Here is a 115,343-nt window from a genome sequence, read left to right as displayed (position 1 = left end):
TGGACATGATGGTGATTGTGGACCCATACCCAACGGTTGCTGCGGTAATGAACGACCGTACCGACGGCGTTTACCTGCTTCCTGCAACAACGCAGTTTGAAACATACGGCAGTGTTACCGCTTCTAACCGCTCTCTACAATGGCGTGATCAGGTGATTGAACCTTTGTTCGAATCAAAACCAGACCACGAAATCATGTACCTGCTTTCGAAGAAACTGGGCTATTCCGATCTTCTGTTCAAAAACATCCGTGTTGAAAACAACCAGCCGGTGATTGAAGACCTAACGCGTGAATTCAACAAAGGCATGTGGACGATTGGTTACACAGGCCAAAGCCCAGAGCGTTTGAAAGCGCACCAACAAAACTGGCATACGTTCCACAAAACCACATTGGAAGCGGAAGGTGGCCCTGTCAACGGTGAAACCTATGGTCTACCTTGGCCATGTTGGGGTACACCGGAAATGAAACACCCAGGCACACACATTCTGTACGATACGTCTAAGACGGTTGCAGAAGGTGGCGGTAACTTCCGTACGCGCTTTGGTGTGGAATTCGAAGGCAAGAGCCTTCTTGCGGAAGACAGCTACTCGAAAGGCTGTGAAATCAAAGACGGTTACCCAGAATTCACTGACAAGTTGTTGAAACAACTTGGTTGGTGGGACGATCTAACCGCTGAAGAGAAAGCGGCAGCAGAGGGTAAAAACTGGAAGACAGACCTTTCTGGTGGTATTCAGCGTGTCGCGATCAAGCACGGTTGTATTCCATTTGGTAACGCGAAAGCGCGTGCGATTGTTTGGACGTTCCCAGACCGCGTACCACTGCATCGTGAACCACTGTACACACCACGTCGTGACCTTGTAACGGATTACCCAACTTGGGACGACAAAGATGCGATCTTCCGTGTTCCTACGTTGTATAAATCCATTCAAGAGCAAGACAAATCGGGCGAGTACCCAATCGTTCTGACTTCTGGTCGTCTGGTTGAATACGAAGGTGGTGGTGAAGAGACGCGTTCAAACCCATGGCTTGCCGAGCTTCAACAAGAAATGTTTGTCGAAGTAAATCCGAAAGACGCGAACGACCTTGGTTTCAGAGATGGTGATGATGTTTGGGTTGAAGGTGCAGAGAAGGGACGAATCAAGGTGAAAGCGATGGTAACACGCCGTGTGAAACCTGGCTTGGCGTTCATTCCGTTCCACTTTGGCGGTAAGTTCGAAGGTGAAGACCTACGTCCTAAATACCCAGAAGGTACACAGCCTTACGTTGTTGGCGAATCGGCCAACACGGCAACCACTTACGGTTACGACCCGGTTACCTTGATGCAGGAAACCAAAGTAACCCTATGTAACATTCGTAAAGCGTAAGGAGTCTGACAATGGCACGAATGAAATTTCTATGTGACACCAAGCGCTGTATCGAGTGTAACGGCTGTGTTACTGCATGTAAGAACGAAAACGACGATGCGCTTGAATGGGGCATTCAACGTCGCCGCGTGGTAACACTAAACGATGGTGAACCCGGTGAAAACTCCATCTCTGTTGCTTGTATGCACTGTACCGATGCGCCTTGTATGGCAGTTTGTCCAGCAGACTGTTTTGAACATACCGAAGACGGGATCGTTCTTCACAATAAAGATCTGTGTATCGGTTGTGGTTACTGTTTGTTTGCTTGTCCGTTTGGCGCACCTCAGTTCCCTAAACAAGAAGCGTTTGGTGAACGTGGCAAAATGGATAAATGTACTTTCTGTGCGGGCGGCCCAGAAACAGAGCCTGGCTCTGAGGAAGAACGTCAAAAATACGGTGCGAACCGTATCGCAGAAGGCAAGTTACCAATGTGTGCATCGCTTTGTTCAACAAAAGCGCTGCTTGCGGGTGACGCAGAGAAAGTCTCTGACATTTTCCGTCAACGTGTGGTAGAACGCGGCGCGAAAAACGCAGGTTGGACAGACGGAAACGATCTTTCTTACGATGCGACGAAAAGCTAAGTAAGGAGAGGCACATGTTAAACACGCTTAAACGTGCGTCTCTAGCAATGCTGTCAATGATGACGGCATTGCTGCTGACTTTCGCAATGCCTGCTTCAGCAGAGGAACAATCTTCTAAAGTTATTCAACAGGAGATCACGCAACTCGCCGGGGCAGACTATTGGCGCGAGGTCAGAGAGGGGCAAGAAGGCTACACCACGTCTCAATCGCCAGAACATGGCGTATTGATCAGTAAACCTGGTGAGACTTGGTACATTCTAAAAGAGAAATGGATGTCTCCAGCTGGTGCTGTCGCGATTTTCGGCAGTATTGCAATGGTAATCATGGCTTACGTACTCGTTGGCCCTTTAATGCTTAGCAAGCCGCGTACTGGCAGAAAGATGAAACGTTGGTCTCGTTTAGACCGCGCGCTTCACTGGAGTATGGCGTTTACATTCTTAACGTTGGCATTCAGTGGTTTGATGCTGGTTTACGGTAAGCACTTCTTAAAACCGTACGTTCCTACTGAGTTCTGGGGCTTTATCGTCATGTTGGCGAAGCAGTACCACAATTACATGGGACCATTGTTCTTCATTTTGCTGATGCTCGTGCTCTTTAAATGGTGGCGCAAGTCGATTCCAAACATGACTGATGTTCGTTGGTTCATGAAAATGGGCGGTATGGTTGGTAAACACAAAGGCACACATCCGTCAGCTGGTTTCTCAAACGGTGGTGAGAAGGCAATCTATTGGTTATTGATCTTCTTTGGTGCTATCGCGGCAGTGAGTGGCTTAGTTCTAGATTTTCCTATCTTTGGCCAAACTCGCCGTGACATGGAGCTTTCTAACTTAGTTCACGCGATTTCGGCACTGATTCTAATCTGTGGCTTTATCTTCCACATCTATATTGGTCTATTCGGTATGGAAGGTGCGCTAGAAGGCATGGTGACAGGTGAAGTTGATGAAACATGGGCGAAAGAGCATCACGATCTTTGGTATGAAGAAGTGAAATCCAAAGAAGCGATGGGCGAAACAGATACGGCACAAACGGAAGCAAAAGGAGCGAAAGCGAATGAACAAACCTCATAACGGGATTTGGGTTGCGTACATCCTGAGCTGTCTGACCCCGTTTACGTTTCTGATCTCAGGCGTTATCGCAATTATCTATGCTGGTTACCGATTAGATAAGGGAGAAGACAGCGACGTAGTGATTTCTCATTACTACGGTTTAATTCGTACCTTCTTTCTCTACCTGACGTTTTTTGTTGTGTTGATCGTCACCGTCGCGACTTCTAACGGTGTACTCGTTGGCGTGAGTGATTATTGGTTGCATAGTACTTTGCTTGAAACCATCGCTTACTTTATTCCTTGGGTAGGGATGGTGTTTGCTGCATTAGCCATCTTGGTGTGGTTTATGCGAATGTTTCAAGGGATGCAGCAACTGAGCAATAACCAACCACACAGACCATCGACAGGTCCAAACCTTTAATCAGTATTCTTTAAGCAAAACCGCCGTAATAGGCGGTTTTTTTGTTGCTGTCATGTCTCAAATATGAAGCACTGAGTCCCACAGGTGATACTTGATGCAACTTATTGAGTGAATTTACGTAACTGGGCAGAAAATCATAGTTAAGTAAGAAACATGTAAAAAAATCGCGTCGCGATGAGACATTAGTCTCACTCACGCTATTGTTCATTTACTCAGGATTCATCGTCCCGTTAAAGTACGCTGCGCTCAGAAATTCAAAGAGTTGCATACGTGAAAATTGCCATCAATACATTCAGTCTACGCATACAGAGGAATCTCTATCGGAGGATGTTTGATTAAGGCATCTTGCTCTCACAAATAAAAAGAGCGAAACGAGCATTAAATGATGCGGCAAGGTAAGAAAAGGACAAACACGTTACGGCTATGATCCCTCAATTCGTCATTCCTATCACGAATCGCTTTGGCGAAAGTTATCACTTCTCTGGTCAGTTACTTACTAGCGGCGAACCTAAAACATTCGTGACCAAACAAGAGGCAATAGAGTTTCTTGAGAGCTTTGGTGAGCTTGACCTTCGCTCTGTCGAAGACTTGTTCTATTTGATTGGTCAATTCAAGCCAAACATACCTGACGGTGAGCTTACTTCCCAACACTATAATTCAACGTTTGCCAATGCTTTGGTGAACGGTGACTTGCATGTTGCTCGAATTGTACCGACCGGAGAAAACTACGCACTCTCCTCTGCGGTTACGCCTCCACCGACTCAAAATACCGTCAATGCAAAACCATCGAAGGGAAAGGGGAAGTCGAATAAAAAGAGTGGAAGAAGTGCCGCATCTGCTAAGCCTCAACAACAAAGTAGCGAAAAACATGAGAAAGCCGGTGATCCTGTATCACTTGTGACGGGTGAAGAAATTCTCGAACTCTATGATATCGAGCTACAACAAGGTACTACTTGGCAGCGTACTTACCGCTCATCGCAGTCGGATGTAAATCATGGAATGGGCTTTGGTTGGCGACATGCATTTCAGTTTGAATTGCACGAGAAGACGGATGAGAAAGACAACGTTATCGCTTGGGAGTTTGTTGACGATAAGGCAGATATCACAGAATTTGAGCCAGTAGATACTGGAGCAACAAGTTACCAGATATACGCTGGTGCGAGCTGTTATTTCCTAAATTCAGCAACTCGGATCGTGACGCTCGCTAATGGGCATCAATATCGATTTGAACAGAAAGATGATCGTTGGCTTGTTAAACAAGTCAGAAATGGCACGTTTTCAACGTTTCAACTGCAGTATTCTCGAAACCATCGATTGATCGAGATTGCATACAACAAGCGTCCGGTTCTTGAATGTCAATATGATAAGCAAGGACGCCTTGTAGAACTGCTTAATGCAAAGTCCCAAAAAGTTCTGACAACTTATACCTATGATGAGCACGATGATTTGGTCAGTGCAACTAATCATTTGGGCTTGAAGGAACAGTATCAATACCGCGGCCATTTAATTGTTAAGCGTGTACGACCAACTGGCTTTACTCATTATTTTGAATGGGATGGCGAATGTGCTAACGCGAAATGCATCAGGAACGTTGGGGACGCAGGAATTTATGACTATCGCTTCCATTATCAGGGAAATCATTCTTCTTATTCTGACTCGTTAGATCATCAATGGTCTTTCTTGCATGACGAGCAGGGTAACTTACTCGAGAAAATAAGCCCCACAGGTAAAACTTGGCGATGGCAATATGATGAATTAGGACGAAAAGCACAAGCTATCTATCCTGATCAGTCAACAGTCAATTATCAATATAATCAGCATGGTCAATTAGTTTCTAAGTTTCATTCCTCTGGCAAAGAAGTTCAATATGGTTATGACGGCTTAGGTAAGTTAGTTAAAACGGTTTCACCTGACGGGGATATCGAGAAGGCTTACTACAATAGCCTCGGTCAAAGAGTTTGGGATACCGATCAGTTCGGCTGTGTCACGGAATATGATTACGATAAACACGGTCAAGTCGTCAAAAAAGAGTCTGAAGATGGTAAGAAAAGTCAGTGGTGGTGGGATGAACAACAAAGACTTATCGCGAATGAAATAGACGGTACATTACTTCGTTACAGCTACAACGAAGAAGATCTGGTGAATGGCGTCGCTTATCCCGATGGGTGTATTGCTCAACTCGCTTATGATCAATTTGGCAGGCGTACATCGGTTCGTTATTTTAACGACGAAGACAAAGTCGGTTATAGCGAAGAATATTCTTACGATGAGCACAGCCGTGTTGCTCAGATTCGAACTCCAACAGGCATTACCTCGTATCAATGGGGAGCACTCGCACAACAAGAAGCAGTCATCTTTCCCGATGGCAGCCATATTTCTTACGAATACGATCAACAACGTAACCTGACTAAATTAGTTCGGAGTGACGGCTTAGAATTCGAATTTCTGTATGACGATGAAGGCCAGCTATCAGGAACTGTCGGGTTTGATAATCTACACAGCCAATTTGATTATGACGATATGGGGCGGATCCATCGTAAGCAAGTCGCCGATAGGACTGTGCTGTACCGATATGACGCTGCGGGTTATCTCAAGCACGTCAAAGCAGGAAATGGTCGCAGTATTGTAGAGAACCACTTCAATTATACGCTTGGTGGGCGACTTACTTTCGCATCCAATCGCTATCAAACATTGCAATACCAATACTCCTCATTCGGGCATTTAACAAAGCGCATTCAAGGTCAGTTTGAGATAGCGCAGGAGTTTAACAGAGTTGGCCAACGCGTATCTCAGGTACTGCCAGATAATACGGAGCTGAACTTCTCTTATGATCGATATGGGCGTTTTTCAGCGATTCGATTTGGAAACCTAGATTTACCTCAAATCAAATTTCATTACGATGAAATGGGACGAGTTTCGCAAATTAAAACGGCACATTTTAATGAGCGCATCATTTATGATGGTGTTGGTCGTTTGGTTGAACAACATTGGCCAGATAGAGAGAAAAAGTACGTTTACAACGCGCAAAACCGCATTTCATCAATCATTGATAATACGGCAGGAGCAACGCATTATCAGTACGATGCCTTAGGGCAACTGAAACGAGTCAATGCTTCCGGAGAAGTGACTAAGTTTGAATACGATAGTTTTGGCAATCCTACTTTGCCAACTTCAGAGGTATTCGCTGATCGTATTGAAGTGCACGATGATGTCCGGTTCAAATATGACGCGCAAGGAAATCAGACAAAACGTGAGGGGCAAGGACACGTTCAGACTCGCGTATTTGATGCGTTAAATCAGCTCATTGAAGTTCACACCGACGATGGCATCAGTCAATATGAATATGATGCTCTAGGGCGCAGAACGAAAAAAATTACACAAAAAGGCGTTACAGAGTTCTTGTGGGAAGGTGAACGTTTAATTGGTGAACGCTCTTCAGGTGCTTTCCGCTGGTACCTATATCAACCAGAAACCTACATGCCAGTGGCACTGCTAGAAAATGACGTTATTTATTGGTACCAGTGCGATCAAGTTGGTAAACCAGAGCGACTGATCGATTGCGAAGGGAATGTTGTATGGAGTGCAAGTTACGATGCTCACGGTTTTGCTCATGTACATATTGAAAATGTAGCAAATCCATTGCGTTTTCAAGGGCAGTACTTCGATCAAGAAACCAACTTACATTACAACCTCGCTCGGTATTACGATCCTAAGCTAGGACGCTTTATCCAACAAGATCCGATATCTATTGCTGGTGGCATTAACCATTACCAATATGCAGTCAACCCAATTCAATGGATTGACCCAACAGGTTTCCTATGTGAAGAAGGGCTAAAACGCTTGGGTCAAATGTTGGCAGAGTATCAGGCGCAAAGCGATGTTCCCCAAGAGGTTTGTGATCAGATTTTAGAGGCAGCAAAAGAGTCATCTGTCGGAGAAGATGGCGTTCGCTCGCAAGTCAAAATCCGCAAACCCAAAGGTAAAAATCATATTCGATATGAATACGATTTAGACCATATTGATTGCGAGAGAAACGAGATTACTTTTTATCGTCATATTAATCACTCAGATGGCAGCAGGCACGAAGTGCAGTATGTTGTTGGGATTGAGGAGTTTGTCAATGCGCATGTTTTTGACTCAGAGAAAGTCGGTGGAGAGGAAGGTTGCACGATCTTTACTGAAGATCTTGTGCTGAATAAAGCAGAGTATAAAGAAAACTCTGAACTCAATACGAGTGATTATGAGCTAACAGAAAGAAACAAAGCAAAAATTGATGAATGCTTGAAAGAGCGTCAAGAGGCAATGGACGCTCGATCTGGCGAAGAGGGATATAACGCTCAAATTGGTAATATTAACCAACAGTCTGCAAAAATAGGTGAGTTGGCCGCGGATGACTTTGTCCGGAGTAAACGTCCTAATGCTAAGTTGCTTCATCCTAAAGATATTGGAACCTCAATCTCGAAGCCGGGCGACTTTGACATGGTTTATGAGGTGGAGGAGCCACCACCAGGTGAAATTATCATTGTTGAGGCCAAAGGGGGGAGCAGCCCGCTGGGTAGCCGTAAGCTCGGAAATATGGCATATCAGCAAGGGACAACTGAATATGCAACTGCAATTACTGATTTAATGGCTCAAAAGGACAAAGATACAACCGAATGGAAAGCGGCCAGAAGTATAAATAAAGCATTGAGAAAAAAAATTCCTGTTAGATATATTCACACCACAGCAGCTATTTCTGATGCTGGAGAGGTTTCTTCAGTTAATGTAAAAGAATTTAACGTAGAGTTAGGATTTGATTAGATGTCTGATAATAAAAAGAAAGTTAGCATAGAGAGAAAGGCGGAACCTCAATTGACACCAAATGATGTCGCTGAATACCAAATGTATATCAATGAAGATTTAGATGAGCGCAAAGAGCTAATAGCAATCCGTAGAGAGAACTTAGTCGCTCTTAGCGACGACGTTTCAGAACAAGTGAGGTGGTATACTTGCTTTCCATCTTCAATAGAAACTGAACAAATCGGAACACTTTGCCTTTATGAGGCGTCATTGATGCGTGCTTTTTACCATCAACTTGCCATTAAACCAAGCGAACCTCAAAGCGTTAAATTACCTGATTATCCAGAAGTGACATGGAAAGGCGAAGGTATTTTGAAAACTGGATGTTTACACCCTAATCGATGGTTGGATGCTTATTTTACTTCGGTGATTGTGCGTGATAAACCTAGTATGGACATATTGGCGAACTTTCCGATTTCTTTGATGAGACAGAGCTCTACCAAAGCGGGTGAGCTGTCTTATATGCTAGTAGACGTCATTCAGTCGTTCCACAACCGCACATCGGACTATCCTGATAAGCTGGTTGCAGCAATGGACGCAGCGGTAGCTCAAGGAGATAACTGGGCGTTGGAAATTGCGATGGGGATCCTAGAAACCTTCGCAGCGCTCACTACTAATATTGGTTATGATTTTGAGGAAGTGCTCGTTAAAAACCTACAGTTTCAAGAGAAATATCATCTTAGAGAATTAGGACCAGATAGGATAGGCATCCGAACTTTTATTAACTTCCCTCTGCTTGGCATGGCGTGTATGTGGTACGACAAAGGCAACCATTTATCTATTGAAACCGGTTGGCTTCCTCCTTATCTCGTCGAGGGGCGTTGGCTAGAAGAAGTAAAAGCAGGGAAGATCACTCGATAAACTCCTTTAGTTAGCCATTCAGTATATAAGCCACCTCTCATGAGGTGGCTTATATGTTTATGGTGGGGAGTTTGCTGCTTGTTGAGCTATATGGTGCGCATTATGTTGGTGCACTAAAACCATATTGGTGCATTTATTAGCGTGTTAAGCACCATTTCAAGAATGCGTAATTTTATTAAAGTTCATACAAAACAATAAATTAAAGCGTAAGTGTTAGAAATGTAAATTATGGAATGAGAATTGCTCTGTTAGACGCTCTATAAATTAAGTTCACCAAATTGGTGATGAGCCTAACTTTGATGCACAGGATAAGTGCGCTACAGATCAACGGAGACAATCATAATGAGTGTAACTGCCAATCAGGTACACGGCGCTGTACAAACTCTCACGCAAAGTTCCGACACACTTTTCTTACTACTTGGCGCAATCATGGTTTTTTTGATGCATGCTGGTTTTGCTTTTCTTGAAGTAGGAACCGTGCGCCAAAAGAACCAAGTTAATGCTTTAGTTAAAATCTTGGCCGATTTCGGTATTTCCGCCATTGCGTATTTTTTTATTGGATACTGGGTCGCTTATGGCGGCACCTTCTTCGCTGATGCAGAGACATTATCTCAAGGCAATGGTTACGAGTTGGTGAAGTTCTTTTTCTTGCTGACCTTCGCTGCAGCGATTCCTGCTATTGTTTCAGGTGGTATCGCAGAACGAGCTCGTTTTTATCCGATTCTAATCGCAACATTTTTTACTGTCGGCATCGTATACCCGTTATTTGAGGGAATAATCTGGAACGGAAACTTTGGTGTTCAAGCTTGGTTTGAAAGTACCTTTGGTTATGGCTTTCACGACTTTGCGGGTTCAGTCGTTGTACATGGTGTTGGCGGCTGGATAGCGTTGGTTGCCGTTGTGTTTTTGGGCATGAGAAAAGGCAGAGTTCGAGCAGGAAAGCATACCAACTTTGCACCTTCGAATATTCCGTTTTTGGCTTTGGGAGCTTGGATCTTATGTGTGGGGTGGTTTGGCTTCAACGTCATGTCAGCTCAAACCGTGTCAGGCATAAGTGGCTTGGTGGCTATGAACTCATTGATGGCAATGGTCGGAGGCATTGTCGCGTCATTGTTGGCTGGTAAGAATGACCCCGGCTTTATTCATAATGGCCCACTGGCTGGCTTGGTTGCTGTATGTGCGGGTTCAGACTTAATGCATCCTATCGGTGCTTTAGTGACAGGTGCGATTGCTGGCGTGCTATTTGTTTATCTTTTTACCTACCTACAAAACAAAACCAAGATTGATGATGTGTTGGGTGTCTGGCCTTTACACGGTGTATGTGGCGCTTGGGGGGGGATTGCTGCGGGGATCTTTGGTCAAAGCGCGTTAGGTGGGCTAGGTGGCGTGAGCATTATCGTTCAGCTTCTAGGAACGCTTTTGGGCATTTCTATCGCAGTGATTGGGGCGCTTGCAGTCTACGGCGCGATCAATGCCAGTATGGGACTAAGGCTTTCGGAAGAAGACGAATTCAATGGCGCTGACCTAGCCATTCATAAAATATCTTCTACCAACGAGGATTGAGGCCAATGTGGGAGCGGCGTAAAGCCGCTCTTTTAGCAATTGCCTTTTTTTGCTTGGCCAGGGGGACAGAAATCTCCATTACCACGATGGTTATCGTCATTGGTGCTGACTCTTACTTTTACGTCGTCCACTTCGCCTTCAACATTGGTTAGTTGGCAACCTGCTAAAGTCGTAAGTAATATAAGCGCTAGAGATACTTGTCTCATTGCTGTTCCTCTTAAATTGTAATCCTAATAGTGACCATTACGACCATGGTCTAATCCATATTACTACTGTTGCTATTCTTTCAGTGTTAAGCTAATGAAAAAACAGCAAGGATGAGTTATGAATTTCCCTTATAGAAATATTGTAGTACTTACTGGTGCAGGTATCTCGGCTGAATCTGGTATTCAAACATTTCGTGCGCAAGATGGCCTTTGGGAGAATCACCGTATTGAAGATGTAGCAACACCTGAAGGGTTTGCTCGCGATCCGGACCTTGTTCAAGATTTTTACAACCAACGCCGCAAGAAACTTCAAGACAATGCGATACAGCCTAATGCAGCGCATGAAGCATTGGGTCGTCTAGAGGCTGAGTTAGAAGGTAAAGTGACGGTCATCACTCAAAATATAGACAACCTTCACGAAAGAGGCGGCAGCCATAACGTCATTCATATGCACGGTGAGCTTTTAAAAGCGAGATGCAGTGAATCAAACCAAGTTATAGAACATAGTGAGGACATTAAGACTGGTGAGCTTTGTCACTGCTGTCAGATCCCTTCACAAATGCGACCACATATTGTTTGGTTTGGTGAAATGCCACTGCGAATGGGGGATATCTACGCGGCTTTAGAAGAGGCAGATTTATTTATTTCTATCGGAACTTCTGGCGTCGTATATCCCGCAGCGGGTTTTGTTCATGATGCAAAAATGCATGGCGCACATACCATTGAAATTAACCTCGAGCCTAGTGCGGTAGAAAGTGAATTTGAGGAAAAACGCTACGGAAAAGCAAGCGTCGAGGTTCCAAAATTAGTTGACGAGATACTGGCTCTAGAAGGAAAAGAAAGAGCGTAATAATTCTCACAGAGGAGAGCTTTTGTCTTGTCATTAAGAACAAAAAAAGCGGCTCATGAGCCGCTTTTTCATATCTTTAAAACTAACGAATTAGTTGTTCACTTTTAGCTTTTGGAAGTACTCATCGTACATTACGCTCGCTTCGCCAACTTCATCTTGCCAAGTACCGCTGTCCATCACTTCTTGTGGTGGGAAGATGCTTGGATCGTTAGCAAATTCTTTCGGTAGCAGTTCGTGTGCCGTTTTCACTGGAGTAGGGTAACCAATCTCTAGTGCGATCTTAGCTGCGTTTTCTGGGCGAAGTAAGAAGTCAATCATCTTATGAGCCGCATCAACGTTCTTCGCGCCAGTTGGAATTGCCAGGCTGTCCATCCAGAAGATCGTTCCTTTTTCTGGCCAGATGATGTCGATGTTCGCGCCTTCTTGACGAGCCATGTAAGCAGAACCGTTCCAAAGCATACCAAGTGAAACTTCACCCGCTAGGTAAGGGTTTGCAGGAAAGTCTGAGTTAAATACTAATACGTTTGGCATTAGTTTCTTCAACTCTTCATAAGCCGCTTTGATTTCATCCGGGTTAGTGGTGTTCGGTGAGTAACCAAGTTTAGTCAATGCGATATGGAATACTTCGCGAGAATCATCCATTAGCATTAGTTGACCTTCCCACTTGCTATCCCAAAAATCATCCCACTTAGTAACAGACGATTTGTCTAGCATGTCAGCATTGATACCAATACCAGTCGCACCCCAAATGTAAGGGATAGAGTAATTGTTGTTCGGATCGAACGGTTTGTTAAGGAAGTTAGTATCAAGATCGGCAAAATGAGACAATTTCTCTTTGTCGATCTGTTGCAGCATGCTTTCTTTACGCATTTTAGAGACGAAATAGGTAGACGGTACTACCAAGTCGTAACCAGAACCTTGGGTTTTAAGTTTTGCGTACATACTCTCGTTAGATTCATATGTAGAGTAAATAACTTTGATTCCAGTTTCTTTTGTAAAGTCTTCAAGAACTTCGTTTGGAATGTATTCCGACCAGTTGTAGAAATACAGTTCTTGATCAGCAGCCATTGCAGGGGTAGCGATGAGCGTCGCTGCACATAGAGCGCTTGCGTAGAATTTACTTTTCATTTGTTTTCCGTTTTGTTTCGCGATTGGACAAGTCAATACTAGCTGGAGTTATCAAGTTGAGCCAAATCGCAGTAAGCACAAATCTGTTTATTTAGCTCGAGGGCTGTATCTCCGCTTTGCGAGAAGATAAAACTAGACATCGAGCCAGATAAACCTAGCAACGCATAATTATATCAGTCAATTACAAAAATAGGCAGCGTATTGCTGCCTATTTTCTTTTAGTCGATGACTTGTTACACAAGCTCGATTACTGTCCCGCTTTCAGCTTTAGGAAGTAATCTTCGTACTTAACGGTTAGATCACCAACCGCATCTTGCCATTCCACTCGATCAAGATCTTCTTGAGAAGGAAATAGCGGTGCAACATCTTTAAACTTAGCGTTCGATTCCTCTACCGCTGTTAAGTAACCAGTATCACGAGAGATTTGCTCTGCGATTTCTGGACGTAGTAGGAAGTCGATCATCTTGTGAGCTGCTTCTACGTTCTTCGCCCCGGAAGAGATAGCGAAGTTATCAACCCAACCGATACCGCCTTCTTTAGGAAACACGAGTTTAAGGTTTAGGCCTTCATTTTGAGCAGCTGCAGCGCTGCCGTTCCAAAGCATACCAACGCCCACTTCACCAGACATGTAAGGTGCGCCTGGGTTGTCAGAGTTGAAAACTAGAACGTTTGGCATCAACTTTTGTAGCTCAGCGTACGCTTCATCTATTTGTTTAGGGTCTTTTGAGTTGCCTGAATAGCCAAGTTTACGCAGAGCGATATGGAAGACTTCACGAGTGTCGTCCATCAGCATTACTTGACCTTCAAGCTCAGGCTTCCATAGATCTGCCCAGCTTTGGAAGTCGTTTGGATCGTACATATCTGCGTTAACCGCTAGACCTGTAATCGCAACAACGTGTGGAATAGAGTAGTCGTTATTTGGATCGTAAGGCTTGTCTAGATAGTTCTTATCTAGGTTGCCGAAGTTTTTAAGCTTAGTCTTATCGATCTTTTGTAGCATACCTTCATCGCGCATTTTTGCTACGAAGTACGTTGAAGGTACCACTAGGTCATAACCTTGGTTATGAGTTTTTAGCTTTGCGTACAAAGTTTCGTTCGACTCGTAAGTCGAGTAGATCACTTTGATACCAGTTTCTTTGGTAAATTGCTCTAGGATATTACTGTTGATGTAAGGCCCCCAGTTCATAAATACCAATTCTTTATCGTCCGCTGCCGCTGAACCTGAGAACAGAGAAAGCGCACATGCACTACCAGCTAATAGAGTAGCCCATTTTTTCATTGACGTTAGCTCCAAACCAAACGTTGTCCAAATCATTTTGGACGGTAGATAGAAAAACAGAATGGCATGTAACCATTCTGTTTCGTGATGTTAACGGATGTGGATTTTACTTTACTTTTTCTCTTGCAAGCAACTGAGAAATTACGACAAGAATTAAAGAAACCACCAACATGACCGTTGCAAGAGCATTCACTTCCGGTGAAATACCCACCTTAACCATCGAGTAAATTTTCAATGGTAGGATTTCATACGTTGGACCTGTTACGAACGAACTAATAATTACGTCGTCCAGAGACAGGGTAAAGCTAAGCAGCCAGCCTGCCGCAACTGCTGGTTTTGCAAGAGGAAGGATGATCTGCTTTAAGATAACCCATTCACTTGCGCCAAGATCTTTTGCTGCTTCCAACATCTTCACATCGAAGCCATTTAAGCGGCTGTATACGGTTACCACCACAAATGGCAAACAGAAGGTGATGTGGGCAATCAATAGAGTAAAGAAGCCCAGCTGTGCGCCTAATACTAGGAACAGAGCAAGTAATGAAATCGCCATGACAATATCTGGAGACATCATTACGACAAACAACATGCCGTTTACAGCACCTTTGCCTTTGAACGAGTATCGGAATAGGGCAACAGCTGTTAAGCTACCAATAATAGTAGCCGCTGTCGCAGAAAATACCGCCACGTTCAATGAGTGCCATGCAGCCTGCATTAGGCTGTCGTTGTTGACTAGGGTTTCATACCATTTCGTGGTGAAACCACCCCATTTCATACCAAATTTATTGGCGTTAAATGAGTTTACGATTAGTACAACGATTGGCAGATACAAAAATGCATAAACCAACGCCATAAAGCTAAATCTAACTGTGCGTCCCATTAGTCTAGCTCCACTTTCTTATTCAATAATTTGCCTGCTCGGTAGTAAGCGTAAAGCATGACCGCCATTGCGAAGGTGAGGGCGATACTGGTCGCAGCACCAAATGGCCAATCACGAGCGTTCAATACTTGGCTCTTAATTACGTTACCAATCAGTAGGTTCTTCGCACCGCCTAGAAGATCTGAGATGTAGAACATACCCAGCGCAGGTAGTAGAACCAACAAACAGCCACCGATAATGCCAGGCATTGTCAGAGGTAGAATTACTTTAGTAATGGTTTGGAGCTTGTTCGCACCGAGGTCTTTTGCTGCCTCGATGTAAGTGTTGTCCAACTTCTCGATTGCCGAGTAAAGCGGCAGAATCATGAAAGGAAGTAGGATGTATACAAGACCAATCATTACAGCCGTTTCGGTATACATAATACGCAACGGCTTGTCGATGATTTCCATTGCCATCAGCGACTTGTTCAAAATGCCCTGTGTACCGAGAACAATCTTCAGTCCGTAAGTTCGAATCAAAGAGTTCGTCCAAAATGGTACGATCACCAAAAACAGCATAAACGGACGCCATTTTTCAGGCATTTTCGCTACGATATAAGCAAACGGGTATCCAATGACTAAACACAACAACGTTGCCACAATTGCCATGTAGAACGAGTGCATCAGCACTTTCGCATACAGTGGGTCCAGCAGACGCAAGTAGTTGTCGAAAGTGAATGTCATTTCGATTAAGTTTGCTTCATCACGCGTTAAGAAACTGGTACCAATAATCATCACGTTTGGTACCAACACAAACAGTGTTAGCCAGCCTACGATTAAGGCAATGATCGCGTTCTGAAGATTAATCTTCTTGCTTATCATTGAGTACTACCTCCCAGCTCTCAACCCAAGTGATAGCGACTTTCTGGCCAAGTGAGTGGTCCACATCAGGATCATCTTCGTTAAAGAATTCGCTTACCATTACACGCATACCTGAATCCAATTGGATAACAGAATCTAACGTCATACCTTTATAAGTACGCTCAGTTACGTGACCAACAATGCCTTTTTCTTCAGACTCTTTGATTTCTTCGATACGTAAGTCTTCAGGTCGAAGTAGTACTTGTAGTTTATCGCCTTTCTGTGCTTCCTTATCGTAGTAAACGACGGATTCAACACCTTCAATTTCTGCGCGGATGCGTTTGTCATCGATGCGCTCTAGCATGGTTGCATTGAATACGTTGATCTCACCAATAAAGCGAGCAACAAACAGGTTCTTAGGCTCTTCATAAATCTCACGCGGAGAGCCATCTTGTTCGATAACGCCATCACGCATCACGATAATGCGGTCTGACATCGATAGGGCTTCTTCCTGGTCGTGTGTTACAAAGATAAAGGTAATACCAAGTTGACGCTGAAGCTGCTTCAACTCGATCTGCATTTGTTTACGCAACTTGTAGTCCAGCGCCGATAGCGATTCATCGAGCAGAAGTACTTTTGGTTTATTAACAACTGCACGAGCAATTGCGATACGCTGTTGCTGGCCACCAGAAAGTTGGTGCGGTTTACGCTGTGCCATTTTTTCTAGACGAACCATGCGTAATGCTTCTATTACTCTTGGTTCAATCTCTGCTGCAGGCGTTTTCTGCATACGAAGACCAAAAGCGACATTGTCAAAAACGGTCATGTGTGGAAACAGTGCGTAACTTTGAAATACCGTGTTGACGTGTCTCTGCTCAGCAGGAACCTGTGTTACATCTTGGTCATCCAAAATGATTTGACCGTTATCCGCCGCTTCAAAACCAGCGATCATTCGTAAAACTGTCGTTTTACCACAACCAGAAGGCCCAAGAATCGTCAGAAACTCACCATGATTAACATCCAGATTTAAATTACCGATGATTTCCTTACCATCGAAACTTTTACTAATACCAGATAAACGAATAACTGGCTTTCCTGCTTGCGGTTTTGCGTTCAACGTCTGTATTTCCCCCACGTTCAAGCTGGGATAATCCCAGCTGATGTGACACTAGCCATTCACTTTTGAGGCGCGCATCATAATCACCAAAATTGTGAAATTAAAGCATTTTCTTATCTTGAAACAGAAAAAATTTTGCAGGCAAAAGTCATCATTCCTTACCATACTGTTTTTATAAGATTAATTGGCATTTAAACACAGTTTGATAGCACTAAGCTCTGTACAATAATTGTTTTCAATTTCATAACCTTGTGAGTGGTTAATTATCAACCATACAGTTGAGATTGCAAGGATAGTACGTGAGTTGTGATGTTAGATGTGGAAAGATTTCTTTATAATAACGGCCACATTAATTGACTGGAATTCCAGTGAAAATTTTACAAGTTAATCTTGGATAAACTATGAACGACGATTTTGAGAAAGATTTCAATCTTGGGGGGAGTGTAGAGCGAGCTTTGTCTGGCAACTACGAGCTTAAAGCTGGGGCTGTTTTCAATGAAGCTTGGCGAGCAACCATCCAGCACTTTTTATCCTTTTCTCCTGCTATTATTGTATTGCTTTTTGTCCAGTTAGGTATTTTCTATATCGCATTACAACTGCAGTTGGGTGATCTGACCGTTATTCTTGATGCATTTGAGAATCCAGAATCATTCACTAACGATATTGTGTCTTCTATTTATGTCGCGAACTTTAGTTATGAGGTGATCAGCGCCCCAATTTATGCAGGGATCAGCTTGATGGCCATGAGCCATATCGCGGGCTTAAAGACTAAATTGCGCCATGTAGGTAAAGGGCTGCAGTTTACTATTCCCGTGATCCTAGCAACGCTGATGAGCCTAATGCTGCAAGGCGTAGTTGGTATGATCTTCCCTCTACTGTCCCTGTATCTTTCTTTAGCGTTTAGTCACTCTATCTTGTTGATTTGTGAAAAAAGAGTGCCACCAATGCAGGCGCTATTGTTATCACTTCGCGCTATTAACAAGAAGATTTTTGTCGTCGCAGGGCTTTACTTAGGCGTGATGTTGATGTTTATTATCGCTGCGATGTTCTACGGTATTGGCTTGATTTTTGTGTTGCCATTCTTCTTTCATTTGAAAGGCATACTCTACCGCGAAATGTTTGGAATTAAGCTCAAGATCGTTGCAACACAGAAAAACGACAATGATCACGATGGTAACTCACAGGTGTTTGATGCCTAATTCTTTAAAATCAATAAGTTTACGAGTGGCGGCTACCTGTATAGCCGCCACTTTCATTTCTATTGGACCGTATTTACACTACGAGCAACAGTTTAAATATGTTGAGAATCCTGATGTGCTGTCCGGGACAATTAAGCATGTCGATTTGTCTCATTTGCCACACATTGGTGATATCCCTGACTTCAACGCAATAAAAGACACCAAAGAGAAAAAAGCGGCGTTTTTTGATTTTTTAAGGCCTAAAATAGCACTTGAGAATCAACGAATTCGCCATGAACGAGCGTTTCTTACTTCTTTAAAGGTGGGACAAATCACTCAAGAGCAAGAAGAGTACGCTCAGCGACTAGCGGCTCTGTATTCTTTGCCTTTGAGCGACAACAAAGTCGATCACGCGTGGTTGGGTGAAATGCTTGTGCGAGTGAATGTCTTACCAGAAGCGCTGGTTCTAACTCAAGCAGCAAATGAATCTGCGTGGGGCACTTCTCGTTTTGCCACTCAAGCTAACAACTTGTTCGGCCAATGGTGTTATAAAAAGGGTTGTGGAATTGTTCCTGCGCAACGTGGCGCAGGCAAAGCTCATGAAGTTGAAAAATTCGATTCTGTACAGCAGTCGGTTCATGGCTACTTTATGAATGTTAATCGAAACCCAGCGTATGCTGAACTACGTGAAATCAGAGCTTCTCTAGCCGAAAAGAACAAAGACCTGTTATCGGTCGCAACGGCGTCAGAGTTAACTCATGGATTGCTAGCATATTCTGAACGTGGCATTGCTTATGTACACGATCTTCGCGCTATGATTCGTCATAATAACGCCTACTGGACACAATAAAATAACGGATAAAATGAAAAAGTTAAGCCTAAGTCTATTGGGAAGTGCGGCGCTAATTCTTGTATCGCCAATAACCCAAGCTCAAGAGTACATGTTCACGTACTCGAAGTTATACACCCAACTCAAAAACAACAATAAAGAAGGGCATGACGACGTGAAAGTTGGTGTCTTCTTTGTGGATGCGAAAACTAAGCAAATTTGTACAATAGAAAAAGCTTGGATGGAAAAAGAAGAGCACTATGAAGAGTTTGTTATCCCTGCTTCACAAGAGTTGCCTCTGCCAGTCGATAAAAACTTAAAGTCAGCGAATCCGTTGGTTTTTGTCGATACTCCAAAAGATACTCGCTGCGATTACTCACTTGTCGTGATGGCCAAAGAACCATTACAGGGTAACGTTTCTTACGAGCAACTTAAGCCTCTTCTACCTCAAATGCAGACGATGCTGGAAGATTTAGGCGGTATGTTTGCGGGTTGGTTTACACCTGAAGTTCAAGGTGTGACGATGGAGTTTGCAAATCAACTGAATGATAAAGTGATTTTCTCAAACGGAACCGAAAAGCCAATTGTCAATGGCAAGATACAAGTCGCACTAAGTGAAATAGGGCAAGGTGGCACAATGACACTACCAGAACCGACGATGCGAGTGCTACCTTATCTGCCTAACGCAAAGAAGTGAACACTGAGAGTTTAGAAAGGGCTGCAATTGCGGCTCTTTTTTCATTTGTGACCGTAACTAAAGTATCTTTCACACTCTTTTCTTAAAGACTCAATAAGACAAGCATTTAATCCTGCGTAAAAAGCTCGTATAATCCACGCCCCAAAGAAACCCATGTTAGGAAGTCCTAGTCGATTTATCGGCGATGTGAGAGCCCGCAATGAACCAAATAGATACAAGAAAAGAAACCCTAGAATTCAACAAGCTTCAGAAACGCCTGAGAAGACATGTTGGAAATGCCATTACTGATTACAACATGATCGAAGAAGGCGATGTTGTGATGGCATGTATTAGCGGTGGTAAAGATTCATTCGCGATGCTTGATATCCTGCTGAATCTTCAAAAAGCCGCACCGATCAAATTTGAAGTGGTTGCGGTAAACCTAGACCAAAAACAACCGGGCTTCCCTGAGCACATTCTGCCTGAGTATTTCGAAACACTGAATATCCCTTACTATATTGTCGATAAGGACACTTATTCCGTCGTAAAAGAGAAGGTGCCAGAAGGCAAAACCACTTGTGGTCTGTGTTCGCGCCTGCGACGTGGTACGCTGTATTCATTTGCAGAGAAGATTGGTGCAACTAAGCTTGCGCTAGGTCATCACATGGATGACATCGTCGAAACAATGTTCTTGAATATGTTCCACGGCTCTCGCCTTAAAGCGATGCCACCAAAACTACGCTCTGATGATGGTCGTAACGTGGTCATTCGTCCATTAACTTACTGTCGTGAAAAAGACCTGATCAAATACGCTGAGCACAAGGATTTCCCAATTATTCCGTGTAACCTTTGTGGCTCTCAAGAGAACCTTCAGCGTCAATCTATAAAAGCAATGTTGATTGAATGGGATAAGAAGACGCCAGGGCGTGTGGAAGCGATTTTTAAATCAATTCAAAACGTAAGCCCAAGCCAACTAGCAGACCGCGAATTGTTCGACTTTGTTAACTTACCGCTAGATCGTGAAGGTAACCGCGAAGAGTATGAATTTAATGAGGCTGTCGTTTCTTCGACGAATATTGATGAATCAATGTTCATCGATGTTACGAACATCTAACTCGTAAAAAGGAGGTCAATTAGACCTCCTTTTTTGTATTCAACGCTTTAACTGTCCCCAAACAAAAATCCCCCTTTATTAGGGGGATCTATTAGCGTCTGTTTGAAAGCGCTCAATATAGCAATGCTAAAGAGAGATTAGGTTGCTGTGTTTGGATCAAGAGGACTAATGTAGCCTTTTGGTTTTAGAGCCAATACATCGCAATTTATTTTATCGATCACGTGCTCAGCTGTATTACCAATAAAGACAGCAGAAAGCCCGGTTCGCCCTGTGGTGCCTAAAATAACCATTGCAGCATTCAAGCGCTCTGCTGCTGCTGGAATGACATCTTCAGGTAAGCCTTGCTCAACAATCGTTTGCTCTTCATCAAGGCCGTGTTTTTGGCGTAATGCTTTCATCGCAGTTAAGTGATGACCTCGAACGGCATCGGTATAAGTCGTTGGATCAAACTCAGGAAGTTCAATGGTAATGTTCGCCGGTGTAACGGGATACGCATTAACAAGGTATGGTTTGGCATCCAGTCGAGTGGTGACTTCTTTTAGTCGCTCGACCATAGCATCGTTGAGATCAATATGAGTTGGATTTTCAGAGCCTACGTGCACCGAGGCAAGAATGCTTGCTTGTTCTGGCCAATCTGCATTTTTAATCAGAAGTACTGGGATAGGGCATTTACGTAACAAGTGCCAATCGGTCGGAGTGAAAATCACAGATTCTAACACATCGTGCTTACGTGTGCCTTTAATGACTAGGTCATGGCTGCCTGCATAGACCTCAGCGATAATTGCTTCGTAAGGACGGTTGTGCCAGACGACACATACATCAAAGTCGAAGCCATCGTTTAGATAAGGTTGAGCAATTTTACGCATCCACTGCTCACGTTGATGGATAACACCTCGACGCATAGCATCTCTTTCATCCACTGATAGCATTGACGTCATGTCATAAGAGAAATCGTAAATGGATAAAAAGAAAGTGATTCGGCTTCTAGATACACTTTTTTGAGCTAATTGAACAGCTCTTGCAAGTGCGGGCTGCTCATCATTATTGATGTCAGCTACAACAAGGATCTTACTGTATATACTCATAACTAAGCCCACTTCTATTGCAAAACCAGATACTGAATATAAATTAAATCAGTATTTTGGAGTACTCACCGTACATTTTTACTGTAGCTTAGTTTGGGTAACTTTTTGAGGACTTTCGAAAGGAATTTATGAGAAACATGATGTAGCTCATTTTCGAGCTACATCAATAATTGGGGTGTATTATTCTTTAGTTACACCAGCAAGTTCCATCAATGCATCGTGGTCTAAGATAGTGATATATTTACCTTTTACACTTAGGATCTCGGATTTCTGGAAACGACCCAACAAGCGACTGATTGTTTCCACTGTAAGACCAAGATAGTTACCAATATCACCACGAGTCATCGTTAAACGAAACTCTCTAGGGCTGAAGCCACGTTGAGAAAAACGAGTTGATAGGTTGTATAGGAAAGCCGCTAGACGTTCTTCTGCATTCTTTTTAGAAAGAAGCAAAATCATTTCCTGATCACCTTTAATTTCGTTACTCATCAAACGCATAATTTGCTGGCGAAGCTTAGGCATTTTACCTGATAGGTCGTCTAAAATTTCGTATGGGATTTCACATACCATCGACGTTTCAAGCGCTTGAGCAAAGCTAGGGTGGGAGTCACCTGTAATGGCATCGAAACCAACTAGGTCTCCGGCCAAGTGAAACGCTGTGATTTGCTCATCACCTTGCTCTGTGATCGTATAGCTCTTGATGGTACCAGAGCGGATAGCGTACAGAGATTTTAGCTCGTCACCAGCCTTAAAAAGCTCTTGTCCTTTTTGGATAGGCTTCTTACGTTCGATGATTTGGTCAAGCTGATCAAGTTCTGCCTCATTCAGAGTGAACGGGATACACAGCTGACTAATGCTACAATCTTGGCAATGAATGGCGCAACCGCCTGATTGGATACGCTTTGTTGCAGGTTTTTCAGAAATCATAACAACCTTTCACTATTTGATATACATCAATATTTTAGCATCGCTTAATCCTAAAGGGTAGCAAAAATGTCACCTCAATAGAGTTTAACGTTATATGAAACCGAGTAACTCCATGGCTCCTACAGCAGTGTACGAACCATACCCAATAAGGATTAATGCTGAAATATTTCTAAATATTAACGATTTTTGTAATTTCTGAAAATGGTTGGCACCATATCCAATAATCAGCATTGCCGGAAGTGTTCCGAGGCCAAACGCGAGCATAATAAGACCACCGTTTATTGCGCTGCCTGAAACCGCCGACCAAGTTAGCGCAGAATAAACCAAGCCGCATGGTAACCAGCCCCAAATGAAGCCAAATGGTAAAGCATGAAGAGGGTGCTTTAATGGCAACAAACGCTTACCAGCAGGTGAGATAAAGCGCCAAATGTGCTGTCCTAACTTTTCTATTAACAGTAAACCTTGCCACCATCTAGCAATATAAAGCGCAACCAGAATCATGAACAGTGCGGCAATCAGCCTTAACCAAGCAAGAGAATGCGTTAATCCACTTAGCTCAGATAAACCTGATATTGCTCCGCCTACTAATGCACCGATTACGGCATAGCTGCTCAATCGCCCTAGGTTGTAGAAGAGTGGAATAAGGGGGGAGCTTTTACTTGTAGAAGAGCCCATGGTAAGCAGAGACGCGATACCACCACACATTCCCATGCAATGACCGGCCCCGACGAGGCCGATCATCAAAGCACCAATAAAGTCAGGAGTCATAAAGGTTGCTATTTTTTATCACTATTAGATTTGTCTTCTTCATCAAGAAGAATGTTATGTCCTTGTCGTTCTAGATCTTCAAACTGATCACTTCTTACTGCCCAAAGAAAAACGGCAACAGCAACACAAACGAGAACGATAGCGATGGGAATCAATATATAAAGACTTTCCATGTTTGCTTTCTCTACTTATTTCTCTTTGAGCAGGCGCAAAGAGTTAGATACAACGATAATTGAGCTTGCAGACATGCCAACTACTGCAATGTAGGGAGCCACTAAACCAGCGACAGCTAAAGGCAAAATTAACAGGTTGTAACCCAAAGACCAAGCCAAGTTTTCTCGAATAATCTTTCTTGTACGCAGTGCAAGCAAACGTGCCTCTAGTAGCTTTTCGAGATTATCCCCAAGTAACGTCATATCTGCAGATGCTTTAGCGACATCCGTACCACCGCCCATTGCAACAGAAAGATGAGCTCCGGCGAGAGTAGGTGCGTCATTGATGCCATCGCCAACCATCATTGTGATACTGTCTTCATCAAGACTCTTAAGGTACGCGAGTTTGTCTTCTGGTTTTGCTGACGCAACGACGTGATCGATACCAATTTCATTCGCTACAGGTCGAGCGTTTGAGAGAGAGTCACCTGTTAGCAGCGTTGTCTTAATTCCAGCGTCAGCAAAACGTTGAACAAAGGCTTTGCTTTCTTTTCGGATAGGGTCGCGGTAGTAAAAGCTAGCGACATGCTCGCCATCAACTGAAAGATAGACCGCATGGCTTTCATCGCTTTCCTTGCCTTGAACAAAAACCGCACTGCCTATCTTAACGATTTTGCCATTCCAGATCCCCTCAATCCCTGAACCAATCACGTTTTGCACTTCATACACAACAAAGTCGTCATTGGCGTAACTTGCAAAAGAGCGAGCGATAGGATGGTTTGCATGAGCTTCTAATGCTGCGGCTAGAGAGAGACAATCTTCTTTTGGAAGATCACTCAACACTTTTGTATCACAGATCTCAATATCGCCTTTCGTCAGAGTACCTGTTTTATCTACAACTAAGTGGTTGATCTTACATAGCGTCTCGAACACATGACCTTTACGAAGCAAAATGCCAAAGTTTCCCATACGAGAGGTAGCACAAGTTAGAGCAGTTGGAGTCGCAAGAGATAGGGCACATGGACAGGTGGCTACCAATACGGATAGCATGATCCAAAACGCATCATCTGGTTTTGTTTGATGCCAGTAAAACCAAGTACCAGCAGAAATAATAAGAATTGCTCCAACAAAGTAACGAGCAACAACGTCTGCAATTTCTGCGATTTTAGGTTTGGAGTGTTGAGCTTCATCTTGTAAACGCACGATATTGGAAATCATTGAGTCGGCTTTGGAACTCATGACCTCTAGCTCAAATGACTCATCACCGTTTAGTGTTCCTGCATAAACCGCATCGCCTTCTCGTTTCACAACATGTACGGATTCACCCGTTAGCATGGATTCATCAATATGAATACGACCCGAAATAACTTTGCCGTCAGCTGGGATATGTTCACCAGGAAGGACGCGAATACGATCACCAACTTTTAGAGTTTTCACTGGTATTTGCTCGCCATCCAGCGTCGTGGCGATCGCTGGGATCAACTTTAATAGGTTACCACTCGCCGCTGCGGCTTTGCGACGCGCTCGCATCTCTAAAAATCGTCCAACCAATAGGAAGAAAGTGAACATTGAAATCGATTCGAAGAAGACTTCGCCCTGTTCTGTAACGGTTGCTATTAAGCTGGCTACATAGGCAAAAATAAGTGCAATCGAGACAGGCACATCCATACCGAGGGTTCGGCCTTTGATGCTTCGCCACGCATTTAAGTAAAACGGAAGAGCAGAGTAGAGTAGGACTGGCGTAGCAAAGATCAGACTTACCCAACGAAAGTAATTTTTAAACTCCGGTTCTAGGTCACCAAAAACTTCTAGATACAATGCGACGGCTAGCATCATAACTTGCATGGTAGCTAAACCAGCAATACCTAATCTGTATAAGTATTGCTTCATCATTCGATGATAAGAGGCTTCTTGCTTATCAGCTTCAAATGGTGCAGCTTTATAACCCAGTTTATGAATGACAGATAGGAGCTCACTTAATCGCACTTGAGTGTTATCCCAGGCCAGTAACGCGCGGTTAGTGGTTGTATTCACGCGGATAGACACTAACCCAGCCGTATTAGAGACTTGCTTTTCGATTAACCACGCACAAGCTGCACATGACACGCCTTCTAAAGAAAGAGTTACTTCAGAGACATTTTCACGATTTCGCACAAATTCTGATTGTACATCTTCATTATCATAATGAATTAAAGCTTGGAGTTGCTCTGGTACTAAATCTGCTTTTTCCGCAGGCGCAGTTCTATATTGATAGTAGGATACTAAGCCGCTGTCTACGATGGTTTGAGCAACCGTCTCGCAGCCAGGACAACACATCTTGCGGGATTCACCGAGTATATCAACTTTAAAATCCGTGTTGGCTGGTACATCTTCACCACAGTGATAACAGGATTCACACATATGCTTACTTCATTAACGGTGTTGACGAGGCAGGAAATTCAACTTTACCTTGGATCATCCATTGTTGGTCATGTGGTTGTAGTTCGACAAACCAAGGACCTTGAATAGATTCTTCTGCCGTTAGGCGGTAATTACCAGATGCATCCGCCGTAACGAGCTTTGTAAAGTCACGATCTGGAAGAGTACGATGAGTGAAAGTGGCCGTTAGAGCAGGGTAATGAGATAGCTTCCCTTTAGCGAACACAATCACAACATTGTTATTTTTAGAGGAAATCTCAGCGTTAAGACCTAGGTCACGAGCGACATTCATTTTACTAATGTCGATGTTAATGCCTTTGCCTTTTTTATAGTAATCCTCGGCGACTAAAGAAACAGAGTTGTTCGAGAAAACGACCACAGTAATCACAGTCCAAACTACGACAGTAAGAGGAAGGATGATTAGGAACCACGGCCAAAATTGTTTATACCAAGGCTTTACCATAAAAAAGTTCTCAACAGCTAAATGAAAAAATGTAAGGCGTTAAATTTAAAGGAAAGACAGCCCCTATGAAAGGGGCTGTTATTGCTATGTTACTTAATATCTCAGTTACTTACTCTCTGAGTTACTTAAGCTCCAGACATAAGAGGCAACGAGCTGAACTTTATCTTCACCCAAAATGTCTTTCCACGCGGGCATTACACCTGAGCGGCCGTTCATTACGGTTTCGGTTACAGCTGCACGAGAGTCGCCAAATAGCCAATCTTGGTCTGTAAGATCAGGTGCACCGACAGCAGGGTTACCCTTACCATCAGTACCGTGACAAGCTGCACACACGACGAAACGTGCTTTACCTGCCGCTGCTTCACGAGCATTCACTTTACGACCAGATAGGCTAAGTGTGTAGCTTACTACTTCTTGAACACCTTGCTCACCAAGCGCATCTTTCCATGCTGGCATTTGACCAATACGGCCATGCATGATGGTTGTTACGATTGCAGCTGGTTCGCCGCCGTATAGCCATGCATCATCAGTTAGGTTAGGAAAACCTTTCTGACCACGAGCATCAGAACCGTGACATTGAGAACAGTTTTGCAAAAACAAACGTTGGCCAACTTTCAATGCTTCAGGATCTTGCGCAATTTCAGGTATTGGGCGCAAACCACTATCATTGTGTGCAAGTTTACGGAATGCTTCGCCGAAGTATGCATCTGCGTCATCCAGTTCTTTTGCGTATTGGTTTAGTTGCTTGTTCTCTTGTGCTTTAGCGATGGCTTCTTTTGACTCTTCCAGTGAACGCACTGTTTGAGCAGAACTCTGCCAATTTAAAAAGCCCTTGAAGCTACCTAGACCTGGAAATAGGGCTAGATAAACTGCTGCAAACACAAATGTACTTACAAACAGATAAGTCCACCACTTTGGTAGAGGGTTGTTTAGCTCGCGAATACCATCGTACTCGTGGCCCATGTCTTCCCCTTCCTCGACGCCCATTTTATCTTTAGCGCACCAAGTTAGGAGAATCGCACAGCCTACCAGCGTACCGACAGTAATCACGATAATCCAGAGACTCCAGAATGTAGTCATTACTTCTTCACTCCTTGGTTATTTGGGGTCGTTTGTTCTTCGTCAGCAAACACCAAGTTGGCATCTTCTTCAAAGCGTGCTTTACGCTTTTTACTAAATGCCCACCATACGATGCCGATAAAACTAGCGAAGAGTACAACGGTATAAATACTATGAATTGTACCGAAATCCATATGATCCCCTTACTTCATTGCATGACCAAGAGACTGAAGGTAAGCGATGATTGCATCCATCTCTGTTTTACCTTCTACTTCTTTAGCCGAATTCGCGATCTCTTCATCAGTGTATGGAACACCGAACTGATCACGAAATAGCTCAAGTTTCTTCTGAGTTAGCTTACCGTCTAAAACGTTTTCAGCTAACCACGGGAAACCTGGCATGTTTGACTCAGGCACAAGCTCACGAGGATCTAGTAGGTGAACGCGGTGCCATTCATCAGAATAACGACCACCAACACGAGCTAAATCCGGACCTGTACGCTTAGAGCCCCAAAGGAATGGGTGTTCCCAAACACTCTCACCAGCAACAGAGTAGTGACCGTAACGTTCAGTCTCTGAGCGGAAAGGACGAACCATCTGGCTGTGACAAACGTTACAACCTTCACGGATGTAGATGTCACGACCTTCCATCTCCAGAGGAGTGTAAGCACGCAGATTCTCTACAGGTTCAGTCGTTTGCTTTTGGAAAATCAGAGGAGTGATCTCTACAAGAGCACCCCAGCTGATAGCAAACACGATAAAAATAGCCAACAAACCGACATTACGTTCTAAGATTTCGTGGCGATTATTAGAATTATTACTCATTCTTAAATCTCCTTATGCCGGATGTGGGATAGCTTTTAGGCTTTCTTTTGGTGCACTTACCGTTTTGTACGTGTTGTATGCCATTAGGAACATACCAGATAGGAAGATAAATCCACCTAAGAAACGTACAAAGTAGAACGGATAAGACGCTTCTACAGACTCAACAAAGCTGTAAGTTAGCGTACCGTCAGAGTTAACCGCGCGCCACATCAGACCTTGCATTACACCAGAGATCCACATCGCAACGATGTAAAGAACGGTACCGATTGTTGCTAGCCAGAAATGCACATTCACGAGACCAACAGAGTACATACGCTCTTGGCCAAATAGGCGAGGTACTAAGTGATATACAGAGCCGATAGAAACCATCGCAACCCAACCTAACGCACCAGAGTGAACGTGACCAATGGTCCAGTCTGTGTAGTGAGAAAGTGCGTTAACTGTCTTAATCGACATCATTGGACCTTCAAAGGTAGACATACCGTAGAATGACAAAGAAACGATTAGGAAACGTAGGATAGGGTCATAACGAAGCTTATGCCATGCACCAGATAACGTCATAATACCGTTGATCATACCACCCCAAGAAGGAGCAAATAGAACCAGCGACATCACCATACCTAGAGACTGAGTCCAGTCCGGTAGCGCTGTATAGTGAAGGTGGTGAGGGCCTGCCCAAATATATAGAGAAATAAGCGCCCAGAAGTGAACGATAGATAGACGGTAAGAATAAACAGGACGTTCAGCTTGTTTAGGAACGAAGTAGTACATCATGCCTAGGAAACCAGCGGTGAGTAGGAAACCTACCGCATTGTGTCCATACCACCACTGAACCATCGCATCCACTGCGCCTGAGTAAATCGAGTAAGATTTACCAAGTGACACAGGAATAGCCATGCTGTTCACGATGTGAAGTACTGCTACTGTGATAATAAAGGCACCGAAGAACCAGTTTGCCACATAAATATGTGACGTGTTTCGCTTCACCAGTGTGCCGAAGAACACCACCGCATATGATACCCATACTAGCGCAATTGCGATATCAATAGGCCATTCTAGCTCAGCATACTCTTTACCCGATGTTAAACCGAGAGGCAAAGTAATGGCTGCTGCCAGGATGATTGCTTGCCAACCCCAAAAGGTGAAGGCAACGAGTGGGCCACCAAAAAGACGTGTTTGACATGTACGCTGTACAACATAATAAGACGTTGCGAACAGAGCACTTGTACCAAACGCAAAAATTACCGCATTAGTATGCAGTGGACGTAAGCGACTGTACGTCAACCACGGCGTATCAAAGTTTAGCTGTGGCCAAACTAATTGAGCGGCAATCAAAACACCAACAGCCATACCAACTATGCCCCATAAAATGGTCACAAGGGTAAATTGGCGAACGACTGTATAGTTGTAGTTTTGTTCAAGCTGCTTTACTTGGCTCATTTGCATGCTTCCAATTTCTAATTAACTACACTTTTACTTCCAACACGACTTGCGTCGTAACACCACCCAAGTAAACTCTAGAATTCAAGTGTTATCATCACCTTATTTCCATTGCTGACTTTAATAAAAAGTGGCATTTTCAGCGTGACACTATACTTGAATTAACAATTCAATGACAGGGTAGTAACCTTACTGGCCCCCTGGAAATCATTTTTTATTTAAAAAGTTTGAAGTTTGTAACAAGGATATTAGTAATTATGCCTGCACAAAAGTTAACAAAGGCGCGACTTGCACAAATCTTAATCATGCTCAGTGTGTTAATAGGCGCATTTTTCTGGCGTACCTTTACACACGAGAGCGTTACTAGCATTGACTGTTCACAAAAAGAACGATGCGATGTAACAATTGAAGGTGAAATAATCACAATTAATCGTGACTCAACGGGAATTTCGCTCGAAACGATGAAAAGTAGCACTCTAAAAATTGATCTAAATCAATCTGGCGAATTTATCAATCTCGATCGGGAACATAAGAACATGGAATGGGACACCATGCCTGAATCAAGAAAAATTACCTTTAAAAAAGGCGAAAACATTGTTGTAGTTCAATTATAAATACGATCTGTCACGAGATAATCGCAACTTCTTAATGAAATTTTCACCTTCTTACCTAGAGAAAATTGGTTGGAATGGTATAACAGCAGAGTGATACCCAATTATAAAATCGTATGCATTGCCAATCAGTTTTTACTCATATTAAAGATGAAGACTCAGCGATAGAAACGCTTAGGTCCGAGCTGACACAACAGAACTTGTCTTACGTGATGTGCTACTACACGGAAGAGTACGACTTCGAGTTAATTCGAGAAGCTTTTCTTGAACATTTTCCTGGAGTGCCTTTTCATGGAGCTAGTTCATGCCAAGCAGTAATGACAGACCAGGGGTTTCATACGGGCCCAGTGATTGCGGCGCTCGCAATTTATGATTCAGGCCCTCATGCTTATGGCACTGGTATTTCTAACTATGATTCAGGTGACAGTGTAACTAGAGCCTTAGATATGGCTCTTGAGAACGCTAACCGCGTAGGAGAAGTGCCAAACTTAATACTGCTTCATGCAACTCCAGGGCAAGAGGAATCAATCATTGCATCTATAGATGAAAGGTTTGGTACGCTGATCCCAATTATTGGTGGTTCAGCCGCTGATAATCATATCGCGGAAAAATGGTCTGTCATTACCACCCAAGGATCTCAAACTGCAGGTTTAAGTCTGACATTATTTTACTCCTCACAGCCTGTTGATATTGCTTTTAGTGCTGGGCACACTCCAACCAATATCAAAGGGGTTGCAACCAAAACTAACGATAGGTGCTTGCTAGAAATTGATGACGAACCGGCCCTCAATATTTATAGAAAGTGGACAAACCATCAAGATAACCAAGTAGGCAAAAACAACCTGCTATTTACAAACTCGAGTGCCTATCCACTAGGGCGTGTCGCTGGCCACCTCTATGAGCGACCATATTACAAATTGTCCCATCCAATTCGTGAGACGCGAGATGGAGGAATTGAGCTATTTACACGAATAGAAGAGGGTGATGAACTCACTTTAATGAAAGGAAGCAGAGAACACCTCGTTGCACGTGCAGCTAAAGTTGTAAATGCAGCCTTTAATCAAAAATTAGAAGAATCTCGAAAAATTGGGGTGATAAACATCTTTTGCGCAGGTCCTATGTTGCACTTAATGCAAGACATGAATAGCGTTTGTGAACAAATTAACCAAGAACTAGAACAGTTACCTTTTATTTGCCCTTTTACTTTTGGTGAGCAAGGTAGATTTATTGGTGGTGAGAATGGACATGGAAACCTGATGATTTCATCAGCGATATTCCATAAACCTTATGAAAGATAAATACTTAGACATATACCAACAGGAAGCGCTGCAAGAAGCGTTAGTCGAACTAAAACAGGCTAGGCAAAGAGAACGACTGCTCGCCGATGAGAATAAAGCTATTCTTTCAGCGATATCCGCGATGAGTGAAGCAAAAAACCGGCACGAGATATTTACGGGATTAAATAATGTTCTTAAGAAGTACATCAACTTTGATGATTTTATCGTTCTAACTCGTGATGATGAAAGGTACCCCTTCAAAACGTTGATATCGACAAATAGTGTATTTGATAATATATCTTGGTTACACGGTAACGCATCTGAGAGGGCGCTGAATGGAGAATGTATTCTGCTGTTCGAACCAGATAGGCTTGCTGAATTTATTAACCTAAACAGCTTTATAAAAAGCCATGTAAACTCGGTAGTCCTAACGGGCATACGTTCAGAAGTAACACAAACGGTCATCTTACTTATTGGTGCTAAGAAAGGGCACTTTAGCATAGAAAATAAGGAAACCTTAAGACGCTTTCGGCCTTTAATTGAGAGGGCTGTCATCGATATTGAGACCAAAGAGAAGTTACAACGTATTGTTGAAATGCGAACAACTCAGCTTGCTAAAGCAAGAGAAGAAGCAGAGCTTGCAAATCGCTCAAAGTCAGAATTCTTAGCGATGATGAGTCATGAAATTAGAACCCCTCTAAATTCCGTCCTTGGAATGCTCGATATTCTGAAACAATCCACCTTATCAGAAGAGCAAATCGATGCCCTGAGCCAAATGGAATGCTCAGCGGAGTTGCTTCTCGCGATTATCAGCGACATCCTTGACCTCTCAAAAATTGAATCAGGTCGCTTTCAACTCAATGAGCAGTGGGTTAATTTAAGAGACACTGTCACTTTTGTTATTTCTCAACAAAAACAAATAGCTAAGAAGAAGAGCCTTCAATTTAAACTCAATTGCATGGTAACTACCGACAAACAGTTTTGGATTGACTCTACGCGATTATCTCAAATCCTGTTTAATCTTATTGGGAATGCAATAAAGTTTACTGATGAAGGAGAAGTAAAAGTTTCAGTATCTGAGCAAGACTCCGAGCTTGTAATTTCAATATCAGACACCGGAATTGGTATATCTAAAGCCAAGCAAGAACATCTATTTACGGCATTTCATCAAGGTGATCGTTCCATCACGAGACGCTTTGGTGGTACAGGACTAGGGCTAGCAATAACCAAGCATTTAGTTGAAATGATGCGCGGCAAGATTATCGTTAAAAGTGACGAGCATGTCGGCTCAACATTTACTATTAAGATTCCCGTTTTAACTCGGTGCAATCAAAATCGTCCAGTTAAAATAGAAAACAACCAACCAATAAAAGCGATGGATCTTCTCGTAGTCGAAGATACCGAGTCGAATCAGTTTGTAATAAAGCTTATTTTAAATAAGCTTGGTCATAATGTTCATATCGCAAGTCATGGAGCAGAAGCATTAACGTTCTTAGAGGAAAATGAGGATTTAATCGACCTGATTCTTATGGATGTCTCGATGCCAGTGATGGATGGGATTACTGCAACAAGGCTTCTCCGAGATAAAGGCTTCAAGACTCCAATCATCGCATTAACCGCTCATGCGCTAGAAAGTGATAGAGATAAATGCCTTGACGCAGGTATGGATGGATTCATTTCCAAACCAGTTCGAAGACAAGATATCTTTGAAGCTATACAGCCATTTCTGTAAGTAGAAAAAGCATTAATATAGATCTTAACAATCGATAGATTATTAAGATCTATATTAAGTATTTTATGGTAAATAGCCATTATGTTTAATGGTTATGATGGAGACCTTAAATTTCAAATCCACAGGGGATAGGAGCGCTCATTGGCAACATTTGGCGTACGAGCACATTCAATTTAACATAACACATATAATGCGCACTGCAATAGTGGTTCCTGTGGACTTGCAATCACTAAGGCCAATCCGGCACAAACCATTGAAATGCTTGATAATCCAAGTCCGTTATACTTTTTTGCTATTCCTTCCCATACTGCTTTTATCTGCGGATTATTATTGCGATCTGCATTCCCAACCAATTACACGAGAGCCACTTCATTTTCATCTAGTTCATCGAGTCTGAAAGCTTTGCGCTCTTGCTGCCCGATGCTTCTAATCAACATTGAAATCACGAACCTGTGGCTATATGAAGCCGAATATACTTTTCTGGATATTTATAACGATAGCGTTTTCCTTTCCTCAAGTTGGATTTCACATACCGACAAACTTTTTTGTCACCACTACTGGTTACTCTTTTTATTACTGCTTTTTTACCTTTGTGTTCCATCTCTATCATGACATCACAATAACCTTGGTAGTCATCAAATTTATTGTCTGCTTTCCTTTGAATCTTAGTTTTAATCTTTTTAGCCAATGGATTCGTTTCCGAGTCGTCAGACAAAGCTGAAACACTTACAAAGAGAAAGACCATTAAAGTTACAACGTATCGCATAGTTTAAGTCCGTTTATCTTATTGATTAATCAATGATAAATAATTTTTCTATAGATACGAAAATGGGACGCTATATTGCGTCCCATTTAACACGATTAAGTAACTGATATGTAATTAAGCTCGCTTCTTGCCTTTGCTCGCTTTGAAACCTTGATGCGGAAAAACGTTGCGAATCCGCTGTTGGATTTTTTTGGGAACGTCCTTGGAAAAGCTCAAACGCATGCCAGTTCGTTGGCTATATACCTTCATTTCACCACTAAACGGATTATGTTCACTAATATCTTGTAAGTTATGTTTGAAAGAAGGTGGTAGATGCCCTTTTACGTTACTGATATGGCCGTTATCAAACTTTACTTTTAGCACTGGTCTATCAACTGCGATCAACCAAAAGATTACGATGGCAGCAATTAAGATTACATATAACATTTGGCACTCCCTATCCTAGCTAGATAGCAATTTACTCAAATCCTCTTTGATCGAGGTAACTTTTTGACTCGCTTTTTCACTTCTCGATGCTTCAGAAAGTAGATATTCAATTGCGTCAGATAATGTACAACCGAGCTCGGTTGCTCTGCTAGAAAGCTTTTCCCAAACTCGATAATCTAAGTCAATGGACTTTTTCTTTGTATGGACTTGCTCTGCATTGAAATGACGCTTCCTTTTCGCTCGGATAGCCTGCTTGAGTTTGTTGTCCAACTCTTCTGACATGTGGTTTTCTATCCAAGCTAATACAAGCGTAGGTTCGTGTTCAAGGCGTTTTAGCTCTGCAACCGCGGCATCTGCTTCACTTGTATCAATATGTCGGGTAATCGCTTCACCATCTTTCCATTTCTTGATGAGATACTTCCATTTCCACCCACACTCTAGATTCTCAAGCTGCTGATATTTCATTTATTCCGACCCATAAACATAACCTAGTGACAGCGTAACCCAGATAATTTACTTGGGCAAATAAAACTCTTAGAAGTATCGATGTTGATCACTCATTTGTCTAAGTATTGTTCATTGAGTGTTGAATGCCGTGAGCGAACCAAATTGGTGCTAGGGTGTTATAGTCCATTTCGTTATAATGTCGGCAAGATTGAATTACGATGAATTTTAATGAACCAACTTAATTGGCAAGACGTAACACCTTCACTTGAGCAGTACGAAGCACTTTTAAAGTCTGCACCTTCGTTACCAAAGAAGTCTTTTACTGATCTTCAACCGAGGATGTCGGCAACGATATCTCGCTTTTCCAAAATGTCGGGATTGACACGCGTGCTACTCATTAACTGCGTCGATAATTCTGTCTATAGAGAGTTCATCAGTAAAGCTCTTCAGAGTCATTCTAACGCTGCGATTGTTTTGTCGGAATCACTTGATGCCAAACGTTTATTTGACCGTTACAGTGTTGATGTAAGTGGTGATATTGCCTTCCAACCTGGCTTGATTTCACAAGCTGACGACGGTTATTTGATTGTACCTGCTAATCTCATTCTGGCTAACCCGGGACTTTGGCCGAATATAAAGTCTGCAATTCAACAAAACCTTATCGAGCCACTGAACCTAAGCCCTACTCGCTTACCTACTTCAGTACCGCCATCTAAAGCTTATGATGTAAAACTGATTGTAACTGGGGAAAGAAGTCAGTTAGCAGAGCTAGAATATATCGACGAGGACTTTTGTTCAGGCTTTGCCATGTATACCGAAGTTGAAGAAGATATTCATTTGTCAGAGCAGAATTTGACAGATTACTTTGGTTTGGTGAACTGGATATGTTCTCAATATCAGCTGCCTCACTTAACGGAATGTGGCTTTAGAAGACTGTTGCTAGCTGGTATGAGATTTACTGAAGATCAACATTATTTGCCGTTAGGTGTAATGTGGCATTCTCAACTTCTAACACTTGCCAGCCAGTTCAGTGATGGCCAAACATTAGATTACGAGTCATTAGATAAAGCGATTGACGACAAGTATTATCGCGAATCCTATCTTCCTCAGCGTGCCGTGTACGATATTTTAGATGGACAAGTCATTATTGAGACAACTGGGGAACAAGTTGGTCAAATCAATGGCCTAACCGTCATCGATATGGCTGGACACCCTGTCAGCTATGGTGAGCCTGCCAGAATATCGTGTGTAATTCACTTTGGTGATGGCGATGTTTCCGATGTTGAGCGCAAAGCTGAGCTTGGAGGCAATCTGCATGCGAAAGGCATGATGATTATGCAAGCTTTCTTAAGCTCTGCTCTAAAACTGGATGAACCACTGCCTTACTCCGCCTCGATTGTATTTGAACAGTCTTATAGTGAAGTTGACGGTGACAGCGCATCTCTCGCAGAACTTTGTTGCTTGGTGAGTGCGTTATCTGAATCTCCAATTAATCAACAAGTTGCGGTTACAGGAGCCGTCGATCAGTTTGGTCGAGTGCAAGCAGTCGGTGGCTTGAACGAGAAAATTGAAGGTTTTTATCAGGTTTGTAAACATCAGGGTTTTACGGGAAATCAAGGCGTTGTCATGCCGAAATCAAACCTTAAACACCTTGCATTACATAAAGATGTAATAGAAAGCATTAAAAATGGTGAGTTCCATATTTGGTCCGTCTCTACGGTAGATGAAGCTATTCCGATTGTTATGAATAAACCCTTCAGAGGCGAAGACGATAGCATTATTGGCAAAATAGCGGAACGTATTGAAAACTTTGAAAGACATGAGCATCCAGAAGGAATTGTGCAGCGCATCAAAAACTGGTTTGTCTAGTACTGATCGGAGTTGTTTAGCGTACACGTGTTCACTAAGATGCAGCTATCAAAAATTGGAGTAATTGATAATGCAAAACAAACGTGATTCTTATAACCGTGACGATCTACTTGCTTCTAGCCAGGGTGAGCTATTTGGACCAGGTTACCCTCAGCTTCCTGCACCAAACATGCTAATGATGGATCGTATTACTAAAATGTCTGAGACAGAGGGCGATTTTGGTAAAGGTTTGATCTTGGCGGAATTGGATATTACTCCAGATTTGTGGTTCTTTGATTGCCACTTCCCTGGTGACCCGGTAATGCCTGGCTGTCTTGGCCTTGACGCGATGTGGCAACTTGTTGGCTTCTTCCTTGGCTGGGTTGGCGGTAAAGGTAAAGGTCGCGCTCTAGGTGTTGGTGAAGTGAAGTTTACAGGCCAAATCTTACCGACGGCGAAAAAAGTAACCTACGAAATCCATATGAAACGCGTCGTAAACCGTAAGCTGGTAATGGGTTTGGCTGACGGTCGTGTATGCGTAGATGGCAAAGAAATCTACGTTGCGAAAGATTTGAAAGTTGGTTTGTTCCAAGACACTTCAAACTTCTAATCACGACTTTAATCGATTTATAAAGGCTCCTATTTAGGGGCCTTTTTGTTTGCCTAGTCTATAAATGTAGAAAAGGCTCCGTAGAGCCCTTTCGAATCCTTCTTTTTGTATGTGGAGAGTTTATTTGTAGAGACCAGATTGTCTTTCATCTCTGGCATCACGCCAACCACCTAACCAATACGACCGAGCATCAACTTGTTGATATGGGCAAGCCTCTTGAGACCTTCCATTCAACCCAGCTTTATAGCCTTGAGATTGAGCTCGTTCTAGGCGATCACGCTTTTGTCTCTTCATAGTTAATTCCTCATACAGGTCCATTTACTAACGTACAGCTGTTATTGTGAAACTTTGATGGAGTTTTTATGACTCCACTTATAAGAATCGATCAAGTTGAGTGATTTCTCAAGGCATAAAAAAAGCAGAGGCTCAAATGTGTGAGCCTCTGCTTGATTTAAAAATTACTGACGATTTTTGACTATTTTCTACGGAACCCAAACAATCCAAGCATGGTCAAAGCTAACCAACCAAGGCCTGCACCTTGACGCTCTGTTGTCGTTGAGTCAACGCTTCGAGACACAATGTCCTTCTCAGTCGCACCTGCAATAGGCACCAATTTTACAGCTACGATTTGTTCATCAGAACTACATGTCGCATTGTTTGCTGTTGTACTGTAACCGCCAGCACATTTCATCGCGGTACCAGAAATCACACCTGCATCGTTGATATCGGTTGCGTCAAGAATACGGAACTGGTTGTTTTGTTCAGAGTAGTCACCGCCATTAGTCAAACTATCTAGGAACCAAGCTTTTCCATTAAATAGTGTTGAAGCACGTTCACTAGTCTCACCACCTACACTATATGGGTAGATAAAACCGCGCTTACGACGTGGCTTACCATCGTCTTCACGTGTCGTTTCCGCATCGAGCTGTCCGACAATTTCATTGTAAGAGTTGATCCCGCCCATCTTACCGCCCGCACCGCTAAAGAAAATACCTGTAGTTGGGTAAAAAGCGTTAATAGAATCCTTACGAACATCATTTACGATAAAGAGACGATTTGGAGCAGAGCCCGTTGGCATTAGATATCCGCCGGAACGTTTTGCTTCACCAATAGCAACAAAATTTGAGTTAACATCGGTTAATCGTGAGTTTGTATGAACCGTATCATCACCTTCACGCTGTCTAGCTCCTACAACAACTTTGTTTTTCCAAGTTGCGTTTTCAACGCTACCTTCTGCCTCTAGTGTTCCGACAAAAACAGTAGCATTCAGATAGTTATCATCACTGTATGTGTTGTAACCCACGCCGTAAACCGTTGTTCCATCTGTGACAAGGTCACGCATGCTTCCTTGAGCCAGTCTTTCTCCATCTTTAGATGTGCCACTTGGCCAAGCCAATTCACTGACGGTTCCACTTTGATCCCAAATAGCTGCTTTCGATGTGTGGTGAGCGCCATTGGTATTACTTGCTGTTCGAGATACACTACCAACGGTAAAAGTGCCATCGGTTTTCCAAGCGTGGCTTTGCACAACGCTTGCGTCGTTATCACCTGTAACAAAATTTGGTTCAACAGGTGCTACGACGGTATTTCTTGTTTCCAGTGTCGACTTGTTTTCACTGTTGACTTTACTTTGATTACCGACAGCGGCACCATCTTCGGTAAGCTGATTGATAACATTGTTATATTCATTTTTATAAGCAGCAGAATCGCCTTCTACAAATGCTAACGCATTAGAAGTAAAGTCTTTACTACGCTCTTTGTTCCATGGGGTCCAGTTTACAGAAGCCCAAGAGTCACAAGTAGAATAGCGAAGCTGGTTATAACAGTAACGTTCAAAATCTTTGAGTTCTTGGATGTAATAAAAGCCCGCGTCCAATCCAAATGGAATTTCCTCACGATAGCTATTTCCATCCACGGCTTGTGTTGCTGAAATAGGTGTTGTGCGAGTTTCCATCGCAAGCTTAAATTGGTCTGGTGTACAGTTTGCTGCCGCATCAAAACAGCCCAAAGCGAAAGGGGAACCTGTTGAAGGATCTGTACCCGCATCACCTTGCTGAATTGCAACCCCATAAGCCGTTTGGTAGTCACCGTTTGAGCCATGATCCTGAGGTGAAACCTCAACCACTTGATACAATGCCGCCTGTGCGTTCATTGTGGTACCAACCATCATTGCAATGGCGGTCAATTTGAATTTATTACTACAATTCATTGAATTCTTAACTATCCTGTTGCATTGCTTCGAGTTCTTCCCATCTCTCGAATGCGATTTCCAACTCCTGCTCTAGTGCAGCAAGCTGTTCCAATACCGGCTGAGTTTGCTCTACAGGTTTAGCAAAGAACTCTGGATCGTTCACTTGCTCCTGAAGGCCCTCGATATCCGACTCTAATTGTTCTAGTTTAGCTGGTAGAGCTTCTAATTCTCTTTGCAGCTTATACGATAACTTCTTCGAGTTGTTCTTAGGTTGGGTTGTTTTGGGAGTTTCCTCAACCACTTTTTCTTTTTTCGCTGGCTTTTCAACCGCTTGACGAACCGCCAATACCTGTTCACGCTGCTGTCTTGCATCGTGATAACCACCAACAAACTCTTCAATCACTCCGTTTCCTTCGAAGATCCAGCTTGTGGTAACAGTATTATCAACAAACTCTCGGTCGTGGCTAACTAAAAGCAACGTGCCCTGATAGTTGGCAAGCATTTCTTCTAAAAGTTCCAACGTTTCGATATCCAAATCGTTGGTTGGTTCATCAAGAATAAGTAAGTTGTTTGGTTTCAACAAGATACGAGCTAGCAGTAATCGGTTTTTCTCACCACCAGAGAGCGCCTTAACCGGGGTTCTTGCGCGCTTAGGTGCAAATAAGAAGTCTTGAAGATAACTCAGCGCATGACGCTGACGTCCCCCAACCATTACTTCTTGTTTCCCATCCGCTAAGTTATCGATCACTGTCTTTTCTGGATCCAAAATCTCTCGGTACTGATCAAAGTACGCGACTTCTAATTTTGTTCCGCAGTGTAAACGACCAGACTGCGCTTCCAATTGCCCTAATAGCAATTTAAGTACCGTACTCTTACCGCAGCCATTTGGTCCGATAAGTGCAATACGGTCACCGCGCATAATGTTAAAGCTAAAGTTGTCGACGATTGTCTTGCCTTCGTAAGCAAAAGATATGTTTTCTGCTTCAAATACAATTTTCCCTGAACGTGAAGCATCATCGATATTAAGGTTAACTTTGCCTTGGACATCCCGGCGATCGCGACGCTCTTCACGAAGTTTCTTCAATGCGCGTACACGACCTTCATTTCGAGTTCGGCGTGCTTTAATGCCCTGCCGAATCCAAACTTCCTCTTGAGCAAGCTTTTTGTCGAATTCAGCATTCTGCATTTCTTCAACGCGGAGCATCTCTTCTTTTTCTTCTAGGTAGTTGTCGTAATCACCAGGGAAAGAAGCTAATTGCCCGCGATCTAAATCAACAATGCGTGTTGCCATTGATTTGATGAACGCACGGTCGTGAGAAATAAAGATGATCGAGCCTTTGAAGTCTTTTAAGAAGTTCTCTAACCATTCGATAGTTGTTACATCAAGATGGTTTGTTGGCTCATCAAGAAGTAATACATCAGGGTCACAAACCAGCGCGCGAGCTAAAGCGGCTTTACGTTGCCAACCACCGGATAAATCGGTCAGTTTAGTTTCTGGACTTAGTTTTAAAGCACCAAGTACGTTCTTAACACGGTCATCAAAACGCCAAGCATTAGAATGGTCAAGCTGCTCTTGAACCTTGGCTAAACGGTTGATGTTTTTCTCACTCGGATCTTGAGCAACAAGATCGAGAAGATCGTGATAGATCTTCAGTTGTTCGCCGATTTCAGCCAAACCGCCAGATACGTATTCGTAAACCGTACCCTCTTGATTACGCGGTGGATCTTGTTCAAGTCGAGAAACAACGACGTCTTGAGTGATTTGAATCTTGCCGTCGTCCAACAAAATGTCGCCGGCAAGCACTTTCATTAACGTGGACTTGCCTGCTCCGTTGCGACCCACTAAACAAACGCGTTCGTTTTCTTGAAGAGCGAACTCCGCTTTGTCCAGCAATGGGTGGTCACCAAATGCAAGTTGTGCGTTATGAATGGTAAGTAATGCCATTATTATCCAACCAATGTGTGAGTTGTTCTAAGTCAAACGGCCAGTTCAACTCAGAATCTTGATACTTTAATACGGGTATTGTGACGCCGTAACGAGAAAACAGTGCATCATCGAACGCAATATCAATGATATCTGTTTGCTCGGCCAAACCAATTTGGTCTACTAGAGCAAATGCCATCTCACAAAGATGGCATCCCTCCGTGCTATACAATATCAGCACGTATTAATCCTTTTGTTTATACTACGCGTGCGTTACTAGCCAACAGTTATGAATCTGTTTATTACGCGCAAAATCTAATGGTAACGTTTGAGAAGAAATATTCTGAGCCTTCAAACCAAGTTCAGCCAGCGACTCTTCATCCATCTTGAAGTGGCGCTTGTTATTCGAGAATACGATAGTGCCTTCACTTCTTAGTAAACGTTTAAGATTCTTCATCAGTTTAATGTGGTCACGTTGTACATCGAATGATGTTTCCATACGCTTAGAGTTAGAGAACGTAGGTGGATCAATAAAGATCAAGTCGTACTCACCTTTCGCGTTTTCTAGCCATTGCAAGCAGTCTGCTTGTTCATAGCGATGCTGACGTCCTACACAGCCGTTAAGCTGCATATTGTCTTTCGCCCAGTTCAAGTAGGTATTTGACATATCAATAGTCGTTGTGGAACGAGCGCCACCAACCGCTGCGTGAACCGTCGCACTCCCAGTATATGCAAACAAGTTTAAGAAATCTTTACCTTGCGCCATTTCACCTAAGCGACGACGAGTGATCTTATGATCCAAGAACAAGCCAGTGTCTAGATAGTCATGAAGGTTTACGATCAGCTTCACACCGTACTCGTTTACTTCAAGCGTCTCTGATACCTGACCTAATTTTTGGTATTGGCTGCGACCCTTCTGCTTTTCACGAACTTTAAGTACAACTTTGTTCGCCTCTACACCTGTCACCTGAATCGTTGCACGAATGATATCCGCTAGGCGACGTTTTGCTTTTTCTTCTGGAATGTTTTTTGGCGCAGCATACTCTTGAATTACGATTTGATCGCCGTATACGTCTATCGCCACATTGTATTCAGGAAGATCAGCGTCATAGATTCGGTAGCAATCTAATTTCTCTTTACGAGCCCACTTGCCAATCTTGCCAATATTTTTCTTTAAACGGTTTGAAAAGTCTGGTGCGATTTGAACATTAGTATCAGCCCCCTTCACTTCATCAGCACTGCGCTCTGCAATACTGTAGTTCTTTTGGTGACAAGGTAACGCACCATTATTCAATTTAAACTGTTTATCAGCACGCATACGAAGACAGCTCAGAAGCTCGTCTGAACTCGAGAAGATAGAGGCTTTACATCCACCAAACTCAGATTTTAGCTGTCCACCAAATGCGGTGTAGAGCGCAATTAGCCCCGGCTCAGTTCCCAGACGTTCACCGTAAGGTGGGTTTGAAACGATAACACCGTGTTCAAATCCTGCAGGACGAGTTATGGTTGCAGCATCACCTTGTGCGAACTCAATCAATTCTTCAACACCTGCTCTGCGCGCGTTTTCTTGAGCAACTTTTAATACTTTAGGGTCGTTATCGAAGCCAAAAAACTTAGCGTCAACTTTCTTGACACCTCGTCTAGCTTGAACATTAGCCTCTGATTTAATCTCTGCCCAAGTCTCTGGTTCAAAGTCTTCCAACACTTCGAAACCCCATTGCTTTCGCTTAACGCCAGGAGCCATGTTGGCAGCCATCATCGCAGCTTCAATAAGCAAAGTACCAGAACCGCACATTGGATCGAGTAATGGTTGATGCCCATCCCAGCCACAACGCATGATAATCGCAGAAGCAAGCGTTTCACGTAACGGGGCACGACCCGATTCTGGTCGGTAGCCACGTTGATGCAAACCACTGCCTACCATATCTATCCCAAGCAACGCTTTATCTTTATGCAAACGAACGTGAATACGAACATCTGGGCGTTCTTTACTGATGTTGGGACGCGGCAAACCTTTATTTTCAAAGCAATCTACGATGCCATCTTTGACTTTCATCGCACCGTACTGGCTATTTCTGATCTCACGGTTTGTGCCGTTAAAGTCCACAATAAAACGTTTAGAGCTATGAAATTGGTTAACCCAGTTAATAGCAGATGTAGATAAATACAAGTCCATGTCGTTGTTACACGTGAACTCAGATAAAACACGTACAAATCGAGACGCTAAACGGCTCCACAAACAACAGCGATAAACCTGTTCGTTTGTCGCTTTAAATTTTACGCCTGCCTGTACTGGTTTCGCATTTTCAATGCCTAGTTTAGTCAGTTCTTCAACAAGCAAATTTTCCATGCCATTTGAAGTTACCGCGAGATATTGATTCATAGTGTTCTTTCGCTGATAAAAAATGGCTTCAATTATACCTGACTTTACGATCAATGCCTCGTTTTTAAAGGAATTTCCCCACCTGTTAGTTCAAATCATCACCAACAAAATGATCTGAAACTTTCAACATCTTCAATTTGAGTGTTTTTTATTCACGAACGAAATTTTGTTCCCTTGGAAAGAAGTGAATACTTATTTACATTGATTTTGGTATATACCAGAGTAAAATTATTGATGTAAGTTACTTACATTTTTTCCTTATGGGGGAATAAATGGGGTCATTTTAAGCGCTAGGTTGCCTAGTTAAGGGAGTCATCAGATTGAAATAAGTAAAATAAAAGTGACCAGCTTCATGTTTGCATGCATAGAAAACATACAGTTTCATGGCTGATGGGGCTCTAGTATCAAAGGAAAGGACAAAAAAAATCGACCTAACGAGGTCGACTAATGCAAACAAAGGAACGAAATAAAGAAAAAATTAAACAGGTTTACCCCACCATTGCCATAGGGGTTATTGCAAAGAGGTGATTTGCACAAGCCATGCGGTCATGCATTACTTTAATCGGCTGCCCAAACTGAAGCGCCTTATTGCCATCAAGCACAAACGCTTCTTGGTTAACATAAGCACATAAGCTCGACGTCTCGCCTGGTTCTAACACGATGAACATGCCATCAGAATATTGGTTTGTTAGAAAGACCATGTCCCCTTCTTCAGGCTCGTAACCTGAGGACTGTGCGTCAAAGAACCAGCTTTTAGGCTGTACAGGTTTATGAAAGCGCTTTGCCGCAACACAATACAGTGTTAACTCAGCTTGGCGGTATTCACTGATGTCGAGGCATCGAATACGTTCATTAAACGTTTGGAATGCACTGGCGTCATCAACGGTAAATTCATTGTTTGAGAAGGCACAGTTAACCAACAATTTTCGGGATAAATTGGTTTGGAAAATCATTTCCTCCCCCAGATCCAGCATTAAGCAAGCTTTTTGCTCGTCAAAATACCAATTCCATTTGTCGCTGGGTTTAAGCATTATTCCGTTCTCTCTTGACTAGTTAAATCAGTGGTAAAGAGGTAAGACGCTTAATTACCTACTCGTGATTTTTAAATTTTACAAACGAACGGATAAAAAAAAAGAGGAAACAAAGTCCTCTTTTTTATGTAATAGCTACTGATTTTTCAGTGGTTTTTGATGTGTATGTTAAAGATTCTTAACAATATCACGTACTAGGCCTGGGCCGTGGTAAATAAAGCCGGTGTAGACTTGAACAAGTTTAGCGCCTGCCATCAGCTTTTCTTTGGCTGCAACATAGGAATCCACACCACCAACACCGATAATTGGAAGTTTGTCTCCTAGCTCTTCATGAAGCTTACGTACGACTTCCGTAGAGCGTGATTGCACAGGGCGACCACTTAAACCACCTGCCTCATTGGCGTGTTTCATTCCTTCTACGATCGTGCGATCCAGAGTTGTGTTAGTCGCGATCACACCATCTATATTGTTTTTCAATAAAGAATCGCAGATTTGGCAGATTTCTTCGTCACTCAAATCAGGCGCAATTTTTAATGCTAGCGGGACGTATTTGTTGTATTTCTCTGAAAGTTCCGCTTGTTTCGCTTTTAATTCAGAAAGTAGTTCATCAAGCGCTTCACCATATTGAAGTGAACGAAGACCCGGAGTGTTTGGTGATGAGATATTAACCGCAATGTAGCCTGCGTACTCATACACTTTCTCCATACAAATCAGGTAGTCCTCTGCCCCTTTCTCAATTGGTGTGTCTTTGTTTTTACCAATATTAATTCCGAGAACACAGTTGAATTTTGCTTGCTTTACATTCTCGACCAAATTATCAACGCCTAAGTTATTAAAGCCCATGCGATTGATGATCCCTTCAGCTTCGACTAAGCGAAATAAGCGTGGTTTATCATTCCCTGGTTGCGGACGAGGTGTTACTGTGCCAACTTCAACAAAGCCAAAGCCCATGGCATCAAATGCTTCAATGCATTCACCGTTTTTATCTAAGCCAGCCGCAAGACCTACTGGGTTACGGAATGTTAGTCCCATACACTCAACTGGACGAGTTGGTAATTGTTGGCGGTAAAAGAGATCAAGTGGTGTGCCGTTAAAGCGTTGGAAGTTCTTGATTGCAAGATCGTGTGCCTTCTCGGCATCGAGTTGGAAAAAGCCAGTTCTGGCTAGACGGTAAAGCATTGTGCCTCCGAAAGAAAAAAGCCCCGTATAAACGGGACAATATTATTTACTGTTTTTCATCGTAATTCAATGAAAATGAATGTATTAAGTAAAAACCTATATCTTTCTAATATTTTCAAATATAAAACAAACAATTAGAGTAAGATTTCAACAATAAAATTTATAACTAACCACCCTAAAGCAATCGATTTCAGCCTATTTTAACTTCCCTTCACCGTTACGCTGTAACTCACTCGGCGCTATAATAGAAACGATGAGCAACAAAAAAGCCTCGCTAAATAACGAGGCTTTTACTTACAATTTGACTAACTCATCTACTCTTTCGACGAACAGTTGAGATTCAAGAGTACTAATTCTCGAAGTGCTACAGAAAACTTAGCAAATTCGTGGACAGAGCCAACTTTGAACTCATTCAATATGCTTTCCCAACGGTGCAGTGATTGCTCGTTAGTTTCCATCCAATCTTCTAACGCTTTCATCACATCTAGCTCTTCCGTTGCACAGCCACAATTTAATACCTGAGCCGTAAGTTGACGTTGTTGCCAGTCCAGATCTTCTCGGAATGCAGCTCTTGCTAGTGCCTGCCAGTTATTATCAACGGCTTGGCTGTTAATTTGCTTCAAGAACCAGTGTAACGACAAACGGTCACCCAAGTTAAAGTAGAGCTTCGATGCTTGCTCAACCGTTTTACCTGTTTCACTCGCCACTGATGAGATATCCAGTGCAGATTGTAAGCTGGATAAACGAGCGACTTGATGTGCAAGTTTCTCTTCTACGCCTTTCTCAATCCACCCTTGAGCAAGTTCATTGTGTTCTTCTACTTCAGACTCAACCAGCATAGTGTCTAAGGTTTCAGTGATAACATTGACATCTTGCTTGTAGATAGCAATCAGCTCACCAACTGTGCATTTACCACTGCGGTTGCGAAGCAACCAACGTGCAATTCGACGTAGTGCTCGACGAACATAAAACATGATTTCGTACTGAGCTTGAGCCGTGGCGATATTATCGAGTTCACGAGTCTGCTTAAGAATTGCTTCTAGATCGAAAATTTCACGAGCCGCACTGTATGCGTTAGCAATATCGACAACACTTGCACCGGTTTCTTCTTGCAAACGAGTGACGAAGTTACAGCCCATTTCATTAACCATCTGGTTAGCCAATGCTGTAGCGATAATTTCAGCTCGCAGTGGGTGATTAACCATTTGATCTTTATAGTTACGTCGTAACGCACTTGGGAAATATTCAACAAGCTGTTTCGCGTGGAATTCATCATTCGCGATTTCATCCGTAACAAGTTGCTGTTTAAGTACCATTTTACCGTAGGCAACCAACACTGATAGCTCAGGGCGAGTCAGACCTAGTCCCTGTTTTTCACGCTCGATTAGCGTTTCATCATCAGGGATGTATTCGAGAGCACGATCCAAGTACCCTGCTTTTTCCATGGTATGGATGAATCGAATTTGTTCCTTAACAATGCCAACACCTTGCTGTTCAGTAACGGAGATCGACTCAGATTGACGGTAAGCATCATCTAAGACAATTTCACCCACTTCGTCTTCCATAGACTCTAGAATTTGGTTACGTTGCTTAACCGTAAGATCGCCATTTGAAACCAGTCCATTAAGGAAGATCTTGATGTTGACTTCATTATCCGAACAGTCAACGCCACCCACGTTATCAACGAAGTCTGTGTTCACTCGGCCGCCAGTCAGTGCGTATTCAATACGACCAAGCTGAGTCATACCTAAGTTACCGCCTTCGCCAACCACTTTTGCTCTCAAGTCACAGCCGTCAATGCGTAGCATGTCGTTAGCACGGTCACCAACATCCGTATGAGTTTCTGTCGAGGCTTTAACGTAAGTGCCGATACCACCATTCCAAAGCAGATCGACTTTCATTTTCAAGATCATCTTAATCAGATCGTTAGGCGCTAAAGATGCTTTCTTTGTCCCTAACATTTTCTGAATTTCTGGCGTTAGCTGGATCGATTTTGATCGACGAGAGAAGATACCACCACCTTGAGAGATCAAATCTTTATTGTAATCTTCCCAGCTTGATCTTGGCAGATTAAACAAGCGGTTACGCTCTTCCCAGCTGGTGGCTGAATCTGGATTTGGATCAATAAAGATGTGCATGTGGTTAAAGGCAGCTTGCAATCGAATATGCTTCGATAACAGCATACCGTTACCGAACACGTCACCTGCCATATCACCTACGCCGATTGCGGTAAAATCAGTAGTCTGGCAGTTGATGCCCATTTCACGGAAGTGACGCTTAACAGATTCCCAACCACCTTTTGCAGTGATACCCATCGCTTTGTGGTCGTAACCATTAGAACCACCTGAAGCGAATGCGTCACCTAACCAGAAGTTGTACTCTGCAGAAACAGAGTTCGCTAGATCTGAGAATGTTGCTGTGCCTTTATCTGCAGCCACTACTAGGTATGGGTCATCTTCGTCATGGCGCACAACGTTTTGTGGTGGCACGACTTCACCTTCAATGATGTTATCTGATACATCAAGTAGCGCACGAATAAATCGTTTGTAACAACGTTGGCCTTCAGCAAAGATCTCATCACGGGTTGTGAGAGATGGCTGGCGTTTACAAACAAAGCCGCCTTTTGCACCCACAGGTACGATAACGGTGTTCTTAACTTGCTGAGCTTTTACGAGACCAAGAATCTCTGTACGGAAATCTTCTTGACGGTCTGACCAACGTAAACCACCACGAGCCACTTTTCCGCCACGAAGGTGAACACCCTCAATATCTGGTGCGTACACAAAGATCTCGAACGCGGGTACAGGCTGCGGAATCTCTGGAATATCGCTCGGTTTCATTTTCAAAGATAACCAAGGCTTAGGTTGCTTGCTTTCGTCTAATTGATAGTAGTTAGTACGAAGTGTCGCCATGATCATGTCGATGTAACGACGAATAATACGATCATCATCCAAGCTCTCTACACGATCCAACTGCTCTGTTAGCTTTTTAATCAGATCGTTTTGGCCTTTTTCACTGCCTTTGTGTTTCGGATCGAATCGCTTGGTGAACAGCTTGACTAGACCTGTTGCTAAGTCTGGGTAGTGGCTTAGCGTGTCTTCGATGTATTGTTGACTGAATGGGAAACCGACTTGGCGCATGTATCGAGCATAAGCACGAAGAATGGAAATCTCACGCCCAGATAGCGACGCACCTAGTACCAATCGGTTAAAGCCATCACTTTCAAGGTTGCCCGCCCAAATTGCGGCAAATGCTTGTTGGAAACGGTCACGAGCCTCACGAAGATCAACCGTTTTCTCGCTCTTATGCAGCATAGAGAAATCAAGGATCCAGAATGTCTGTCCGTTGTTTTTCTCGATCTCATATGGTGATTCACCTATCACTCGTAAGCCAAGGTTTTCAAGCATTGGCATTACGTCAGAAAGATGGATTGGCTCATCGCGATGGTATAGCTTCAAGCGAACAGCTTTTGAATCCGCCCCCTCTTCTTGAGGTCGGTAGAACAACATACCAAGTTTATTATCATCACTTAACGCTTCTAAGCGTTCAATATCTGCAACCGCAGAACCTGGCATCATGTCCTCTTTGTATGAGCGAGGGAACGCACTCATGTATTCTTTTGAAAGAGGAAGGCCTTTGCTTTCACCAAAGTTAGCAATGATGGATTCTTTTAGTCTGTCATCCCAAGAGGTAGAAACTTCCATTAGGTTTTGCTCGATCTTTTTCACGTCTACGTCAATGTTGTTATTGTCTACACGAACAATGTAATGTGTTCTCGCTAGTGGGCTTTCTGAGAAGAACGTTGTAAATTCAACCTCTTGCTCGCAACCAAAGTACTGCTTAAGAATGCGTTGAGTTTGACGACGTAACTCTGTGTTGTAACGATCTTTAGTGACATAAACCATGCAGCTAAAGAAACGACCAAATGGGTCCTTACGAACAAATAAACGCAGTAGGTCACGATCTTGCATTTGTACAACACCCATACCCACCTCAAGCAACTCTTCTTCATTTGCTTGGAGTAGTTCATCGCGTGGGTAGTTTTCTAAGATATTGTGCAATGCTTTGTATGAATACGATCCGTGACGGTATCCGCTCGCTTCAAGGATACGGTCCACTTTTTCACGGATCAGAGGGATGCTTTGTACCGCTTGGTTATACACGGCAGAGGTATATAGACCAGTAAAGCGATGCTCACCTATTACTTTACCGTTTTCATCAAACTTCTTAATACCGATGTAATCAGTATAAGCTGGACGGTGAATACGAGATGCTTTGTTACCTTTTGTGATGATCAGAGCGTATGGCTTTTTCGCTTCTAACCGCGCTGAATCTGAAAGCTCAGATAGCTTGACGCTACGCACACGCTTGTCATCAGCAAATAGACCAAGTCCTTTTTCTTTAGCAGGAACAAGCTCGGTATCACCATTGACTTCTTCTAAGTCATAATCTTTGTAACCCATAAAGGTAAAATTATGATCTTCTAGCCAACGAAGAAATGCGATCGTTTCGTCCATACGATCCGTTTGGATAGAAACACGATCTTTATTTTTCTCAAGTTCATCAGTCACAAGCTTAAGCTTATCAACCATTTGCTTCCAGTCATCAACGACTAAACGAGTGTCAGATAGAATTTTTAACAGCTCTTCTTTAAGCGCTTGCATCTCTTCTTTACTAGTAAGGCGGTCTACCTCGATATGGAACAGTGACTGAAGAACACCACCCTCACCGTTTACGTCGGTAACTTGGCCTTTTTTATCACGCTGTATCTGTGTTGGGTTGTTTAACATTAGGTGGCAAACAAGGTCCAAACGCGCTAAAGCCATTTTGACTGAGTCCACTAAGAATGGACTATCTGGAACAACAATTTCTACGATTGTGTGTGTGGATTGCCAGCCTTGACGACTTACGGTCGGGTTAAATACTCGTACCGAAATCTCTTCTGGTTTTTTTTCATTGATATGGTGCCAAAGGCTGACGACAGCACCATAAAGATCGGATTCGTTTCGCTGAATCAGGTCATCATCAGCAATGTTACTGAATAAGTGTTGAGCAAGTTTAGTTACAAGCGTTTGGTGAGAAAGCTCGAGTTTGTCTTGAATCAGTTGGTAAACTTTTTCAAGCAGAACCGGCACTACATTTTCACGCGCGGTCATATTCACACTCCACATTAGAATTGTTGTTTTGTAGGGGGACTTAGTAGCTAGGTTGTTACCTTAGAAACTAAGCATAGGTAATGCATGTGCCCATTGTAAAAGCATAATTACAAATGTTTAACAACTAATCGTGGTGGTAAGAGGTGAAATGTCCGATTCTGTGACTAAGATTCCTATTTAACTCTCTGCAAATACAATACATCACAGAGTTTCTAACTTAAGAAACTTATTATTTTGGTCAGTTGTTAGTCTAAACTGGCCTTTAATGCCTAATTGACTAAGAAATGGTCTGAATCGTGCGGCGGGTAACTGCAAACGTAAACCGTTATGTGTGACGACTTGAACAACACTTGCCGCGCCAGAATAATGGGATAAAAACGTTTGATATGAAATGTTGAGGTTGAAGTAGTAATAGTTCATGAAGTAAAAACTAAGTGACATAAACAATAAGGTGGCCTTAATGACCACCCTATTGTGTTGTTTACTATTCGTCTAGTGCTTTAGTCACTTTTTCGAATAAGTCTTTAGCAAGATTATCCATTGCTTTGAGCTTTTCAAGTTCTGCTTTGATCAAAGCTTGGCGACCTTCATCGTATTTACGGAACTTAAGCAAAGGATCAATCATTCTAGATGCAACTTGTGGGTTCGAATCATTAAGTTGGCGAAGGATTTCTCCTGCAAATTGGTAACCTGCACCGGATTTATCATGAAAACGCACAGGGTTGGCACTTAAGAACGAACCAATCAAACTGCGCGTACGGTTCGGGTTCTTCAAACTAAATGCTTCGTGGTTCATGGTTGCTTTTACTTTTTCAAGAGCATCCTCTGCAGGATTGCTACCTTGAAGTGCAAACCACTTGTCCATAACCAAACCATCGTGCTTCCATTTATCGCTATAATCTGCCATTAGAACTTCACGACACTCAAGCTGTGCACTATTTGCAGCACTCATCGCTGCAATCGTATCTGTCATGTTATTTGCAGATGCGTATTGTGCTTTCACTAAATCATTACCTTTTTCCGTATTTGCTAGGTATTGCAGACAACGGTTACGTAATGCACGCTTGCCAATCGCAGCATGATCGATCGTGTACTCTGTTTGCTTCAGTGTATGATAAGTTGCACTTAGCTCATCTTCTAACTCTTGAGAAAGTGACACTGTAATGCTGTTTAGCACTTTGTCTACGGCATCGATGTCAATTTGCTGGTACCAGCCAGTAATTTCATTAATTGAAGGCAAAGAGAAAACTTGAGCAATGAAAGCTGGCTCAAGCGTCTCATCCAATAGCACACCACGGAACGCATCTATCACGCCTTCAGAAAGCGATACTTCTTGTCCGGCTTGAACGTTTTTCACGTTCTGACGAATGTACTTAGCCAATAGCATTTGGCTTGCATCCCAACGAGCAAAGTCATTCGTCGCGTGTTTCATCAAGAAGACTAATTCATCATCACTGTAGTCGTATTCTAGTTTTACTGGTGCCGAAAATTCACGCAACAAAGATGGCACTGGTTGTTCTTCGACATTTTCGAATACGAACGTTTGCTTATCTTGTTTAATATCTAATACGTTATGAACAGATTCACCGTTAATCAGCAATGGGATAACTTGACCTTTCGAATCGTACAGCTCGATATCAAACGGAATGTGCAACGCTTGCTTTTCAGCCTGGTCTTGCGTTGGCTCCGTAAATTGCTCTACCGTTAGCGCGTAAGTTTTTGCATTGGCATTGTATTCGCTATTTACGCGCAGCGTCGGTGTACCAGATTGGCTGTACCATAGACGGAATTGTTTTAAATCGACACCGGTGGCATCTTCCATTGCAGAAACAAAGTCTTCGCATGTCGCAGCAGTACCATCGTGACGTTCAAAGTAAAGTTTCATCCCTTTTTGGAAGCCCTCTTCGCCAAGGAGTGTATGGTACATGCGAATAACTTCGCTGCCCTTTTCATACACTGTTAGCGTGTAGAAGTTGTTCATCTCAATGACTTTGTCAGGACGAATCGGGTGAGACATTGGGCTTGCATCTTCTGCAAACTGAGGGCCACGGATGATACGTACGTTATCGATGCGATTATCTGCGCGAGAGCCTAAATCAGAAGAAAATTCTTGGTCACGGAATACGGTTAAGCCTTCTTTTAGACTTAGTTGGAACCAGTCACGGCAAGTGACACGGTTGCCAGTCCAGTTGTGAAAATACTCATGACCGATCACAGCTTCGATACCTAAGTAGTCACGATCGGTCGCCGTTTGGTCATTCGCCAGAACATACTTTGAGTTAAAGATGTTTAGGCCTTTGTTTTCCATTGCGCCCATATTGAAGAAATCAACGGCAACGATCATGTAAATATCCAGATCGTATTCAAGGCCAAAGCGTTCTTCATCCCACTTCATCGAGTTGATCAGCGATGTCATCGCATGGCCTGCACGATCTAAGTTACCTTTATCAACAAAGATTTCTAAATCAACACTGCGACCTGACATCGTTGTGTATTTGTCACGCAGTACGTCAAAGTCCCCTGCGACAAGAGCAAACAAGTAAGCTGGCTTTGGATGCGGGTCCTGCCATTGAACCCAATGACGACCGTTCTCTGCCTCGCCTTCTGCAATTCGGTTACCATTGCTCAGCAAATATGGATAAGCGGCTTTATCTGCGATCACTTTTGTCGTGTATTTTGCCAGAACATCAGGACGATCTAAGTAATAAGTAATACGACGGAAGCCCTCGGCCTCACACTGAGTACAAAATGCGCCGCCTGATTTGTACAAACCTTCGAGTGCTGTATTCGCTTCAGGATCAATTTTGGTGACGATTTCAAGTTCAAACTCGGATGGAAGATCGGTCAGTACAAGCGATGATTCTTTCACTTCGTGATGAGCCCAATCCTCACCGTTTACTTTTACAGCGCGCAGCTCAAGCCCCTCGCCATCGAGTTCTAGCGTTGTTGTATCGCCTTTTTGAGCAACCTTTGATATCGCCGTAACGATGGTGTCATTGTCATAAAGATCAAACGTAAGATCGATATCGGTAATCGCGTGAGATGGCTCTTGATAATCTTTACGATATTTGGCCTGGGGAGCTTGGGACATGAGCATAAATCCTTGTATGTCGAATAACAAAAATACCAGACTGCATGATCAAAAATGCAGTTCTGGTATCACTATATAAGCTATTTGTAGGGGTTGTGGTATCAGAATACAAGTCTTTCTATCAAAAAACGGAGCTTTTAGTGCTCTAGCTCCGTTTTTTGATTAACATTTAAACAACATTGACAATTTACCGTATGCTCGCGTAATTTGTCGTAGCAAGATAAGCTATCAAGGCGTTACCCGATTAAGTACCGCGTACATATCGCCATTTGAATCTTCAATCGTTAATTCATTTTTGTTGAGCTTATAGGTGGTCCCGTGCTCGCCATTTTCATAGAGCAAGACTAAATATTCATCTTCTGTGTAGAAAACACCTTGCTTGATTGACTCATCCCCTTCTTCGTTGGATACCCGAAACATAAACACGAAGTCAGGTTGAAGTATCAGATCCATATGGTTGATGTTGTTTGCCACAAGGCCATCTCCGGATACATAAGAGCTAGACCATATGCCTGCTAACGAGTTAGACAACCCTTTAGTAAAAGTCACACCATTAAGATCAAGCGTATTGTGATTATTGCGATAGGCATAAATTTGAGGCTCATCTGTGTTTAAGCCAAGAACGATGGTGTCTTCATTGGCGTTATACAATCCTTCCCAATGATCGACAGAATAATCTTTCTTTTGAATATCAATAGAAAAGCTGTAGTCGGAACCCAATGACAGTTTTATCGCACGAAAATTTTCAGCCGACTCTTCGGGGTTTGGGTTCATTAAATACCAGTCTCCGATGAGAAACGGCGTGTCAAAGTGACTTAATTCATCTTCTCTGGTGTTTTCTCCGCTAAACACACTAAAGCAGCAAAAGCTAAGTAAAATAAAGAACCATTTCATATCGGCATCCTTATCGTTTTCTTTTAGCTTAGGCAGTAGTCCTCACTTTCGCGAAATTTTAGATGTAGATCACGTAAATTATTGGGAAAAAATAAGCGAATATCTTACTTGATACTCAATACAAACAAAGATGAAAAGACATAAAAAAAAAGTGAGCCTGAAAGACTCACTCTTTTTACTTTGAATTGCCAGTTATTATGACTGATTTTTCTGCTTGAGTAGATCAACCATAATCGCGACAGACTCATCTAAATAAACATCAGGCGCTTCATAATCTTTAGGTATATCATCCAATGTTTTGAACGCTTCCTTACCTAAAGCAGCTTGACGCTCATTGATGCGTTGCAATCGAAGGGCTTCCGCTTTATCCGATTCAGCCTTACGAACTTTCTCGTTCAAAGACAACATATTATCGTCTTTTTCTTTACGATACTTCTCTATGTCTTCATTGATGAAACGGAATTCCATCTCATCAGAAATACGCTTGTTATGAAGAGCGGTGAGTTTTTCAACTAATGCTTCGTTGCTTGGGAAGGTTTGATATTTTGCTTTATCAATCTGATCCCAAGGTAGTGCATTGTCTTCTACACTTTCACCCGTTTCAGAAGCTTCAATTGGTGTTGGGTACGAAATATCGGGAGCAACACCACGATTTTGCGTACTTCCACCGTCAATACGGTAGAACTTCTGAATCGTGTACTGAACGTAGCCTAGCTCTTTATCGAAAAGATCGTAGATATGATTCAGTGAGCGATGCTGTTGAACCGTACCTTTACCGAAAGAGTTTTCACCTAAAATAATTGCACGATTATAATCTTGCATCGCTGCTGCAAAAATTTCAGACGCCGAAGCACTGTAGCGGTTAATCAACACCGTCAGCGGACCATCGTAGCTCACTTTTCCGTCAGTATCGGCGTTCACCTTAATACGACCATAGCTGTCACGAACTTGAACAACAGGACCTTCTTTAATGAATAACCCTGTTAATGCTGTCGCTTCCGTTAATGCACCACCACCGTTGTTACGTAGATCAACGATTACGCCGTCAACGTTTTTGGTTTTTAACTCAGCAAGCAGTTTATCGGTATCTTTCGACAAACCGACGTAGAAACTTGGCACTTCTAAAATACCAATCTTCTTACCATCTTTTTCGATGATCTCCGACTTCACTGCGCGATCTTCTAGGCGAACTTTGTCACGAACAATTGTGACAATGTAACTCTTCGCATCGTTACCTTCTGGCAAGATCTGTAGATTAACCTTTGTGCCTTTTGGGCCTTTGATTAATTGAACTACATCATCCAGACGCCAACCGATCACGTCGACAATCTCTTCACCGTCTTGTCCAACACCGATGATTCGATCCCCTTCGCCAAGCTGCTTGCTCTTCGACGCAGGGCCACCAACAACAAGTGAACGAATTACTGTGTAATCGTCAGTCATTTGCAGAACAGCACCAATGCCTTCCAGAGAAAGGTTCATTTCCGATTGGAATTGCTCAGCATTACGTGGAGAAAGGTAGCTAGTATGAGGGTCGACTTGTCGGGCGAAGGCATTCATATATAACTGGAATGCATCTTCGTTATTAGTCTGTGTGATCCGCTTCATCGCGTTGTTATAACGCTTCTCTAAAACTTCTTTAATCTCTGGCCATTCTTTGCCAGTCAGTTTCAGATTTAACGCGTCATATTTCACGCGCTTACGCCATAACTCGTTGAGCTCCACTTCGTCTTTTGGCCATGCAGCTTCAGAACGGTCTAACTCTATCTCGTCATCAGTATCAAACTTGATCTCTTCGTCGAGTAGCGTTAACGCATAAGCAAAGCGCTCGAAACGCTTTTGCATTGAGAGGTTATAAACATCAAAAGCAATTTGGTTGTTACCAGCTTTTAGCTGATCATCAAGCTCAATTGACCAGTCTTTAAAAGAGTCGATGTCCGCTTGAGTAAAAATATTTCTATTATAATCAAGCAATTCTACATAGCGTTCAAAGATCGCTTTGGAGAAATCATCATTGAGGCTGAAATGCTTATAATGAGAGCGGGTAAATCGAGAGGTGACTCGTTTGCTAGCTGTTTCGTGCTGAACTTCAGGAGCGAGAACCGGCAAGTCATCTTTATGTAGTTTGGCTTCGAGAGCCTGAGCTGATGCTGCTAGCCATAAGCTAGCAGCAATCAGTGTCACTTTTGAACGGCAATTCATGCGTAGGAGTATCTCCTTTATGCGCGCAAGTGCTCCGCTTTCACAACCATTTGTAGGCCGTTAGCAAGTTGAACACGTACATCATCCTTATTGATCTCAACAATGGTCGCTGCCATGTTTCCTTTGCCCATGTTCACGTTAACTGCGTTACCTACTGTGATTTCGTCAGCATTTAGAGCGCGCGTTTCTACAGGCTTAGTTGTTTTTTGTACTTTTGGTTTGTTAGTACGACGAGGCTGTTGAGGCTTTTTAGCCGCTGGTTTCGCTTTCGCCTTACCCTCTTCACGAGCTTTTTGTGCTTGTTCTTTACGACGAGCTTGAACTTTTGCCTTGCTTTCTGCAAGTGTCGCTTTCGCGTGTTCAACGTGCTCTTCTTCTAGCTCACCACAAGGGTTGCCGTCTAGGTCTACACGTACTGCACCTGGTTTTACACCATGTAGGTAACGCCATGATGAAGTGTACTGTCTTAACGCTGCACGAAGCTGTGTTTTGCTTACTTTTTCGTCTTCACTTAGACGTTCCGCAAGATCTTGAAAAATACCAATTTTCAGAGGTTTTGCTTCACCTTCTAAAGTAAAGCACTTAGGGAAACATTCAGCAATATATGCAATAACTTCTTTGCTGTTTTTTAACTTTTCAGTCATGAGGGTTCCTGATTTGAGCGGATTTCCGCGAAGCATTAAGAAAAAATATTCTCGTATTATAGTGACATGCCAAGGAAAAACCACACTCGAGGGCTAATTTATGCGTCGTTCGCGTGTGAATTAAGCAGCTTTTCTACTTCAGCCATGAAATGAGTGAGACCTTCTTCGTCTGTTTCATTGAATCGACCAATACTTGGGCTGTCAATATCAAGGACACCAACCACCTCTCCATTGATAGAAAACGGAATCACAATTTCCGAATTACTCGCTGCATCGCACGCTATATGTCCCTCAAATTCATGAACGTCGTATACTCTTTGTATGGTGTTAGTTTTTGCAGCAGTACCACAGACACCGCGCCCCATAGGAATGCGGACACAAGCTGGTTTTCCTTGGAACGGACCAAGAACGAGCTCTTCACCTTTTGCTAGGTAAAAGCCAGCCCAGTTAAGATCGTCCAATTCCATGAAAAGCAGTGAGCTCAAGTTTGCTAGGTTAGCAATAAAGTCTGGCTCAGACTCAATTAGAGCAACGGCTTGTTTGGTTAGTCTATGGTATTGTTCTATGTTCATATTAACTTCCTACTTACTATAAAAGCTTCCATTCTCACTGTATGGCGCTAAAATGCAGCCCTACTTTATAATAGGACTTATTCTCAATTACAATGCTTCTGAAAAATGACACTATTAGCCGTTCTTGGTTGATAACACAAGTAAAAAAGCACAAGTCCAAGCTGATCATAGCGAACTTGATAGCGGTGCTTGCAACCTTGATTAGTGTTCCAATCCCCCTTCTCATGCCGTTGATGGTTGATGAGGTTTTATTGGACCAACCAGCAAAAGGCTTAGCTGCTATGAATGCCATTCTCCCTGAAGCGTGGCACACTCCGACGGGTTATATATTTTTCACCCTTTTCTTGGTCGTCCTGATGCGAGCTGCAAGTCAGGGGTTAAATATCCTTCAAAGCCGACAATTTACACTTGTTTCTAAAACGATCACGTTTGAGATGCGCAGTAAAATGATCGACAAGCTTGGTCGTATCAGCATCCGCCAATACGAAACCAAAGGCAGCGGAGGCATCAACGCTCACCTTATCACTGACATTGAGACCATCGATAAATTTATTGGTTCTACGTTAGCAAAATTCGTTATCAGTTTTTTAACGGTCATTGGTACTGCCATCGTTCTGCTTTGGCTCGACTGGCGACTTGGTCTATTTATTTTGCTAGTTAACCCTATTGTCATTTACTTCTCACGTAAACTAGGAAGTATGGTTAAACATCTGAAACGGAAGGAAAATCATTCTTTTGAAATTTTCCAAAATCGTTTAGTTGAAACATTAGATGGCATTTACCAGCTGCGCGCAGCCAATAAAGAGCGAGAATTTCTCCAACAACTCAAAGACAGTGCGAACCAAGTTCGTGTGGATGCAGACAAGTATGCGTGGCAATCAGAAGCGGCAGGTCGCGTCTCTTTCCTACTCTTCTTAATCGGTTTTGAGTTATTCAGAGCCGTCGCCATGCTGATGGTCATGTTTAGTGACCTCACTATTGGTCAAATCTTTGCTGTTTTTGGTTACCTATGGTTTATGTTGTCTCCTGTTCAAGAGCTGCTCGGCATTCAGTTTTCTTGGTACAGCGCGAAAGCTGCGTTAAAACGCATCAACGACTTATTAGTATTAGAAGAAGAACAAAGACCGGTACCTAAGGTAAATCCTTTCAAAGAAGACAGAGAAGTCGATGTTAAAGTAGAAAACGTAGACTTCTCTTATAATAATGAAAACAAAGTCCTAGATAACCTTTCTTTACATATACCGGCAGGAAAGAAAGTGGCGTTAGTTGGTGCGAGCGGAGGCGGTAAGTCAACCTTAATACAACTACTTATTGGGGTTTATCGTCAAAACTCCGGTAGCATTCGCTTTAATGATGAATTAACAGAAGATATTGGTTTTGAAGTAATTCGTGACAAAATTGCCGTGGTATTACAGCAACCTATACTATTTAACGACACCTTGAGGCATAATCTAACACTCGGTGAGAATTTTGACGAAATGTCACTTTGGCGAGCTCTTGAAGTAGCTCAGCTGCAAGATGTTATTTCTCAACTGAACCACGGTTTGGATACTCAAGTCGGCCGTAACGGCATTCGTTTGTCAGGTGGTCAACGACAACGCCTTGCCATCGCAAGAATGGTGCTGAGTGATCCTCAATTTGTTATTTTAGATGAAGCCACGTCTGCGCTTGATACCGCTACTGAAGCGGCATTGCACAAAGCATTGACTGAATTCTTACGTGGTAGAACAACATTAATCGTTGCGCACCGTCTATCAGCCGTAAAACAAGCCGATTTGATCTACGTGCTTGAAGATGGAAAAGTGACGCAAACAGGTACTCATGGTGAGTTAGTTGAGCAAGAAGGCTTATATCAAACCTTATATGGGGGCATACAGTCCCACGCTTAAATCGTTCAAGTTAGAGAGGTCGTTATGACCTCTCTGTCTAAGCACGCCATGCAGCCAAATAATGTGCGCTTGTGCCAAGGTTGCGAATTGCCTGTCGATATCGTCGACTTACCCAATGGAAAAAATGCACACTGTCCTCGTTGTGGCACACAGTTGTATCGAGGCGGTAGCCCTAGCCTCTCAGGTAATTTAGCCGTCTCGATAACCTGTATCCTGCTATTTATTCCATCACACTTTTTTAACTTTATTAGTATCCGACTCTTTGGTGTGATGATTCCGGCAACCCTACCTTCAGGGATGATCACATTGATGGAAGAAGGCTTTGTTCTTCTTTCACTGCTTATTCTATTTTGTAGCTCTCTAGCGCCTCTGACGGTTTGTGTTTCAGTGGTTACGGCACATATCTCGTTGCATCAACGATGGTTTCGAGGGCTTCGTGTTTCACTGTGGCTAATTCAACATTTGAAACATTGGGTAATGCTGGATGTGTTCTTAGTTAGCATCGCCATTTCCTGCTTCAAACTCCAAGATTATTCCGACATTTTTGTAGGCCCAGGGTTAATTGGTCTGGTTCTTTTGCAGATATTTACCGTTTTGTTAGTTTCTCGAATTAGTGTGCGTCGTTACTGGGAAGCCTGGAAGCCAGAACGTCTTTATTCCTTTGAACACAAAGACGTGCATTGCCATGAGTGCCACCTGTCTCAACCTGAAGGTGACCATTGTCGGCGTTGTCACCACGAGTTATATCATCGCAAGCCCAACTCCATTCAGAAGACATGGGCTTACCTCATTGCGGCAACGATAGCGATTTTCCCAGCCAACTTGATTCCTATTTCCATCTTGCTGACCAATGGCAAACGTTTGGAAGATACTATTTTCTCAGGCGTAGCTGGGTTGGTAAAAAGCGGTATGTATGGCATCGCAGTGATCATTTTTGTGGCCAGTATTGTTGTGCCAGTTGTAAAAATACTTGGCCTTGCCTACATCATGCTTTGCATTCAATTCAAACGTTCGGTGTTTAAGAGACAACGAATGATGGTTTACTTTGTTGTTAAATGGATCGGTAAATGGTCTGTGATGGACTTGTTTGTTATTTCTATCATGATGACCTTAGTCGATCGTGGTCAGATACTTGATTTCACACCAGGATATGGCGCCGTGGCCTTTGGTGTTGTCGTGGTATTGACCATGCTTGCAGCGGAAAGTATTGATCCAAGGCTAATCTGGGACCAAACAGGCCCAACACAATCAGAAAAAGAGTCAATGAATGAGTGATCAGAACAGTTCTCAAACGTCATACGTACCAGATGTAAAGCGGAGCAAAGGCATATCTCCTCTTTGGCTTTTGCCAATTTTGACCATGGTCTTAGCTGGCTGGCTTGTGGTGAAGTCGATACACGATGCAGGACAACGGGTGCTAATCTATTTTTCTGACGCTGCTGGCTTGGTCGCTGGGCGAACCACTATCCGTTACCAAGGGCTAGAAGTCGGTATGGTGAGAGACATTAACCTCACTGAAGATCTCGGCAGTATTTATGTTGATGCCGATATCTACCCTGAAGCGGCAAAATTGCTGAACGATAAAACTCGCTTTTGGCTGGTAAAACCAACAGCAAGCCTAACGGGAGTTTCTGGGCTCGATGCGCTCGTGTCGGGTAATTACATATCGATTCAACCTGGAGATGGTCAAGAGTTTGAAACAACGTTCCATGCGTTAGACTCTGCACCAACAGATTTGCGCGTTTCACAAGGTTTGAACATTAAACTCAAAAGCCGCGATTTAGGTGGTGTGTCGATTGGATCTCAAATTGTTTATAAGAAAATTCCAATCGGTGAAGTCTACAGCTACCAGCTGGATGAAGACGCAAAATCTATCACGATTCAAGCCAACATCCAGGATCAATACCGACATATCATTAACAACCGCAGTCGGTTCTGGAACGTAAGTGGAATCGGTGCCAGCATCGGTTTTGAAGGCGTCGATGTAAGGCTAGAAAGCATGAGTGCTCTACTCGGAGGCGCGATCGCCGTCGATTCTCCGGATGACGGTGAGCCTGTAGAAGAGAATACTGAATTCCGTCTGTATAAAGATTTGAAAACTGCAGGTCGAGGTATCGCTGTTAAAATCGTCCTCCCTGATGACAGTAAAATCAGTGGCGAAGGCGCACCCATTATGTATCGCGGAATCGAGATTGGCCAAGTTACAGACTTAAACCTATCCGAAGGGCGAGAAGTGATATTAGCGTCAGCTGCAATTCAACCAGCTTTCAGTGACATGCTGACGACAGGTACCCGATTCGTCTTAGAAGAAGCAAAAGTGTCTCTCTCTGGTGTTGAAAACATTGCCAATCTCGTGAGAGGAAACTTCTTAACCATTGTGCCAGGTGCCGGTGATCGCTCTCGCCGCTTTACTGCCATTCGTAAAAACGTTTTTAACCAACAGCAAGAAAAGTCCATCGCTATTCGTTTAGTGTCTGACAACTCGTTTGGCCTAGATAGCGGTGCCAACGTGCTTTACAAAGGCATCGTTGTCGGTTCAATTATCAACGTAGGCTTAGTTGAAGAAGGTAAAAAATCGCAACATGAAGTATTTATGGACGTATTGATTGATCATGAATACAAACACCTGATCAAATCAAACAACCGTTTTTATGTAACCGGAAGTGCCTCTGCAGAGTTAACGGAATCGGGCCTCAGCGTTACCGTTCCTCCGGCAAAACAGTTGTTAACTGGGTCCATTAGCTTTGTAAGCGAAGGCAAGCAAGATATTCAAAAAGAGTATCAACTGTTCCAGAACGAATCATTGGCAGAACTAGCACAGTACAACCAAAGTGGCTCTAGAGCACTCACACTGTTTGCTTCTGAATTGCCGCCGATTTCCAAAGGCAGCCCTCTGCTCTATCGTAATCTTCCTGTTGGTAACGTCTCCGATTTCCAATTGGTTGATGGCGGTGTGTTAATTAAAGCAACCATCGAAAACCGCTTTGCTTACCTCGTAACACCGCAAACCGTCTTTTGGAACCGTTCAGGGATCGAGATAGATGCATCGCTAGCCGGTGTGAGTGTGAAAGCTCACCCTTTAAAATCGTTAATCGAAGGTGGCATCGCTTTTGACTCTGTTCCTGGCGTTGAAAACAAAATTGGAGAAAACTGGAAGCTGTATTCTGATCAAAAAACCGCTCGCAAGTTTGGGCGCGTCATTGCTTTAGAAACCGACGGTTCGCAAGAGATTGCTAAAGGAATGCCGATTGAGTATCAAGGCGTCAAAGTTGGTGAAATCACTCTGGTTGTACCGAATTTTCGTCGTAACATGGTTGAAGTCACTGCAAGGATCCTACCTGAATACGTAGAAAACATTGCAGTTGAAGGCTCACATTTTTGGCTAACTGAACCAGAAATTGGTTTAGGTGGCGTTAAAAACCTCGGGGCGCTGGTGTCGAAATCCATCAGTGTTGAGCCAGGTAAAGGTAAAGCTAAATTTGATTTTCAGTTGGAAAACGGTTCAGAACGTGTTCAGGGCATGATGTTTACTTTACAAAGTGAACAACGAGGCTCAGTACAAGTCGGAACGCCTATTCTTTACCGCCAGATGGAAGTCGGCCAAGTAACCGACGTGAGCCTAGGAGAATTTGCCGATCGCGTCGTCACGACCATCAAGATACAGCCTGAATATGCTTACCTCGTTCGTCAAAACAGTGTGTTTTGGAATGTTTCAGGAGTAGATGTCTCCATCGGAATTACTGGTGCGAACATCAAAGCGGGCACATTTGATAGTTTAGTTCGCGGAGGAATTGCGTTTTCAACGCCAGAGCAATCGACTATTCCACCAGCGGCAAAAAGTGGGCAATCTTTCTTTTTGTATCCACAAGCTGAAGAAGGTTGGACTCAATGGCGTACTGCGATTCCTAAGCCGTAGAATAAAGCTCAATTCACATACAATTGAAGTTTGAGTACCTTAAAAGAGCAGCAATCACTGCTCTTTTTTATTGCTCGCCCCTCGTCACTATTCGTTTCTGCTTCGCTTTCGTATATTATTTGCCACAAATTCTGCAAACGAGATCCCACATTGCATCCTAATGTTTACATCCCAGACGCGTTTCTGGAAAAAATCCAAACTATCCTTCCTGCTAACCTCAACATGGAAGACTTTATCGCATCGTGCCAAAAGCCACTGCGCAAAAGTATTCGTATTAATACGTTGAAGATCAGCGTTGAAGCGTTTCTAGAACGTGCAGACGCAAAAGGCTGGAAGCTTTCCCCTGTGCCTTGGTGTGACACAGGGTTTTGGATTGAAGCGGACGAGTCAGTTGTACCATTAGGCAACACCGCAGAGCACATGTCAGGCTTATTCTACATTCAAGAAGCCAGTTCAATGATGCCAGTATCTGCGCTGTTTATGAATGACGAATCGTACGATGCCGTGTTAGATACAGCAGCTGCACCAGGATCAAAGACCACTCAAATCGCGGCTTTAATGAACAATGAAAGCGTTCTCGTGGCCAATGAATACGCCGCAAGTCGTGTAAAAGTGCTGCATGCCAACGTGGAACGTTGTGGTGTACGTAACGCCGCACTAAGTAACTTCGACGGGCGCGTTTTTGGCGGTTGGCTACCAGAACAATTTGATGCGGTTCTGCTCGACGCGCCCTGCTCCGGCGAAGGCACCGTTCGCAAAGACGAAGATGCAATGAAAAACTGGACGCAAGCTTCCGTGCTCGACATCGCTGACACACAGAAAGATCTTATTGAAAGCGCCTTCCATGCACTAAAGCCCGGTGGTGTGATGGTTTACTCAACGTGCACACTCAGTACCGAAGAAAACCAACAAGTTTGTCATCACTTGAAAGAAACCTTTGGTGATGCCGTTGAGTTTGAAAGCCTTGAGACCTTGTTTGAAAACGCAAATGCTGCTCTAACTGAAGAAGGTTTTTTGCATATCTTTCCACAGGTCTACGACTGCGAAGGATTCTTTGTCGCAAGAATTCGTAAACTGGCAGCTGTTGAACCACCAAAGGTCAAAAAGCGCATGGGCAAGTTCCCGTTTACCAAAGCATCGAAAAAAGAATCGGTTGAAATTGCCCAACAGCTGCAAAGTGCGTTAGGTATTGAACTTCCGAATGACAGTTCTGTATGGCTTCGCGATAAAGATGTCTGGTTGTTCCCTAATGCTTTAGAGCCAATGATCGGCGAATTACGCTTCTCCCGGATGGGTATAAAGATCGCGGAAGCCCATAAAAATGGCTACCGTTGGCAGCATCAGGTGGCAACGGCATTAGCGACGGGCTCTGAGGCAAACGCCATCGAGCTAACCATTGAAGAAGCGCGCGAATGGTACATGGGACGCGATGTTCGCCCTCAAATCATTCCTGAGGATATGAAAACAGGTAAAGGCGAAGTGCTTGTCACCTATCAAGGCGCAGTCATTGGCCTTGGAAAGTGGGTAAGCAACAGAATAAAGAATGGTCTTCCTCGCGAATTAGTACGAGATAAGAACTTATTTTAAAGAAGTAACGAATCATAAATAAATGAAAAACCATCGTATTTGCGATGGCTTTTTAATTCGTAAGTATGAAAGCAACTGGGCTCGCTAGCGATCCGGATACGCTGTACTAAACTAGTTGTATCAAAGTAATGCTTTGATATGGCATTTCTCTCTATGTTCACCAACAAAATTATTGTTGGAAAAAGTTTAGCGCAGGCTCTGCGGAGCCGTTTCCCCTAGGCCCAAAAAAAGGAAAAGTTTGGGCCGTTTTTTTGGCTGCAGATCCGCTATACGTGAGTTTGGGCTACGCCAGACGAATACCGTCTTTCTCGATAACAATCTTGCCCTGCTTGTACAATCCACCAATGGTCTTTTTGTAAGTACCTTTACTTGTGCGGAAAGCATCAAAAATCGCTTCAGGAGAAGACTTATCGTTCAAAGGTAAAAAGCCGCCTTTCTTCTCTAACAGATCAAGAATCTTGCTAGAAAGATCGTCCATTTTTGCCACGCCGACTTTTTGTAGCGCGAGATCGATTTTGCCATCTTCACGAATTTGCTTAATAAAGCCTTTCAGTTTCTTACCGATGTAAAGCTTACCAAACACATCTGATGGGAAAATCATGCCCCAATGCTTACCGTTAACGATAGCTTTATAACCAAGTTGACTACGCTCTGCGATGATCAAATCAACTTGTTCGTTAACTTCATAATTCGCAGGAGTTTTGTCTAACCATTTGTTGAACTTAGTCGTACCAACAATGCGGCCTGACGCTTTGTCAGTGTAAACATAGACAAGAATAGTTTGTCCCGCAGAGAAGCGAGTGCGTTGCTCACTAAAAGGAACAAGTAGATCCTTTTCTTTGATGCCCCAATTTACAAAAGCACCTGTCGCGTTGACGCCCTCAATCTTCATTAAGCCCCATTCACCCACTTGGGCAATAGGTCTTTCAATGGTCGCAGCAAGCTGGCTTTCTGAATCGAAGTACAAAAATACGTCTACATGATCACCAATTTCAGTACCCTCTGGTACATACTTATTAGGCAGTAGAACAGAACCGTAATCATCACCATCCAGAAATACGCCAAAATCAGCCTTTTTAATGACTTCTAAGCTGTTAATTTGACCAATTTTAATCATTGATTTTGTCTCTTTTTAAATTTACGTGGAATTATACCTAAACTAACAAGAAAATCAGAGAGAAAAGCATAGTGCTCTGTTATGCTGTTGTCGTTCAGCTATATGCCCCAGTCACTCTTTTAGCACTTTTATGCTTACCTGCTCAACAGTACGCATAAGTTAAGAATGCTTTAACAAAGTCAGGAGCTTTCTTTGGTCACCGTCGATAAACAAGACTCAATAACATTAAAAATCAGTCATGCACTCGCAAAGAGCAAAAGTGTCGACCTAGATATTTACTTTTTTATACCTGGTGAGCTTGGTTTAAACGCCGATATCATCAGTGAATCCGAATTTTATTACACTTCAATCACACAGCAACGCTCTTATTACAGTACTGAAATCCTTCTACCGCTAGTACACAGTCGACTTGCCAAACGTGGACGCCTGTCGAATCAACAATACCGAGTAAGTTTGAGTTTGTTCGCGTACCAATACGTTATCGCGCTAGACAAAGCGGTGGCAAGTTTAAACAAGCATCAGAACAACTCCGTAACGGAAGATGAAGTTGACGAAGTTATCGAGCTCACGCTTGAGATCTTAAAGCGCTTGCGACGTTCTATTCCTTATGAAGAGAACTTAAAACGGTACTACGTTAACATCGATAACTATCTGTCTTGGTATACCGAGCAAAAGTTTTTATCTCTAGTGGCTCATCTCCCACGTGAAGGCGATTATGGCACGATTAAGAAACGCTTGATCACGCTCTGTGAAAAAGAGCAAGCCCATCGAAAACTCAACAAGTACAACTCTCCAAGAGTCGTTGAAGACGTGACTCGCCTATCTAACAAAATGCGCTTGCTAAGACGCTTGATTGAACACCCTATCGTGCTTCGTGAAGAAACCATATCAATGGGTAACAACATCAAGCGTGCTATCAAAGGTATTGCTACTGGCTTGGTGATGGTTGTCGTGACCTCAACCGTGATTCTCGCTCGCGATTATCTTGGGGAAATTTCCGCGTCCTTCATTATCGCGATGTCATTTATTTATGCTCTGCGAGAAATCTTTAAAGATGATTTGCGCGATGCGATGTGGCGATGGATCCGTAAAGGTAAGCCAAAGTGGCGTAAGAAGTATGTTGATCCAACAACGAAAAAAGTGGTCGGCAGAAAATTAGAGTGGCTCGATTATCGTACGTTAAGTAGCTTGCCAGATAAGATTCAAAGAATACGTAAGAAGCGCGTCGTACAGCGCGAAGAGCAGATACTTCATTATCACGAGAAAACCGAAATGGCGACCTCTCTATTCTTGAGTGGTTATGAGCAAACAAGAGAAACACTGAACATCAGTTTGCGCCCTATCATCCGCTTGATGGATAAAAGCTCAAACCGAGTTTACCGTTTAAATGAAGGGCAAGTGACCAAAGAGTCGGTAGAGAAACGTCATTTGCTCAATGTGATTGTCAAAGAGGACAACCACACCGATGAGCCTGTTTATTACCGTTGGAAAGTGGTCTTAAACCGCTCCAAAATCGTCTCGATTGAGCAGATTGAACTCAATTAAAGCGATATTCTTTAAAAACAGCAAACCACTAAGCAGCCTCTTTTCTTTGTTGGGCTGCTTTTTTTATCGAAAGAGTCAACGAGAATTCAGCCATAGGTTCGTCACCATGTAAGCTAGGGCACAACGCGACGATTTTTACATCGCGATTCACTCGTTCACCCGTTGCCAACGTATGATCGAGCATCTCATCAATGACATGACCATCGTTACACACAAAGTGTACATCCGCTTCCGGACGTTTTAAAAACTCGGCTTTGACGCCTTTAAATGCTAAAGAGATCGCTTCTCCTTTTTCTTGCGCCTTGCTCATAGCAAGAAAACCACCAGCTACATCCGCCCCAACAGCTAAAGCGCCGAAATACATGCTATTCAAATGGTTCTTTGTTCTTCTTCGCAAAGGAATTCGAACCTCAACGTGCTCGCTATCTATCGCAATGATCTTAGGATGACAAAGCCAAATCAGAGGCACTTTAGAAAAGCCGAATAGATTTAGATACAAATTTGCACGACGTACAGCTGATAACATTTTGGTCTCCTTACCAATCTAGTCAGACCAGTTAATCAACGAAAGAAATAGATGTCAAAGAAATGTTAACAAAAGCTCGATCTCACGAGTTATTTAGCCACCAATTTAGTGACATTGTCACACAGATAAACATGAGGTTTGCCGCAGTTATCTTGATTACCTAACGGTGAGATAGATGAAATGGTTATAAATTCAAATGTATATATATTGATTTAATGATCAAGTTTTGTCATTTATACATAAGTCATTTAAATGAATACCTACACCTTTGTATACAATTCGGTATTTCCTGGCGAAGATTCCCGTGAAACGGTTTATTCCTGCCTGTAATTCCGTTATCTTTACCCCCTTCGCAATAGAGAATAAAGCTATAACATGCCTATAAAAACAGATGAATTGAGAACCCAACCTTTGGGTCCAATGCCTACCCCAGCAGAGCTAGGTAGTGTACATCCTATTACGGATGACGTTGCAGACCGTATCGCTCAATCTCGTCGTCAGATTGAAAACATTTTATCGGGTGAAGACGATCGCCTTCTTGCGATTGTAGGTCCGTGTTCTGTTCACGACACTGAAGCTGCCATTGATTACGCCACTCGCCTGAGTGAAATCCAAGACAAGTACAAAGACGAACTGTTTATCGTGATGCGTACTTACTTTGAAAAGCCTCGTACAGTAGTTGGTTGGAAAGGTTTGATTACCGACCCTAACCTAGATGGCTCTTACGCGCTTGAAGCTGGCCTCCATAAAGCACGTAAACTACTACTGGATATCAACAAGCTTGGTCTTGCGACTGCTACTGAGTTTCTTGATATGATTACTGGTCAATACATCGCGGATTTGATCACGTGGGGCGCGATCGGTGCTCGTACAACAGAATCGCAAATTCACCGTGAAATGGCATCGGCGCTGTCTTGCCCAGTTGGTTTCAAAAATGGCACAAATGGCAACGTAAAAATTGCAATTGATGCAATTCGCGCATCGAAAGCCTCGCATTACTTCTACTCTCCAGATAAGAATGGCCGCATGACGGTTTACCGTACAAGTGGTAACCCATATGGTCATATTATTTTACGCGGCGGAGAGAAAGGCCCTAACTTTGATGAAGCGTCAGTAAAACAAGCGTGTGATGCTCTAGCCGAGTTTGGCTTGCCACAACGTTTGGTTGTGGATTTCAGCCACGCAAACTGTCAGAAGCAGCACAGAAAACAAATCGACGTTGCTCAAGACATTTGTAATCAAATTAAGTCAGGCAGTACTCGTATTGCGGGTATCATGGCTGAAAGCTTTATTCTTGAAGGCAATCAGCCAATGACTGACATCAACAACCTAACGTATGGTCAATCTATTACAGACCCATGCCTAGGCTGGGAAGATACTGCTACAATGCTAGATATGCTGGCAAACGCCGTTAAATCCCGAAAGTCCCTATAACAAAATAATCAAGGAATCTTCATGCCATCGTTTGATATTGTTTCTGAAATCGATACGGTTGAACTACGTAACGCCGTTGATAATGCTAACCGTGAATTGTCTACTCGTTTCGATTTCCGCAACGTTAATGCGAGCTTTGAGCTAGTAGAAGAAAACGTAAAAATGTCTGCGGAAGGTGACTTCCAACTTAAGCAAATGCGCGATATTTTACGTGGCCATTTGGCAAAGCGTAATATTGATGCAAACGCAATGGATGCACAGGACCCAGATGTAACTGGTAAGAACTGGCACCAAACTCTGCTTTTCCGCCAAGGTATCGATACACCAACAGCCAAAAAAGTAGTGAAACTTATCAAAGACGCAAAGTTAAAAGTACAAGCCTCTATTCAAGGCGACAAGGTACGTGTTACTGGTAAGAAACGTGATGACCTGCAAGCGACAATGGCAGCGATTCGTGAAGCAGAGATGGGCATACCATTCCAGTTTAACAACTTCCGTGATTAATCAGTCTGAGAAGTAACTTAGTTTAAAAACGCCAGCGCATAGTTCGCTGGCGTTTTTGTTGGCCTTTTAATCGAGAAGCCAAGTGCCCACTTTTTAACGTGGTTATATCACTAAGTCCTGCCCTTGCAGCAATAAGAACTCGCTCGTCCCTTTAGGGATAAACACGCAAACTCGAAGCTTTTCAGATTTAGCCTTGGTCAACATATCAGAGAGTTCAGCTGCGCTCGAGAAAGCTTCTCGCTCTGCATCTCTTCGTATTAGCTCTAACACGTTCGCTTCGCATCGAGTTGAGTAAAGTGCTAGCTCGGCTTGTTGCATGTAGCGCACGGCCTTAATTGGCAACATCTCAACGTCTTTCCCTACCTGTATCCAAGTACAACTTCCTTTTTCATCCAAAGGTGTTGCCATGGTCGCTTGGTAAATCGTTTCTAACTCTCTATTATCTAGCGCGTTTTCAACCTCAGGATTCGAGAAGAATTGCTCCCAAAACTTACGACGTAAATCGACGCTAGGTAGTGCTTCTTTAATCGAATTACGCTTTGAGTTAGCAAAGTCCGCCATCAACCCCATGTTTTGTGGCAGTATCGATTCAAGCTTTTCACGGATGTTTCGAATTAAAACTGGTGAGGCGCCGCCACTAGAAATAGCAATTTGTATGCGGCCACGATTGATCATAGAGGGCGTAATGAAATCACAATAAGGCTTATCATCAACAACGTTCACTAGGATGCCTAATTCTTTCGCATCTTTATACACTTGGTGATTCAGCTCTGGATTATCTGTCGTGGCCCACACCTGAACAAAGCTTTTAGTGACAATGTCACTTGAATAGAAACGTTGTATCCAACGCACTTGATGCTCTGCAGCAAGCTTAGACAGAAAATCGACCAACGTTGGAGAAACGATAGTGACATCCGCCCCTGCCTTTAGCAACGCTTCCACCTTTCTGCTTGCCACTTCACCGCCGCCCACGACAAGAACGGGTTTATTGATTAAATCTAAGAACAGAGGAAAATATCGCATTTCAATCCATGATTACTCTAATTAGCTGTTGCAGACCATGCTACCAAAAATGGGGCAAGCTCATCACCCTGTTTCGGTATCACAAATAATTTTTGTTCGAATTTTTACTGAACTTCACCAAGCTCAGCTAATGACAGTTTTAATAACAACTTTTTATTCTCTTGTATTGTTCACTCTTCTATTGATTGTTCTGATGCACCAAATTGTCCATGATTTGCACTATTTACAAACAATTAACATTTCGTCATTCTAAATCTCAAGGCGCTTTGTAAGTTCTCTCAAAACTTCATTTAAATTATATATTTGAGAATTAACAGATCCTTTCCTACGCTTATAACTGGTTGATCTATCGAATACCGTTTCTTCGAAAATCAATCACGTAGGACGATAACTCTAACGAAATTGGACACGTTATTTCAGGTCACTCCTGATTAAACATGGATCATACAGGAAGGATACAAATGGCAAATAAACTCACAGTTCTTGCTTCCGTCGTAGCGGCTTCTACTGCGATGATGGCAACATCAGCTCAAGCAGCAGACACTACTCTGGACAAAGTCACAAAACAAGGTTTTCTTACTTGTGGCGTAAGTACCGGTCTACCTGGTTTCTCTAACCCTAACTCAAAAGGTGAATGGGAAGGTATCGACGTAGAATATTGCCAAGCACTGGCTGCAGCCGTTCTTGGGGATAAAACGAAAGTTAAATATGTACCCCTAACCGCGAAAGAACGTTTCACTGCGCTTCAATCAGGTGAGATTGATGTGCTTTCTCGTAACACCACCTGGACACTGCATCGTGATACTGCACTTGGCCTCAACTTCGTAGGGGTAAACTACTACGATGGCCAGGGCTTCATGGTGAAGAAAGATCTTGGCATCTCAAGCGCAAAAGAGCTTGATGGTGCATCAGTTTGCGTACAGTCCGGTACAACAACTGAGCTGAACCTTGCTGACTACTTCCGTAACAGCGGTATGTCATACAAGCCGGTCGTATTCGATACGGCAGCCCAAACGTCAAAAGGTTTCGATGCAGGACGTTGTGATGTGTTAACGACTGACCAATCTGGTCTTTATGCATTGCGTCTGAACCTGAAAGATCCCTCTTCTGCAGCCGTTCTTCCGGAAATCATTTCCAAAGAACCACTAGGTCCCGTCGTTCGTCAAGGTGATGACCAATGGTTCAACATTGCGAAGTGGACATTATCAGCAATGATTAACGCCGAAGAGTATGGTATTAGTTCGAAAAATGCGGATGAAATGCTGAAATCGAAAGATCCAAACATCAAACGTATTCTTGGTGTTGACGGTCCGAAAGGCAAAGGTTTGGGTATTCGTGATGATTGGGGCTACCAAGTTATCAAGCAAGTCGGTAACTATGGTGAAAGCTTCGAACGCACAGTCGGTACTGGTTCGCCGTTAGAAATTTCTCGTGGCGTTAATGCGCTATGGAATGCAGGCGGCTTTATGTACGCGCCACCAATCCGATAGAACAAGTTAATCAGGGCGGTTCATGCCGCCCTTTTTCTTGATTTTATCCATCTGTATGAGTAAGGACCGCTCATTGAATGGTAAGAAGTATTCGCTTAGATAGGCTATTTCAACTCGAATATCGCCGTTTAACTCTGGTGAAAACATGCTTCGACCAGCAAGGACGTGACTATTTATACAGGCAGATATCTATAACTAAGGTTTGAGGTTATCGCTGTATGAAACCGACAAAAGATGCATCGCCAAGTACGATGTCCAAACCGAGCGGAAGCAAGAGCTTGATTTATAATCCCGCCTTTCGTTCTGCTATTTTCCAGATCATTGCCATAGCTGCACTGGTATTTTTCTTTTACACGATTATAAATAACGCACTGAACAACTTAGATGCTCGTGGGATCGCTACGGGTTTCGGTTTTTTAAATCAAGAAGCCGGGTTTGGTATCGGGCTGACGCTAATTGAATACGATGAAACGTACTCTTACGGCAGAACGTTTATTATTGGCCTTCTAAATACGGCGCTGGTCTCCGTATTAGGTATTATTCTGGCTACCGTGATTGGTTTTACCATGGGGGTCGCTCGCCTTTCTTCTAACTGGTTAGTGAGTCGCTTGGCTGCTGTTTATATCGAAACGTTCCGAAATATCCCACTTCTTCTACAAATATTTTTCTGGTATTTCGCTGTTCTTCAAGCATTACCCTCACCGCGTCAAAGCTTGAGCCTTGGCGAAGCCATCTTCTTGAATGTTCGTGGTTTATATTTTCCAGCACCAGAAATGGAGCCAGGCAGTGGCTTTGTTATTGCTGCATTAATCTTCGGGGTGATCGCCAGCTTGTTGATTAATGTATGGGCGAATAACAAGCAACGCCTAACTGGGCAACAAACGCCAATGGGAAGAATAGCTTTAGGCTTAGTCGTTGGCCTTCCGCTGATTACCTACTTCCTTGCTGGTATGCCAATTTCACTAAATTATCCTGAACTGAAAGGGTTTAACTTCCAAGGTGGTATTAGCATTATTCCTGAACTTGCTGCACTACTTTTGGCACTGAGCGTTTATACCGCCTCCTTCATTGCCGAAATTGTACGTTCTGGTATTAATGCGGTTAGCCATGGTCAAACGGAAGCGGCGATGTCGCTGGGCTTACCACGCGCGAAAACGTTAAAGCTTGTTGTCATTCCGCAAGCGTTACGAATTATTATTCCACCTTTAACCAGTCAATATCTCAACCTCACCAAAAACTCATCGTTAGCGATGGCGATTGGTTATCCAGATCTTGTCTCTGTCTTTGCTGGTACTACCCTGAACCAAACTGGGCAAGCGATTGAGATCATTGCGATGACGATGGGCGTGTACTTAACCTTAAGTTTGATTACGTCTGCATTAATGAACTTGTATAACCGTAAAGTCGCGCTGGTGGAGAGATAATATGAGTACTCATCAATTTCAACCGGATCTCCCGCCACCAGCCAATACCGTCGGCTTTGTTGGTTGGATGCGGAAAAACCTATTTAATGGACCTGTCAATTCCATTGTTACCGTAATTCTTGCTTATCTTGTCTTTAGTGCAATTTGGCATATCGTTGATTGGGCGTTTATCAACGCGGACTGGATTGGTTCGACGCGTGACGACTGCAGCCGAGAAGGTGCTTGCTGGGTATTTATCAGCGTGCGCTGGGAGCAGTTCATGTACGGTTTCTATCCTGAGTCTGAACTGTGGCGCCCTCGCCTTTTCTACATCACATTGGCTATATTTACTGTGTTGCTAGCGTATGAAAAGACACCGAAACGGATTTGGATTTGGCTTTTCTTCGTAAACATCTACCCATTCATTATCGCTGGGCTGTTATACGGTGGGATATTTGGGCTAGAAGTGGTCGATACACACAAATGGGGCGGATTACTCGTTACGCTCATCATTGCGTTAGTCGGTATTGTCGTTTCATTACCGATTGGTGTGGTACTCGCGCTCGGTAGACGTTCAGAGATGCCCATCATTCGCAGTATTTGTACCGTCTATATTGAAGTTTGGCGTGGTGTGCCACTGATTACCGTTCTGTTCATGGCTTCCGTTATGCTGCCTTTGTTTATGTCCGAAGGATCAGAGACAGACAAACTTATTCGCGCTCTTATTGGTGTGGTGATGTTTGCCTCGGCGTACATGGCCGAAGTGGTACGGGGCGGCTTACAAGCGATTCCAAAAGGCCAATATGAGGCTGCCGACGCACTTGGGTTAAGTTACTGGAAAAAAACAGGGCTTATTATCTTGCCGCAAGCGCTGAAGATTACGATCCCTTCTATCGTGAACACGTTTATCGGATTGTTTAAAGACACCAGTTTGGTTCTTATCATTGGTATGTTTGACGTACTAGGTATAGGACAAGCAGCAAACACCGACCCTGACTGGCTAGGCTTTGCTACTGAAAGTTATGTATTTGTCGCGTTAGTGTTTTGGGTATTTTGTTTTGGCATGTCGCGTTATTCGATATGGCTTGAAAACAAACTTCATACCGGTCACAAACGATAACTCATCAAGCTCAAGGACGTATTATGACGCAACAACAAGACTATATGATCCAATTGAAGGACATGAATAAATGGTATGGTGAGTTTCACGTACTAAAGAATATTAACCTCGATGTTAAGCGCGGAGAAAAAATCGTAATCTGTGGCCCATCAGGGTCAGGAAAATCAACGATGATTCGCTGTATTAACCGCCTCGAAGAGCACCAAGCTGGTAGCATCTATGTTTCCGGTACGGAGTTAACTGAAGATTTAAAAAATATTGAAGCTGTGCGCCGTGAAGTGGGCATGTGCTTTCAGCACTTTAATCTCTTCCCTCATTTAACCGTACTGGAAAACTGTACGCTCGCGCCTATTTGGGTGAAGAAGATGCCTAAAGATGAGGCAGAAGCGGTCGCGATGAAATATCTGGAACGCGTTAAAATTCCGGACCAAGCAGAGAAATATCCTGGCCAGTTGTCTGGTGGTCAGCAACAACGCGTGGCGATTGCCCGTTCTTTGTGTATGAACCCTAAAGTCATGCTTTTTGATGAACCAACATCAGCACTTGATCCGGAGATGGTTCGCGAAGTGTTGGATGTAATGGTCGAACTCGCCGAGGAAGGCATGACCATGCTCTGTGTGACACATGAAATGGGGTTTGCGAAAGAGGTTGCCGATCGCGTGATATTTATGGACGCAGGAGAGATTATCGAAGAGAACAACCCCGTTGATTTCTTTGAAAACCCTCAGTCAGATCGAACTCAAAATTTCCTAGCGCAAATCTTACATCACTAAGATCTTTTGCAATTGGCATAATAAAAGCACTGATTTCAATGAAGTCAGTGCTTTTTGTTAGTAAATTCAAAATTCTGTGTGACAATCACTATGACTTTGCTCTGCAGTAATATTGTGTTACAAGTTGTCAAATACATAACATCTTATTTCTATTATTATTTTATCTAAGTTACGCATGGTTAGGGCTTGATTTTTTGAACTTTCAATCCCATAAATGTACTTAAAAGAAAGTCTCTTATCGAGGAAGATTATGAACAGTCCAATGTTTACCCGCACTTCAACACAAGAAAGTGCTCTACAAACAAACAAAGTGTTGCGTAATACTTACGCACTACTTTCAATGACGCTTTTATGGTCGGCAGTCGTTGCTGGCGTAGCAATGGCATTTAACCTGCCACATCCAGGAATCATCCTAATGTTGGTTGGTTTCTACGGCCTGTTATTCTTAACAGAGAAAAACCGTAACAACAGCCTTGGCCTTGTGTTTACGTTCTTATTCACTGGTTTCTTAGGCTACACGATTGGTCCAATCTTAAACATGTACATCGGTGCTGGGATGGGCGATATCGTATTAACCGCTCTAGGTGGTACGGCGCTATCTTTCATGGCGGCATCAGCTTATGCACTAACAACAAAACGTGACCTATCTATGATGGGCGGCTTGATGCTATCGCTGTTTGTTGTGCTTGTTGTGGGTATGATTGCAAGCTTCTTTATTCAATCAACCATTTTACACTTGGCGTTGAGCAGCTTGTTTATCATTTTCTCTACGATGGCGATCCTGATGACAACACAAAGCATTATTCGTGGCGGTGAAACAAACTACATCTCTGCGACAGTGACTTTGTATGTATCAATCTACAACATCTTCATCAGCCTACTAAGCATTCTAGGTATTATGAACGACGATTAATCGTTCAACACAAGATGAATTTAAAAAGCCCGAAGGTATTTTCCTTCGGGCTTTTTCTTTGTTAGTGGTTAAGTGCATTACGCCTGTTCGACTGCTAACTCGATAACTTCATCAGCCTCAGGGTTTTCTCTAAAACGTCTCACTTTAATCGTATCTTCACCCAACATGATTTGCTTGGCGATTCGATGCATACCATCAAAAACGCGGTAATCATTGGTTAAAATTACGGGATACGACAAATCGGCATTGTTGATGCGTTGGCAATGCTTCGCGATCTCACGACAGGTTGGCTGTGGTCCATCATCACTAAACCAGGTCACTTCATTAGGGCCTTTGATATCATCAATAGCAATTTCTTCTACAGGTAGGGACTCCGCGAGCTCCCAAATACGCTCAATAGACCAAATGGATTTTACGTTGTCATTTATTTCAATGTAACGTTGTTTCGACATGACTAACTCCTTGTCATCGTTATTGTTTACAACCTGAATGCATGTTGCTTATCAACCAAGAGAATATCGGTCTATAAGAGCAAACACAACGTCGTAAGCTATTCATTTACCGATAAAATTCCATATTCAGACAAGTAGCCAAGAAAAAACCAAAACAAAAATGAATAAGCCTGGATATCCATGCAATTTTATTGGTACCAACCCCGAAAAATCTCTAACAAACTGAATGGTTTTCTATTTATTTGAATAAAAGAGCATTTATATCAAAGCACCTGGCTCAGTCAAAAAGCACTCACCATTTTGTACGCTTTTGCTTCGCTCGGCACTACTTCGAGATTCTTTTGTTGAGAACATCCTCACCTGTCGCTAATCTATAAACATCCATGTTCACTTAACGGATAAAACGTTATGTTCGTTTACAACGGCAAAGAAATTGAAACTGATGCTCAAGGCTACTTACTGGATCATACTCAATGGGAAGAAGGTATGATTGAGCTTTTAGCAAAAGAAGAAGACATCGAGCTTACGGATGCTCATTTGGAAGTTGTGCACTTTGTGCGAGATTTTTATGAAGAGTTTAATACTTCCCCTGCTGTGCGTATGCTTGTCAAAGCAATGGAAAAAGCGCACGGCCCAGAAAAAGGTAACAGTAAGTATCTATTCAAGCTGTTTAAAAAGGGGCCAGCCAAACAAGCGACTAAATTAGCCGGCCTACCAAAGCCAGCTAAATGCTTGTAGGATTTACAAAATCTTAAAACCGCGCAACGGCTTATATGACGCAGACTCCTGTATCACACTCTCTACTGTTGCCGTTCGCGGGCCTTCTTTCAACCACTCGGAAAACGCACCTATTTGTGCGTCTGTTCCACACGCCATAACTTCAACATCACCATCGTTTAGGTTCTTCGCGTAACCCGTCAAACCCAGTTTCAATCCTTGATGGGAAGTATGGTAACGAAAGCCGACGCCTTGAACGTGACCTTTTACTATAAATCTCTCACACTTTACGTTCATCTTTGTACCGCTTCTTTTTACTGAGTGATATATTCTTTTCGTCTATTCACCCCACTAAGGATAGTGGGTTTTTGCACGGTTATTATAATTATGAAAGAAATTCCATTCCGCTGGATTGATAAGTATCTCATTCACTTAAAGATTCAAGAAAAGTTCTATTTGCTCTTCGTTCTCCCTCTTCTTGCTTTAGTCATTCTCACTCTCGTCCTTAATAGCGCGGCTAATACGTTGATCTCAAGTATGTACCAAGAAGAGCTCATGCTTATGAAAGGTCTGATAGAGGCAGGCAACCTTTCTCAATCGCAAGTAGCAAACCTCATAGCTGGTTCAGAAACCGTTTCTCTTGGCTCTGGTCCGCAATCCGTGTCTGTTCTAAATGGTGCGTACAGCTTGGTTGCAAACCATGAACTTTCTTTATGGGCTGCCCTATCAACGACTCAAGTGAGCATCATCTGTGTGAGCTTGTTTATTCTCGCGCTTGGCGTTTACTACATCATGACGTTTATCGGCGGCGCAATGTTCACGATGAATAAAGCATTAAACACCCTAGCGGATGGTGACCTAACCGCGAGAATGAACTTCTTCCCAGTTCGCGACGAGTTTAGTGAAATTGCTATTACGATAGACAAAGTTGCAGAACGAGAGCAACAAATGGTGCTGTCGATTCAAGAGTCTGTGGCGTTAATGCAACAAATTAGCTCAGACCTGAATCAATCAATTCATCACAGTTCAGATATTTCTGCGACGCAACAAGAGCACCTCAACTCTCTTGCGAGTGCAACGGAACAGATGGCATCAACGATTCGAGAAGTCGCGACATTAGCTCACGATTCAAGCGCGCAAACCGATGATGCGCGCAGCGTGGCTCAGTCTGGACAAGTAAAAGTAGAGAATACGCTTCACTCGATTTCGAACCTCTCTAATGAGATTCAATCTGCGTCTCAGGCAGTAGCGGAGTTAGATGCTAATGCCGCACAAATTGATGAAGTCGTGACAACCATTAATGGGATTTCCGAGCAAACTAACCTACTTGCATTGAACGCAGCCATTGAAGCAGCACGTGCTGGTGAGCAAGGTCGTGGATTTGCGGTCGTTGCGGATGAGGTTCGCGCTCTTGCGGGACGCACTCAGCAAGCGACCGTTGAAATCCAAGCGATGATCGAATCATTACAGCGTAACAGTCAATCACTTACTAAACTGATGGAAGTGACTGTCAACAATGCAAATGAGGGACAAAACCTCATGACGGAAGTGAATCACGAAATCGGCTCTTTGGCAGATAAAAATCAAACTATCTCCGACAGTAGCATTCAAATTGCAACAGCGGCTGAAGAACAAGGTGTAGTCGCGGACAATATCGCTTCAAGCGTTGAAGAGATTCGAGTTCAAGCAGATAACGTGTGCAATATGATCAGCACAACTTCACAAAACGTGGATCAACTGCGTACGCAAAGCGACACCATGGAATCGCTCCTTACTGGACTTAAAGCGTAGCAACGTAATCTGTTACGACCAGTTCAAATAAAAGGGTTACTTTGGTGACCCTTTTTTGTATTTAAAAGCCACTACAATGTACTGGATTGCCGAGGGATATTGCTTTTACCATTCACATCCCGGACAATACGCCCCTTTCAAAATTCAACAAGAGCTAATGAAATGACAGCTGCTATCTATTTGGTAAAAGGTCGTGAGAAATCGGTCAAGCGCAAGCACCCTTGGATCTTCTCTCGAGGCATCAACAACGTTGAGGGCGAACCCGCTCTTGGCGAAACGGTTGATGTATTCACTCACGACGGTAAATGGCTAGCTAAAGCGGCATATTCGCCAGCTTCACAAATTCGTGCTCGTATTTGGAGTTTTGATAAAGAAGAAATCGACACCGCGTTTTTCGTAAAACGATTAAAAGACGCACAACTTCTTCGTGAAGACATTATCGAACGTGATGGCCTTACGGGTTACCGCCTTATCGCGGCAGAGTCTGATGGTATGCCAGGCGTTACGATTGACCGTTACCAAAACTTCTTTGTGTGTCAACTTCTCAGTGCTGGCGCAGAACACAATAAACAGGCCATTGTTGATGCTCTAGTTGAGTGCTTCCCTGATTGTAATGTGTACGAGCGTTCTGACGTCGCGGTACGTAAGAAAGAGGGTTTGAAAGAAGCCACTGGTGTACTGCACGGCGAAGAGCCACCTAAATCGGTCGTCATCGAAGAAAATGGCGTAAAGATTAGTGTAGATATCGTTGGCGGTCATAAAACAGGTTTCTACCTAGATCAACGTGATAGTCGCCAGCAAGCGATGAAATATGTGAAAGGCAAGGAAGTTCTTAACTGCTTCTCTTACACAGGTGGCTTCGGACTTTACGCTCTGAAAGGTGATGCAAAGCGTGTGATAAACGCTGACGTATCACAACCTGCTCTAGACACTGCGAAGTTCAACGCAGAACTGAATGAATTTGATATCTCGAAGAAGCGCGCCGTGTTCCTAAACGCAGACGTGTTTAAACTGCTTCGTGAGTATCGTGACCAAGGAACTCAGTTCGATGTGGTTATCATGGATCCACCTAAGTTTGCAGACAGTAAAGCCCAACTAAACGGCGCATGTCGTGGTTACAAAGACATCAACATGCTAGCAATGCAAATCCTAAAACCTGGCGGTACGCTACTGACCTATTCGTGCTCTGGCTTAATGGATCAAGTTTTGTTCCAGAAAATCATTGCTGACGCAGCCTTAGATGCTAACCGCCAAGTAAAGTTTGTGGAGCGCTTTGAACAAGCTGCTGACCACCCAACCGATACAGCATACCCGGAAGGTTTCTACCTGAAAGGTTTTGCATGTAAAGTTCTGTAATCACAGTGTTAGTTTACCGTATTATTAAATAAAAAACGGAGCGAAAAAACGCTCCGTTTTTTATCTTTGGCCATCTATTCTCGTAATTGATCGAGATTAGAAATCAGACTATTGGCAATATCGGCTGCAGAGGCACCATCAAAGTTAACCTCTAGCTGTTGTCCATCTTTGTTGATGGTCAACGTCGAGTTACCTCCACTTTCAGTCACTTCAACGGAAATGTCATCCACACTGCCGCGATAGTCACCCGAACCAAGATCATCAAGCAAGGCGGAGATATCCGTACCACTCATATCATCAAATACATCGGTAAAATCCAGCTGATCCCCGTCACTGAAATCCGTCACGGTGTCAGTTGCGGATTGCATTTCTGTCCATTTGAATACGTCATCACCTTCACCGCCAGTCAAGATATCATTACCTAAACCACCGATGATCAGGTCATTGCCTTCAGTACCAACCAGAATATCATCGCCATCTGTCCCCATAACCAGATTCAGATCCGAATTTAAGGCCATGGTTTGATAACCAAGCGCCGTGACAGCGTCTACCGTGACGTTCTCGAAATCAACCGCTACCGTAGCTTCGTTACTTACCGCACCATCAGTGTCAATAGCTTGGTAGGTAAAGTCATCGTTCACGTCAGTAAAACTGGTGATTTCAGTTCCAACTAAGGTAAAGCCCGCTTTATCACTCGCGCTATCGGTTTCTGGAGTAAGTCGAATTTCATCAAAGCTGCCATTTGCTAACGCAACGGTAATAGAACCTTCGTGGTTGCTGGTATAAGTAATATCCGTTGAGTAAAACTGCTGAACATCAACAAGTGCACCATTTAGGAAGATGTATGCCGTTAACCATGCACCACCACTGTTGAAGCGGTCATTCAGACTGGCTAAGTTCAGCTTCGCTTCGTTAGCTGATAAATCCTCATCCAGTTCTAACGTAATATATTCACCAGTACTGATTTCATCACCCTGACCCGTTTCATTTGGCGAAACGACAACCAACCCGACCTGTTGATTCGCAAAATCGACTGAAATCTGAGCGTCGGAATCAAAGATGATGCTGTTGCCAATGGTGGTGATCTGACCTCCAGTGAACGTTAAGTTCGAGTTAGGAGGAGTGTAGGATCCCACCAAGATATCTTTCCCTTGTTCTTCAAGAAGGTCGGCTGAGTCAAAGCTCTGCTCCTCAAAGAAATCTTCAGTCAGACGATACTTAACCTCTGTGTTTTCAGGGAACTGTGTGGTTTCGTCTATAATGACTTCCTGTCCATTTCCATCCACATAATACAGTTCACCGTGTTCAGGAAGGCTAACGACCTGAATTAAAATATCATCATCATTTGCAGTAACTGCGTCATCTTCGAGATCTTCAACACGCTGTTCCCCAGACGTCGTTATTCCATCAAATTCAACATCCTGAACCGGGAAAATACCATTTTGAACATCGAGCGAAATGATGAAATCACGGGCTGTAGGTGGTGAGTTATCCACGATGGTCGCCAGACCAGTATCGCTGCCTTGCACTGCTCCCAAGCCAGTTACTGTAACGCTGAAATCTTCAGGGCCTTCGTACACACCGTCATCAATTGATTCGATGCGTAGATCAAATTCCGTCATACCTGCCGGCACCGTCACAATGCCGCTTACAGGTACACTTACCCAACCTGAACCGGTGTTGTACTCTAGAGTGCCAAGGTCACCTACTTCTGTTTCATCCAGATTCAGCGTTAACTGAACCTGGAGCGCTGCTTCTGAGGCATTACTCAATGACACGGTAAATGTAGCGAAACTACCTTCATCAATGGTACCCGCGTCCGAGATAGACACAGTTGGTCGATCGTCGTCCGTTTTAGTGCCATCATCCACAATGGTCGCTAAACCAGTATCGGTGCCCTGAACTGCGCCCAAACCCGTCACGGTCACGCTGAAGTCTTCCGGACCTTCATAAACTTCATCATCAATGGTCGCAATGCGCACATCAAATTCGGTAAGCATTGCTGGCACTGTTACGATGCCATCGACAGGCACAGCAACCCAACCTGCTCCGGTGTTATATTCTAGCGAGCCAAGATCATCCACTTCTGTTTCGTCTGGGTTTAAGGTCAACTGCACCTGGACTGTACCTTCCGAAGCATTACTCAATGACACGGTAAACGTCGCGATATCACCCTCATCTACGATACCCGCATCTGAGATAGATACGGTCGGGCGATCATCATCCGGGTCAGGACCAGGGCCGTTACCGCCGTCGTAAATAATGCCCAACGCAGTGTCAGTACCAAGTACTCCAGTTGCACCTTGCACTGCAACCGTGAAGGTTTCATCTCCTTCATACACATCGTCGTCCGTGGTTGGGACAAACAGTTTGAGATCGGTTTCACCTGCTGGGATAGTATACGTGCCATCACTGTTGGCGGTCACCACAGTTACTCCATCAGATAATGTCAGCTTAATAGCACCAATGTCGCCAGGCTCTGCCGTATTAGTTCCTCCTGTTGATGTGCTCAACCTTACCGTCACGTCAATATCGGCAGCCTCCGACAACCGGACGGTATACACAGCCTCAGTACCTTCATTCACGCCCACGCTATCTTCGACAATATAGACACTTGGACGGTCATCGTCTGGATCGGGACCAGGGCCGTTACCACCGTCGTAAATAATGCCCAGCGCACTGTCACTGCCTAGGACGCCCGTGTCACCTTGTACCGCCACAGTGAAGGTTTCATCCCCTTCGTAGACGCCATCATCTGTGGTTGGCACAGTGACTTTCAGCTCGTTCTCACCGGCGGGAATGGTATACGTACCGTCACTGTTGGCATTCACCACTGTCACACCATCAGCAAGGGTCACCACAAAGCTACCTATATCGTCCGCTTCCGCCGTGTTGCTGCCGTCGGTTGAGGTGTTCAACCTGACGGTCACATCGATATCGGCCGCCGCCGATAATCTAACGGTATACACAGCCTCAGTACCTTCATTCACGCCAACGCTATCTTCGACAATATAGACACTTGGACGGTCATCATCTGGATCGGGACCTGGACCACTGCCGTCATCCACAATCGTCGCCGTGCCCGTATCACTGCCTTGTACTGCGCCAATGCCCGTTACCGTAACACTGAAATCTTCCGGACCTTCGTACACCGCATCATCAATGGAAGCGATACGCACATCAAACTCAGTCTGCCCGGCAGGCACCGTCACCACGCCATCGTTTGGTACTGTGACCCAGCCACTTCCCGTGTTGTATTCCAAGGTGCCTAAGTCTCCGGCTTCGGTATCGCCTAAGTTGAGGCCGAGTTCAACTTGAACAGTTGACTCTGAGGCGTTCGATAAGGTGACTTTAAAGTTAGCCGTATCACCTTCATTAATGGTGCCAGCGTCGGTAATAGTCACACTTGGACGGTCATCATCCGGATCAGGCCCCGGGCCACTGCCGTCATCCACTATCGTTGCCGTCCCCGTATCACTGCCTTGTACTGCGCCAATGCCCGTTACCGTAACGCCGAAATCCTCTGGGCCTTCATAAACGGCGTCATCAGTAGAAGCAATGCGCACATCAAACTCGGTCTGTCCGGCTGGCACCGTTAGCACGCCATCGTTTGGTACTGTGACCCAGCCACTTCCCGTGTTGTATTCCAAGGTGCCTAAGTCACCCGCTTCGGTATCGCCTAAGTTGAGGCCGAGTTCAACTTGAACACTAGACTCTGAAGCATTCGATAACGTGACTTTAAAGTTCGCCGTATCACCTTCATTAATGGTGCCAGCGTCGGTAATAGTCACACTTGGGCGGTCATCATCGGGATCAGGTCCAGGGCCACTGCCGTCATCCACAATCGTTGCTGTACCCGTATCGCTGCCTTGCACCGCACCAATGCCCGTTACCGTCACGCTGAAATCTTCTGGACCTTCATAAACGGCGTCATCAATGGAAGCAATGCGCACATCAAACTCGGTTTGCCCTGCTGGCACGGTCACCGCACCATCATTTGGCACTGCAACCCAACCACTTCCCGTGTTGTATTCTAGGGAGCCCAAGTCTCCAACCACGGTATCGCCAAGATTAAGACCCAACTCTACTTGCGTTTCCGCTTCAGACGCGTTCGATAAAGTGACTTTGAAGTTCGCTGTCTCACCCTCATTAATGGTGCCAGCATCCGTAATATTCACACTTGGGCGATCATCGTCCGGATCGGGGCCCGGACCACTGCCGTCATCCACAATCGTAGCTGTACCTGTATCGCTGCCTTGCACCGCCCCGATGCCAGTTACCGTAACACTGAAATCTTCTGGACCTTCGTACACCGCGTCATCAATGGAAGCGATACGCACATCAAATTCGGTCTGTCCGGCAGGCACCGTCACCACACCATCGTTTGGTACTGTGACCCAACCGGAGCCCGTGTTGTATTCCAAGGTACCTAAGTCGCCGGCTTCTGTATCGCCTAAGTTGAGACTTAGTTCGACCTCAACATCTGTAGCTGATGGATTCGATAAAGACACTTTAAAGCTGGCTAACTCACCTTCATTAATCGTCCCTGCATCGCTCATCGTTACCGTTGGACGATCATCATCAGGACTTAAACCAGGCCCACTACCATCATCAACAATCGTTGCAATCCCAGTTGCAGGTGTACTTTGTTCTTCTGTGTTGCCAGAAAGCGTAAATGTTTCTGGACCTTCGAATATAGAGTCATTTATAGAATCGAGAGAAACCGTAAAACCATTTTCACCTAACGGGACCGACACAGTAAAAATACCGTTGTCATCGACTGAGATTTCTTCTGTTGTGCCATCGGAAAATGTTATGAGAACACTCTCGTTGACGTAGTCACTTCCGCTCTCGTCAGTAGATCCACCAGTCGCAGTCTGATCGAACAGCGAAAAAGTGATATTGATATTGTCTTCTGTTGGTTGGTTAAGTGTGACGTCGAAGGAAACCAGATCGCCCTCATTGACAGTTGGGCTAGAAATCTCTTGAACAATTACTGTTGCAGGAACTGATATTGCTGTTGGTTCTGGTGGTTGTATTTGGAAAATATCGAGTAGCGTCTCTACCTGAGTACTTGAAAATCCTGTTCCGTCAGTTCCCACTGTCTCAAAATTGGTACTGGCGAGTAATTCAGCACCTGTGCGATCTATAGCCTCCGTATTTTGTGGGCTAGACCCGTTTCCTTCACCTTCACCTGCAGCAGGATCAAACTCTTCACCCAGCTCAGTCGGGTCTTCCCCACTAGCAATTGCTTCAATTAACGCTGTGATATCATCAGTTACGTTTATCGAACTTCCTTGTGGTGTCACCTGCTCGATCACAAGCTCAGAAGTATCTGATACCTCATCAATTATTAACTCTCCTGGTTGAGGTAGTTGTCCCTCTTCTAGGGTCCTAATTTCCCCATCCAGCCCGATAACCACGATGTTGCCCATCAATGAGCTCAAAGTTACTCGATCCATATCTACCTCGCCCCACTTCAAACCAAGTCAAAAGTTTGTCACCCCTACATTTACGTCTATAGTTTAGTCAAAATCATCATTTTTTCGTTGTATGCGCAGCTCGTGGGATGCTTGGTAACTCAAGGGGCGGAGTTATTCAAAAAGTACAGAGTTACGCTAGCTGCGAAACGCTATGATATTAAGAATTCACGCTTTTCTCTGGCCTAAACATGCTGTGTTGCTGAGCAACATTTGCCATATGTGCTAAGGTTTAAAAAGGCGAAATTCTGGAATTTTTAAACAAAAGCCTAGTTTTAACAGTAGGTTGATAAATCCCTTACTCAAGCACTGTTATTTATGATGTTTCGTCTCAGTTATGAGATGAAATAGCAAAAAGCAACACGAATTTTTAGGAGAAATACCGTGAAATGGAACCGACTAAATATTGCTTGCTGCTGTAGTTTAATAGTGTCTTTACCCGTTTTCGGTCAAACTTTAGAGCAAGCCGTGGCATTGACGTTAAAAAACAATCCTGACATTAAGAGCGCATTTAACGAGTTCACTAGTCGAAAATACGTAAATGAAGCCTCTTCGGGCGCCTACTTACCTTCTATTGATTTAGATGCGGGCATTGGTTACGAGGGATTAGATCCTTCTGACGAGGTGGGACGTGGGGATACAGATTACACTCGAAAGGAAGCTTCGGTAACACTAACTCAGCTCATATGGGATGGCAGTGCAACCTTAAATGATATCGATCGTACCGCAGCCGATGCTGAATCAGTAAGATTTCAACTTTTGGCCGACGCATCGGATAAAGCACTTGAAGTCACCAAAGTGTATCTAGATGCTGTAAAAGCTTACGAAATACTCAAGCTGTCTGAAAACAACCTAGCAGTTCACAAAGATATCTACGATGACATTAAAAAACGAGTCAACTCGGGTATCGGCTCTACCGCTGACTTAACACAGGTAGAAGCACGTTTGGCAAAAGCACACGGTAATTTGGCAGCTGCTCAAAATAATTTGTACGACTCTCACACTATGTTCACTCGTTTAGTGGGTCAAACCCCGCAAGGGTTGATCTTTCCAAGAGCGGATCAGAATTTCATTCCATACACCATTGATGAAGCGGTAGGTTTGGCATTTGAGCTGCACCCTGTCATTCAAGTCGCGCTCGCAGACGTAGATTCGGCTAAGTTTCAATACAAACAATCTAAAGGTGTTAATTACCCAACCATTTCCATTGAAGCTTCACAAACATGGCGTGACGACGCTGATGGCTTAAAAGGCCGCAGTGATGAGACACTTGCCATGCTACGTCTACGCTACAACCTATTTAATGGCGGCAGTGACGCTGCAAACTCAGAAAACTTCGCCTATCAGTTAAATAAAGCGAAAGACTTACGTGAAGGTGCTTATCGCAATGTTGAAGAAGGGTTAAGGCTTTCATGGAGCGCACTGGATTTGACCCTACAGCAAAAAGAGTTCTTGTCAGATCATGTAGACTCGGCATCTGAAACCGTTATTGCGTATGAAAAACAATATCGCATTGGTAAGCGAACACTGCTTGATCTATTGAATACTGAAAACGAACTCTTTGAGGCACGTAAAGACTACTTAGATTCTAAATACGCAGAGCAGTACGCCAAATATCGAGTGATGAACGCAACAGGTCAACTGTTGAGTGCATTAAGGGTTGAAATGCCTAAAGAATGGCTAGAAGAAGTGGAGTATTAATTATGAAATACATAACTATTATTGCACTCTCATTGATGATTTCGGCATGCAGTTCATCCGATAAAGGCGATGAATATGATTATATTGATACGCCAATTGCCGATCAGTGGGCAGATCATCTTGATGATGATTCTGATGGAGTCATTAATGAGCGCGATTTATGTCCGGGTACTCCTTTAGGTGCCGAGATAGATAACGATGGCTGCGGTTCCTATGTCGACTCCTCGCAAGAAATGCAAATTCGAGTTCTGTTCGCGAATGATTCCGATGTGATCAATCCTATCTTTACGGAGCAAATTCGAGAACTATCCGACTTCTTGAAGGAGTACCCAAATACGTCTATCGAGATTCAGGGCTATGCCAGTCGTACTGGTACTGCAGAACACAATCTTGACTTATCTAAACGCCGCGCTGAGAACGTTAGAAAAGAACTCATGATGAATGGTATTAGTGGAGATAGAGTCACCATTGTCGGCTATGGAGACACGGTACTTGCAACACAAGGCACCGACCAAGTGAGTCATGCGTTGAACCGTCGAGTCACCGCAACGGTGATTGGCCACAAAGGTGAAGTGAAGAAAGAGTGGACCGTTTTCACGACACTTCCTAAGAGCTAACATCGCAATGAACGGAGTTTAAAAGTAAAAGGTCTAGCAAAATGCTAGACCTTTTTTGATTTTCAATTTCACCTGTGGCTAGACATGCTACATGTCTTTGTATTGCGCTTCTAAACTTGCAATCAGACTTTGAGTCACATCATCGACACTTGCACCATCAAAATGGATGTCCAATGTCGAGCCACCTTTCGTAATACTCAAGTTCGCTTCCGAGCCGCCATCTGGTGCCACTTCTACGTAATACTCTCCGACATCACCAGTATGATCACCGGACTGAAGATCAGTAAGAAGCTCACCAACTTCATCTTTTGATAAGTCATCAAACAGATCGGAGAAGTCTAAAGTATCCTCATCTTTGTTGAAATCAGTAACCGTATCAACCTCGTTGGTCACTTCACTCCACTTAAAGATGTCAGAGCCCTCATCTCCCGTTAAGATATCATTACCTAAACCACCAATCAGAATGTCATCACCTTCACCGCCAACGAGTATGTCGTTACCACCCTGACCAAACAGTAAATCGTTGCCAGCACCACCAGATAAGTTATCCGACTTATCACCTTGGTGAGATTGGTTGAATTCTTCTAAGTTATTTTTAACGTATTCATGGATGTCTTCACCATCAATGGTAGAAACATCTTGACCCGTTTGCTGTGCCACATGTGATTGAATCGCACTCAAACCTTGCTCATTACCGCCAAATTCAATTAAATCACCCAGCAAGATATCGTCACCTTCTCCACCCTGAATAGTGTCTGAGCCTTGTTTTAGGGGCACATCTTGACCCAATATCGTTTCAGCAAGTTTAGTAACATCGATATCTGACTCTACCACACCATCAGTGTCATACTGCTTAAGTGTTTGTTCATCAACACCACTACCAAGACCTATCGACTCTACTGAAGACAATGCTGCTAACACTTGATACATATGTTGAGCTTGTGTTGAGCTACCACCTTCATCGTAGTAACGGATAGAACCATTATATCTGTCGATATCACCAAGGGTTCTACCTGTTAGCGGTGAATATACCTGACCGTAACTATCTATAACGACGTCACCTTTGTAGGTAACCGTCTGTCCGTATGAATAACTACTGTTACTAACTATATCTTGCAGGGTAACAAGCTTGCCAGAATCATCGACATCCAAAATCACTTTCGAGAATTCATTCGGCGCTAAATGATAGAGATGCGTTGCTCTATTTGGTTGACCATCAGTAACAAAGTACGTGATATTTTGGCCATTAGGGTTAGGTTGACTGCTAAACCATTCAACAGCTGACTGTAAACCCGCCTCATAGTTTGTGCCGCCGTCACCCTCATCACCTATAGCACTATTCAGTTCTTTTACAAACTCATCTCTTGCTGTTGGAGAACTCAAGTCAACGGAAATAACTGCTGACGCACTTGAAGCAAACTCACTGAGGTGAATATTCACTGTTCCAGGCTTCTCACCCTGATTTGCAGCGCTTAACAGTTCATCAAACACATCTAGCACTTCTTGCTTCGCAGTTCCTACCCAGTTACCCATGCTCCCTGAAGTATCCAAAACAAAGGCGATGTTGTAGTCCTGACCCGCAATAATCTCCAATCCTTGGACATCGCCAACAATAATATCGTGATCGTCACTGCCCGTTATCTGATCGCTCCCATGTGAACCCGACTCTAGAAGATAGTCACGAGCTGTAAGCGCAACAGACTCTGTTGTTGAAGCGGCATCATTATTTGCTTCTTCAACCGACGTCGCGGTAACGCTTAGTGGGAACTCTAGACTACCTTCATAATCAAACGGTACTCTGATATCTAAAGAGACCTTACCGTTAGCATCCAGGGTGACAAGATAATTACCGTTTGCGTCCTGATTAACGGCATGTCCATCGATATACAGCTCTACACCATCCGGCAAACCTTCCACAAAAACAGTTTGCGCCAAGCTTTCACTTCCATCGACATCAACCAAATCAACGTTAATATCAACGGGAATCCAACGCTCTTGAAGCACTTCATAGGTGCCGTCGGGCTTCAATTCAACGACTTTGTCTGCAAAAACAATTCGTTCAATTTCATATAAGTGATCACCACGATCATCACTACCTGTGTGGTCGTTTACCGAATCGATAGAACGATTATCTAGCAAAATCCAATATGGAACTTGACCTCCATGATCGTCTTTGAAGGTCATTTTGTAGTCACTGAAGTTTCCAGTTAAGTAAACCGTATCTTGGCCATCATAATCTGTAATAGTGGACGCATCATCACCATAGAAAGAGTCGTTATTACCACCGCCAATAAATACGTCATCACCGCCGCCACCGTAGAAGGTGTCATTGTAATCAGTCCCAACGAATAAGCTATCGGTATCACTTCTGTCGTTGTTGTCTCCTAGCATCACTCCGGCGTATGAGTGATTTTTTTGCACAACATCATCCAAACCAAGATCAGCAGCGACGAGTTCATTCTCTGTAGGCGTTTTATCTATCGCAGAAGTAGCTAAGTTGTGATTAGGATCAACAGCATCTCTTTTTACTAACTCTCCCACATTAATCGTGATCGCAGGGGCATCTGCAACTGCGACAACGTTGATATCAAGCGTATTTGTTGCGCCAGTATTTGTGGTGTAACTAATTAACGGAACATCACCTGACCAGTGCTCGGTAGGTTCAAATACGTAACTACCATCTTGGTTTACTAATAAAGTGCCACTGGTCAAAGATACGTTTTGACCTACCGCATAGTCAGTACCATTAATAGTAATGTGATCAACCATCAGGGTGTTGTCGTCATCAAAGTCATTACGCAATACGTTACCCTGTAGCGAATTATCTTCGTTGGTCTTCCCAATATCACTTTCCGTTTCCGTCGGTAAGTTCTCATGTACTACAACATTGATCGCTAAGTTAGACTCTGCTGAATCACCATTCGCGCGTTCTGTACTCGTTGCCGTCAAATTGATTGTGAAGTCATCATGGGAGCCAGCTGGTGGAGTCACAGTAAGTGTATCTAATGCCCAACTTGTCACGTCCAGTTCTTCATCAATGGTTGCTACAGTAATAGAACTGTTTCCATCTGAAAGGATCGCACCTACAGGTAAGCCAGTTAGCGTGACTTTAAGTGATTCAGAGCCATCTGTATCGTTTAAGCTTGCTTTAATTTCAGAGAGCGGTATCGCTGTATCTTGTAACCCTTCGTTCAGCTGATATGTTTCGTAAAACGCAACACCATTAACTTCTTGTAGTTCGGACGTTCTCATATCAGTTGCTTCTAGTGCACTTTCATCACTAACTACGTAAAGACTGCTGTTGCTCAGATTGACAGGTGCTTGTCCATTAATGGATACATCCACATTAAAGTTACCCGGACCACTTTGGTTATGGTGATAAATTTCAATTGGATAAAAGCCAGATACCGAAGGGGTAAAGCTAGCACCCTTAATATCACCACTGTCGCTACCCCAACGAGCTTGATCAAGTAACGTACCACCCAACTTGATTGCAAGGCTATCATCGGCTTGACCGACAAAGTCGTAACTCGATCCAGCTTCGAGATAAACAAGAGATGTAACGAGAACGGCCTCATTTGCCAAGGTTGCATGAGTCCCTAAATCTTCCACATTTGACCAACTCACTTGAGTACCATCTGCTGCATCAATAGCGTTAATCGCTGCAATTAGAGTCTCTCCGCTGACCCCCATGCCATTACTAGAACCAACTTGAACATTGCTCCATGTTGTAACGTTAAACTCTTGTTGTGGTAATGAGTTCTCGTGCGTCACTGCGATTAAGTTCGGTTTATCAGCGATAGGATTTACGTCTATTGTCAGTGTTGACTCTTGACCGGTACTCTGTGCATCTGTTGGTTTAAAGCCAATTTGAGCGTAACTAGACTCCAGGTTTCCGACTTGATTTCCGCCGAAACTGTCACTGCCAGACTCATTTAATTCAGGTACAAAGCGAACACTGTTTTCATCAAAGAGCGATTTATCAAGCACTTGATCGATTTGGACAGACTGCCAATCACCTTGCGAATCTTTATACTCTAATGACCCATCGCTAGGAAGCGTTGTAATTTGGACGGAGAGCTCTGATACGTTAGAGTCAACATCGCTAATACCGAATGATGACCAATCAAGCATCACTTGGGTATCTTCACTCATCTCAACCGCGGAAGGCGAAGATTCAGGTGCATCATTCACATTTACCAGAGAAACATTGACCTCGGCAGTATCAATCCCGCCAGTTCCATCGATAACTTCAACCTGAAGCGTATAATCGCCCAAGTCAACATCATCGATTGTCTTGTTCAATGAAATCTCTCCGCTTGTCGGGTCGATATCAAAAATACCATTAGTGGTCGAGCCATCTGCAAAGCGGTATACAAGCACGTCATTATCGTGATCTTCTGCAACGACCGTACCAATAACGGACCCATTCACCGTGTTTTCGTTAACTGACCCGAAGTCGTAAACATCATCATTTGGTTTGTCACCCGCACTATCGCCGCCAGAAATAAACTCTGGAGCGTGCTGAGCATCTATAATAGAGACTGTTGCTTCATTCGAGTCACTTGCAAGCGTCGAATCTGCACCAACCGTATCAATTAGAGTCACAGTTAGGTTTTCAAGATCTTCGTAAATACCATCATCGAGAGTTTTTATATCAATCGGCGCCGACGTTTTACCCGCTGGAATCGTGACTGTGTACGTACTTGGAGCAATATAATCTTTGTCATCAACATTCCCGCCGATTGTGAATGTTACCAGTACATCTTCATCTGCTTTTTGGTCAATGTTGACGATAAATTTTGCATCACTACCTTCATCAACTGAGGGTTGATCTGAGCTAATAGTCACTTTCGGTGCACTTTGGGCATCAACGATCACAACACTTGCGCTGTTATTTGAAGCAATGCTCGCATCAGCGCCATCCACCTCTTTAATGGTTACTGTGAAAGATTCTGCGCCCTCATAAATACCATCGGTGAGCGTCAGTAAGTCAAGAGCAGCTGTAGATTGACCCGCAGGAACTTCAACACTCAGAACGCCAACAAAATCTTTTCCATCTTGGGCCACGCCACTATACTCGACATCAACCGTAACGCTCTCATCTGCAACTTTATCAAGTGTCAGTGTAAAGCCTGCCGTTTCACCTTCATTTACGCTGTTTTGATCAGCACTAATACTAACTAAAGGTGCAGGATCAGAATCCACAATATTTGCGTTACCAGTTGCAATACCATTACTGGTGACACTACCGATTTCCGTAACCGTCAGACCAAAGCTCTCATCACCTTCATGGACATTATCTAGTTTGGTCGGGACTGCGACTTTAATTTCAGCGACACCTAGAGGTATGGTAACGTCTCCATTAGGCGCCATATCTAATGTTTGAGTTTGACCATGAGTATCCACATAGGTCACTACCATAGTGCCTAAATCAACATCTTCCGCAGTATAGCTATCATCTGTTGTTGACTTCAGATTGACGACAACGGCCTCTTGAACAGGGTTAGAGAGTAAAACGGTAAATATTGCGTCAGTTCCTTCAATGACATCGCCGGCATCTACTACGCTAAGTTCTGTACTATCATTATCAAGAACTGTTGCCGTCCCCGTTTCACCGCCGATCTCAAGAACGATCGTTTCGCTGCTTTCCACAACCAAATCATCAATAGTCGGAATCGATATTTCGAAGCTGCTTATACCTGCAGGAACAATCAAGTAACCACCTAAGAAAACAACACCATTTGTGTAGGTTGCATTTGATAGATTTACGTCATTCTTATCAACTGAAGAACCTTGAGCAAGCATATCAACTTGGTACTTAACAGCAGTACTGGTGACTTCATCTAGAACAACCGAAAACGTGACATTGTCACCCTCAGTCACGCTATCACCGACCACAGACAGACTTGGCCCATTTTCAGCAACATTACCATCTAGCATTTCATTAACGATATTGACTGTAGATGGATCGCTAACGCCACTTTCAGAGTCGACGGCCACATATCCAAAGCTGTCTTCGGCAGGAACACCTTCTACATAACGTAACTCCCAGTTACCTTCATTTTTCGTAGAAAAATCTAACTGAGTAATGACCGAAGCTTCAGGAAGAGCTAGCTCTTTCCCATAACCAACGCTTGTTTCTTGGAATAGCATGAAGTTGCCTTCAGGCTTCAAAAACTCGAACGTTTGAGTCTGTTGGACATTATTTGAATCTAAGTATGTAACCGTAATAAGCGCTGCGTTGTCATCACCGTAATCAAACAATCCACCTAGTCCATCTAGTCCAAGGTTTACGCTGCCCACAGGGTTATTAGACAAATCGATCGTAATCGTTTCACCCTTCTCAATACCCTGCCCATCATTGTCAGCGATACCATTGCCGATATGTGACACCTGGCGGTTGTACTGTGCAAGCTCACCGCTATCAGAAGAAATGGTGATAGAGGCTCCATTTGCTAAATGCTCAGTACGTGAATTTGATGGACCACCATCCTCACTTAATCCCCAGTTATTGAAATCTGTTGTAGATTCCGAGCCATTAGGCGTATTTGGACGATCTTTGATACCTAATAAGAAGCCAACATTATCAGCTTCATAGTAAAGACTGTCTTTGTCATAAAGCGTATCGCTTACTTCTTTAATTTCGTGCAACTCACCGTCACTATCTTTAAAGAACAACGTACCTGATGTTGGCAGTTCAGTAATCCGAACATGTAGATCGTTGCTATTTAAGTCATCTTCAATATCCGCTATATGATCCTGAGAGTCGCCATCACCTAAAGGTTTCGTATCGGTATCAAACACAACGTGCGTAAGCTGATCATCGGCCACATGCGTAAAGTCTTCACTGTCAGGTTTGTCGTTTACTGGCGTGACATCAACTTTAACAATGGTGGATTCACTGACGCCCCCAGACGTAACGATGTAGGTGAAGCTGTCTGCCCCGTGATAGTTATCGTTTGGCGTGTAAGTTACGCTGCCGTCAGGGTTGACCGCGACCGTGCCGTTGGCTGGTCCGTTATTGGTATCGAGCGACACCACTTTATCGTCGCCTTCGAACGTGTCGTTACCTAAGACCTTGACGATGGTCGGCGTGTCTTCCACAACCGTCGCTTTATCTGCCACGATGTCCGCCACAGGCGCTACCGTGAAGTTCACCGTTTGGCTGATGCTTTCACCACTTGGGTCTTTAGCTGTGAACGTAATTGTCTCTTTGCCATTCCAATCCGCAGTCGGAGTGATGGTGGCAACGCCATTCACAATAGAAATTTGGATGTTGTTATTGCCAGAGACTGAGAATTCTAGCGAGGAATCGGAATCTTTGAATACTTCATTCAAGTCGATCGTGTATGCATCGAAATCTTCCGATAACACTTGATCTGTAATGGCATTATCAACTGTTGGCGCATCGTTAACACGATTCACAACCAAGCTATCACTGTCGCTAGCCGTTGGATTAACACCATCCGACACTGACGCGCTGATAGTAAGGTCTTTAAGGTTGAGTTCATCGTTGTTAACCGCGTCAACACCCGCTTGAGTTAGCTTGACTTCATTGCCAACCAACACGAAGTAGCCGTTTGAGTTGTTTTCTAGAGAAATGGTTAATTGGTCTTCTGGCGTATCAGTATCACGAACCGTTAAGGTTGCGACTACCGTATCAGTGCTCACTGCATCTTCAGTGATGCTTTCTACGGCATCAACTTTGATAGTTGGCGCATCGTTTACTGGGTTAACGGTAACTACCACTTTCGCTTCGTCGGTCAATTGACCATCCGTTACGATGTAGGTAATTTCAGCGTCGCCATTGAAGTTTTCTGCAGGAGTGAAAACGAGTTTTCCATCCACCACTTCAACCGTACCCTGCTCTTTAGGTACAGAGGCTGATTCAATACTCAGCTTATCGTCATCCACATCAGTGTCGTTTGGCAGAACATCAATAGTAACTGCGGTGTCTTCTTGTGTCGTAGCGATGTCATCTTTCGCCACTGGCGCGTCGTTGACCGGCGTCACATTGACTTCAACGGTAGTGAATTCGGATACTCCGCCTGATGTCACGACATAAGTGAACGTATCTTTGCCGACGTAGTTGTCATCTGGTGTGTAGGTCACCGTGCCGTTGTTATTCACAATGACGGTGCCATTTTTAGGACCATTATCGGCGTCCAAAGACACCACTTTATCAGTGCCTTCGAACGTGTCGTTACCTAAGACGTTAATGATGGTTGGTGTGTCTTCGACTACATCCGCACTATCGGCCTCAATGTCAGCTACTGGTGCTACCGTAAAGTTCACCGTTTGACTTACGCTTTCACCGCTTGGATCGGTGGCAGTAAAGGTTAGGATTTCTGAGCCGTTCCAGTCCGCGGTTGGAGTGATCGTGGCAATGCCATTGACGATCGCCACTTGAATGTTGCTGTTGCCAGAGACGCTGAAGGTCAGATCGCCATCAGCGTTATCTACATCACTGAAGGCGGTATTCAGATCGATGGTGTATGGCATAAAGTCTTCCGCCAAGGTTTGGTCTGCGATACTGCTTTCAACCGCAGGCGTGTCGTTCACCGCATTCACGGTGACGCTGACCGTCGCTTGGTCAGTCAGTGAACCATCAGTCACGGTGTAAGTGATTTCAGCGTCGCCATTGAAGTTCTCGGCCGGAGTGAAAACAAGTTTGCCATTCACCACTTCAACCGTACCCTGCTCTTTAGGTACAGAGGCTGATTCAATACTCAGCTTATCGCCATCCACATCATTGTCGTTTGTCAGAACATCAATAGTAACTGCGGTGTCTTCTTGTGTCGTAGCGATGTCATCTTTCGCCACAGGCGCATCGTTGACCGGTGTCACATCGACGTTCACCGTGGTGGACTCACTGACGCCCCCAGATGTGACGATGTAGGTGAAACTGTCTGTACCGTGGTAGTTGTCGTTTGGCGTGTAGGTTACGCTGCCATCCGGGTTGACCGAGACCGTGCCGTTAGCTGGACCGTTATTGGTATCCAGCGACACCACTTTATCGTCGCCTTCAAACGTATCGTTATCTAAGACCTTGATGATGGTTGGCGTGTCTTCCACAACCGTCGCTTTATCAGCCTCAATGTCCGCCACAGGCGCTACTGTGAAGTTCACCGCTTGGCTGACGCTTTCACCGCTTGGATCGGTGGCAGTAAAGGTCAACGCTTCAGAGCCGTTCCAGTCCGCAGTTGGAGTGAGCGTAGCAATCCCATTGACGATCGCCACTTGAATGTTGCTATTGCCAGAGACGCTAAAGCTCAGCTCGCCATCCACGTTATCCACATCACTGAAGGCAGTATTTAGATCGATGCTGTATGGCGTAAAGTCTTCCGCCAAGGTTTGGTCTGCGAGGCTGCTTTCAACCACAGGCGTGTCGTTTACGGCATTCACGGTGACGTTGACCGTCGCTTGGTCAGTCAGTGCACCATCGGTGACGGTGTAAGTAATTTCGGCGTCACCATTGAAGTTCTCGGCCGGTGTGAAGACCAACTTGCCGTCAACAATTTCAACTGTACCTTGGTCACTCGGCACAGATGCCGAGTCAATCGACAGCTTATCGCCATCAATATCGGTGTCGTTTGGCAGAACATCAATCGTGACAGCGGTATCTTCTTGTGTTGTTGCCGCGTCATCTTTTGCCACTGGCGCATCGTTCACTGGTGTGACATCGACGTTCACCGTGGTGGACTCCGATACCCCACCGGACGTAACGATGTAGGTGAAGCTGTCTGTACCGTGGTAGTTGTCGTTTGGCGTGTAGGTTACGCTGCCATCAGGGTTGACGGAGACTGTACCGTTAGCTGGGCCTTTACTGGTATCAAGCGACACCACTTTATCGTCGCCGTCAAACGTGTCGTTACCTAAGACGTTAATGACGGTTGGCGTGTCTTCGACTACATCCGTGCTGTCAGCCTCGATGTCGACTACTGGTGCAACCGTAAAGTTCACCGCTTGGCTGACGCTTTCACCACTTGGATCGGTAGCAGTAAACGTTAGGGTTTCTGAACCGTTCCAGTCTGCAGTTGGTGAAATGGTCGCGATGCCGTTTTCAATCGAAACCAACACGTTGCTGTTACTGGACACTGAGAAGTTAAGTGTGGAGTCACTGTCTTTAAATGCGCTGTTTAAATCAATCGTGTAGGTCGCGAAGTCTTCCGATAGCACTTGATCTGAGATGACATTATCAACAGTCGGCGCATCGTTAACACGATTCACAATCAAACTGTCACTGTCGCTAACCGTTGGATTAACACCATCCGACACTGACGCGCTGATAGTCAGGTCTTTAAGGTTGAGTTCGTCGTTGTTAACCGCGTCAACACCCGCTTGAGTCAGCTTGACTTCATCGCCAACTAACACAAAGTAACCGTTTGAGTTGTTTTCTAAAGAAATGGTCAATTGGTCTTCTGGCGTATCAGAATCAGCGACTTCCAACGTCGCCACTACCGTATCAGTGTTCACTGCATCTTCAGTGATGCTTTCTACGGCATCAACCTTGACAGTTGGCGCATCGTTTACTGGGTTAACGCTAACTACCACTTTCGCTTCGTCGGTCAATTGACCATCCGTTACGATGTGGGTAATTTCAGCGTCGCCATTGAAGTTTTCTGCAGGAGTGAAAACGAGCTTTCCATCCACCACTTCAACCGTACCCTGCTCTTTAGGTACAGAGGCTGATTCAATACTCAGCTTATCGTCATCCACATCAGTGTCGTTTGGCAGAACATCAATAGTAACTGCGGTGTCTTCTTGTGTCGTAGCGATGTCATCTTTCGCCACTGGCGCGTCGTTGACCGGCGTCACATTGACTTCAACGGTAGTGAATTCGGATACTCCGCCTGATGTCACGACATAAGTGAACGTATCTTTGCCGACGTAGTTGTCATCTGGTGTGTAGGTCACCGTGCCGTTGTTATTCACAATGACGGTGCCATTTTTAGGACCATTATCGGCGTCCAAAGACACCACTTTATCAGTGCCTTCGAACGTGTCGTTACCTAAGACGTTAATGATGATTGGTGTGTCTTCGACTACATCCGCACTATCAGCCTCAATGTCAGCTACTGGTGCTACCGTAAAGTTCAGCGTTTGACTTACGCTTTCACCGCTTGGGTCTTTAGCTGTGAACGTAATTGTCTCTTTGCCATTCCAATCCGCAGTCGGAGTGATGGTAGCAACACCATTCACAATAGAAATTTGGATGTTGTTATTGCCAGAGACTGAGAATTCTAGCGAGGAATCGGAATCTTTGAATACTTCATTCAAGTCGATCGTGTATGCATCGAAATCTTCCGATAACACTTGATCTGTAATGACATTATCAACTGTTGGCGCATCGTTAACACGATTCACAACCAAGCTATCACTGTCGCTAGCCGTTGGATTAACACCATCCGACACTGACGCGCTGATAGTCAGGTCTTTAAGGTCGAGTTCATCGTTGTTAACCGCGTCAACACCCGCTTGAGTTAGCTTGACTTCATTGCCAACCAACACGAAGTAACCGTTTGAGTTGTTTTCTAGCAACACCGTAAGCTCATCTTCCGGCGTGTCAGTATCGCGAACCGTTAAGGTTGCCACTACCGTATCAGTGCTCACTGCGTCTTCAGTGATGCTTTCTACGGCATCAACTTTGATAGTTGGCGCATCGTTTACTGGGTTAACGGTAACTACCACTTTCGCTTCGTCGGTCAATTGACCATCCGTTACGATGTAGGTAATTTCAGCGTCGCCATTGAAGTTTTCTGCCGGAGTGAAGACCAATTTGCCATTAACCACTTCAACCGTGCCCTGCTCTTTCGGCACAGACGCAGAGTCGATGCTTAACACATCGCCATCCACGTCGGTGTCGTTTGGCAGTACATCAATCGTCACTGCGGTGTCTTCTTGTGTCGTAGCGGTGTCATCTTTTGCCACTGGCGCATCGTTCACTGGCGTCACATTGACTTCAACGGTAGTGGATTCAGACACACCGCCTGATGTCACGACATAAGTGAACGTATCTTTGCCGACGTAGTTATCATCTGGTATGTAGGTCACAGTTCCGTCAGGGTTGACCGAGACCGCGCCGTTAGCTGGGCCTTTACTGGTATCAAGCGACACCACTTTATCGTCGCCTTCGAACGTGTCGTTATCTAAGACCTTGATGATGGTCGCCGTGTCTTCCACAACCGTCGCTTTGTCTGCCACGATGTCCGCCACAGGCGCAACCGTGAAGTTCACCGTTTGGCTAACGCTTTCACCGCTTGGATCAGTGGCAGTAAACGTTAGGATTTCTGAGCCGTTCCAGTCTGCCGTTGGAGTGAACATAGCAATGCCATTGACGATCGCCACTTGGATGTTGCTGTTGCCAGAGACGCTAAACGTTAACTCGCCATCAACGTTATCCACATCGCTGAAAGCGGTATTTAGATCGATGGTGTATGGCGTAAAGTCTTCCGCCAAAGTTTGGTCTGCGATGTTGCTTTCAACTACAGGCGTGTCGTTCACCGCATTTACTGTAACGGTCACCTTCGCTTCGTCGGTCAATTCACCGTCCGTAACGATGTAGGTGATTTCAGCGTCGCCATGGAAGTTCTCAGCTGGTGTGAACACCAATTTGCCGTCAGCAATCTCGACTGTGCCTTGTGCTTCAGGTACGGACGCTGATTGGATCGACAACTTATCGCCATCCACGTCGGCGTCGTTTGGCAGAACATCAATCGTCACTGCGGTGTCTTCTTGTGTCGTAGCGGTGTCATCTTTTGCCACTGGCGCGTCGTTGACCGGTGTCACATCGACGTTCACCGTGGTGGACTCACTGACGCCACCGGAGGTGACGATGTAGGTGAAGCTGTCTGTACCGTGGTAGTTGTCGTTTGGCGTGTAGGTCACGGTGTCGTCAGGGTTGACCGAGACCGTGCCGTTAGCTGGACCGTTATTGGTATCGAGCGACACCACTTTGTCGTCGCCTTCGAACGTGTCGTTACCTAAGACGTTGATGATGGTCGCTGTGTCTTCCACAACCGTCGCTTTGTCTGCCACGATGTCCGCCACTGGCGCAACTGTGAAGTTCACCGTTTGGCTGATGCTTTCACCACTTGGATCAGTAGCAGTAAACGTTAGGGTTTCTGAGCCGTTCCAGTCTGCCGTTGGGCTAACGGTCGCAATGCCATTTTCAATCGAAACCAACACGTTGCTGTTGCCAGACACTGAGAAGTTTAGCGAGGAATCAGTATCTTTGAATGCTTCATTCAAGTCGATCGTGTATGCATCGAAATCTTCCGCTAGCTCTTGACCTGCAATGACGTTATCGATAGTCGGTGCATCGTTAACACGATTCACAATCAAACTGTCACTGTCGTTAGCCGTTGGACTAACACCATCCGATACTGACGCGCTGATAGTTAGATCTTTAAGGTTAAGTTCGTCGTTGTTAACTGCATCGACGCCTGCTTGAGTTAGCTTGACTTCATTGCCAACCAACACGAAGTAACCGTTTGAGTTGTTTTCTAGCAACACCGTAAGCTCATCTTCCGGCGTGTCAGTATCGTGAACCGTTAAGGTTGCCACTACCGTATCAGTGCTCACTGCATCTTCAGTGATGCTCTCTACAGCATCGACCTTGATGGTTGGCGCATCGTTTACTGGATTTACAGTAACGGTTACCTTCGCTTCGTCGGTCAATTGACCGTCCGTTACGGTGTAGGTAATTTCGGCGTCACCATTGAAGTTCTCGGCCGGTGTGAACACCAGTTTGCCGTCAACAATTTCAACCTTACCTTGTGTTTCAGGTACGGACGCCGATTCAATCGACAGCGTATCGCCATCCACATCGGTGTCGTTTGGCAGAACATCAATCGTGACAGCAGTATCTTCGTCAGTAATCTCCGTGTCATCTTTTGCCACTGGCGCGTCGTTGATCGGTGTCACATCGACGTTCACCGTGGTGGACTCACTGACGCCACCGGTGGTGACGATGTAGGTGAAGCTGTCTGTACCGTGGTAGTTGTCGTTTGGCGTGTAAGTTACGCTGCCATCAGGATTGACCGAGACCGTGCCGTTAGCTGGACCGTTATTGGTATCAAGCGACACCACTTTGTCGTCGCCTTCGAACGTGTCGTTATCTAAGACCTTGATGATGGTCGCCGTGTCTTCCACAACCGTCGCTTTGTCTGCCACGATGTCCGCCACAGGCGCAACCGTGAAGTTCACCGTTTGGCTAACGCTTTCACCGCTTGGATCAGTGGCAGTAAACGTTAGGATTTCTGAGCCGTTCCAGTCCGCGGTTGGAGTGAACGTAGCAATGCCATTGACGATCGCCACTTGAATATTGCTGTTGCCAGAAACGCTGAAGCTCAGCTCGCCATCAACGTTATCCACATCGCTGAAGGCCGTATTCAGATCGATCGTGTATGGCGTGAAATCTTCCGCCAAGGTTTGGTCTGCAATACTACTCTCAACCACAGGCGTATCGTTCACAGCATTCACCGTAACTTTGACCGTCGATTCGTCAGTCAGCGCACCATCGGTGACGGTGTAAGTGATCTCAGCGTCGCCATTGAAGTTCTCAGTTGGCGTAAATACAAGCTTGCCGTCAATAATCTCGACTTGACCTTGGTCACTCGGCACAGACGCCGATTCAATGCTTAACGTATCACCATCGATGTCAGTGTCGTTTGGCAACACATCAATCGTGACAGCGGTATCTTCTTGTGTTGTTGCCGCGTCATCTTTTGCCACTGGCGCATCGTTAACTGAGTTTACTGTTACCGAGACTTGAGCTTCATCCTCTAGCTCACCATCTGAGATGGTGTAGCTAATAGTTGCATTACCATTGAAGTTTTCAGCCGGAGTGAAAACAAGCTTACCATCGACAATCTCAACGATACCTTGCTCTTCTGATACAGAAGCAGAAGTAATGGATAAATCGTCACCTTCAATGTCACTGTCGTTAGCGAGCACATCAATTACAACCTGGGAATCTTCGTCAGTTTGAATCGCATCGTTAGTCGCTATTGGCGCGTCATTAACAGGCTTAATATCTAAATTAGCAGTGCCATTAATAACACCCCCATCGTCATCAATGATGTCATAGGAGAATGACACTTCAGTATCATCATCAGCTTCTGGGATATAAGTCCAAGATCCATCGTTGTTATCAATTAAAGTGCCATTCCCACTCTCAATAGTGACGTTTGTAACGATAAGAGTATCGGCATCGTCAATATCGACATTTGATAGTAATTCTTCGGTAATTATCGTGATGGGATCGCTATCTTCTTCGATAGCGCTTACTGTCACTGGAGAATTAGTAAGCGGTTTATTTGAGCCGTCTCCACTGGTTTCTATATTTGTTGCGAAAAAGTCATTTAAGGTCAACGCTTGTGTTTCAGATAAACCGAGGGATTCCAAGCCAATAGTTTCAAAATTTGTTGAGGCCAGTACTTCAGTGCCATCCCGTGCAATCGTGGCACTATTTTGTAAACTTGAACCACTGTTTTCACCCGCAGCTGGCGCGAGTTCTTCATCAACTATAGAAGGGTCTTGACCTTGCTCAATAGCACCAATAATTCGTGCCACATCATCTGAAATATCTTTTGAGCCTTGCTCTTCAGTTAGTTGAATGTTCAAATTTAGAGGTGCAGCATCTGTCGTTGCCACTACCACTTCACCTGGTAGGGGCTGTTGTCCTTCTGTTAGGACTCTCAGCTCCCCATCTAAACCTATTACGACGACTTGATTACCGAGTGACACTAACGCTGTACGATCCATATAAATCTTAACCCTAAATAACTGTCAAGTTTTTGACTAACAATACTAATTTGCTATATATTGCCTGATTATATAGTGCAATAACAGCAATTTGATGCTCAATTAAGTAATTATGTGTCATACACCAATAGGAATCTATGCGCATATTTATCTTGTTTTAATAAAAGCCACTCAACTCTTGTTAAACATCAACTTCACTTTAAAATCGGGATCCTTATTCAAAATTCAGACCCACCAAATGAATTGATTTATCAAGAATGAAACAAATGAACAATGAATCAACAGGTTACTTCATCGTGTATTAATGTTATTGTGCGCTAAATTATTGACGCCCTTATAGGTATCCCACTTATAAGCCCTCTCACCTCGAGAAATTTTATTATTATCTAGGAGAATCACAGTGAAGTGGACTCGTGCCAACGCCTTTTGCATTGGTGTGTTCGCAGCTAGTCATGCTTTTGGGCAAACACTAGAGCAAGCGGTTGAAAACACATTAAAAACCAATCCTGACATCAAAAGTGCGTTCAATGAATTCGTTAGCAAGCAGTATGTGAATGAAGCATCTGGCGGTGCTTACCTCCCATCCGTAGATTTAGACGCCGGTATCGGTTATGAAGGCATTAACCCAGCAGAAGCAGGGCGAGATTCAACGGATCTGACAAGAAAAGAAGCCACCGTGACACTAACCCAGCTGATATGGGACGGTTCTGCGACACTTAACGATATGGATCGAACAGCAGCTGACGCAGAATCAGTTCGTTATCAACTACTCGCTGATGCTCAAGACACGGCACTCGAAGTGGCAAAGGTTTACTTAGATTCAGTAAAAGCTTATGAAATTCTTACACTTTCAGAAAACAACTTGAAGGTTCATAAGAAGATCTACGAAGACATTAAAAAGCGAGTTAACTCAGGACTTGGGTCTACCGCTGACCTAACTCAAGTAGAAGCTCGTTTAGCAAAAGCTCACGGTAACTTGGTGGCGGCTCAGAACAACTTATATGACAGCCACACCACGTTTACACGCCTTGTCGGACAGTCCCCACAAGGATTGATTTTTCCGCGAGCGGACCAGAACTTTATTCCCTACACCATAGATGAAGCAATTGACTTGGCATTTGAATCGCATCCAGTAATCAAAATTTCGATGGCAGATGTAGACTCAGCTAAGTTCCAATATAAGCAATCTAAGGGAACTTACTATCCAACGATATCTGTAGAAGCGGCTCAAACGTGGCGTGATGATGCAAGCGGTATCGAAGGAAGCAGTGATGAAACGACAGCGATGCTGCGTATGCGTTACAACCTCTTTAATGGTGGTAGTGATGTCGCCAATGCTGAAAACTTTGCCTATCAACTAAACAAAGCCAAAGATTTACGAGAACGCGCATACCGCAGCGTTGAAGAAGGGCTTCGTCTATCATGGAGCGCGCTAGATTTAACGCTTCAGCAAAAAGAGTTTCTGGCGGATCACGTAGATTCGGCATCTGAAACTGTTATCGCTTACGAGAAACAGTATCGCATCGGTAAACGAACCCTTTTGGATTTGTTAAATACTGAAAACGAGTTATTTGAAGCGAGAAAAAACTACTTGGATGCTCGATATTCAGAGCAATACGCGAAATACCGTGTAATGAATGCGACCGGCCAATTGTTAAATGCCTTGCGAGTCGATGTGCCTACGGAATGGAATGAAAAGGTGGAGTACTAATCATGAAACCAATGAAAATTCTATTTGCATTAAGCCTTCTCGCCGTTACTCAACAGGTTGTTGCTGAAGACGAGTATGACTATCGACCTGTACCAAGTGCAGAGCAAATCGCTGACCTTCAAGATGAAGATAACGATGGCGTCATCAACGCTCGAGATATGTGCCCTGGAACACCGGAAGGCTCAGAAGTCGACAATGACGGTTGCGGCGAATACATTAAAGCATCAGATAACATGCAAGTAAGAATACTTTTTGCCAATGATTCTGATGAAATCAATCCCGTGTTCAGAAGACAAGTACGTGAACTGTCCGATTTTTTAAAAGAATACCCTACTACGTCGATCGAACTGCACGGCTACGCGAGTAAAGTTGGTGGCTCTCAACACAACCAAGATCTATCAGAGAGACGAGCACGCAATGTCCGTGAGGCGCTATTGAGCTACAACATCGAACCGAGCAGAGTTCGTATTGTTGGCTTTGGAGATACTCACCTAGCGCAACAAGGTACCGATGAAGTCAGCCACGCTTTAAACCGCCGAGTAACTGCTTCTGTCGTTGGTTATAAAGGCGAGATTAAAAAAGAGTGGACAATATTCACTACCCTCCCTGAAAGGTAAAAATATCTGTATTAATGTTTGTTCAAACAAGCATTAATAAACCTAGAACGACATAAGAAAAGGAGCTTCGGCTCCTTTATTTTTACTCATTGCAATAACCGTATTATGCTTTAGGAATCGGCACTTTAGTGTTACCCTAGCGGCGTCATAACAACGAGAGTTTTGAAATGAGCAAACTTACATCAGATATCCAAGCAAACCTTGACCTTTTTGTTGCGGAAACAAAAGAAAACCAACTGGTTTGGGGTTTACGCAATGAAGAAGGTTGGCTATCTTGCGATTCAACTGAATTCGAAAACAGTGAAGTCATGCCTTTCTGGTCTTCTAAAGAAGATGCAGAAGCGCACAATGTTGAAGAATGGGCTGACTTCACTGTACTAGAAATCCCACTAGATATCTTTGTTGAAGATTGGCTTTTAACTCTTGCAGAAGATGGTGTTCTTGTTGGTACTAACTGGAACGATCAGCTAGAAGGCAAAGAAATGGAGCCTCAAGATCTAGCAAAGCTTTACATTGCATAACGACTCCTAGACCTCAACTTTATGTTGGGGTCTTTCTTTTGATGCTCTTTTTTTGATATATCGACCAAGTGCATAGTTTTCCTATTCTTTTTCTTCGTACACCCAACTCAATCACAACGCTGATCAATTAATAGCGCTATGATTCTCCAATTCCAAAGCAACAAAAGAACATAAGGCACGTTTAAATATGCGCACGCTCTATCCTTTGCTTGCGTCACTCTTACTCGCCCCGGTATATGCTAGTGACACTCAAGATATTGAGCCAGAACAAAATATCACGCAGTGGCACGCCGTTTATCAAACCACATTGAGAAGTAATCCTGACTCAGCATTAAGCATGCTTCAAGATCGATACCACACCGCGAAATCGCACAGCGAAAAACTCTACGTCAGCGGGCTGATTTATGAATATATGTCGAACATAAAACAGCCGTACTATGGTAGCAGCCAAGTTCTCAACAATAACTTTGCTCAGTTGGAGTCAGAGTACATTCTTGCCTTAAATGAACGTAAGCATGGTAGTTATGACGCCTCAGTAAATAGCTTTTCTTCGTTGCGAAAAAAAATGAAGCAGACTTCAGATTCTGAAGGCAAAGCTTTGATGAACTATCAGCTCTGTTATACCTTGAATCAACAAGGTCGTTATCACAAAGCAAACTTTTATTGCTCGTCGTTAGAAAGCCATCTAAGTCAACAACACCAAGAAAACTTCCCTATTGATCTCGCGTTACGTGTGGTAGCGAACAATTATAACTATCGTGGCGACTATGAAAAAGCGCTGAGTCTTTATAGAAAGCTGCTGGCGAACATGTCTGCTCAAACCGATCCTTCTGGCATTTACAATGACGTCGGAAATTTACTTGCAGAGCTTGGGCAGTTTGAACAATCAGAACAATATCTCATCCAAGCCCTACTCGCTCGTCAAGATGAAGGGACACCACTCAAAGTCGCCCAAGTCGAACATAGCCTTGGGGCAATGTATAAGAAATCCAAAGAATTCGATAAAGCCATCAATCATTATCAAAATGCATTAACAATACTCAACCAGCTCCAATACCCATATGGTCAAGGGTTAAGCTACTTAGGGCTGTCTGCGGTTTTAGCCGAAAGTGGGCAACTGGATACCGCAGTAGATTACATTAGAAAAGCTTTAGACATTGCTGAAACGTATGAAAATACGCACCTCGAAACGGAAGGGCATTTAGCTGCTGGGTTCGCGTATTTGAAAAACCATGCTACTGAAAAATCGATTGCACATGGCAAAGTCGCGTTAACACTAGCGATCAATAACTCTAGACCATTATTACAGGCACAAGCTCAATTACTCCTTTCCGAAGCATACCAAGCCCAAGGTGATTATAAACTGGCATTAGAGCACCACGAAGCCTATTCAACCATTGAATTGGCCAACCGAGACGCTAGCAATATTAAAGCATTAGAGGCATTAGACCTCACAAAGAAAGAGTACGAATATGATCTTCAAGTCGCTCGGTTGAATAATGAAAAAAGCTTAAATCAGCATCAATTTGAGAAGCTTACCGATCAAAAGCGCACTTATAATTTTGTGGTTTCCTGTTTGTTGGTCTTGCTCATTCTGGCATTGATACTTCAGCGACAAACACGACAAAAAGCCAAAATAGATAGTCTAACATGTGCGTTGAATAGAGCGGCAATTATAGAGACCATCAAAGGTCAAACCTCCAAAGCGGACGAAGACTTCCGCTATGTTTTAGCATTAATCGACCTTGATGACTTTAAGACGATAAATGATCAATACGGTCATCCGACTGGCGACTTGGTGTTACAGCAAGTTTGCCAAGTGCTTAAAGCTAAGCTCAATAAGGGAGAGTATATCGGCCGTTTGGGTGGAGAAGAGTTTATCTTACTCTTGAAAAACGTCGATGAAATTGACGTTCCTTTCCGCGTACAAAGCCTACACAAAACGATTTCAGAGAAGCGCGTACGCACGGTAAATAATAGTGATTTGAGTGTAACTGCTAGCTTGGCCTATCTCTCAACATCAATGCCGCTTACCAACTTTGATGAACTTTATTCGATACTAGACCAAGCTTTATACCAGGCTAAAAAGCAGGGAAAAAACATCATTATAGACGCATACGATGAGCCAATTAGCCTAAGTTCTGACTATGTTAGCCAGTAAAGCAAGGCACGACTAAACGTCAACAGCCTGCTTGTTCACAAGAGACTGCATTACGGTCTCTTTATTGTTTAGGTAATCATCTAAGCCAGCTTTGCGCAAATCGCACGATGGGCAATCACCGCAACCATCACCAATGACCCCGTTGTAGCAGGTCAACGTATTTTCACGAACCAGTTGCAACGCGTCATATTGATCAGCTAACGCCCACGTTTCTGCTTTATTTAGCCACATTAACGGTGTTTTGATCGTCAGGTTACGGTCCATCCCTTGCACCAAAGCCGTGTTCATTGCTTTCACAAAATCGTCACGACAATCTGGATAACCACTAAAGTCAGTTTCACACACGCCAGTAATTACGGTTTCAGCCCCAATTTGGTAGGCGTAAATTCCTGCGAGCGTTAAAAATAGAATGTTACGGCCAGGAACAAAAGAGTTTGGTAGGCCGTTTTCTTGCAATTCGTGTGAGACAGGGATGTCATCACGCGTGAGAGAGCTAATCGCAAGTTCGTTTAAAAGGCCAACATCCATCACTTTATGCGCTTTGACGCCAAGATCCTTTGCGATCTTTTGTGCCACTTCTATCTCTAACTTGTGGCGCTGACCATAATCAAAAGTAATGGCATGAACTTCATCAAACTCTTTAAGTGCTTGAACCAGACAAGTCGTGGAATCCTGACCACCACTAAAAACAACAACGGCTTTTTTCATTTCTCTCTCCGCTCTTAAGCAATACTTAGATATTTATGAGTTTGAACAGACAAGCGCCAATTGCGAGCAATGCACGTTTCAATACACAATTGCGTTGCACGAGGCTTTTGGCTAATAGGCTGCAATGCAATGACAGTCTCAACCGCGACATTCGCATTTGCCAATAGCTCATCAAGGTGGTCGATGTCTTTTTGTGTACCAACAGGGTGCTTAATCTCATTCGCACGCTCTAACGCGCTATTGAGAACTGGAAGTTTACCCTTCATCGCCACTTTTGGTGACACGGTCACCCATGTATTTTCTGACGTGATGACTTCTGATGTGCCACTCGTTTCAATTTGGCATTGGCAACCCATATCCTCAAACGCTTTTGTTAAAGGGCGGAGGTCATAAATACAAGGCTCCCCACCAGTAATCACGATATGTTTAGCATTAAAGCCTTGCAGTTGATATTGCTCTACGATGTTCTCGGCAGATGCGACGCACCATGTCGGAGAATCTTCCGTCTTCACCAAAATATCACCAATTTGACGTTGGTCATTCTCATCTGCATACCACGTTTGTTTGGTATCGCACCATGAGCAACCAACCGGACACTCTTGAAGGCGAACAAAAACAGCAGGTACTCCAGTGAAAACCCCTTCCCCTTGGATGGTTTCAAACATCTCATTTAGCTTATACAACGTAGAACTCACTCAACTCATAATACTTCGAGGCGAAGACCTTAATGGACACACGTGTCTAGGTCAATTTAAACCAAAAATTAATTGTTAAAATAGACCATTTTGTAGTTTCATAGTCGCGGTGAGCGTAGGTTTCTGGTTAGCGTTATACCAAACCTTATTCACTTACAGTTCCCAAAAACTTTAAGGTAAGAAATGATGTATAAACTGATCGCATTAGATATGGATGGCACACTGCTCAATAGTGATAAAGCAATCTCTGAAGAAAACAAACAAGCGATCGCAAAGGCTCGAGAAGCAGGCGTTACTGTCGTTCTCGCTTCTGGTCGCCCATTAGAAGGAATGCAAGGCAAGCTCGACGAACTGAATATCCATTCCGATAAAGATTTTGTCCTTTTCTACAATGGCTCTATGGTTAAGAACGTAGGAACAAATGAAATCATCCACCAGCAAATCATTGATGGTAAGGCAGCAAAATTAGTCGCTCGTAAAGCGAAAGAATTAGGCGCTTATGTGCACGCATTCAGCCAAGTACATGGCTTGATCACCAATGAGAAAAACCCATACACTGACATCGAAGCCAACATTAATGGCTTAAATGTAACAGAGATTAATTTTGAATCGCTAGAAGATGATCATCCAATCATCAAAGCAATGATGGTTGCCGAGCCAAGTAAGTTAACTGAGGTCATCGCTGCGCTTCCGTCTGAAATGCGTGAAGAGTTTACGGTGGTTCAAAGCGCTCCGTTCTTCCTGGAATTTCTTAACCCAGCGAGCAACAAAGGTATTGGTGTTGCTGCAATTGCTGAGTATCTAGGTATTCAACCGGAAGAAGTGATCTGTATGGGTGATGCTGAAAATGACCACCACATGCTGAAGTACGCTGGCCTTGGTATCGCGATGGCAAATGCAATGGAAGAGACCAAACAAATCGCTGATTACATTACGGCAAGTAATGATGAACACGGTGTCGCTAAAGCGATTGAAAAATTCGTCCTTAACGCTTAATTCCTCCGCCGCAATGGCGTCAACGTTATTACCTTTAACTCAGCCATGGCGTCAGAGATACGCAAAGCCACATTGTTGAGCTACTCAACGTACAAAAAAGCCTTGCTGTAAAGCAAGGCTTTCTTTTTACTCGTATGCCTGAGAAAGAAAGCATACAACCATCAATCTAGCACTGTTTCTCTCTGTTGTTTTTCATGAATCAGCTTTCTTGCAAGCAAAATAAACAGCAACATCAACAAGGGATAATGCAACGTCGACAATACCAATGACCACAAACCACTAAACGAGACAACAGAGCTTGAGTATAAATAAAGTTGCTCAACGAATACCAACGCAAGCGTTACAAAAATCATCTGACGAGAATCCAAATGCACTTTTGACTCTCTAAACGTCATAACCAACGCTGATGCCGTAATTAAAATAGCTAACCAGCGGCCAAACACAGGTAATGGCCAGATAACAGAGATGACCGCCGTTACCGCAGTCATAATGAACCAGACGCCTTTTGAACTCAGCACTTGATCAACATTCACGTCTTGATTTGTTTCCAATCGCAGAACATGCCAGGCCACTAAGCTTCCTAACAGCGCACCAAACAACATATCTAAGAAAAAGGCGCTACCAAGGAAAAACTTACATAACATAATAGTAAGCGTGACGAGCATCATGACAGCGGTCGTACCATTCAAACCGAAATAATGCGTTCTCTGAAATAAAAAGGTTAAAACACAAAACCAAACGGCAATAGGCAAGCTTGGAAAACTAAATCCAAAGCTGTGTGTTAACTCCATCATTGGTATATAGACATGCGGGCGAGGAAGCGCAAAGCCCTGTTGAGCTACAAGTACCATCAGGGACGTCGCGCTAATAGCGAAAAAGAGTCGGAATACAAATCGACTGCCAAAACGCATCATTACTAACGGAAATAGAAAAAGCAGTATCGTAGGTTCTGTCAGTTCTATAACAAGATTTGAGATCTGATTCGCTACCTCGAAACTCGTTTCTGATAAAGCTCCTACCCAGCTTTGTAAGTCTTTCATCCACCTCAATTCAATCTGACGAAATGAAGGCGCGGATTCGATCAGCTGAGTCACATAAGATGCGGACTGCTGAGTAGCTTGTTCAAAAAACTGAATGGCTTGTGGCCATTGAGCGGGATAGCGGTACAAAAATGATGGCAGCTCGGATGGTCCAAGTAACATTGCAGATGCGATTTCTACTCCGTAGTGAGGAGCAAACCAAATAGGTAACTCATTCCCACCTAAGGAATTGTTCATCGAAAAAGCAATAATCTCAGAGTCTGATATGCAATCGTAATAAACCGCGGTGTCTGTTCTGCCAAGTTCCTCCCCAACCGTGACCACTAAACCCGTTTCTTCCCACGTTTCTCTTTGCGCAGCAACTTTGGGGGATTCTCCATCAATAATTGTCCCACCAGGTAGAGAAATCTTATCCGTCAATATTTCATGAACTAGCACTAACTTGTCGTCAGCACGAACAACGCAGAGCGCCCCTTTTACTTCGCTCGCGGCAGCTTTAACCGTAGAGATTGGTGAAACAGGTAACAAAATAAAACAAAGGATGAGTAATAACAGCTGTCTCAACACAAAATATGACCTTAAGTAAACATTATGATAGCCAATGAATAATGGCAGTTAATCTTATCTTTTTCGATAAAAATTAAGTAACGAGTTATGCCAAACAACGTTGATCGAATAAAGCATGATCTTGAAGCTCATTGGAGAGTAATTTAATGCAAACCTGACAAAAATCAGACAAAACATGAAATGTTAATCGCAATTCTGCCAGTTATATGAAGGTAGCGTCAGGATAAAGTCATACACATTTTATGGGTTCTCAAAGTTGGAACAATAAAAAAGGG

Annotated in this window: 82 protein-coding genes and 1 pseudogene (1 of these 83 only partly in view); 39 read left to right on the top strand and 44 right to left on the bottom strand. The window is 43.8% G+C overall.

The annotated features are described in order from the left end of the window. The 7 genes from L3V27_RS09150 to L3V27_RS09120 form a co-directional block, all read left to right on the top strand. On the top strand, positions 1–1,364 hold the 3' portion of the coding sequence (locus L3V27_RS09150; RefSeq protein ID WP_005396169.1) for a formate dehydrogenase subunit alpha. Its footprint begins 1,492 nt before the window's first position; only the last 1,364 of its 2,856 coding nucleotides appear in the window; the start codon falls outside the window, past its left edge; the stop codon is at positions 1,362–1,364. Between the two features lie 11 nt (positions 1,365–1,375). Continuing rightward, positions 1,376–1,984, top strand: a complete 609-nt coding sequence (gene fdh3B / locus L3V27_RS09145; protein ID WP_042522964.1) for a formate dehydrogenase FDH3 subunit beta — start codon at positions 1,376–1,378, stop codon at positions 1,982–1,984. Positions 1,985–1,998: 14 nt separating this feature from the next. Further along, a complete protein-coding gene (locus L3V27_RS09140) occupies positions 1,999–3,051 on the top strand; it encodes a formate dehydrogenase subunit gamma (RefSeq protein ID WP_047008778.1) in 1,053 nt (350 codons plus the stop codon). Further along, entirely contained in the window at positions 3,035–3,451 is a 417-nt protein-coding gene (locus tag L3V27_RS09135; protein ID WP_053807413.1) for a hypothetical protein, read from the top strand. The genes L3V27_RS09140 and L3V27_RS09135 overlap by 17 nt, the downstream gene beginning before the upstream one ends. Positions 3,452–3,874: 423 nt before the next feature. Continuing rightward, complete coding sequence (locus tag L3V27_RS09130; RefSeq protein ID WP_237311662.1) at positions 3,875–8,251, top strand: RHS repeat-associated core domain-containing protein; 4,377 nt, start codon at positions 3,875–3,877, stop codon at positions 8,249–8,251. Beyond that, positions 8,252–9,151 (top strand): immunity 49 family protein, encoded by a 900-nt coding sequence (locus L3V27_RS09125; protein WP_237311661.1) that lies wholly within the window; start codon positions 8,252–8,254, stop codon positions 9,149–9,151. A gap of 342 nt (positions 9,152–9,493) precedes the next feature. Then, positions 9,494–10,714, top strand: coding sequence for an ammonium transporter (locus L3V27_RS09120; protein WP_047008781.1), 1,221 nt, complete (start codon positions 9,494–9,496; stop codon positions 10,712–10,714). Between the two features lie 32 nt (positions 10,715–10,746). Here the strand turns inward: L3V27_RS09120 and L3V27_RS09115 are convergent, their stop codons facing one another. After that, positions 10,747–10,920 carry a hypothetical protein gene (locus L3V27_RS09115; protein WP_012841833.1) on the bottom strand — a complete coding sequence of 58 codons (174 nt, stop codon included), beginning with the start codon at positions 10,918–10,920 and terminating at the stop codon, positions 10,747–10,749. Between the two features lie 118 nt (positions 10,921–11,038). Here L3V27_RS09115 and cobB point away from each other — a divergent pair, with 118 nt between their 5' ends. Further along, positions 11,039–11,770 (top strand): Sir2 family NAD+-dependent deacetylase, encoded by a 732-nt coding sequence (cobB, locus tag L3V27_RS09110; RefSeq protein WP_053807417.1) that lies wholly within the window; start codon positions 11,039–11,041, stop codon positions 11,768–11,770. A 90-nt stretch (positions 11,771–11,860) separates the two neighbouring features. On the opposite strand, the gene L3V27_RS09105 is transcribed toward cobB, so the two are convergent. From L3V27_RS09105 to potA, 5 genes are all read right to left on the bottom strand, one after another. Then, entirely contained in the window at positions 11,861–12,898 is a 1,038-nt protein-coding gene (locus tag L3V27_RS09105) for an extracellular solute-binding protein (RefSeq protein WP_053807418.1), read from the bottom strand. Between the two features lie 247 nt (positions 12,899–13,145). Then, positions 13,146–14,177 (bottom strand): extracellular solute-binding protein, encoded by a 1,032-nt coding sequence (locus tag L3V27_RS09100; RefSeq protein ID WP_012841832.1) that lies wholly within the window; start codon positions 14,175–14,177, stop codon positions 13,146–13,148. A 106-nt stretch (positions 14,178–14,283) separates the two neighbouring features. Next, on the bottom strand, positions 14,284–15,054 hold the full coding sequence (potC, locus tag L3V27_RS09095) for a spermidine/putrescine ABC transporter permease PotC (protein WP_005396472.1): 771 nt from the start codon (positions 15,052–15,054) through the stop codon (positions 14,284–14,286). Then, positions 15,054–15,914 carry a spermidine/putrescine ABC transporter permease PotB gene (gene potB, locus L3V27_RS09090; protein WP_012841831.1) on the bottom strand — a complete coding sequence of 287 codons (861 nt, stop codon included), beginning with the start codon at positions 15,912–15,914 and terminating at the stop codon, positions 15,054–15,056. Before potB ends, potC begins: the two co-directional genes overlap by 1 nt. Further along, positions 15,895–17,010, bottom strand: a complete 1,116-nt coding sequence (gene potA / locus L3V27_RS09085) for a spermidine/putrescine ABC transporter ATP-binding protein PotA (RefSeq protein WP_225461677.1) — start codon at positions 17,008–17,010, stop codon at positions 15,895–15,897. Before potA ends, potB begins: the two co-directional genes overlap by 20 nt. 401 nt (positions 17,011–17,411) lie before the next feature. Between potA and L3V27_RS09080 the strand changes: the two genes are divergently transcribed. From L3V27_RS09080 to ttcA, 4 genes are all read left to right on the top strand, one after another. Beyond that, positions 17,412–18,209, top strand: a complete 798-nt coding sequence (locus L3V27_RS09080) for a hypothetical protein (protein WP_005396476.1) — start codon at positions 17,412–17,414, stop codon at positions 18,207–18,209. After that, positions 18,202–19,038 (top strand): glucosaminidase domain-containing protein, encoded by an 837-nt coding sequence (locus L3V27_RS09075; protein ID WP_031780554.1) that lies wholly within the window; start codon positions 18,202–18,204, stop codon positions 19,036–19,038. The genes L3V27_RS09080 and L3V27_RS09075 overlap by 8 nt, the downstream gene beginning before the upstream one ends. Positions 19,039–19,051: 13 nt before the next feature. Then, on the top strand, positions 19,052–19,714 hold the full coding sequence (locus L3V27_RS09070) for a DUF2987 domain-containing protein (protein WP_074190133.1): 663 nt from the start codon (positions 19,052–19,054) through the stop codon (positions 19,712–19,714). Between the two features lie 199 nt (positions 19,715–19,913). Beyond that, positions 19,914–20,807, top strand: coding sequence for a tRNA 2-thiocytidine(32) synthetase TtcA (ttcA, locus tag L3V27_RS09065; protein WP_005377502.1), 894 nt, complete (start codon positions 19,914–19,916; stop codon positions 20,805–20,807). A 137-nt stretch (positions 20,808–20,944) separates the two neighbouring features. Here the strand turns inward: ttcA and uspE are convergent, their stop codons facing one another. The 10 genes from uspE to ccoN all read right to left on the bottom strand — a co-directional run bounded on the left by uspE (position 20,945) and on the right by ccoN (position 29,943). Further along, positions 20,945–21,892: a universal stress protein UspE gene (uspE, locus tag L3V27_RS09060; protein WP_053807422.1), complete on the bottom strand. Its 948-nt coding sequence runs from the start codon at positions 21,890–21,892 to the stop codon at positions 20,945–20,947. A 180-nt stretch (positions 21,893–22,072) separates the two neighbouring features. Further along, positions 22,073–22,819: an FNR family transcription factor gene (locus L3V27_RS09055; RefSeq protein ID WP_005377497.1), complete on the bottom strand. Its 747-nt coding sequence runs from the start codon at positions 22,817–22,819 to the stop codon at positions 22,073–22,075. A 90-nt stretch (positions 22,820–22,909) separates the two neighbouring features. Continuing rightward, positions 22,910–23,587, bottom strand: coding sequence for a sulfite exporter TauE/SafE family protein (locus tag L3V27_RS09050; protein ID WP_006742590.1), 678 nt, complete (start codon positions 23,585–23,587; stop codon positions 22,910–22,912). A gap of 8 nt (positions 23,588–23,595) precedes the next feature. Then, on the bottom strand, positions 23,596–23,760 hold the full coding sequence (ccoS, locus tag L3V27_RS09045; RefSeq protein ID WP_012841826.1) for a cbb3-type cytochrome oxidase assembly protein CcoS: 165 nt from the start codon (positions 23,758–23,760) through the stop codon (positions 23,596–23,598). Between the two features lie 15 nt (positions 23,761–23,775). Further along, the gene (locus L3V27_RS09040) at positions 23,776–26,139 is read right to left on the bottom strand and encodes a heavy metal translocating P-type ATPase metal-binding domain-containing protein (protein WP_237311660.1); all 2,364 of its coding nucleotides are present in this window, start codon (positions 26,137–26,139) and stop codon (positions 23,776–23,778) included. Positions 26,140–26,143: 4 nt separating this feature from the next. After that, positions 26,144–26,620 carry a FixH family protein gene (locus L3V27_RS09035; RefSeq protein ID WP_048626394.1) on the bottom strand — a complete coding sequence of 159 codons (477 nt, stop codon included), beginning with the start codon at positions 26,618–26,620 and terminating at the stop codon, positions 26,144–26,146. A gap of 105 nt (positions 26,621–26,725) precedes the next feature. Continuing rightward, complete coding sequence (gene ccoP / locus L3V27_RS09030) at positions 26,726–27,700, bottom strand: cytochrome-c oxidase, cbb3-type subunit III (RefSeq protein ID WP_005396485.1); 975 nt, start codon at positions 27,698–27,700, stop codon at positions 26,726–26,728. Further along, on the bottom strand, positions 27,700–27,873 hold the full coding sequence (locus L3V27_RS09025; protein WP_005396487.1) for a CcoQ/FixQ family Cbb3-type cytochrome c oxidase assembly chaperone: 174 nt from the start codon (positions 27,871–27,873) through the stop codon (positions 27,700–27,702). Before L3V27_RS09025 ends, ccoP begins: the two co-directional genes overlap by 1 nt. Before the next feature lie 9 nt (positions 27,874–27,882). Continuing rightward, the gene (gene ccoO, locus L3V27_RS09020; RefSeq protein ID WP_005377475.1) at positions 27,883–28,503 is read right to left on the bottom strand and encodes a cytochrome-c oxidase, cbb3-type subunit II; all 621 of its coding nucleotides are present in this window, start codon (positions 28,501–28,503) and stop codon (positions 27,883–27,885) included. A 12-nt stretch (positions 28,504–28,515) separates the two neighbouring features. Next, entirely contained in the window at positions 28,516–29,943 is a 1,428-nt protein-coding gene (gene ccoN, locus L3V27_RS09015; RefSeq protein ID WP_005396488.1) for a cytochrome-c oxidase, cbb3-type subunit I, read from the bottom strand. 257 nt (positions 29,944–30,200) lie between these two features. On the opposite strand from ccoN, the gene L3V27_RS09010 reads away from it, so the two are divergent. From L3V27_RS09010 to L3V27_RS09000, 3 genes are all read left to right on the top strand, one after another. Continuing rightward, the gene (locus tag L3V27_RS09010) at positions 30,201–30,557 is read left to right on the top strand and encodes a hypothetical protein (protein ID WP_203343566.1); all 357 of its coding nucleotides are present in this window, start codon (positions 30,201–30,203) and stop codon (positions 30,555–30,557) included. 113 nt (positions 30,558–30,670) lie between these two features. Beyond that, positions 30,671–31,852 carry an FIST N-terminal domain-containing protein gene (locus L3V27_RS09005; protein ID WP_237311659.1) on the top strand — a complete coding sequence of 394 codons (1,182 nt, stop codon included), beginning with the start codon at positions 30,671–30,673 and terminating at the stop codon, positions 31,850–31,852. Next, entirely contained in the window at positions 31,842–33,563 is a 1,722-nt protein-coding gene (locus tag L3V27_RS09000) for an ATP-binding protein (RefSeq protein WP_237311658.1), read from the top strand. Before L3V27_RS09005 ends, L3V27_RS09000 begins: the two co-directional genes overlap by 11 nt. Positions 33,564–33,736: 173 nt before the next feature. Here L3V27_RS09000 and L3V27_RS08995 read toward each other — a convergent pair. The 4 genes and pseudogenes from L3V27_RS08995 to matP form a co-directional block, all read right to left on the bottom strand. Further along, a pseudogene (locus L3V27_RS08995) lies at positions 33,737–33,940 on the bottom strand (DUF3693 domain-containing protein); the annotation flags it as partial. A 65-nt stretch (positions 33,941–34,005) separates the two neighbouring features. Beyond that, positions 34,006–34,329: a hypothetical protein gene (locus L3V27_RS08990; RefSeq protein ID WP_237311657.1), complete on the bottom strand. Its 324-nt coding sequence runs from the start codon at positions 34,327–34,329 to the stop codon at positions 34,006–34,008. Positions 34,330–34,443: 114 nt separating this feature from the next. Further along, a complete protein-coding gene (locus L3V27_RS08985; protein ID WP_005396496.1) occupies positions 34,444–34,755 on the bottom strand; it encodes a DUF3634 family protein in 312 nt (103 codons plus the stop codon). 15 nt (positions 34,756–34,770) lie between these two features. Continuing rightward, positions 34,771–35,220, bottom strand: a complete 450-nt coding sequence (matP, locus tag L3V27_RS08980; protein ID WP_053807434.1) for a macrodomain Ter protein MatP — start codon at positions 35,218–35,220, stop codon at positions 34,771–34,773. 210 nt (positions 35,221–35,430) lie between these two features. Here matP and L3V27_RS08975 point away from each other — a divergent pair, with 210 nt between their 5' ends. Further along, positions 35,431–37,071 (top strand): Lon protease family protein, encoded by a 1,641-nt coding sequence (locus L3V27_RS08975; protein WP_012841810.1) that lies wholly within the window; start codon positions 35,431–35,433, stop codon positions 37,069–37,071. 70 nt (positions 37,072–37,141) lie between these two features. Beyond that, positions 37,142–37,660, top strand: coding sequence for a bifunctional 3-hydroxydecanoyl-ACP dehydratase/trans-2-decenoyl-ACP isomerase (gene fabA / locus L3V27_RS08970; protein WP_005396499.1), 519 nt, complete (start codon positions 37,142–37,144; stop codon positions 37,658–37,660). 120 nt (positions 37,661–37,780) lie between these two features. On the opposite strand, the gene rmf is transcribed toward fabA, so the two are convergent. The 14 genes from rmf to L3V27_RS08900 form a co-directional block, all read right to left on the bottom strand. Continuing rightward, the gene (rmf, locus tag L3V27_RS08965; protein WP_005377453.1) at positions 37,781–37,954 is read right to left on the bottom strand and encodes a ribosome modulation factor; all 174 of its coding nucleotides are present in this window, start codon (positions 37,952–37,954) and stop codon (positions 37,781–37,783) included. 181 nt (positions 37,955–38,135) lie between these two features. Next, complete coding sequence (locus L3V27_RS08960) at positions 38,136–39,869, bottom strand: DUF3466 family protein (protein ID WP_006743220.1); 1,734 nt, start codon at positions 39,867–39,869, stop codon at positions 38,136–38,138. A gap of 7 nt (positions 39,870–39,876) precedes the next feature. Beyond that, positions 39,877–41,796 carry an ABC transporter ATP-binding protein gene (locus L3V27_RS08955; protein ID WP_006743219.1) on the bottom strand — a complete coding sequence of 640 codons (1,920 nt, stop codon included), beginning with the start codon at positions 41,794–41,796 and terminating at the stop codon, positions 39,877–39,879. After that, entirely contained in the window at positions 41,774–42,016 is a 243-nt protein-coding gene (locus L3V27_RS08950) for a glutaredoxin family protein (protein WP_074190119.1), read from the bottom strand. Before L3V27_RS08950 ends, L3V27_RS08955 begins: the two co-directional genes overlap by 23 nt. 21 nt (positions 42,017–42,037) lie before the next feature. Further along, a complete protein-coding gene (gene rlmKL, locus L3V27_RS08945; protein ID WP_237311656.1) occupies positions 42,038–44,158 on the bottom strand; it encodes a bifunctional 23S rRNA (guanine(2069)-N(7))-methyltransferase RlmK/23S rRNA (guanine(2445)-N(2))-methyltransferase RlmL in 2,121 nt (706 codons plus the stop codon). Positions 44,159–44,646: 488 nt separating this feature from the next. After that, positions 44,647–45,189, bottom strand: coding sequence for a cell division protein ZapC (locus tag L3V27_RS08940; RefSeq protein WP_005396505.1), 543 nt, complete (start codon positions 45,187–45,189; stop codon positions 44,647–44,649). 168 nt (positions 45,190–45,357) lie between these two features. After that, the gene (pyrD, locus tag L3V27_RS08935) at positions 45,358–46,368 is read right to left on the bottom strand and encodes a quinone-dependent dihydroorotate dehydrogenase (protein ID WP_006743218.1); all 1,011 of its coding nucleotides are present in this window, start codon (positions 46,366–46,368) and stop codon (positions 45,358–45,360) included. Between the two features lie 314 nt (positions 46,369–46,682). Next, positions 46,683–51,524, bottom strand: coding sequence for an NAD-glutamate dehydrogenase (locus L3V27_RS08930; protein ID WP_237311655.1), 4,842 nt, complete (start codon positions 51,522–51,524; stop codon positions 46,683–46,685). 201 nt (positions 51,525–51,725) lie between these two features. After that, on the bottom strand, positions 51,726–51,944 hold the full coding sequence (locus tag L3V27_RS08925) for a DUF2835 domain-containing protein (RefSeq protein WP_046876238.1): 219 nt from the start codon (positions 51,942–51,944) through the stop codon (positions 51,726–51,728). Positions 51,945–52,008: 64 nt separating this feature from the next. After that, positions 52,009–54,615 carry an aminopeptidase N gene (gene pepN, locus L3V27_RS08920; protein ID WP_237311654.1) on the bottom strand — a complete coding sequence of 869 codons (2,607 nt, stop codon included), beginning with the start codon at positions 54,613–54,615 and terminating at the stop codon, positions 52,009–52,011. A gap of 228 nt (positions 54,616–54,843) precedes the next feature. Next, positions 54,844–55,509: a hypothetical protein gene (locus L3V27_RS08915; RefSeq protein ID WP_005396553.1), complete on the bottom strand. Its 666-nt coding sequence runs from the start codon at positions 55,507–55,509 to the stop codon at positions 54,844–54,846. Positions 55,510–55,704: 195 nt separating this feature from the next. Further along, positions 55,705–57,711, bottom strand: coding sequence for a carboxy terminal-processing peptidase (gene prc, locus L3V27_RS08910; RefSeq protein WP_225461688.1), 2,007 nt, complete (start codon positions 57,709–57,711; stop codon positions 55,705–55,707). Positions 57,712–57,728: 17 nt separating this feature from the next. Continuing rightward, positions 57,729–58,355: an RNA chaperone ProQ gene (proQ, locus tag L3V27_RS08905; RefSeq protein ID WP_046876216.1), complete on the bottom strand. Its 627-nt coding sequence runs from the start codon at positions 58,353–58,355 to the stop codon at positions 57,729–57,731. 98 nt (positions 58,356–58,453) lie between these two features. After that, entirely contained in the window at positions 58,454–58,927 is a 474-nt protein-coding gene (locus L3V27_RS08900; protein WP_065646467.1) for a GAF domain-containing protein, read from the bottom strand. 92 nt (positions 58,928–59,019) lie between these two features. On the opposite strand from L3V27_RS08900, the gene L3V27_RS08895 reads away from it, so the two are divergent. The 4 genes from L3V27_RS08895 (at position 59,020) to rsmF (ending at position 66,319) form a co-directional block, all read left to right on the top strand. Next, on the top strand, positions 59,020–60,816 hold the full coding sequence (locus L3V27_RS08895; RefSeq protein WP_237311653.1) for an ABC transporter ATP-binding protein: 1,797 nt from the start codon (positions 59,020–59,022) through the stop codon (positions 60,814–60,816). Between the two features lie 24 nt (positions 60,817–60,840). After that, positions 60,841–62,091 carry a paraquat-inducible protein A gene (locus tag L3V27_RS08890; RefSeq protein WP_237311652.1) on the top strand — a complete coding sequence of 417 codons (1,251 nt, stop codon included), beginning with the start codon at positions 60,841–60,843 and terminating at the stop codon, positions 62,089–62,091. Continuing rightward, a complete protein-coding gene (locus L3V27_RS08885) occupies positions 62,084–64,732 on the top strand; it encodes an MlaD family protein (RefSeq protein ID WP_237311651.1) in 2,649 nt (882 codons plus the stop codon). The genes L3V27_RS08890 and L3V27_RS08885 overlap by 8 nt, the downstream gene beginning before the upstream one ends. A 150-nt stretch (positions 64,733–64,882) precedes the next feature. Further along, the gene (gene rsmF / locus L3V27_RS08880) at positions 64,883–66,319 is read left to right on the top strand and encodes a 16S rRNA (cytosine(1407)-C(5))-methyltransferase RsmF (protein WP_237311650.1); all 1,437 of its coding nucleotides are present in this window, start codon (positions 64,883–64,885) and stop codon (positions 66,317–66,319) included. Between the two features lie 283 nt (positions 66,320–66,602). Here the strand turns inward: rsmF and L3V27_RS08875 are convergent, their stop codons facing one another. After that, a complete protein-coding gene (locus tag L3V27_RS08875) occupies positions 66,603–67,436 on the bottom strand; it encodes a S1-like domain-containing RNA-binding protein (protein WP_074190111.1) in 834 nt (277 codons plus the stop codon). A 192-nt stretch (positions 67,437–67,628) separates the two neighbouring features. Between L3V27_RS08875 and L3V27_RS08870 the strand changes: the two genes are divergently transcribed. Continuing rightward, positions 67,629–68,981: a hypothetical protein gene (locus L3V27_RS08870; RefSeq protein WP_006743263.1), complete on the top strand. Its 1,353-nt coding sequence runs from the start codon at positions 67,629–67,631 to the stop codon at positions 68,979–68,981. Between the two features lie 28 nt (positions 68,982–69,009). Here the strand turns inward: L3V27_RS08870 and L3V27_RS08865 are convergent, their stop codons facing one another. After that, a complete protein-coding gene (locus tag L3V27_RS08865) occupies positions 69,010–69,507 on the bottom strand; it encodes a DUF4442 domain-containing protein (protein WP_005396564.1) in 498 nt (165 codons plus the stop codon). 375 nt (positions 69,508–69,882) lie between these two features. Here L3V27_RS08865 and L3V27_RS08860 point away from each other — a divergent pair, with 375 nt between their 5' ends. After that, the gene (locus tag L3V27_RS08860) at positions 69,883–70,941 is read left to right on the top strand and encodes a 3-deoxy-7-phosphoheptulonate synthase (RefSeq protein WP_006743262.1); all 1,059 of its coding nucleotides are present in this window, start codon (positions 69,883–69,885) and stop codon (positions 70,939–70,941) included. A gap of 21 nt (positions 70,942–70,962) precedes the next feature. Next, positions 70,963–71,445, top strand: coding sequence for a YajQ family cyclic di-GMP-binding protein (locus L3V27_RS08855; protein WP_005377415.1), 483 nt, complete (start codon positions 70,963–70,965; stop codon positions 71,443–71,445). A gap of 102 nt (positions 71,446–71,547) precedes the next feature. Here the strand turns inward: L3V27_RS08855 and L3V27_RS08850 are convergent, their stop codons facing one another. Next, the gene (locus L3V27_RS08850) at positions 71,548–72,468 is read right to left on the bottom strand and encodes a bifunctional precorrin-2 dehydrogenase/sirohydrochlorin ferrochelatase (RefSeq protein ID WP_237311648.1); all 921 of its coding nucleotides are present in this window, start codon (positions 72,466–72,468) and stop codon (positions 71,548–71,550) included. A 461-nt stretch (positions 72,469–72,929) separates the two neighbouring features. On the opposite strand from L3V27_RS08850, the gene L3V27_RS08845 reads away from it, so the two are divergent. From L3V27_RS08845 to L3V27_RS08825, 5 genes are all read left to right on the top strand, one after another. Beyond that, positions 72,930–73,958 (top strand): amino acid ABC transporter substrate-binding protein, encoded by a 1,029-nt coding sequence (locus tag L3V27_RS08845; RefSeq protein WP_005396567.1) that lies wholly within the window; start codon positions 72,930–72,932, stop codon positions 73,956–73,958. A gap of 218 nt (positions 73,959–74,176) precedes the next feature. Further along, positions 74,177–75,382: an amino acid ABC transporter permease gene (locus L3V27_RS08840; RefSeq protein ID WP_237311646.1), complete on the top strand. Its 1,206-nt coding sequence runs from the start codon at positions 74,177–74,179 to the stop codon at positions 75,380–75,382. Position 75,383: 1 nt separating this feature from the next. Next, positions 75,384–76,481, top strand: coding sequence for an amino acid ABC transporter permease (locus tag L3V27_RS08835; protein ID WP_012841798.1), 1,098 nt, complete (start codon positions 75,384–75,386; stop codon positions 76,479–76,481). Positions 76,482–76,504: 23 nt separating this feature from the next. Further along, positions 76,505–77,254 carry an amino acid ABC transporter ATP-binding protein gene (locus L3V27_RS08830; RefSeq protein WP_005377400.1) on the top strand — a complete coding sequence of 250 codons (750 nt, stop codon included), beginning with the start codon at positions 76,505–76,507 and terminating at the stop codon, positions 77,252–77,254. A 250-nt stretch (positions 77,255–77,504) separates the two neighbouring features. Next, positions 77,505–78,167, top strand: coding sequence for a Bax inhibitor-1/YccA family protein (locus L3V27_RS08825; RefSeq protein ID WP_005396571.1), 663 nt, complete (start codon positions 77,505–77,507; stop codon positions 78,165–78,167). A 77-nt stretch (positions 78,168–78,244) separates the two neighbouring features. Here the strand turns inward: L3V27_RS08825 and L3V27_RS08820 are convergent, their stop codons facing one another. Next, a complete protein-coding gene (locus L3V27_RS08820; RefSeq protein ID WP_005396572.1) occupies positions 78,245–78,619 on the bottom strand; it encodes a hypothetical protein in 375 nt (124 codons plus the stop codon). A 408-nt stretch (positions 78,620–79,027) separates the two neighbouring features. Between L3V27_RS08820 and L3V27_RS08815 the strand changes: the two genes are divergently transcribed. Continuing rightward, positions 79,028–79,357, top strand: a complete 330-nt coding sequence (locus L3V27_RS08815) for a TusE/DsrC/DsvC family sulfur relay protein (protein ID WP_005377396.1) — start codon at positions 79,028–79,030, stop codon at positions 79,355–79,357. 3 nt (positions 79,358–79,360) lie between these two features. Here L3V27_RS08815 and yccX read toward each other — a convergent pair whose 3' ends face one another. Further along, entirely contained in the window at positions 79,361–79,633 is a 273-nt protein-coding gene (gene yccX / locus L3V27_RS08810) for an acylphosphatase (RefSeq protein WP_054867047.1), read from the bottom strand. A 90-nt stretch (positions 79,634–79,723) separates the two neighbouring features. On the opposite strand from yccX, the gene L3V27_RS08805 reads away from it, so the two are divergent. Together L3V27_RS08805 and L3V27_RS08800 are read left to right on the top strand one after the other, a co-directional pair. After that, positions 79,724–81,127 (top strand): methyl-accepting chemotaxis protein, encoded by a 1,404-nt coding sequence (locus L3V27_RS08805; protein WP_237311644.1) that lies wholly within the window; start codon positions 79,724–79,726, stop codon positions 81,125–81,127. 162 nt (positions 81,128–81,289) lie between these two features. Continuing rightward, on the top strand, positions 81,290–82,483 hold the full coding sequence (locus tag L3V27_RS08800) for a class I SAM-dependent methyltransferase (protein ID WP_237311642.1): 1,194 nt from the start codon (positions 81,290–81,292) through the stop codon (positions 82,481–82,483). Positions 82,484–82,557: 74 nt separating this feature from the next. On the opposite strand, the gene L3V27_RS08795 is transcribed toward L3V27_RS08800, so the two are convergent. Then, positions 82,558–87,945 (bottom strand): Calx-beta domain-containing protein, encoded by a 5,388-nt coding sequence (locus tag L3V27_RS08795; RefSeq protein ID WP_237311640.1) that lies wholly within the window; start codon positions 87,943–87,945, stop codon positions 82,558–82,560. A gap of 402 nt (positions 87,946–88,347) precedes the next feature. On the opposite strand from L3V27_RS08795, the gene L3V27_RS08790 reads away from it, so the two are divergent. Continuing rightward, the gene (locus L3V27_RS08790; protein WP_164666047.1) at positions 88,348–89,664 is read left to right on the top strand and encodes a TolC family outer membrane protein; all 1,317 of its coding nucleotides are present in this window, start codon (positions 88,348–88,350) and stop codon (positions 89,662–89,664) included. 2 nt (positions 89,665–89,666) lie between these two features. Continuing rightward, on the top strand, positions 89,667–90,281 hold the full coding sequence (locus tag L3V27_RS08785) for an OmpA family protein (RefSeq protein WP_164666046.1): 615 nt from the start codon (positions 89,667–89,669) through the stop codon (positions 90,279–90,281). An 87-nt stretch (positions 90,282–90,368) separates the two neighbouring features. Here the strand turns inward: L3V27_RS08785 and L3V27_RS08780 are convergent, their stop codons facing one another. Further along, positions 90,369–105,941 carry a tandem-95 repeat protein gene (locus L3V27_RS08780; RefSeq protein ID WP_237311959.1) on the bottom strand — a complete coding sequence of 5,191 codons (15,573 nt, stop codon included), beginning with the start codon at positions 105,939–105,941 and terminating at the stop codon, positions 90,369–90,371. Positions 105,942–106,452: 511 nt separating this feature from the next. Between L3V27_RS08780 and L3V27_RS08775 the strand changes: the two genes are divergently transcribed. From L3V27_RS08775 to L3V27_RS08760, 4 genes are all read left to right on the top strand, one after another. Further along, the gene (locus L3V27_RS08775) at positions 106,453–107,763 is read left to right on the top strand and encodes a TolC family outer membrane protein (RefSeq protein ID WP_005395046.1); all 1,311 of its coding nucleotides are present in this window, start codon (positions 106,453–106,455) and stop codon (positions 107,761–107,763) included. Positions 107,764–107,765: 2 nt separating this feature from the next. After that, positions 107,766–108,380 (top strand): OmpA family protein, encoded by a 615-nt coding sequence (locus tag L3V27_RS08770; protein WP_046874949.1) that lies wholly within the window; start codon positions 107,766–107,768, stop codon positions 108,378–108,380. Positions 108,381–108,547: 167 nt separating this feature from the next. Next, positions 108,548–108,901, top strand: a complete 354-nt coding sequence (locus L3V27_RS08765) for a DUF2750 domain-containing protein (RefSeq protein ID WP_005395049.1) — start codon at positions 108,548–108,550, stop codon at positions 108,899–108,901. Positions 108,902–109,088: 187 nt separating this feature from the next. Next, positions 109,089–111,062: a diguanylate cyclase gene (locus tag L3V27_RS08760; protein ID WP_237311638.1), complete on the top strand. Its 1,974-nt coding sequence runs from the start codon at positions 109,089–109,091 to the stop codon at positions 111,060–111,062. A gap of 12 nt (positions 111,063–111,074) precedes the next feature. Here the strand turns inward: L3V27_RS08760 and queC are convergent, their stop codons facing one another. Both queC and queE read right to left on the bottom strand, forming a co-directional pair. After that, complete coding sequence (queC, locus tag L3V27_RS08755) at positions 111,075–111,770, bottom strand: 7-cyano-7-deazaguanine synthase QueC (protein WP_237311636.1); 696 nt, start codon at positions 111,768–111,770, stop codon at positions 111,075–111,077. Between the two features lie 14 nt (positions 111,771–111,784). Continuing rightward, on the bottom strand, positions 111,785–112,435 hold the full coding sequence (gene queE, locus L3V27_RS08750; RefSeq protein ID WP_041852955.1) for a 7-carboxy-7-deazaguanine synthase QueE: 651 nt from the start codon (positions 112,433–112,435) through the stop codon (positions 111,785–111,787). Positions 112,436–112,651: 216 nt separating this feature from the next. Here queE and L3V27_RS08745 point away from each other — a divergent pair, with 216 nt between their 5' ends. Then, positions 112,652–113,461, top strand: coding sequence for a Cof-type HAD-IIB family hydrolase (locus tag L3V27_RS08745; RefSeq protein ID WP_046874945.1), 810 nt, complete (start codon positions 112,652–112,654; stop codon positions 113,459–113,461). Positions 113,462–113,622: 161 nt separating this feature from the next. Here the strand turns inward: L3V27_RS08745 and L3V27_RS08740 are convergent, their stop codons facing one another. Continuing rightward, positions 113,623–115,068: a bifunctional NUDIX hydrolase/phosphatase PAP2 family protein gene (locus L3V27_RS08740; protein ID WP_170891458.1), complete on the bottom strand. Its 1,446-nt coding sequence runs from the start codon at positions 115,066–115,068 to the stop codon at positions 113,623–113,625. Between the last annotated feature and the right edge of the window lie 275 nt (positions 115,069–115,343).

The organism is Vibrio sp. J2-3(2022), assembly GCF_021725735.1.
GTDB lineage: Bacteria > Pseudomonadota > Gammaproteobacteria > Enterobacterales > Vibrionaceae > Vibrio > Vibrio diabolicus.
The sequence above is the reverse complement of the archived record's forward strand: the minus strand, read 5'-3'. Positions and strand labels throughout refer to the sequence as shown.

What these genes read in the sequence shown, in the direction of transcription:
- fdh3B (WP_042522964.1), top strand. Translation starts at nt 1,376, where the DNA reads ATGGCACGAATGAAATTTCTATGTGACACCAAGCGCTGTATCGAGTGT.
- L3V27_RS09140 (WP_047008778.1), top strand. Translation starts at nt 1,999, where the DNA reads ATGTTAAACACGCTTAAACGTGCGTCTCTAGCAATGCTGTCAATGATG.
- L3V27_RS09135 (WP_053807413.1), top strand. Translation starts at nt 3,035, where the DNA reads ATGAACAAACCTCATAACGGGATTTGGGTTGCGTACATCCTGAGCTGT.
- L3V27_RS09130 (WP_237311662.1), top strand. Translation starts at nt 3,875, where the DNA reads ATGATCCCTCAATTCGTCATTCCTATCACGAATCGCTTTGGCGAAAGT.
- L3V27_RS09125 (WP_237311661.1), top strand. Translation starts at nt 8,252, where the DNA reads ATGTCTGATAATAAAAAGAAAGTTAGCATAGAGAGAAAGGCGGAACCT.
- L3V27_RS09120 (WP_047008781.1), top strand. Translation starts at nt 9,494, where the DNA reads ATGAGTGTAACTGCCAATCAGGTACACGGCGCTGTACAAACTCTCACG.
- L3V27_RS09115 (WP_012841833.1), bottom strand. Translation starts at nt 10,920, where the DNA reads ATGAGACAAGTATCTCTAGCGCTTATATTACTTACGACTTTAGCAGGT.
- cobB (WP_053807417.1), top strand. Translation starts at nt 11,039, where the DNA reads ATGAATTTCCCTTATAGAAATATTGTAGTACTTACTGGTGCAGGTATC.
- L3V27_RS09105 (WP_053807418.1), bottom strand. Translation starts at nt 12,898, where the DNA reads ATGAAAAGTAAATTCTACGCAAGCGCTCTATGTGCAGCGACGCTCATC.
- L3V27_RS09100 (WP_012841832.1), bottom strand. Translation starts at nt 14,177, where the DNA reads ATGAAAAAATGGGCTACTCTATTAGCTGGTAGTGCATGTGCGCTTTCT.
- potC (WP_005396472.1), bottom strand. Translation starts at nt 15,054, where the DNA reads ATGGGACGCACAGTTAGATTTAGCTTTATGGCGTTGGTTTATGCATTT.
- potB (WP_012841831.1), bottom strand. Translation starts at nt 15,914, where the DNA reads ATGATAAGCAAGAAGATTAATCTTCAGAACGCGATCATTGCCTTAATC.
- L3V27_RS09080 (WP_005396476.1), top strand. Translation starts at nt 17,412, where the DNA reads ATGAACGACGATTTTGAGAAAGATTTCAATCTTGGGGGGAGTGTAGAG.
- L3V27_RS09075 (WP_031780554.1), top strand. Translation starts at nt 18,202, where the DNA reads ATGCCTAATTCTTTAAAATCAATAAGTTTACGAGTGGCGGCTACCTGT.
- L3V27_RS09070 (WP_074190133.1), top strand. Translation starts at nt 19,052, where the DNA reads ATGAAAAAGTTAAGCCTAAGTCTATTGGGAAGTGCGGCGCTAATTCTT.
- ttcA (WP_005377502.1), top strand. Translation starts at nt 19,914, where the DNA reads ATGAACCAAATAGATACAAGAAAAGAAACCCTAGAATTCAACAAGCTT.
- uspE (WP_053807422.1), bottom strand. Translation starts at nt 21,892, where the DNA reads ATGAGTATATACAGTAAGATCCTTGTTGTAGCTGACATCAATAATGAT.
- L3V27_RS09055 (WP_005377497.1), bottom strand. Translation starts at nt 22,819, where the DNA reads ATGATTTCTGAAAAACCTGCAACAAAGCGTATCCAATCAGGCGGTTGC.
- L3V27_RS09050 (WP_006742590.1), bottom strand. Translation starts at nt 23,587, where the DNA reads ATGACTCCTGACTTTATTGGTGCTTTGATGATCGGCCTCGTCGGGGCC.
- ccoS (WP_012841826.1), bottom strand. Translation starts at nt 23,760, where the DNA reads ATGGAAAGTCTTTATATATTGATTCCCATCGCTATCGTTCTCGTTTGT.
- L3V27_RS09040 (WP_237311660.1), bottom strand. Translation starts at nt 26,139, where the DNA reads ATGTGTGAATCCTGTTATCACTGTGGTGAAGATGTACCAGCCAACACG.
- L3V27_RS09035 (WP_048626394.1), bottom strand. Translation starts at nt 26,620, where the DNA reads ATGGTAAAGCCTTGGTATAAACAATTTTGGCCGTGGTTCCTAATCATC.
- ccoP (WP_005396485.1), bottom strand. Translation starts at nt 27,700, where the DNA reads ATGACTACATTCTGGAGTCTCTGGATTATCGTGATTACTGTCGGTACG.
- L3V27_RS09025 (WP_005396487.1), bottom strand. Translation starts at nt 27,873, where the DNA reads ATGGATTTCGGTACAATTCATAGTATTTATACCGTTGTACTCTTCGCT.
- ccoO (WP_005377475.1), bottom strand. Translation starts at nt 28,503, where the DNA reads ATGAGTAATAATTCTAATAATCGCCACGAAATCTTAGAACGTAATGTC.
- ccoN (WP_005396488.1), bottom strand. Translation starts at nt 29,943, where the DNA reads ATGAGCCAAGTAAAGCAGCTTGAACAAAACTACAACTATACAGTCGTT.
- L3V27_RS09010 (WP_203343566.1), top strand. Translation starts at nt 30,201, where the DNA reads ATGCCTGCACAAAAGTTAACAAAGGCGCGACTTGCACAAATCTTAATC.
- L3V27_RS09005 (WP_237311659.1), top strand. Translation starts at nt 30,671, where the DNA reads ATGCATTGCCAATCAGTTTTTACTCATATTAAAGATGAAGACTCAGCG.
- L3V27_RS09000 (WP_237311658.1), top strand. Translation starts at nt 31,842, where the DNA reads ATGAAAGATAAATACTTAGACATATACCAACAGGAAGCGCTGCAAGAA.
- L3V27_RS08990 (WP_237311657.1), bottom strand. Translation starts at nt 34,329, where the DNA reads ATGCGATACGTTGTAACTTTAATGGTCTTTCTCTTTGTAAGTGTTTCA.
- L3V27_RS08985 (WP_005396496.1), bottom strand. Translation starts at nt 34,755, where the DNA reads ATGTTATATGTAATCTTAATTGCTGCCATCGTAATCTTTTGGTTGATC.
- matP (WP_053807434.1), bottom strand. Translation starts at nt 35,220, where the DNA reads ATGAAATATCAGCAGCTTGAGAATCTAGAGTGTGGGTGGAAATGGAAG.
- L3V27_RS08975 (WP_012841810.1), top strand. Translation starts at nt 35,431, where the DNA reads ATGAACCAACTTAATTGGCAAGACGTAACACCTTCACTTGAGCAGTAC.
- fabA (WP_005396499.1), top strand. Translation starts at nt 37,142, where the DNA reads ATGCAAAACAAACGTGATTCTTATAACCGTGACGATCTACTTGCTTCT.
- rmf (WP_005377453.1), bottom strand. Translation starts at nt 37,954, where the DNA reads ATGAAGAGACAAAAGCGTGATCGCCTAGAACGAGCTCAATCTCAAGGC.
- L3V27_RS08960 (WP_006743220.1), bottom strand. Translation starts at nt 39,869, where the DNA reads ATGAATTGTAGTAATAAATTCAAATTGACCGCCATTGCAATGATGGTT.
- L3V27_RS08955 (WP_006743219.1), bottom strand. Translation starts at nt 41,796, where the DNA reads ATGGCATTACTTACCATTCATAACGCACAACTTGCATTTGGTGACCAC.
- rlmKL (WP_237311656.1), bottom strand. Translation starts at nt 44,158, where the DNA reads ATGAATCAATATCTCGCGGTAACTTCAAATGGCATGGAAAATTTGCTT.
- L3V27_RS08940 (WP_005396505.1), bottom strand. Translation starts at nt 45,189, where the DNA reads ATGCTTAAACCCAGCGACAAATGGAATTGGTATTTTGACGAGCAAAAA.
- pyrD (WP_006743218.1), bottom strand. Translation starts at nt 46,368, where the DNA reads ATGCTTTACCGTCTAGCCAGAACTGGCTTTTTCCAACTCGATGCCGAG.
- L3V27_RS08930 (WP_237311655.1), bottom strand. Translation starts at nt 51,524, where the DNA reads ATGACCGCGCGTGAAAATGTAGTGCCGGTTCTGCTTGAAAAAGTTTAC.
- L3V27_RS08925 (WP_046876238.1), bottom strand. Translation starts at nt 51,944, where the DNA reads ATGAACTATTACTACTTCAACCTCAACATTTCATATCAAACGTTTTTA.
- pepN (WP_237311654.1), bottom strand. Translation starts at nt 54,615, where the DNA reads ATGTCCCAAGCTCCCCAGGCCAAATATCGTAAAGATTATCAAGAGCCA.
- L3V27_RS08915 (WP_005396553.1), bottom strand. Translation starts at nt 55,509, where the DNA reads ATGAAATGGTTCTTTATTTTACTTAGCTTTTGCTGCTTTAGTGTGTTT.
- prc (WP_225461688.1), bottom strand. Translation starts at nt 57,711, where the DNA reads ATGAATTGCCGTTCAAAAGTGACACTGATTGCTGCTAGCTTATGGCTA.
- proQ (WP_046876216.1), bottom strand. Translation starts at nt 58,355, where the DNA reads ATGACTGAAAAGTTAAAAAACAGCAAAGAAGTTATTGCATATATTGCT.
- L3V27_RS08900 (WP_065646467.1), bottom strand. Translation starts at nt 58,927, where the DNA reads ATGAACATAGAACAATACCATAGACTAACCAAACAAGCCGTTGCTCTA.
- L3V27_RS08895 (WP_237311653.1), top strand. Translation starts at nt 59,020, where the DNA reads ATGCTTCTGAAAAATGACACTATTAGCCGTTCTTGGTTGATAACACAA.
- L3V27_RS08890 (WP_237311652.1), top strand. Translation starts at nt 60,841, where the DNA reads ATGACCTCTCTGTCTAAGCACGCCATGCAGCCAAATAATGTGCGCTTG.
- L3V27_RS08885 (WP_237311651.1), top strand. Translation starts at nt 62,084, where the DNA reads ATGAGTGATCAGAACAGTTCTCAAACGTCATACGTACCAGATGTAAAG.
- L3V27_RS08875 (WP_074190111.1), bottom strand. Translation starts at nt 67,436, where the DNA reads ATGATTAAAATTGGTCAAATTAACAGCTTAGAAGTCATTAAAAAGGCT.
- L3V27_RS08865 (WP_005396564.1), bottom strand. Translation starts at nt 69,507, where the DNA reads ATGTTATCAGCTGTACGTCGTGCAAATTTGTATCTAAATCTATTCGGC.
- L3V27_RS08860 (WP_006743262.1), top strand. Translation starts at nt 69,883, where the DNA reads ATGCCTATAAAAACAGATGAATTGAGAACCCAACCTTTGGGTCCAATG.
- L3V27_RS08855 (WP_005377415.1), top strand. Translation starts at nt 70,963, where the DNA reads ATGCCATCGTTTGATATTGTTTCTGAAATCGATACGGTTGAACTACGT.
- L3V27_RS08850 (WP_237311648.1), bottom strand. Translation starts at nt 72,468, where the DNA reads ATGCGATATTTTCCTCTGTTCTTAGATTTAATCAATAAACCCGTTCTT.
- L3V27_RS08845 (WP_005396567.1), top strand. Translation starts at nt 72,930, where the DNA reads ATGGCAAATAAACTCACAGTTCTTGCTTCCGTCGTAGCGGCTTCTACT.
- L3V27_RS08840 (WP_237311646.1), top strand. Translation starts at nt 74,177, where the DNA reads ATGAAACCGACAAAAGATGCATCGCCAAGTACGATGTCCAAACCGAGC.
- L3V27_RS08835 (WP_012841798.1), top strand. Translation starts at nt 75,384, where the DNA reads ATGAGTACTCATCAATTTCAACCGGATCTCCCGCCACCAGCCAATACC.
- L3V27_RS08830 (WP_005377400.1), top strand. Translation starts at nt 76,505, where the DNA reads ATGACGCAACAACAAGACTATATGATCCAATTGAAGGACATGAATAAA.
- L3V27_RS08825 (WP_005396571.1), top strand. Translation starts at nt 77,505, where the DNA reads ATGAACAGTCCAATGTTTACCCGCACTTCAACACAAGAAAGTGCTCTA.
- L3V27_RS08820 (WP_005396572.1), bottom strand. Translation starts at nt 78,619, where the DNA reads ATGTCGAAACAACGTTACATTGAAATAAATGACAACGTAAAATCCATT.
- L3V27_RS08815 (WP_005377396.1), top strand. Translation starts at nt 79,028, where the DNA reads ATGTTCGTTTACAACGGCAAAGAAATTGAAACTGATGCTCAAGGCTAC.
- yccX (WP_054867047.1), bottom strand. Translation starts at nt 79,633, where the DNA reads ATGAACGTAAAGTGTGAGAGATTTATAGTAAAAGGTCACGTTCAAGGC.
- L3V27_RS08805 (WP_237311644.1), top strand. Translation starts at nt 79,724, where the DNA reads ATGAAAGAAATTCCATTCCGCTGGATTGATAAGTATCTCATTCACTTA.
- L3V27_RS08800 (WP_237311642.1), top strand. Translation starts at nt 81,290, where the DNA reads ATGACAGCTGCTATCTATTTGGTAAAAGGTCGTGAGAAATCGGTCAAG.
- L3V27_RS08795 (WP_237311640.1), bottom strand. Translation starts at nt 87,945, where the DNA reads ATGGATCGAGTAACTTTGAGCTCATTGATGGGCAACATCGTGGTTATC.
- L3V27_RS08785 (WP_164666046.1), top strand. Translation starts at nt 89,667, where the DNA reads ATGAAATACATAACTATTATTGCACTCTCATTGATGATTTCGGCATGC.
- L3V27_RS08770 (WP_046874949.1), top strand. Translation starts at nt 107,766, where the DNA reads ATGAAACCAATGAAAATTCTATTTGCATTAAGCCTTCTCGCCGTTACT.
- L3V27_RS08765 (WP_005395049.1), top strand. Translation starts at nt 108,548, where the DNA reads ATGAGCAAACTTACATCAGATATCCAAGCAAACCTTGACCTTTTTGTT.
- L3V27_RS08760 (WP_237311638.1), top strand. Translation starts at nt 109,089, where the DNA reads ATGCGCACGCTCTATCCTTTGCTTGCGTCACTCTTACTCGCCCCGGTA.
- queC (WP_237311636.1), bottom strand. Translation starts at nt 111,770, where the DNA reads ATGAAAAAAGCCGTTGTTGTTTTTAGTGGTGGTCAGGATTCCACGACT.
- queE (WP_041852955.1), bottom strand. Translation starts at nt 112,435, where the DNA reads ATGTTTGAAACCATCCAAGGGGAAGGGGTTTTCACTGGAGTACCTGCT.
- L3V27_RS08745 (WP_046874945.1), top strand. Translation starts at nt 112,652, where the DNA reads ATGTATAAACTGATCGCATTAGATATGGATGGCACACTGCTCAATAGT.